Genomic DNA, 114125 nt, shown 5'->3' with positions numbered 1-114125 from the left:
AAGAACGCCAGGTCCGTGGCCGGCTCGGAGCTGAAGACGTCGATGCCGGCGCCCCCGATGGTCCCGGCCTCGAGCGCGCGGGCGAGGGCGTCCTCGTCCACGAGGCCGCCGCGGGCCACGTTCACGATGATCGCGGTGTCCTTCATGCGGGCGAACTGCTCGTCGCCGATCATGCCGACCGTCTCGGGGGTCTTGGGCATGTGGATCGTGACCACGTCGGCGCGCTCGAGCAGCTCGTCCAGCTCCACGAGGCTCGCGCCGAGCTGCTGCGCCCGGGCGGTGGTCACGTAGGGGTCGTAGGCGAGGATCTCCATGCCGAACGCCTTCATGCGCTCGGCCACGAGCGCGCCGATGCGGCCCAGGCCGATCACGCCCAGCCGCTTGCCGTACAGCTCGACGCCCGTGTACTTCGAACGCTTCCACTCCCCCGCCTTCAGCGAGCCGTGGGCGGCCGCGATGTTGCGGGCGGCGGCCAGGATGTGGCCGCAGGTGAGCTCGGCGGCGGAGATGATGTTCGACGTCGGCGCGTTGACGACCATGACGCCGGCCTCGGTGGCGGCGGGCACGTCCACGTTGTCCAGTCCGACGCCGGCGCGCGCGATGACCTTCAGCTGCGGCGCGGCGGCGATCGCCTCGGCGTCCATCTGGGTGGCCGAGCGGATCAGCACCGCGTCGACGTCGCGCAGGTCCTCGAGGAGGCGAGCGCGGTCGGCGCCGTCCGTGCGGCGGATCTCGAAGTCGGGGCCGAGGGCCTCGACGGTGGCGGGCGAGAGTTCCTCGGCGATCAGGACGACGGGCTGGGCTGCGCTCACGGGTGCTCCTGGAGGTGTGGTGCGGTGGGATGGGAGGCGGGCCGGCCCGCGCTCCGGTCCGAGCCTAGACGCGTGACCGGACCGTGGCCGGAATGCGACGCCGGCCCCGAAGCGCGATGCCCGGGGCCGGCGTCGGGGGCTCAGGCGGCTCAGCGGGCCGCCGTGCCCTCGGTGTAGTCGTCGTCCGCGTCCTTGAGCCAGGAGAACATCTGGCGCAGCTCGCGGCCGGTCTTCTCGATCGGGTGGGCCTCGCCCCGGGCGCGGAGCTCCTTGAACTCGGGCGCACCGGCCTTCTGGTCGTCCATGAAGCGCTTCGCGAAGGCGCCGGACTGGATGTCGGCGAGGACCGCCTTCATGTTCTCCTTCACGTCGGGGGTGATGACGCGGGGGCCGGAGACGTAGTCGCCGTACTCCGCGGTGTCGGAGATGGACCAGCGCTGCTTGGCGATGCCGCCCTCGACCATGAGGTCGACGATGAGCTTCAGCTCGTGCAGCACCTCGAAGTAGGCGATCTCGGGCTGGTAGCCGGCCTCGGTGAGGGTCTCGAAGCCGTACTGCACGAGCTGGGAGGCGCCGCCGCAGAGCACGGCCTGCTCGCCGAACAGGTCGGTCTCGGTCTCCTCGGTGAAGGTCGTCTCGATGACGCCGGCGCGGGTGCCGCCCACGGCCTTGGCGTAGGACAGGGCGAGGGCGTGGGCCTGGCCGGAGGCGTCCTTCTCGACGGCGATCAGCGCGGGCACGCCGCGGCCGGCCTCGAACTCGCGGCGCACCACGTGGCCCGGGCCCTTGGGGGCGACCAGGGCGACGTCGACGCCCTCGGGGGCCTGGATGTAGCCGAAGCGCACGTTGAAGCCGTGCGCGAAGAAGAGGGCGTCGCCCTCCTGCAGGTTGCCGGCGATGTGCTGGTCGTACACGTCGGCCTGGACCTGGTCCGGGGTGAGGATCATGATCAGGTCGGCCTCGGCGGCGGCGGTGGCGACGTCGACGACGCGCAGGCCCTCGGCCTCGGCCTTGGCGCGGGACTTGGAGCCCTCGGCGAGGCCGATGCGCACGTCCACGCCGGAGTCGCGCAGCGACAGGGCGTGGGCGTGGCCCTGGGAGCCGTAGCCGATGACGGCCACGGTGCGGCCCTGGATGATCGACAGGTCGGCGTCGTCGTCGTAGAACTTCTTCACGGTCATGCTGTTCTCCTCACGGGATGGGTGGATCGGGACGGGTCAGCGGGCCAGGGCGCGGTCGGTCATGGACCGCGGCCCCCGGGCGAGGGCGAGGGTGCCCGAGCGGACGAGCTCACGCACGCCGTAGGGCTCCATCATCTCGAGGAAGGCCTCGAGCTTGTCACGGGTGCCGGTGGCCTCGAGGGTCAGGGACTCCGGGGCCACGTCGACGACGTGGGCGCGGAACAGGTCGGCCGCCTGGACGACCTGACCGCGGGTGGCGGCATCGGCGCGCACCTTCACGAGCAGGTGGTCGCGCTGAACGGAGGAGTCGGGCGTGAGCTCGACGACCTTGATCACGTTGATCAGCTTGTTCAGCTGCTTGGTGACCTGCTCGAGCAGGTCCGTGTCGGCGTCGACGACCACGGTAATCCGGGACAGGCCCTCGACCTCCGTGACGCCCACGGCCAGCGAGTGGATGTTGAATGCGCGCCGGGCGAAGAGGCCGGCCACGCGGGTCAGGGTGCCGGGCACGTCCTCGACGAGCACGGACAGGGTGTGGCGTTCCATCGGTTGCCCTCCTCAGTCTTCCTGGTCCCAGTCGGGCGTCATGCCCCGGGCCACCTGGATCGCGTCGTTGCTGACCCCCGCGGGGACCATCGGCCAGACCATGGCGTCGCGGGAGACCACGAAGTCCACGATCACGGGGCGGTCGTCGATGGCCAGGGCCTGGCGGATGGTGTCGTCCAGGTCCTCCCGACGGTCGCAGCGCAGGCCCGCGGCGCCGTAGGCGTCGGCGAGCTTGACGAAGTCCGGCACCCGGGCGGTGTCGTGGCCCGTGTTCAGGTCCGTGTTCGAGTAGCGCCCGTCGTAGAAGAGGGTCTGCCACTGACGCACCATGCCCAGCGAGGAGTTGTTGATCACCGCGATCTTGATGGGGATGCGGTTGATCACGCACGTGGCGAGCTCCTGGTTGGTCATCTGGAAGCAGCCGTCGCCGTCGATGGCCCAGACCACGCGGTCGGGCTCGCCCACCTGCGCCCCCATCGCGGCGGGGACGGCGAAGCCCATCGTCCCGAGGCCGGCCGAGTTGAGCCACTGGCGCGGGCGCTCGTAGGCGACGAACTGGCTGGCCCACATCTGGTGCTGGCCGACGCCGGCCACGTAGGTGGCCTCGGGACCGGACAGGGCCGACAGGCGCGAGATCACCTCCTGGGGCGCGAGGAGGCCGTCCTCGGTCTCGGTCCAGCCCATCGGGTAGGTGTCCTGCAGGCGCCGCAGCACCGCCCACCAGTCGGCGAGGTCGGGCAGCGCCTCGGTGTCCGTCGCGAGCTCGGCCACCAGGTCCGGGATGATCTCCTTGACGTGGCCGACGATCGGCACGTCCGCGGTGCGGTTCTTCGAGATCTCGGCCGGGTCGATGTCCGCGTGGATCACGCGGGCGCCGGGGGCGAACGAGGGCAGGTGACCGGTCACGCGGTCGTCGAAGCGGGCGCCGAGCGTGATCAGCAGGTCGGCCTGCTGGAGCGCGGCCACGGCGGGGACGCCGCCGTGCATGCCCGGCATGCCCAGGTGCTGGGGGTGCGAGTCGGGGAAGACGCCGCGGGCGGTGAGGGTGGTGACCACCGGGGCGCCCGTGAGCTCGGCGAGGGCGCGCAGCTCCTCGTGGGCCTCGCCGCGGGCCACGCCGCCGCCCACGTACAGCACGGGGCGCCGGGCCTCGCGGATCAGCCGGGCGGCCTCGCGGATCTGCCGGGGGTGGCCGCGCAGGACGGGGCGGTAGCCGGGCAGGTCGATCCGGGGCGGCCACGCGAACTCGAACTCGCCCTGCTGGGCGTCCTTGGTGACGTCCACAAGCACGGGCCCGGGCCGGCCCGTGGCGGCGATGTGGAACGCCTCGGCGAGGGCCTGGGGGACGTCCTCGGGCCGGGTCACGAGCCGGGAGTGCTTGGTGATGGGCATCGTGATGCCCACGATGTCCGCCTCCTGGAAGGCGTCCGTGCCGATCGCGGCGGAGGAGACCTGGCCGGTGATGAACACGACCGCCTGGGAGTCCATGTGGGCGTCCGCGATGGCGGTCACCAGGTTGGTGGCGCCGGGACCGGAGGTGGCGATGGCCACGCCGACCTTGCCGGTGGCCAGGTGGTAGCCCTGCGACGCGTGACCGGCACCCTGCTCGTGGCGCACCAGGATGTGGCGGATCCGATCGGAGTCCATGAGCGGGTCGTAGGTCGGCAGGATGGCGCCGCCGGGCAGCCCGAACACGTCCGTGACCCCCAGCTCCTCCAGGGATCGGATGATGCCCTCGGAACCGGTCATCCGGGTCGGCTCGACGCGGGAGCCCTCGCCGGGCACCCGGGGCTCGACGATCTCGGGCCGGGGGGCCGGACGGCGCTCCTGGGCCCGGGCCGTCTCCGTCGGGCGGGAGGCCGGCGTCGGGACCTGCGGGACCGCCGCGCGGGCGTCGCGGGGGGTCGTGCTCATGGGGTCACCTCACTGCGTTCGTCGCTGCGTGTCCGTCGCGGGGGCGTCGGACGGTCGTCGTTCGGATCCGTCGGGCGTCGGGGACCGTGGCCGCGTCGATGACGGATCGGGCCGGCGTGGCGGAGTCTGAGGTGGGGACACGGGCCGCCGGGTCCTTCGGGGGTGGTCTCAGTATCGACAGCCGTGCGCCCCGCCCGCCATCGACCACCCGCCTGTCTCGCAATGTGAGATAAAGCGTCACATCGTGAGACGACCGGGCGGTCGGGGTCGGATCCCGGGCCTGAGCCCACCCTAGTCAGCCGCCGCGGTGGCGGCCGCCTTCACCCACGCTCCGTGACGGAGCACCCCGCGCACCTCGAGCTCCGGGCCGAAGACGACGGCGTCCGCTCGGCTCCCGGCTCGGAGCCGGCCGACGTCGGGAAGCCCCAGGGCGTCCGCGGGCGCGGCCGTCGCCGCCCGCAGCGCGGCGTCGAGGTCGACCCCGGCGGCGACGGCGGAGCGCACCGAGCCGGCGACCGTGGCCGTGGACCCGGCGATGGCCCCGGCTGCGCCATCCGCGCCGACCACCCGCGCGACGCCGTCGTGGACCCGGACCCGCAGGGGTCCGAGGGAGAAGTCGCCGTCGCCGCAGCCGGCGGCGGCCATCGCGTCCGAGACGAGGATCCACCGCTCCCCCGCCTCCCGGGCGACCCGCCGCACCGTGGCCGCATGCAGGTGGACGCCGTCCACGATGGTCTCGCTCCCCACGCGCGGGTCCTCCAGCAGGGCGACGGCCGGCCCGGGCTCGCGATGGTGGGTGGGCCGGCACGCGTTGTGCAGGTGCGTGGCCATCCGCGCCCCCGCGTCGATCGCCGCGCGCGTGGTCTCGTAGGAGGCGTCCGTGTGGCCGATCGCGACGACGACGCCCGCCTCCGCCAGCCGGCCCACCGCGTCGAGGGCCCCGGGCAGCTCGGGGGCCAGCGTGACCATCGCCAGGTGGCCCGCGCCGACCTCGACGAGGCGAGCGACGTCCTCGGGCTCCGGCGCCCGCAGCGACGCGGCCCGGTGCGCGCCGCGGTGCAGGGGCGAGAGCCAAGGGCCCTCGAGGTGCACGCCGGCCAGGACGCCCTCCGCGCGCAGGGGCGTCAGGGCCGTCAGCTGCGCCGCGAGCGCGTCGACCTCGTCCGTGACGAGGGAGGCCACCACCGTGGTCGTGCCCGCACGGGCGTGGGCCGCGGCCGCCGCGCGTGCCGCGGCCGCGCCGGACTCGACGGCGTGTCCGCCGCCGCCGTGGCAGTGCACGTCCACGCAGCCGGGAGCGAGGAGGGCGTCGCCGAGGTCGTGGACGGGGCCGTGGGTGCGCGGCGGGTCCCCGCCCCCGACGGCCACCACCCGGCCCTCGGCCAGGGCGATCCAGCCGGGGCCGCCGAGGCGCTCACCGTCATGGACGCGGTCCGCGCGCAGCACCGACGGGGACGCGGCGGCCGGCGACGCCTGCTCGGCGCGCGGCCGGTGAGGGACCGAGGCGGGCACGGATGCACCTTCCGGGGTGGGCGGGTCGATGGACGAGGGGCGCTCAGAGGCCCTGCCAGGACGGCTTGGCCTCCCACATGTGGCGGTACTCCCCCGCGAGCTCGAGTCGCCCGGCGGCGGCCTCGTCCACGAGGACGGTCACATGCGGGTGCAGCTGCAGGGCCGTGACCGGCCAGCGCGCGCTCACGGGGCCCTCCACGAGCTGCCGCACCGCCTCGGCCTTTCCCTCGCCCCGGGCCAGCAGGACCAGGTGCCGGGCGTCGAGGATCGTGCCGACGCCCTGGGTGAGGCAGTGGGTCGGGACCTGGTCGAGGTCGCCGTCGAAGAAGCGGGCGTTGTCCCGCCGGGTCTGCTCGGCGAGCACCTTGATGCGCGTGCGGGAGGCGAGGGAGGAGCCGGGCTCGTTGAACGCGATGTGCCCGTCCGTGCCCACGCCGAGCAGCTGCACGTCCACGCCGCCGGCCTCACGCAGCGCCTCCTCGTAGGCGGCGCAGGCGCCCGGGACGTCCGCCGCCCCGCCGTCCGGACCGTGCACGGCCTCCGGGGCGATGTCCGTGCGCGCGACGAACTCCCGCTCGATCACGGTGCGGTAGGACTCGGGGTGTCCCGCGGGCAGGCCGACGTACTCGTCCAGCAGGAACGCGCGGCAGGAGCGCAGGGACAGCTCCCCGTCCCGGACCCGGCGGGCGAGCTCGTCGTAGACGGGCAGCGGCGAGGAGCCGGTGGCCAGCCCCAGGACGGCCTCGGGACGGGCCGCCACGTGGGCGGCCACCGCGTCCGCGCCGTGCCGGCCCAGGGCGGCGGCGTCGGGCAGGATGACGACCTCCATCAGCGCGCCTCCCGCCCGGGACGAGGCGCGGGTCCCCCGGCCCGGGCGTCGATCGCGTGCATGCTCATCCTCTGCTCGTCTCGGCGTGCAGGCCGACCGGGCCTCAGCCCAGGTAGGCACCCTCGGCGGCGGAGTGCACCAGCTTGGCGTACTTGCCCAGCACGCCCGTGGTGAACTTCGGCTCCACCGGCTCCCAGGACTCGCGGCGGGCGGCGAGCTCGGCCTCGTCCACGAGCAGGTCCATGGTGCGTCCGGCGATGTCCACGCGGATGCGGTCGCCGTCCTGCACCAGCCCGATCGGCCCTCCCTCGGCGGCCTCGGGGGCGATGTGGCCGATGCACAGGCCGGTGGTGCCGCCGGAGAAGCGCCCGTCGGTGATCAGCAGGACGTCCTTGCCCAGACCCGCCCCCTTGATCGCGCCGGTGATCGCGAGCATCTCGCGCATGCCCGGGCCGCCCTTCGGCCCCTCATAGCGGATGACCACCACGTCGCCGGCGGCGATGGTCCCGTCCTCGAGGGCGTCCATGGCGGCGCGCTCCCGGTCGAAGACGCGCGCGGTGCCCTCGAAGACGTCCGCATCGAAGCCGGCGGACTTCACGACAGCGCCCTCCGGGGCCAGCGAGCCGTGGAGGATCGCGATGCCGCCGTTGGGGTGCATCGCGTCGTCCATGGTCCGGATGACCTTGCCGTCCACCGGGTCCGGATCGAGCGCGGCCAGGTTCTCGGCGAGGGTCTTGCCGGTGACGGTGAGGGTGTCCCCGTGCAGCAGGCCCTCGTCCAGCAGGGCCTTCATGACCACCGGGACGCCGCCGATGCGGTCCACGTCCGTCATGACGTACTGACCGAACGGCTTGAGGTCGGCGATGTGCGGGGTGCGGTCGGCGATGCGGTTGAAGTCGGACAGCTGCAGGTCCACGCCCGCCTCCCGGGCGATGGCGAGCAGGTGCAGCACGGCGTTGGTGGAGCCGCCGAACGCCATGGTCACGGCGATCGCGTTCTCGAACGCGGGCTTGGTCATGATGTCCCGGGCCGTGATGCCCTGGCGGAGCATGTTCACCACGGCCTTGCCGGAGCGGCGCGCGAAGGCGTCGCGGCGGCGGTCCGCGGAGGGGGCGGCGGCGGAACCGGGCAGGGACATGCCGAGGGCCTCACCGATGGAGGCCATGGTGTTGGCGGTGTACATGCCGCCGCAGGCGCCCTCACCCGGGGCGATGGACTTCTCGATGCGGAGCAGGTCCTCCTCGGACATGAGACCGCGGGCGCAGGCGCCGACCGCCTCGAAGGCGTCGATGATGGTCACCTGCCTCTCGGTGCCGTCGGTCAGGCGGGCCACGCCCGGCATGATCGAGCCTGCGTAGACGAACACGGACGCCAGGTCCAGGCGGGCGGCGGCCATGAGCATGCCCGGCAGCGACTTGTCGCAGCCGGCGAGCAGGACGGAGCCGTCCAGGCGCTCGGCCATCATCACGGTCTCCACCGAGTCCGCGATCACCTCGCGGGAGACGAGGGAGAAGTGCATGCCCTCGTGGCCCATGGAGATGCCGTCCGAGACGGAGACCGTGCCGAACTCCAGCGGATATCCACCGGCGGCGTGGACGCCGTCCTTCGAGGCCTGGGCGAGGCGGTCCAGGGAGAGGTTGCAGGGGGTGATCTCGTTCCAGGACGACGCGATGCCGATCTGCGGCTTGCCGAAGTCCTCGTCCCCCATGCCGACCGCGCGGAGCATGCCGCGGGCGGCGGTGCGCTCCATCCCGTCGGTGACGTCGCGCGAGCGCGGCTTGATGTCGGGAGCGGCGGACGGGGTGCTGGGAGTCGACGCGGCGGAGTCCATGCCGCGGAGTCTAGTGAGCACGGCGCCACCGGGCCGACGCGACGTCCCCGTGTGACGGGTGCCGCGGCATGACACGTGCGGACGGGTCCGCGTACGTTGGGCCCATGGACACGCCCACCCTGCACAGACGGCTGCGCCGCGTCTTCGATGCGCGCGTGTTCAACCACGGCGACTACAACGTCGTCTACGGCCAGCCCTCGGGCTCCTCCTCCCCCCTCGTGATCGGCTACCGCCACCAGCCGCTCGAGATGCTGCTGTGCCCGTTCGACCCCACCTCCACCCCGGACGACCACGACCGCCGCGCGCCGGGCGTGGCCGAGGACGACCCGCACGGCCCGGTGACCGAGGCCTCCGCGGACCGCGCCGACGTCGTCGAGGTGGGCCTGGCCAACGTGGCCACCGTGGCGGACACGGGCAGCGGCTATCAGGTGGAGACCGTCACGGGCTTCCGGACGTGGTTCGACGTCCCGGAGCACACGCGGGTGCCGGTGGGCGACCTCACGGAGGACGGCACCGCGGAGCTCGACCAGGCCGAGGACGCCACCGACTTCCACGCCTTCATGACCGCCTTCATGGACGAACTGGACCGCCTCTACGCGACCCCGGAGACGGACGCGACGGACGTCACGCCCCCCGATTTGCGCGGCGTCTGAAACCCCTGCTAGGGTTTCACCTCGTTGCACGGCGCACCGGAGAGATCCGAGAGGCGGTGCGGCACCTGCACCTCTAGCTCAACCGGTAGAGCATCTGACTCTTAATCAGCAGGTTCCGGGTTCGAGTCCCGGGGGGTGCACCCACCGAAGCGAAGGCCCCGTCTCCACGGAGACGGGGCCTTCGTCGTCCCCGCTCCCCGCCCGGGCCCACCGTAGGCTGGGGCCCATGACCGACACGACCCAGCACCGCCTCCAGCCCGGCGACACGGCACCCGCGTTCACCCTCCAGGACCAGGAGGGCCGGCCCGTCTCGCTGCGCGACAGCGCGGGCAAGCACACGATCGTCTACTTCTACCCGGCCGCGTCCACGCCCGGCTGCACCACGCAGGCCTGCGACTTCCGGGACAGCCTCGCCTCCCTGACCGCGGCCGGCTACGTCGTCCTGGGGATCTCCCCCGACCCGATCGGCAAGATCATCCGGTTCGCCGAGCAGGAGGGCCTGACGTTCCCCCTGCTCTCGGACGAGGACCACGCGGTGGCCGAGGCCTACGGCGCCTGGGGTGAGAAGAAGAACTACGGGCGGACCTTCGAGGGTCTGATCCGCTCCACGATCGTCGTCGGCCCGGACGGGAAGGTCACCCACGCGCAGTACAACGTGAAGGCGACCGGCCACGTGGCCCGACTGCGCCGCACCCTCGGCCTCGACGAGGCCTGATCCGCGCCCGCCGCGCCCGGGCGCCGCACGGTAGGATCGGGCCTCGCCCCGCCCGCGCGGGGTGTGCGCGGGCGTGGCGGAACTGGTAGACGCGCTGGATTTAGGTTCCAGTGTCCTGGACGTGGGGGTTCGAGTCCCCCCGCCCGCACTCCCCGGACCCGCCCGACCCCGACGTCACCCGCCACAGGAGGCCGCCATGCAGCCCACTCGCCGCGCCTTCCTCGGCGGGGGCCTGGGCCTGCTCGGCCTGGGCGTGGCCGGCTGCGCGACGTCGCCCGCGGCGCCGTCCTCCGCCGCCCCGACCTCCTCGGGCCCGAGCCGGCTGCTCGTGGTCGGCGCCCCGGCGCGGGCGCTGACGCGGGATCCGGCCCGCGCGCTGGACGTCGAGTCCTTCCGTCTGATCCGCCAGGTCTTCGAGACGCTGCTCGGCGTGGACGCGGACACCGGCGCCCCCACGCCCCGCCTCGCCGAGCGGCACGAGGAGTCCGACGGCGGCCGCCTCCACACGTTCCACCTGGTCTCCGGGGTGGTGTTCGACGACGGCGAGCCGTGCGACGCCGCCGCCGTGGTCGCGAACATCGAGCGGTGGGCCGCCGCCCCCGCGCCCGTGGACGGGACCGTCGCCCCGCCCTCCTCGTTCGTCTCGGCCTTCGGCGGATACGCCGGGGACGCGGACTCCGCCTTCGCCGGCGTCGAGGCCCGCGGAGAGCTCGAGGTGCGGCTGCGCCTGCACTCCCCCCGCCGTCACCTCGCGGCCGCGCTGGCCTCGCCGGCCTTCGCGATCTCCTCGCCGGCCTCGTGGGACCGCACGGTCGACGTGGACGGCTCCGAGGTCACCACCCCCGCCGGCACCGGCCCCTACCGCTGGGCCGACGCCGCGGAGACCGCCGAGCTCACGCGCGCCCACCCGGGCGCCTCGGGCGCGACGATCCTGGTCCCCAGCGCCCGCCACCGCGGCTCCGATCCGGCGGCGTACCCGGTGGCCGTGCAGGCGTGGGGTCGGGCCTCCGTGCGCCTGCGGGAGCTGCGGCGCGGCACGGCGGATGTGATCGACGTCGTCGCCCCCGGCCAGCTGCGCCCCCTCGTCGAGGCCGGCACCCAGGTGCTGCCCCGGGATCCCCTGGGCGTGCTCTACGTGGGCATGAACCTGGACCACCCGCGCGTGCGCTCGCAGTACCTGCGCCAGGCGATCGCGTACGCGGTGGACCGCCCGCGCATCGCCGGCAGCGACGTCTTCCTCGAGGGCACCCGCCTGGCCCACGACCTCGTCCCCCCGTCCCTCGGCGTCGGCGACGAGGAGGCGCGGCGCTACGACGTCAACCCGGGCCGGGCCCGCGAGTTCCTCCGCCTGGCGGGATACGACGGGGAGCCGTTGGAGTTCCTCTACCCGGCCGGCACGGCCCGCCCCTCCCTGCCCGAGCCGGAGCGGGTCTACGCGATGGTCGCCCGCGACCTCGGCGCGGTGGGGATGCACATCGTGCCCGTGCCCGTGCCGGAGGACCAGGACTACCTGCACGCCGTCGTCTCCCGACCCACCCGAGCCCTGCACCTGATGGGCCGCACCGGCGACTACCGCGACCCGCACGCGTTCCTCGAGCCCTTCGCGCGCTCGGGCCGCGCCGAGACCGGCTACCGCAACCCGCGCGTCGTCGAGGACGTGGACGCGGCGGCGGCCGAGACCGACGACGACACACGCCGCGCCCTGTTCCGCCGCGTCGTCCGGGCCATGGCCCTCGACCTGCCGGCGCTGCCGCTGGTCTATCCGATCTCGGCCCTGGCCACCGGCCCGCGCGTGGCCTCCTACCCGACGTCGCCGCAGCTGGACGAGCCCTTCTCGCGCGTCAGGCTGACCGAAGGCTGAACGCACCGGTAGTACAGTGGGAGATCACGGCGCCCGGCCCGACCGCCACTGCTCGGCCTGGTCGCACTGCGCCCACCCGCCGTCGTTCTGCTTCAGGAGTTGACCGTGCCCACCACCTCGTCCACCGCCACCCACGACGTCGTCCTGATCGGCGGCGGCATCATGAGCGCCACCCTGGGCGTGCTGCTGCAGAAGCTCGAGCCCACCTGGTCCATCGCCCTGTACGAGAGCCTCGACCAGGCCGGCCTGGAGTCCTCCGACCCGTGGAACAACGCGGGCACCGGCCACGCCGCCCTGTGCGAGCTGAACTACTCGCCCATGGACAAGAACGGACGGGTGGACGTCACCAAGGCGCTGGGCATCAACGAGCAGTTCTGGACCACCCGCCAGTTCTGGTCCTCCCTGGTGGCGGACGGCACGCTCAAGGACCCCAAGTCCTTCATCAACCCGCTGCCGCACATGTCCTTCGTGTGGGGTGACGACCACGCGGACTACCTCCGCACCCGCTATGAGGCCATGTCCGCCCAGCCGCTGTTCGCCGGCATGGAGCACAGCGAGGACCCGGAGCAGATCCGTGCCTGGGCCCCGCTGCTGATCGAGGGCCGTGAGCCGGGCCAGCGCCTGGCGGCGTCCCGCAACACCGGCGGCACCGACGTCGACTTCGGCTCCCTCACCCGCCAGCTCATCACGGCCATGGCCGGCGCCGGCGCCGAGGTGCGCTTCGGTCACAAGGTCACCGGCCTCACCCGCGGCACGGACGGCCGCTGGGAGGTCAAGGTCAAGAACAAGGCCGCCGGCTCCGAGCTCGTGGACCGCGCCCGCTTCGTCTTCGTCGGTGCCGGCGGCGGCGCCCTGCCCCTGCTGCAGAAGTCCGGCATCCCCGAGGCCAAGGGCTTCGGCGGCTTCCCGGTCTCCGGCCAGTTCCTGCGCTGCACGGACGAGTCCGTGGTCAACCAGCACATGGCCAAGGTGTACGGCCAGGCCGCCGTCGGCGCCCCGCCGATGTCCGTGCCCCACCTGGACACCCGCTTCGTCAACGGCAAGCGCTCCCTGCTGTTCGGCCCCTACGCCGGGTTCTCCACGAACTTCCTCAAGACCGGCTCCTACCTGGACCTGCCGCTGTCCGTGCGCCCGCACAACCTCAGCACGATGCTGGACGTGGCCAAGGACAACATGGACCTGACCAAGTACCTCGTGACCGAGGTGCTGAAGTCCCGGGACAAGAAGATCGACGCGCTGCACGAGTTCTACCCGGAGGCCGACGGCGGCGAGTGGGAGCTGATCACCGCGGGCCAGCGCGTGCAGGTGATGAAGCGCAAGGGCCGCTTCGGCGGCGTCCTGCAGTTCGGCACCGAGGTCGTCACGCACGCGGACGGCTCGCTCGGCGGCCTGCTCGGCGCCTCGCCGGGCGCCTCCACCGCGGCCCCCATCATGGTGAAGCTGCTCGAGCGCTGCTTCCCCGCGAAGATGGCCGGCTGGGACGGCACGCTCAAGGAGCTCATCCCGTCCCTGGGCCACACGCTCAACGACGACCCGGCGCTGCTGGACGAGGTCCGCACCGTCACGGACGCCGCACTGAAGCTGGCCTGACGCCCCGATGGGAGCGCTCGCACGGTTCTCACTCGGTCGGCGGGCGCTCGTGGCGCTCGTCACCGTGTTCATCGCGGTGTTCGGCATCCTCTCCGCCGGGCAGCTCAAGCGGGAGCTGATCCCCCCGCTCGAGCTGCCCGTCATCTCCGTCTCGACGCTCTACCCGGGGGCGTCCCCCGAGGTCGTGGACGCTCAGGTGGGCGAGCCCCTCGAGACGGCCCTGCAGGCCGTGGAGGGGCTCGAATCCTCGCGGTCCACGTCGCAGTCCGGCTTCAACGCGGTCCAGCTGGAGTTCGCCTACGGCACAGACCTGAACCGGGCCCGGTCCCAGGTGGACCGCGTGGTGGCCAACCTGGGGCCGCAGCTGCCGGAGGAGGCGGAGACCTCGTCCTTCGCGGGCTCCGTCTCCGACTTCCCGGTGGTCTTCCTCGCCCTGTCCGGGGACGAGGACCTCAACACCCTGCGCCGCCGCGCCGAGGACGTCCTGGCCCCGCGGCTGCAGAAGATCGACGGCGTCCGCGGCGCCGACGTCCTCGGCGGCACGGACGAGAACGTCTCCGTGGTCCCGGACCCGGCCGCGCTCGCCGCCGCCGGGCTGACCACCTCCGACATCACCGACGCGCTCGAGGAGAACGCCGGCCTCTTCCCCGTCGGCCAGGTCACCGAGGGCGCGACCACCTATCCCGTCCAGGCGGGCGCCGCCGTCGAGGACCTCGAGGGCCTGCGCGGGATCGTCGTCGCTCCCTCCGGCGACGGCGAACCGCGCACCCTGGACGAGGTCGCCGACGTCACCCTCGTGGCCGCGGCCCCCACCTCGCTGACCCGCACCGACGGGGTGCCGACGCTGTCCGTCTCCGTGACCGCGACCCCGGACGCCGACCTCGTGGCGGTCTCTCAGGCCGTGCGCGACGCCCTGCCGGAGCTGGCGTCCCTGGTCGGCGGCGGCGCGGACCTGACCGTGGTGTTCGACCAGGCCCCGTTCATCCAGCAGTCCATCGACACGCTGTTCCAGGAGGGCCTGCTGGGCCTGGCGTTCGCCGTGCTGGTGATCGCCGTGTTCCTGCTCTCGGTGCGCTCCACCCTCGTCACCGCCGTGTCCATTCCGCTGTCCCTGCTGGCCGCCCTCATCGGGGTGGCGGCCTTCGGCTACTCCCTCAACACGCTGACGCTCGGGGCGCTGACGATCTCGATCGGCCGAGTCGTGGACGACGCGATCGTGGTGGTGGAGAACATCCGCCGGCACCTCGGCCTGGGCGCCGACCGGCGCACCGCGATCCTGGACGGCACGCGCGAGGTCGCCACCGCGATCACCGCCTCCACCCTCGTCTCCGTGGCCGTGTTCCTGCCCATCGCCTTCGTGGGCGGCCTGGCCGGCGAGCTGTTCCGGCCCTTCGCCGTGACCGCCACGGTCGCCCTGCTGGCCTCCCTCGTCGTCGCCCTGACGATCGTGCCGGTGCTGTGCTGGTGGTTCCTGCGCTCCCCGCGGCGCGGGGCCGAGACCACGGCCGCGCCCGCCGTCCCCGGCGACCGGCCCGTGGCGGCCGGCGGATGGCTCACCCGGGCCTACCGCCCGGTGCTGCGCTGGACGCAGCGGCACACCGTGGTCACCCTCGCCGCCGCCCTGGCGCTGCTGGCCGGCACGGCCGCGCTGGTCCCGCTGATCCCCACGAACCTCCTGGGCGACTCGGGACAGAACTCGTTCGTCGTCACGGCGGAGCAGGAGCCGGGGGCGTCGCTGGAGACGACGGCCGCCGCCGCCGAGCGCATCGAGCGCGTGCTGCTGGACACCGACGGCGTCGAGACCGTCCAGTGGACGGCCGGCACCGCCGCCGGTCCGATGGGGGCCTTCGGCGGCTCCTCGGCGGACCGGGCGCGGTTCACGGTGGTGACCGACCCGGATGCGGACCAGGTGGCCCTCCAGGACGGGGTGCGCGCCGAGCTCACCGGTCTCGACGGCGTGGGCGACGTGTCCGTCTCCACGCAGCAGGGGCCGAGCGGCGGCCAGGACATCGAGGTGGCCGTCTCCGCCCCCGACCCGCAGGCCCTCACCGCGGCCGCCGATCAGGTCGCCGAGGCGCTGCGGCCCGTCGAGGGTGCCCGCGAGGTGACAACGCCGGCTTCGGACCTGCGCCCGACGTTCCAGGTGGACGTGGACACCGTCGCCGCCGCCCGGCTCGGCCTGACCGAGGAGGCGGTGGCCGGCCAGGCCGCCGCCGCCCTGCAGGCCGTGCCCGTGGGCGACGTCCGCTTCGGGTTCGAGAGCTTCGCGGTGCAGCTGGGTGACCCGGAGCCGGTCGAGTCCCTCGACGCCCTGCGCCAGGTGCCTGTGGAGACGGCGGAGGGACCCGTGCCGCTGGCGGACCTCGCCGAGGTCTCGCGCGTGTCCGTGCCCGCCCGGGTGACGTCCTCGAACGGCGAGCGGACCGCCGTCGTCACGGTGACCCCGGACGACGAGGACCTCGGGGCCGTCTCACGCCGGGTCACGCAGGCCGTGGCGGAGCTGGACCTGCCCGAGGGCGTCACCGCGGCCGTGGGCGGCGCGGCGGAGCAGCAGGCGCAGACGTTCCGGGACCTCGGGCTGGCGTTGCTGGCCGCCGTGGCGACCGTGTACGTCGTGCTGGTGGCGACGTTCAACTCGCTGCGCCAGCCGCTCGTGCTGCTCGTGTCGATCCCCTTCGCCGCCACGGGCGTGTTCCTGGCGCTGCTGGCCACCGGCACGCCCCTGGGACTGTCCACGATGATCGGGCTGCTCATGCTGGTGGGCATCGTGGTGACGAACGCGATCGTGCTGATCGACCTGATCAACCAGTACCGACGCGACCGCGGAATGCCCTTGGACGAGGCCATCGAGGTGGGCGCGCTCAACCGCGTGCGCCCGGTGGTGATGACGGCCCTGGCCACCGTCCTGGCCATGACCCCGATGGCCCTGGGCATCACGGGGCACGCGGGGTTCATCTCCCAGCCCCTCGCGGTGGCCGTGGTGGGCGGCCTGGTGTCCTCCACCCTGCTCACGCTCGTGCTCGTGCCCGTGCTGTACCGGCTCACCGAGGTCCGCGGGGAGCGCCGCCTGCAGGAGGAGCGTCGCGTCGCGGCCGAGCAGGAGGCGCAGCGCGTCGCGGCCGAGCGTGCGGCCGAGCAGGAGCGCCGGGCGGAGCAGGAGCGCCGGGCGGAGGACCGTTGGGCGGCCCCGTCCGAGCTCGACGCCGGACGCCTCGGCCGACTCCGGCAGCGCCTCCACCGGCGGTGGCGCCGGGCCTGACCTCACGCGTGGCGCGGGCCGGGGCGGCGGGGCGCACCCCCGTCGCTCAGGCGCCGTCGTGCACCGCGAGGCTCGAGCCGCGCCGGTCCTTGCGCACCTCGAGGCGCACGCCGATCTCCTGCCTCATCCGTTCGACGTGGGAGACGAGGCCCACGGTCCGGCCACCGGTCCGCAGGGTGTCCACGACGTCCAGGACGTCGTCGAGGGTGTCCGCGTCGAGCGAGCCGAAGCCCTCGTCCACGAAGAGCGTGTCCAGTTCGATGCCGCCGGCTTCGGCCTGCACGGTGTCCGCGAGCCCCAGGGCGAGGGCGAGGGAGGCCATGAAGGTCTCGCCGCCCGAGAGCGTGGCCGGGTGGCGGGTCTCGTCCACGTAGTGGTCCCGGATGACGAGTTCGAGGCCCTTGTTCCCGCGCCCGCCCACGGCGTCGGAGTACTCGATCGAATACCGCTGGTCCGTCATGGCGAGCAGACGCTCGGTGGCCGCGGCGGCGACCTCCTCGAGCCGCCCGGCGAGGACGTAGCTCGTCAGGGGCATCTTGAGCAGGTTCTCCCCGCCGCCGCGGACGAGGTCGAGCAGCCCCCGCACCCGCGTGTGCTCGGCGATGAGCCCGGCGGACCGCTCCAGGACCTCGGTCAGGGCGGCCGACTGGCGGCGCACCGTGGCGACGAGTGCATCGAGTCGCCCGACCGCCGTCGCCCGGGACGAGCTCGCGGCCTCGGCCGCGGCGAGCGCCTCGGCGGCGGCGCGGGTCTGCTCCTCGGTCGGCGGCTCGACGCCCGCCTCGGCGAGGGCGCGGCCCCGGCGGACGGGCTCGCTCGCCTCGAGCTCGGCGAGGCGGGCCCGTTCGGCGTCCCACTCCTGCACGGCGGCCGTGCGCGCGGCGGCCTCCGTCTCCTCGAGGCGGGCCGCGCGCGCCGCGTCGACGTCGTCGAAGTGCTGTTCGGTCAGCGCGGCGGTGAGCGCCTGGCCGGTCTCGTCGGCGACCGCCCGGGCGCGCGCGTCCTCGTCCTGCGCCGCAGCGAGGGCGGCCAGGACCCGGCGTGCGGCGGTGACCTGGTCGCCGCGGGCGTCGAGGGTCTCGGCGTCACCGCGGGCGGCCTCGACGGCGTCCCGCAGCTCGGTCAGCCGGGCGGCACGGTGGGCGGCGGCCTCGGCGAGCCGACCGTCCTCGGCCGCGAGCGCGGCGGCGGTCTCGTCGGCCCCGGCGTGCTCCTTCTCGGCGGCGGTCAGCCGACGGCGGTCCGCGGCGAGGTCCTTCGCCGCCTGGTCCAGCGCGGCCCGTTCGGCCTCGGCGCGCTCGAGCGCCTCTCGCGCGGCCTCGGGTGCGAGCCCGGCGGCGGCCTCGCGCGCCGTGCGGAGGGTCTGCTCGGCGGCGCGCAGGGCGGTCTCGGCGTCGGTCGCGGCCCGGTCGGCCGCGGTCCGGGCCTGCTCGGCGTCCCGCACGTCCGCCTCGGTCACCGCGGTGTCCGCGGTGGCGGCCGGAGCCGGGTGCTCGGGCGAGCCGCACACGGCGCACGGCTCGCCGGGCACGAGCCGCTCCGCCAGTTCGGAGGCGGCCTGCTCGTACCGGGCACGCAGCAGACCGACGTGCCGTTCGGCGGCCTCGCGTCGCCGCTCCTGTGCCTCCCGGTGGGCCCGGGCCGCGGTCTCTGCCTCGACGGCGCGGGCGGCCGCGGCCTCGGCGGCCGTGCGGCGCGCGGCCGCCTCGGACACGGCGCGGTCCACGGCCTCCCGGGCGCCGAGACGCTCGGTGCCGCGTTCGACGGCCGCGCGGTGTGCCGCGACGGCCGCCTCACGCTCGGGGCGGGACTCGACCAGGGCGGCGCGGTCGCGGCCGATCTCGGCCCGCCGCTCCGCCGCGGCGGCCGCCTCCTGCTCCAGCTCGCCCATCCGGGCACGGTCCTGGACGGCGCGCGCCACCGCCTCCGCGGCGCGCTCGGCCTCCCCCAGCGCCTGGCGGGAGGCGGGCGCGTCGGCGGCCCCGTCCGCCCGGGCGGCGGCGAGCCACGCCGCCGCGGTCGGCTCGTCCTCGACGTGCGCCAGGGCCACCGTCACCGCCTCCGACGCGGTGCCGGCGGCGTCCGCCGCCGCGGTGGCCCGCTGGGCGGCCGCGAGCACCCGCCCGGCGCGCTCATGGGCGTCGATGGCGCGGCGCCGCGCCGCGGCGGTCTCGGCCTCGGCGTCGTGGTCGCGTCGACGGCTCGCCCACGCCTCGGCCGCGGCCAGGTCCCGCCCGCGGGTCTCCAGCTCACGCGCCGCCAGCCGGGCCCGCTGCTCCGCGGCGCGGGCCGTGGCGAGGTCGGCCCGCGCGTCCTCGTGGGCGCGACCCGCGCGCTCGGCGGCGAGGGCGAGCAGCCGGTCGTCCGTGTCCGGTGACGGCTCCGGCGCATGCCAGTCCGGGCCGAGCGCCTCGTGGAGCGCCTCGGCCAGCTGCGCCCGCGCGGTCCGGGCCACGTCCGCGTCCACGGCCACCGCGGTGTCCAGCCGGGCCGTCTCGACGCGCAGGTGCTCCTCGACGCCGTCGAAGCGCTGCGTGCCGAAGAGCCGCCGCAGCAGGGCGCGGCGCTCATCCGACTTCGCGGTGAGGAACTGGGCGAACTGTCCCTGGGGCAGCAGAACCACCTGCATGAACTGTTCGGCGTCCAGGTGCAGGACGGCCGCGATCTGCTGGCCGACCTCGTCCGCCCGGGTGAGCGGCGCCGTCCATTCCCCGGCCACGCGTTCCCGGAGGGAGACCGTGGCCTGCGTGGTGACGGTGGCGCCCCCCGCCGCGCTGCGTCGCCGGCGGGGCCGCTCGTGCTTGGGTGAGCGGACCACCTCGAAGCGCCGGCCCTGCACGGTGAACTCGACCTGCACCTCGGGGATCACCGCGCCCGGCTCGCGCAGCGTGGTCACGAGCGACTCGGCCGACCGTCCGCCCGGCACGGTCCCGTAGAGGGCGAAGCACAGCGCGGCCAGCACCGTGGACTTGCCCGCGCCGGTGGGCCCGTCCAGCAGGAACAGGCCGCCCGCGTTGAGCCGGTCGAAGTCGACGTCCTGCGCCTGGGCGTAGGGCCCGAGCCCCTCCAGGCGCATCCGATGGATCCTCATGCGCGCACCTCCCCCGCGCGAGCGGCCTCGAGGGCGTCCCGCAGCAGGTCCTGCTCGGCCCCGCTGGCCGGCCGCTGCCGGACGTGGTCCACGAAACCGACCGCGAGCGCGTGGTCCGAGGGTGCCTGCCGCAGGACCTGGGCGTAGGTCCGCTCCCGGGCCCGCCTCCCGCCGGCCGGTTCGTGGCGGAAGACGAGCACGGAGGGGAACCGGGTCTTCAGGCGCTCCAGGGCCCGCTCGGGGCGTTCGTCGTCGGTGACGGTGACCTGCACCCAGCACTGCTCCGCCCACGCGAACTCCGGGGACTCCAGCAGGTCCTCGATCGGCCCGGACAGCACCGCCAGGCGCCGTCCGGCGTCCCAGTCCACGGCCTCGACGTCGGTGACGGCCCCGCCCGTGACGTGGACGAGCCAGCCGCCCTTGCGGTGGCCCGCCTCGGAGAAGGAGTACGGCAGCGGTGAGCCGGAGTACCGCACGTGCTCTGCCAGCCGCTGGCGGCCGTGCAGGTGGCCCAGGGCCGCGTAGTCGAGCCCGTCGAACACGGAGACCGGCACCTGCCCCAGCGTGCCCACCAGCATCTCGGGCGGGGCGTCCGGCTCGACGTGCTCGCCCTCGCCGATGTCCCGTTCGGACTCGGAGCCGTGGCCCCCGGCCGCGAACAGGTGGGCCAGCACGACGGCGGCCACCGGCTCCGGCGTCTCGGCGCGGCGGGCGGCCAGATCGGCGTGGACGCGGCGGACCGCCTCCGTCAGCACGGCCGTGTGGTGGGGCTCCACGCCCCAGGCCGGTCCCTGGTGGCGCGGTTCGAGGTAGGGGATGCCGTAGACGGCCACGGTCTGGCCCGCGCCGCCGTCGACCCCGGGCTCGGTGAGCAGCACGGGGCGGTCCAGCTCCACCGCGTCCGCGCGCACGTGCACGCCCGCGGCCGCCAGGAGTCCGCCGCCGAAGCCGAGGCGCACCGCCGAGTCGTGGTTGCCGCTCGTGAGCACCACCTGGGCGCCGGCCGCGTGCAGCCGGGTGAGCGTCCGGTCCAGCAGCCGGACGGCGTCCGCCGGCGGCAGCGCGCGGTCGTACACGTCCCCGGCCAGCAGGACGGCGTCCACGCCGCGCTCCGTCACGGTCGCGACGAGGGCGTCCAGGACCTCCTCCTGGGCCTCGAGCAGCCCGGTACCGTGGAACGACCGGCCCAGATGCCAGTCCGAGGTGTGCAGCAGGATCATGCGGCCCACTCTAGGGAGGGTGTGGACGGGATAAGCACGACGCGGTGCAGCTCGTACGATGGCGGCATGTCCGCCACCGCGCCCGAGCCCACCGCCTCCTCGTCCACGCCCCTGCCCGGCCCCGAGCACGCCGACCGGGTCCTGGCCCTCCTCGCGGCCGGTGCCGCCGGGGACGCGCTGGGCGGCGTCGTCGAGTTCACCCCCGCGTCGGGGATCGCGGCGGTGCACGGCCCCGCCGGCGTCACCGACGCCGCGGACCTGCTCGCCCAGGAGGGCGCCCACGCCCTGCCGATCACGGACGACACGCAGCTGACGCTGTACGTGCTCGACGGCCTGCTCGAGTGGATCGAGTGGCAGAACGACGGCGTCCCGGCCGATCCCGCGGCGTGCGTGTGGCTCGCGTGCCTGCGCTGGTTCGCCACGCAGGACGGCGCGCTGCCCGAGGGCGCTCCCCCGGCCCCGCCCCGCTGGATCGACGCGCACGCGGAGCTGAAGGTGCGCCGCGCGCCGGGCACCGCGTGCCTGACCGGGCTCGCCGAACCGGGGATGGGCCTGCCGGGCGACCCGCACAACCCGGGTTCGAAGGGCTGCGGGACGGTCATGCGCTCGGCCCCGTACGGGATGGTGCCGGGGCTCGAGGACCCGCACGTCGTGTCCCTCGCCCGCCAGGGGGCCGTCCTCACGCACGGCCACCCCACCGCGTGGGTCGCGGCGGGCGCGTACGCCCTCGTCATCGCGGCCCTGCTGCGCGGCCTGGACCTGGCCGCCGCGGTCGCGCACGCCCGCGCGTGGCTCGACGGCCTGGGCGAGGAGGCCGCGGAGACCCGCGCCGCCGTGACCGCGGCGGTCGACCTGGCCGGCACCGTCGACGCCGACCCCGGCGCCCCCGGCGCCCTCCCCACCGCGCTCGGCGAGGGCTGGGTCGCGGAGGAGGCCCTGGCGATCGCGCTGTATGCCGCGCTCACCGCGCAGGCGGTGCACCCGGCCGATCCGGCGGCGGCGCTCGCCCTGGCGCTGCGGATCGGCGTGAACCACGACGGCGACTCCGACTCCACGGCCTCGCTGGCCGGGCAGGTGCTCGGCGTGGCGCACGGCACCGCCGTGTTCGGTGCGCACGACCCCGCGGACCGCGCCGCGGCCGAGGCCTCCGTCCCGGGGTGGATCGCCGAGCGCGAGGTCGTCCTGGAGGCCGCCCGGCGCTGGAGCGCCGCGACCACCTGAGTGGTTCAGCGCGCGGCGTCCGGCCAGTTCCCGTCGAGCATCTGCAGGAACTCCCCCTCGGAGACCAGGGCGATGGCCTGCCCACGGTCCCGCCGGCGCAGGGCGTCCCGCGTCTTGCGGTGCGCCAGCGCCGTGGTCACGGCCTGCGGTGCCCCGTCCTCGGCGCGCGGGCGGTGCAAGTCCGCGGCCTCGAAGCCGTCCCCCACGACGAGCATCGTGGTGGCCGCGCCCACCCGGTTCGCGGTCTGCGCGCCGTGCGCGGCCGCGCGCGTCTTGGCACTCTGACGCGACATGCCGATGCCGCCCGTGAACACCACGGTCTGGCCGAACAGGGGGTGGCCCGGGTCGGCGGCCGGGTTCGGGAGCGGATTGACGCCCTCGTCCGGCCAGCGCATGAAGTCGGGCATGGCGCGTTCGTCCCGCAGCGGGACCCGCGCGTCGAAGACGCCCTCGGTACGCCGGGCCTGGCGGGTGGCCTTCGACTCGGCGCCCGATCCCGCCGCCCGGGGGGCGAGGACGCTGACGCTCAGCCCCTGGGCCCGCATCAGGCGGTCGACGCCGCGGCCGGCCGGCGCGTCGGTCAGCCCGGGCAGAATCTCCGCGTCGGCCGGCGGCGCCCCCAGCACGCGCCGGCCGATGTCCACGAGGATGGCCGCGCAGGCCTCGGCGTCGGCCAGTGCGTCGTGGTGGCGCCCCGGGGTGAACCCGGCCTCGCGCGCCGCGGAGGGCAGGGCGTACGAGGGCAGGTCGTAGACGCGGCGCGCCAGCACCAGGGTGCACACGAACTCCAGGCCCGGCACGTCCCGGCCGGAGACCTCGAGGCCGGACTCGATGACGCCGACGTCGAAGCCCGCGTTGTGCGCCGCGAGCACGTCCGTCCCCACGAAGTCCGCGAGCTCGTCGTACACCTGCGCGAACCGGGGGGCGTCCAGGACGCGGTCCTCGGTGATGCCGTGGATGCGCACGTTGCGGGGATCGAACCGGTCGAAGCCGACGGGCGGACGGATCAGCCACTCGGCACGGTCCACCATGACCCCGTCCCGCACCCGGACGGCGCCCACGGCGCACGGGGAGCCGCGGAAGCCGTTGGCGGTCTCGAAGTCGATCGCGGTGAAGTCCAGCCCCGGCACGGGGACGCGCCCGCCGCTCACGGGCGCGCGTCGAGCGCGTCCACCAGGTAGGGCAGCAGGGCGCGGAAGGCGTGCCCCCGGTGGCTGATCGCGTTCTTGTCCTCGGGGCTCAGCTGCGCGGTGGACACGTCCCGGCCCTCGGGCCGCAGGATCGGGTCGTAGCCGAAGCCGCCGTCCCCCACGGGCTCGCGCAGCAGCGTGCCGGGCAGGCGGCCGTGCTCGACGTGCTCGACGTGGATGGCCCGGGCGCCCGCGGCGTCCGGGCCGCTGGGGACCGCGAGCGCGGCGGCGCACACGAACTGGGCACCCCGATGCTCGTCCGGCACGTCGGCCAGCTGGGCCAGCAGCAGCTCGAGGTTGGCACGGTCGTCCCCGTGGCGCCCGGCCCAGCGGGCCGAGAAGATCCCGGGGGCGCCGTGCAGCACGTCCACGGCCAGACCGGAGTCGTCCGCGACGGCGATCAGCCCGGTGTGCGCGGCCACGGCGCGGGCCTTCTTCAGCGCGTTCTGGGCGAACGTGACGCCGTCCTCGACGACGTCCGGGGCGCCCACGGCGCCCGCGTCCACCACCGCGGCCTCCACGTCGAGGCCGGGCACGGCGCCGGCGAGCAGCTGCCGCAGCTCGCGCACCTTGCCCGCGTTGTGCGTGGCGAGCACGATGCGGGCGCCCTCCGGCAGGCCCGCCGACGAGGAGGCGGGCGCGCTCACGCCCGGTCCTCCGTGGCGGCGGCCAGGGTCTCGGCCTGGATGCGGGCCAGCTCACCCGTGCCGATCAGGGCCAGGTCCAGCAGGGTGTCCAGCTCGGCGCGGGTGAACGGCGCGCCCTCGGCGGTGCCCTGCACCTCCACGAACTCCCCGGCCCCGGTGACGACCACGTTCATGTCCGTCTCCGCCTTCACGTCCTCCACGTACGGCAGGTCGAGGACGGGCACCCCGTCCACGATGCCCACGGACACCGCGGCGACGGAGTCCTTGAGGACGGCGGCGCCCTTGGCGAGGATCCCCTCGCGCCGCGCCCAGGCCACCGCCTCGGCGAGGGCGACGTAGGCGCCCGTGATGGCGGCGGTGCGGGTGCCGCCGTCGGCGTCGAGGACGTCGCAGTCCAGGACGATGGTGTTCTCCCCCAGGGCGGACAGGTCGATGACGGCGCGCAGGGACCGGCCGATCAGGCGGGAGATCTCGTGGGTGCGCCCGCCGATCCGGCCCTTGACGGACTCGCGCTGGCTGCGCTCGTTGGTGGCCCGCGGGAGCATCGCGTACTCGGCGGTGACCCAGCCGGTCCCCTCGCCCTTGAGCCAGCGCGGCACGCCCTCGGTGAAGGAGGCGGTGCACAGCACGCGGGTGTTCCCGAACTCGATCAGGGCCGAGCCCTCCGCCTGCCGGGACCAGCCCCGGGTGATGGTGATGGGGCGCAGCTCGTCGACGGCGCGGCCGTCCGGGCGGGGGGCGGTGGGGGCGGGAGAGCTCATGGCCTCCAGTCTAGGCGCGCCCTCAGACGCCGTAGCTCAGCCCCGAGACGGCGACGGCCAGCGGGCCGTCGTACACCGCGCGGGCCTCCTGGACGGCGCGCTGCGGATCGTTCCACACCGGCAGGTGTGTGAGCAGCAGCTTCCGGGCCCCGGCCTGCGCCGCCGTCTCGCCGGCCCGTCGGCCGGTCAGGTGGACGCCGTCGATGCCGTCGTCCCGGCCCTCGTGGAAGGCGGCCTCGCACAGGAACACGTCCGCGTCCCGCGCGGCCTCGACGAGCCCCTCACACGCGTCGGTGTCCCCGGAGTAGGTGAGCACGCGGGTGGTGACGTCGCCGTCGTCGTCGACGCGGTCCACCTCGACCCGGATCGCGTAGGCCTCGTCGATGGGATGGCGCACGGGGACCGGGGTGAACCGGAACGGACCGAGCCGCTCGGTGCGGCCGGCGGCCCAGCACCGGAACTCGAAGTCCTGGTGCATCCCCGGCTCGGGGTCCATCCCGTACGCCTCGGCGATGCGGTCGGCGGTGCCGGCGGGTCCGTAGACGGGCAGCCGGCCGCGGTCCCAGCCGGCCGGGTTCCAGCGGATGGCCACGTGCATCCCGCACAGGTCCATGAAGTGGTCCGGGTGCAGGTGGGAGAGCAGGATGCCGTCCAGGTCCTCGAGCTCGACGTAGCGCTGCAGCACGCCGAGGGCGCCGTTGCCGAGGTCCAGCAGGATCCGCCATGTGCGCGGGGTGACGCCGTCCTCGGCCACGCCCTCGGCGGTGAGGAGGTAGCACGAGGCGGGTGAGCCCGGGCCGGGGAAGGACCCGGAGGCCCCGATGATGGTCAGCTTCACGTCACACCCTCCTGCTCGGCGCCCAGCCGCACGAAGGCCGTCGAGCGCGTCGGGACCGGCGCGGCCGCGGGGCGGGGCGCGCCGATCGTCTCCAGGCGGCGCACGGACTCGACCTCGGGTCCGAGGAAGCGGCGCGCGAGGGCCTGGAAGTGGTCGGGGTCGCCGGTGGCGGCGAAGCGGTGGCGGGTGGCCTGGCCGGAGCCCGCGGCCGAGTGGGGGTGCTCGAGGCCGAGGCGGACCAGTTCCCGGTAGAGGTCCTTGGCGGTCTCCTCCGCGGAGGAGACGAGCGTGACGTCCTCCCCCATCACGAGCGAGAGGGCGCCGGTCAGCAGCGGGTAGTGGGTGCATCCCAGCACGAGGGTGTCCACGCCCGCCGCGCGCAGCGGGGCCGTGTACTCCCGGGCGGTCTCCAGCAGTTCGGGGCCGGTGGTGATGCCGGCCTCCACGAACTCCACGAACCGCGGGCACGCGACCGAGGTGATCTCGAGGTGCGGGGCGGCCGAGAACGAGTCCTCGTAGGCGCGGGACCCGACGGTCGCCTCGGTGCCGATCACGCCGATTCGGCCCGTGCGGGTGGCGGCCACGGCGCGGCGCACGGCGGGCTGGATCACCTCGATCACGGGGATGCCGTGGCCTCCCGTGTAGCGCTCGCGGGCGTCGCGCAGCACGGCGGCCGACGCGGAGTTGCACGCGATCACGAGCGCCTTGACGCCGCGCGCGACGAGCTCGTCCATGATCGCCAGGGCGAGGGCCCGTACCTCGGCGATGGGCCGCGGGCCGTACGGCGAGTGCTCCGTGTCGCCCACGTAGAGGATGGACTCGTGGGGCAGCTGGTCCATGATCGCCCGGGCCACGGTCAGCCCGCCCACGCCCGAGTCGAACACGCCGATCGGCGCGGCGGCGTCCACGGCGGCGCGCTGGCCGCTCACTGCTCGTCCTCCGCGTCCCCGGCGCCCGGCGCGGACTCGTCCGCGCCCTCGGGCAGCTCGCTGAGCATCTCCGTCATGAGCGTCTCCAGCAGCCACGAGGTGAAGTTGTAGAGCAGGGCCATGGTGGACTCGACGTCCTCCGCGCTGCGCCAGTCGTCCACGGCGTGCACGCGGGCGGCGTCCTCCTCGGTCTCGACGCCCAGGCGGGCGGCCAGGACGAGGCGCACGTCGTTGAGCGCGCGGCCGAAGGCCGGCGCCTGGTCGTGCGGCACCTCCACGCGCGTCGAGCGCAGCAGCTCGAGGGCCAGGCGCGCGTCCGCGAGCTTCCCCTCCGACAGGGCGTCCTCGGTCAGGGCCCGGTGGGCGCCCTGTTCGGCGGCGCCGGCCTGGGGCATCGCATCCGGCAGGAGGCGTGCGACGGCCGGGTCGGTGGGGGCCGAGCGCTGCGGCTCCGGGTCCTGGCTCAGGTGCAGGCCGGAGACCAGCCCCCAGAACGCGGCGTCGGACGCGTCCAGCCCGGCCACGGGGCCCGCGTCCTGCGCGGCGGACACGGACGGCGGCGCCGCCGGGGGATCTTCGGGCGTGTCGACGCCGTCCTCGGCGGCCGGGGCCTCGGCGGGGTCCGCCTCGGCGGGGCGCACGTCCGCGCGTCGGCCCTCGAGCAGGGCGACGACGTCCCTGACCAGCCCGCGCAGCAGGCGCACCTCCGGCAGCTCCAGCTGCGCCGTGTACCCCCGCCGCGTCCAGCGGAACCGTTCTGCCATGCCCCTCCTCAGTCCTCCGCCTGCTCCAGCGTGGCCCACAGACCGTAGCCGTGCATCGCGCCCACGTGCAGCTCGGCCTTCTCCTTGGTGCCCGTCGCCACCACGGACCGGCCCCGCTCGTGGACCTCGAGCATGAGCCGCTGCGCCTTGGCCGCGGAGTAGCCGAAGTGGGTGCGGAACACGTAGGCGACGTAGCTCATCAGGTTCACCGGGTCGTTCCACACCACCACGTTCCACGGCCGGTCCCGGGCTGTGTCCTCGTGAGGCCGCTCCAGCAGGGCGGTGTCGGTGGCGCCGGCGGGGACGGACTCACCCGGCGCCGGACGCACGGCGCGCGGCGCGGACGGATCGTGGCGGGTCAGCACGGACATGCGCCCCAGTGTACGAGGCGGGCGGGCCAGGACCGGCCCCGCAACGGTCCACTAGGGTGGGCGCGTGAGCCTGAACCCCGTGCCCAGCGCCCCGCGGACCGCCGACGACTGGCAGATCCCCACGGCGCTGATGACCGACCACTACGAGCTGACCATGCTCCAGGCCGCGCTGAAGGCCGGCACCGCGCACCGCCGCTCCCGCTTCGAGCTGTTCACCCGACGCCTGCCCAGCGGCCGCCGCTACGGCGTGGTGGCCGGCGTGGGCCGCGCGCTGGAGGGCCTGTCCCGCTTCCGGTTCGACACGCCCGAGCTCGACTTCCTCGCGGACACCACCGCCCTCGACGACGCCACGCTGGCCTGGCTCGCCGACTACGAGTTCACGGGTGACATCGTGGGCTACGCCGAGGGCGAGGCCTACTTCCCGCACTCCCCCCTCCTGCAGGTGGAGTCGACGTTCGCCGAGGCGTGCATCCTGGAGACCTACCTGCTCTCCATCTACAACTACGACTCCGCCGTGGCCTCCGCAGCCTCCCGCATGACGGCCGTCGCGGACGGCCGCCCGTGCGCCGAGATGGGCTCGCGCCGCACGCACGAGGAGTCCGCCGTGGCCGCCGCCCGCGCCGCGGCCATCGCGGGCTTCACCGCCACCTCGAACCTCGAGGCGGGCCGCCGGTACGGCATCCCGACCGTCGGCACCGCCGCCCACTCCTTCACCCTGCTGCACGACTCGGAGCGCGCCGCCTTCGAGGCCCAGGTCGCCGCGCTCGGGGCGGACACCACCCTCCTCGTGGACACGTATGACGTGGAGCAGGGCGTGCGCACCGCGGTCGAGGTGGCCGGCCCGGCCCTGCGGAACGTCCGGGTCGACTCCGGCGACCTCGTGATCCAGGCCCACCGCGTGCGCGAGCTGCTCGACGAGCTGGGCAACACCGAGACCGGGATCATGGTCACCTCGGACCTGGACGAGTACGCGATCGCCGCCCTGCGCTCCGCCCCCGTCAGCTCGTACGGCGTGGGCACGCGCCTGGTCACCGGGTCCGGCGCGCCCACCGCCTCCATGGTCTACAAGCTCGTGGCCCGCCAGGACGACGACGGCACGTGGGTGGACGTGGCCAAGGCCAGTTCCGGCAAGGCCAGCCGGGGCGGCCGCAAGGAGGCCGCGCGCCGCCGCGACCCGCGGGGCCGGGCCACCGCCGAGGTGATCGGCGTCAACCGCAGCGCCGCGCCCGACGCCGACGACCGTCCCCTGCTGCACCGTTTCGTGCACGCCGGCGAGCTGGCCGAGGGCTGGACCGGCCCCGAGGCCGTCACCCGCGCCGCCGAGCGGCACGCCGCCTCCCTGCGCGAGCTGCCCGCCTCGGTGGGCCGCCTGCAGCCGGGCGACCCCGCCATCCCGACCATCTTCCTGGAGGACTGACCCATGGAGAACCTGAACCGCGCCCTGGTGATCGTGGACGTGCAGAACGACTTCTGCGAGGGCGGCGCCCTCGGCGTGACCGGCGGCGCCGCCGTCGCGGCCGGGGTCAGCGAGCACCTGGCCGAGCACGCGGACGCCTACGCGGCCGTGGCCGCCACGCGCGACTGGCACGTCGACCCGGGCACGCACTTCGCCGCGGCCACCGGCGCCGAGCCGGATTTCCGCACCACCTGGCCGGTGCACTGTGTGTCCGGCACCGCCGGCGCCGAGCTGCATCCCGACCTGGACGCCGAGCACCTCGACGCCGAGTTCCTCAAGGGCCTGCACACGGACGCCTACTCCGGCTTCGACGGCGCCCTCGGCGAGCCCGACGCCGTCCCGACCGGGGCCGCGGGCGAGCGCCCCTCCGGGACCGTCGGCCCGTACGGGGCCACCGCCGTGGCCGCGGCCGCCGTCGAGTCCGGCGCCCCCGGCCTCGACGAGTGGCTCCGCGAGCAGGGCGTGGACGCGATCACCGTGGTGGGCATCGCCACGGACCACTGCGTGCGCGCCACCGTGCTCGACGCCCTCGACGCCGGCTACGAGGTCACCGTGCTGACCGACCTGGTGGCCGGCGTCGACGAGGCGGCCGCCCAGGCCGCGCTCCACGAGATGGAGGCCGCCGGGGCCATCCTGGCGACCTCGTGAGCGGGTTCGGCCCCGAGCGGCGCCCGCGTCGCCTCTGAGGCGCCGCACGTCGGGACAGTGACGAATGTCACGACGTGCGGCATGATGGAGGCACGCGGCCCCGGCGGGCGTGCCGGAGCCGGTGCCCGACGCAGACGAGGAGAGCAGCCATGACCGACTCCCCCATCGCCGCAGACCGGGACGGCATCCGCTACCTCTCCGGGGCGATCCCGGCCGCCGACGATGTCCGCGCCCTCTACGACGCCGTGGGCTGGTCCGCCTCCACGGGGGACATGGACACGCTCATGGGCGGGCTGCAGGGCTCGGCCACCGTGGTGACCGCCTTCGACGGCGGCCGACTGGTCGGTCTGGCCCGCGTGGTCTCCGACGGACACACCATCGCCTACCTGCAGGACATCCTCGTGGATCCGGGGCACCAGCGCCGCGGCATCGCCTCCGAGCTGCTGCGCCGCGTCTTCGCGCGGTTCGGCCAGGTGCGTCAGCACGTGCTGCTCACGGACACCGAGGAGCGTCAGCGCGCCTTCTACGAGGCCCATGGATTCCGCGAGTCCCATGACGTGGAGGGCGACGAGCTGCGCGCCTTCGTGCGCTTCCAGTCCCGGGACGGCTGAGCCCGGCGCTCAGGCCGACACGGCCTGCCGGCGCCCGCCGCGCCCGGCGGACCTCAGGTCCGGCCGACGAACCACCCGCGCAGGGTGCTCAGCCGCTTCTCCAGCTGCTCGCGGGAGGCCTGGGCCACGGCGGGGCCGCCGGAGATCTCCCGCAGGCGGTTGTGGATCACCCCGTGCGGCTGGCCGGAACGGGCCGCCCAGGCGGACACCGTCTTCGACAGCTCTGAGCGCAGCTCCTTCATGCGCCGGTGGTCCACGACGTCGGCGGGCTCGGCCGCCTGCGCACGCGGCCGGCGCTGGATCTGCTCGGCCTGCCGCTGCCGCAGCAGGGCGGAGACCTGCTCGGCGTCCAGCAGGCCCGGGATGCCGAGGAAGTCCTGCTCCTCCTCCGAGCCGACCGCGCCGCCGAGACCGAACTCGCCGCCGTCGAAGAGCACCTTGTCGAAGCTCGCCCGGGACTCGAGGGCCTCGAACTTCTCCCGCGTCAGCGCGTCCGAGCCGCTCTCGGCCCGGTTGGCCTCCGCGATGAGGTCCTCCTCGGGGGCGTCCTCGAGGTCCTCGACCTCGACGGCGCCCTCCTTGCGGTCCAGCGCGTGGTCCCGCTCGAGCTCCATCTCGTTGGCCAGCAGCATGAGCGCGGGCACGGACGGCAGGAACACCGAGGCGGTCTCCCCACGCCGGCGGGAGCGCACGAAGCGGCCCACGGCCTGGGCGAAGAACAGGGGCGTGGACGTGGACGTGGCGTACACGCCCACGCACAGGCGGGGCACGTCCACGCCCTCGGACACCATGCGCACCGCCACCATCCACCGCTCGTCCGACGCGGCGAACTCCTCGATGCGATCCGAGGCGCCCTTGTCGTCCGAGAGGATCACGGCCGGCCGCTGGCCGGTCAGCGCCTCGAGCTGCGCGGCGTACGCGCGCGCGTCCTGGTGGTCCGAGGCGATCACGAGGCCGCCGGCGTCGGGCACGTTGCGGCGCACCTCGCTGAGCCGGCGGTCGGCCGCGCGCAGCACGGACGGGATCCACTCGCCCGCCGGGTCCAGCGCGGTGCGCCAGGCGGAGGCGGTGATGTCCTTCGTGGCGGCCTCGCCGAGCTGAGCCTCCATGACCTCGCCGGTGGAGGTCTTCCAGCGCATCTGCCCGGAGTAGGCCATGAAGATCACCGGGCGCACCACGTGGTCCCGCAGCGCCGGGCCGTAGCCGTACGTGTAGTCCGCCTTCGACCGCTCGATGCCGTCCGCACCGAGTTCGTAGCGGACGAAGGGGATGGATGCGGTGTCCGAGCGGAACGGGGTGCCGGTCAGGGACAGACGCCGCGTGGCCGGCTCGAACGCCTCACGGATGCCCTCGCCCCAGCTCAGGGCGTCGCCGCCGTGGTGGATCTCGTCCAGGATCACCAGCGTCTTGGCGGCCTCGGTGCGGTTGCGGTGCAGGACGGGCTTGTTCGCCACCTGGGCGTACGTCAGCGCCACCCCGCGGTACTCGGCGCCGTGCCGCCCGTCGGCGTTCTTGAAGTTCGGGTCGATGGCGATGCCCACGCGCGCGGCATTGTCCGCCCACTGGCGCTTGAGGTGGTCCGTGGGCGCGACGACGGTCAGCCGCTGCACGACGCCGGAGTCCATCAGGATCTTGGCCACGCGCAACGCGAACGTCGTCTTGCCAGCGCCGGGGGTCGCGACCGTCAGGAAGTCCTGCGGGGCGGTCTGGAGGTACCGCTCCAGCGCCTCCTGCTGCCACTGGCGCAGCTTGGGGGCCGTCCCCCACGCCGCGCGCTCGGGCATGGCGGGGGGAAGGTCCTCGCCGATGTGGAACAGGTCGTGCTGGACGCTGCCGTCCGGGGTGCCGCTCGTCAGGGAGCGGCCGTCAGCCACGGCCGCGGCCTCCGAACCAGCCACCGCGCTTGCCGCCGCCGTCGCCGTCGCCGCCGTCCTGCGGCTCGCGCAGGCCCTCGTAGATCTCCTTGCACGTGGGGCACACGGGGAACTTGTTCGGGTCCCGGCCCGGCACCCACACCTTGCCGCACAGGGCGATCACGGGGGCACCGGTGACAGCGGACTCCGTGATCTTCTCCTTGCGGACGTAGTGGGCGAAGCGCTCGTGGTCGCCCGGCTCGATCTCCTGCCGCAGCTCCTCGCGCTCGAGGACGGACGTGCCGCCGCCGGCGGGCGCGAAGGGGTCGTTCAGGTCGGGTTCGCCGGTCACACTCATACGGGCCAGTCTAGCCGCGCCCCTCAGAAGGCGGCCACGGCCTGGTAGGTCTCGGCCTGCGCGCGGTCGTACCAGCGCGCCCCCAGGCGCACGCCCAGCCACAGCGCGACGGCGCCCCACACGAGCCCGAGGGCCACCGTCACCCAGCCCCACACGGCGGCCCCGGTGACGAGCCGGACGATGAAGGGCGCCAGGAACGGCACCGCGAGCGCCAGGCTGACCAGCATCGCGGCGCCCTGGACGAGCATCGTGCGCATGGCCGCGCCCTGCGGCGTCTTGAACGGGCTGTCTCCCGGCTTCGGCACGGGGTACACGAAACGGGCGGAGACGAACGCGGACAGCCCGGCGGTCGTCCCGAACAGGCCGAGGGCCAGGCCCAGCATCGGCGCCAGCAGGGACCAGTCCCCCGCCGCCGCCACCGTCGCCGTCGTCACGAGCAGGATCATCGGCAGGCCCCAGCCCGCCAGGCCCAGGACCCGGCCCCAGCGGTCGTCCACGCCCCGCACGCCCGAGACGACGTGCAGGTGGAACGCCGTGTGGTCGTAGGCGATGTCCGCGGAGATCGAGTAGGCCAGGGACCAGGCGGTGATCGGCCCGAGGATCAGCAGCAGGCCCAGTCCGGGACCCCCCTCCGCGGCCATGCCCCCGGTGAACCACAGCAGGACGGCCATGAGCGGGATGATGATGAGCCCGGCCGCGTACCGCGGATCGGCCAGCCAGTAGCGCTGGGCGCGGGCCGCGATCGCGGTGCGCGGGCCCGTGGCCGGTCGGCCCAGCCAGCGCAGCGGCATCGGGTCCGTTCCCGCGGCGACGCGGCGGGACCGACCGCCGCCCACGGCCACCGGCTCCACGGTGCGGCGCACGGCCAGGTGCCACAGGGCCAGGGCGGCCAGGCACCAGGCCGCCGCCACCGCGAGGTGGAGCGCGACGGCGGCGCCGCGGCCCTCGGCGGCCGCCCACGCCGCGGCGGGGCCCGCCCCGAACGGGGTCCACGCCGCGCCGCGGGCGACCTGGGGCGCGATCGCCAGGAAGTCCTCGAACGATGCGATGGCCTGCGAGAGGGCGACGCCGCCGAGTATGAGCGGGATGAACAGCAGGACGGAGACGACGTCCCGCACCCGACGCCGGCTCGCGTAGGCGGCCAGGAGGCCGGCGAGGCCGGAGCCGATCGCCACGGCGGTCACCGCGGTCAGCGCGCCCCCGGCCAGGCCTGCCGCCAGCGCGGCCGGCCGGTCCCACCAGCTGGCCCCCAGGCCCACCAGCACGGCCAGCGTGGCGAGCCCGACCGGCGTCGTGAAGGCGCTCAGGACCAGCCCGGCGATGAGGGTGCGGGCCGGGACGGGGAAGAGCACGAAGCTGTGCGGGTCGAGGGTGGCGTCCACGCCCGTGACGAACGGCGGGATGACGAGCCAGGCGAGCACCACGACGGCGGCGGCCAGCACGGTCGTGGCGCCGCGGGCCTCGTCCGGCAGGGCGGGCAGGCCCGTGACGAGCAGCGTCACCGCCACGGCGGCCATGCCGAGCACGTACAGCGCGCCGAGCACGCTCATCACCAGGGTGAACGGGGACCGCCGCCACTGGTTCAGGGTCAGCGTCCAGCGCAGTCGGACGAGCGTCAGAGCCATGCCAGCCCCTCCGAGCCGTGGCGGCCGCCGACGAGGTCCACGAAGCGGTCCTCGAGGTCGTGCCCGTCCCGGACCTCCTCGAGCGTGCCGGCGGCCCGCAGCGTCCCGGCCGCGATCACGGCGACGTGGGTGCACATGCGCTGGACGAGGTCCATCACGTGGCTCGAGACGATCACCGTGCCGCCCCGCTCCACGTACGAGTGCAGGATGTCCCGGATGTTCGCGGCGGAGACCGGGTCCACGGCCTCGAACGGCTCGTCCAGGACGAGCAGGTCCGGGGCGTGGACCATGGCGGCCGCCAGGGACACCTTCTTGGTCATGCCGGCGGAGTAGTCGGCCACGAGCGTGCGGCCGGCGTCCTCCAGGTCCATCACCCGCAGCAGGTCCGCGGTCCGCTCGGCCACGGTGTCCGCGTCGAGGCCGTGCAGCAGCCCGGCGTAGGTCACGAGCTGCGCGCCCGTGAGGCGGTCGAAGGTGCGCACGCCGTCGGCGAGCACGCCGACCCGTCGCTTGGCCTCGAGGGGCTGCTCCCACACGTCGACGCCGTGGATCCAGGCGCGGCCGTGGTCCGGGCGCAGCAGCCCGGTGGCCATGGACAGGGCGGTGGTCTTGCCCGCCCCGTTGGGCCCGACCACCCCGAAGAACGATCCGGCCGGGACGTCCAGGTCCAGCGCGTCCAGCGCCAGCTTGTCCCCGAACCGCTGGGTCAGCCCGCGCGTGACGAGGGCGAGGTCCGGATCGGGGGCGTCGGCCGCACGCCGACGGGCGGCGGCCGCCAGGTGGGCGGGGGCAGGCTCGGGCGCATGCGGAGACATGCCTGGGACCTTACCCACCGTCAGGCGGACACGGCGTCCTCCTCAGGGATGAACTGAGGGTCCCTCAGAACAGCGCTGCGGCCAGCCGACGCCGCGAGGCCTGCACACGGGGGTCGTCCGTGCCCACCACGGTGTAGAGGTCCACGAGGTGGGCGCGCGCCGTCTCCCGGTCGTCGCCGGGGTGGAGGGCGATGAACCGCACGAGCCGGGCGAAGGCGTCCTCCACGTGGCCACCGAGCACGTCCAGGTCGGCGACGGCGAGCTGGGCGGCGACGTCGTCCGGGCCGTCCGCGGCGGCCGCGCGCACCGCCGCAGCGTCGGCGTCACGGGTGCGCAGCATGAGGCGGGCCGCGGACAGGCCCTGCTGGGCCACGGCGTCCGCGGGGCTGTCGGCCAGCGCCGCCTCCCACGCCGAGACGGCCCCGGGCAGGTCGTCGGCGGCGAGGGCCTCATGGGCGGCCCGGTGCAGCGGCGGCACGGGCGGAGCCTCCGCAGCCGCGGCGTCGGCGTCCTGGCGCGCCGGGGCGACGGGGGGCACGGTGCCGGCGACGCCGTTCTGACGGGCCACCTCGAGGATCTCCCCCATGAGCTGGCGCAGCGTCTCCTCCGGCACCTCCTGATTGACCAGCGGCACCGGCTGCCCCGCCACCACGGCCATGACCGCGGGGCCGGCCCCCAGGCCCAGCGCCTGCAGCACGGCGGGCTCCTTCGCCACGTCCAGACGCGCGAGCACGAGCCGTCCCGCCTGGGCGTCGACCGCGTCCGCGAACTGCCGGTAGAGCGCCTCGCTCGCCGCGTCCCCGGGCACGTGCAGGTGCAGCAGCACCGGCACCTGGGCGGAGAGCTGGACCAGCTGCTGCAGCAGACCCTGGTCGGCGTCCGCGATCACCCACGAGCCGCCGCCGGCGCCGGCGTCGGCCCCCGGCGCGGTGCGCCCGGCCGGGGCCGGGGTGCCGAGCGAGGACAGGTCGACGGCGCCGCGCAGGTGGGACGGGGCGTCGGAGGGGGGCTGGGCGGTCACGTCGGTCACGATCCTTCCGGTCCGGGGCCGCCCCGTCGCCGGGGCGAGGGGCGTTGTCACTGGGCCCCACGGTAGCCTCCCGGGCGCGGCGCGGTCAGGCCGGGGCCCTGACGTACGCTGAGCGCGTGGAGGAGAAGGAGACCGCATCCGGCCCGGATGCCACCGGCGTCGCCGACGTCCGTGGCCCGGCCGAGCCCGAGGGCGCCGAGCAGCCGCCCGTGGCCGGCGTCCCCGTGGAGCCGGTCGGGGTGGCCGCCGCGCCGCCGTCGCACGGGCCGACGCCCGCCGGGCGTCGTCGACTGCCCCGCCTGGGCTCCGTCCTGCGGCGGCGCCGACCCTTCCTCGAGGAGGACCGGGTGGACCCCGAGTCGGTCCCCGTCGACGGCGCCGAGGATCCGGCGGTCGCGGCCGTGGCTCTCGAGTCCCCCGTGCTGACCGGCTTCCTGCTCGCGGTGGGCGTGGCCCTGGCCATCGGCGTCGTCTCGGTGCTGCGCACGAACGGACAGCTCATCGTGTGGATCGCCGCGGCCCTGTTCATCGCCCTGGGCCTGGATCCGCTGGTGCGCCGGGTCGAGTCCTGGGGCGCGCCCCGGTGGGTCGGCGTGCTCACGGCCGCGCTCGGCCTGGCCGCCGTGGCCGGGGCGTTCGTCGCCCTCCTGGTCCCCACGGTGATCGAGCAGTCCACGCAGCTGGTCCAGGACCTGCCGGCCATCATCGACGGGGTGATGACCGCCGAGTGGTTCGTGCAGCTCGACGAGGAGTTCCACCTCCAGGAGGCCGTTCGCGCCCAGACCGAGCGCCTCGCCGCCGACGGCGTCGCCGTCACCGACCTGTTCGGCGGGCTCCTCGGCTTCGGCCAGACCGTGCTGAACGCCGTCTTCTCGGTGCTCGTGGTGGTCGTGCTGACGCTGTACTTCCTCTCCTCCCTGCCGCACATGAAGTACTGGGCCTACCGGCTCGCACCGCGTTCGCGCCGGCCCCGGATCGAGGCGCTGTCCGAGCAGATCACCTCCTCGGTCGGCCACTACGTGATGGGCCAGTCCTTCGTGGCCGCCCTCAACGGCGCGGTGGCGTTCACGGCGCTGGCCATCGCCGGCGCCCCCTTCGCCGTCCTGCTCGCCGCGATCGCCGCCTTCATGGCGTTCATCCCGCTGGTGGGCGCCGCGATCGGCGGCACGCTGCTGACCCTCGTGAGCCTGCTGACCTCGTGGCAGACCGCCGCCGTGTTCGCGGCCATCTACTTCGTCTACCTGCAGATCGAGGCCTACGTCATCTCGCCGCGCGTCATGGCACGCGCGGTGTCCGTGCCGGCGGCCGTGGCCGTGATCGCGGTGATCGCCGGAGGCGCGCTGCTCGGCGTCCTCGGCGCCCTCATGGCGATCCCGCTCGCCGCCGCGCTGCTGCTGCTGGTCCGCGAGGTCTTCATCCCCCGCCAGGACGCCCGGTAGGCCCACGACGGCGGCGCGGCCCGGACCGTCGCGGTCAGCGGCCCGGGCGGGTGCGCCAGCACACCGGGTGCCAGTGCCGCCGGTCCGCCCCCGCGTCCTCGTCCCCCATGATCCAGTCCGCGCGCCAGGCCACGAGGTGCGCCTGGCCCTGCCGGATCACCCGACCGCAGCCAGGGCACATGTAGTCCTTCACCGCGCGCCACGCGGGGATCTGCCGGACGTGCCATCCGCCGTCGGACCCGGACTGGCGCGAGTAGCCCGCGTCCAGGCCGAGGAGCTCCTCGAGCGGGTCGGACCGCCCCGGCGACGGCCGGGACCGCCGGGAGACGCCGGAGGCCCCGCGCTCGCTCCGCCGAGGCGCGGACGAGCGGCGGGGACGGTTCGAACGGGGCATGTCCCCATGCTGACACACGAGCGGGTGGGCACGGTCCGCCTAGGATGGACCGGTGCGACTCGTCATTGCCCGCTGCTCCGTGACCTATGAGGGCCGCCTGAACGCCCACCTGCCCACCGCCACCCGCCTGCTCATGGTGAAGGCGGACGGCTCGGTGCTGGTGCACTCCGACGGCGGTTCCTACAAGCCCCTCAACTGGATGTCGCCGCCCGCGACCCTGCACGTGGAGGAGCCCTCCCCCGATCAGGCCGACCAGGGGGTGACGCAGGTCTGGCGCGTACAGGCCAAGAAGTCCGACGACCGACTCATCGTGCTCATCGAGGAGGTCCTGGCGGACGACTCCCACGAGCTCGGCGTGGACCCCGGCCTCGTCAAGGACGGCGTGGAGGCGGATCTGCAGCGTCTGCTGGCCGAGCAGATCAGCCTGCTCGGCGACGGCCACACCCTCGTGCGCCGCGAGTACATGACGGCGATCGGCCCCGTCGACATCCTGGCCCGCGACGCCGACGGCGGCACCGTGGCGGTCGAGCTCAAGCGCCGCGGGGACATCGACGGGGTCGAGCAGCTCACCCGCTACCTCGAGCTGATGAACCGGGACCCGCTCCTGGCGCCCGTGCGCGGCGTGTTCGCGGCCCAGCAGATCAAGCCCCAGGCCCGCACCCTCGCCGAGGACCGCGGCATCCGCTGCGTCACCCTCGACTACGACGCGATGCGCGGCGTGGACGACGCCGAGTCCCGCCTGTTCTGAGGCGCCGGGCGGGCTCAGCGACGCCAGAAGGACGACGCCGCGGACGGCCCCGCCTCGCTCCAGGCGCGCAGGGCGCCGGCGTCGTCGGGGTCGACGACGACGCGCACCGGACGTGCGCCGGCGCTCAGCTCCAGGACGGCCCGGCCGGCCTCGTCCGCCGGGAGGCGGTCGATCTGCAGGCGGCTCCGGTCCGCGCTCCAGCGCTCCCGCGAGAGGCGCCAGCCCCCGGTGAGGCGCAGGCGGGACTCGTCGTAGACGCCGATCACGCGCTCACGCCCCGGGCCCTCCCGCTCCAGGACCGCCGGGAAGGCGGCCGTGACACGGGCGAGGGCCCGGCGCCGCATCACCAGGGCGAGTGCCGACAGCACGATGACTGCCACCACGGTCGCCGAGGCGATGAGCACCGGGCCCTCCACCGTCAGGTCCTGCCGCGCCGCGTCAGGCCGCCGCGGCGTCGCCCAGCCGGGCGGACGTCGCGGCGATCACGACACGGTCGTGGTCCACGGAGAAGAAGCCGCCGCGGGCCTGCGCGGTCACGGTGCCGCCGTCCGTGGTCCGCACCACGACCTCGCCGTCGCCGAGGACGGCCAGCATCGGGGTGTGGCCCGGGAGGATGCCGATCTCACCGTTGACGGTGCGCGCCGACACGGCCGACGCGGCGCCCGACCAGATGGACCGCTCCTCGGAGACGATCTCGACGTTGAGCTCAGCCATGATCGATCAGCCCTCGGCCTGGATCTTGGCCCACTCGCGCTCGACGTCGTCCAGGCCGCCCACGTTGTAGAAGGCCTGCTCCGCGACGTGGTCCAGGTCGCCGTCGGCGATGGCCTTGAAGCCCTCGACGGTGTCCTTGACCGGCACGGTGGAGCCCTCGACGCCGGTGAACTGCTTGGCGGTGTAGGTGTTCTGCGAGAGGAACTGCTCGATCTTGCGGGCGCGGCCCACGGTGATCTTGTCCTCCTCGGAGAGCTCGTCCACACCGAGGATCGCGATGATGTCCTGCAGCTCCTTGTTCTTCTGCAGGATCTGCTTCACGCGGATGGCCACGTCGTAGTGGTCCTGGCCCACGTACTGCGGGTCGAGGATGCGCGAGGTCGAGGCCAGCGGGTCCACGGCCGGGTACAGGCCACGGGACGCGAGGTCACGGGTCAGGTTGGTGGTCGCGTCCAGGTGCGCGAACACGTTGGCCGGGGCCGGGTCGGTGTAGTCGTCCGCGGGGACGTACACGGCCTGCATCGAGGTGATGGAGTGGCCGCGGGTCGAGGTGATGCGCTCCTGGAGCACACCCATCTCGTCCGCCAGGTTCGGCTGGTAGCCCACGGCGGAGGGCATGCGGCCCAGCAGCGTGGAGACCTCGGAACCGGCCTGCGAGAAGCGGAAGATGTTGTCGATGAACAGCAGCACGTCCTGGTTCTGCACATCGCGGAAGTACTCCGCCATGGTCAGCGCGGACAGGGCCACGCGCAGACGCGTGCCCGGCGGCTCGTCCATCTGGCCGAACACGAGGGCGGTGTCCTTGAGGACGTCCGCCTCCTCCATCTCGACCCAGAGGTCGTTGCCCTCACGGGTGCGCTCGCCGACGCCGGCGAACACGGAGGTGCCGCCGAAGTTGCGGGCCACACGGGTGATCATCTCCTGGATGAGCACGGTCTTGCCCACGCCGGCGCCGCCGAACAGGCCGATCTTGCCGCCCTTGATGTAGGGGGTCAGCAGGTCGATGACCTTGATGCCGGTCTCCAGCATCTCGGTGGAGCCCTCGAGGGACGCGAAGTTCGGGGCCGGGCGGTGGATCGGCCAGCGGTCCTCGGCCTGCAGCTGCGAGGTCGGCATGTCCAGGGTCTCGCCGAGCACGTTGAAGATGTGGCCCTTCACGGCGTCACCGACCGGCACCGAGATGGGGGCACCGGTGTCCACGACGTCGGTGCCGCGCACCAGGCCGTCGGTGGACTGCAGGGAGATGGCGCGGACCATGTTGTCGCCGAGGTGCTGGGCGACCTCGAAGGTGACCGTGCGGCGCTGGCCGTTGAGGTCGATCTCGGTGGTCAGCGCGTTGTAGATCTCCGGCATCGCGTTGGCCGGGAACTCGGCGTCGATCACGGGGCCGATGACGCGGGACACGCGTCCGGTGGCACCGCCGGTGGGGGTCCCGGTGCCCTGGTCAGTGATGGTGGCAGTCATCTCTCTCACTTCTATCGTGTGTGGATGGCGAGTCTGGTGAGTCCCGAACGGGCTCAGGAGTTGTTGAGCGCGTCCGCGCCCGCGATGAGCTCGGTGAGCTCCTGGGTGATCTCGGCCTGACGGGCGTTGTTCATCAGGAGGGTGTAGTCCTTGATGAGGCTCGTGGCGTTGTCGCCCGCCGACTTCATGGCGCGCTGACGGTTGGCGAGCTCCGAGGCCGCCGACTGCAGCATCGCGTTGAAGATGCGCGACTCGATGTACTTGGGCAGCAGCGCGTCGAGGACCTCCTCCGCGTCCGGCTCGTACTCGTAGAGCGGCAGCACGTCCTCGGCGGTGGCGGCCTCCTCCTCGACGACCTCGAGGGGCAGCAGGCGCACCACGTGGGGGTTCTGCTTCACGAGCGAGACGAACTCGGTGAACACGACGTGGATCTCGTCCACGCCGCCGTCCGCCGTGTCCGTGAGGAACGCGTCCACGAGCACCTCGCCGATCTCGGCGGCGCGCTCGGCGACGGGGGCGTCCGTCTGACCGGTCCACAGCTTCTTGTAGCCGCGGCCGCGGAAGTCGAAGTACGTCTGCGCCTTGCGGCCGACGACGTACACGTCCACGTCCTTGCCCTCCTCGCCGAGGCGGGAGAGGAGCTGCTCGGCCTTGCGCAGCACGTTCGCGGAGTACGCGCCGGCGAGGCCGCGGTCCGAGGACATGATGAGCACGGCCGCCCGGGTCGGGTTCTCGGGCTCCGTGGTGAGGACATGATCGATGTCGTGCTGGCTCGACACGGCCGAGACGGCGCGGGTGATCGCGTTCGCGTAGGGCAGCGACGCGCTGACGCGCTCACGTGCCTTGGTGATGCGAGACGTGGCGATCAGCTCCATCGCCTTGAAGATCTTCTTCATCGACGACGTCGACGCGATCTTCTGACGGTAGACCCGGATCTGGGCTCCCATGGTGGTCCTTTCCCTGGCGGGAGGGCGGCCCGGCGTCGTCCCCGTGGGGTCCGACGCCGGACCGCTCCCTCACCGACCGGCGGTCAGCGCTTCTGCTTGGTGATCTGCTCCTGCGCGACCTGGTCCTGCTCGATCGCGCGGTGCTCCTCGTGGCCGGCCTGCACGCCGCCGTCCTCGGAGGACTGGAAGCCCTTGGAGAACTCGGCGACGGCCGACTCGAGCGCGGACACGGTGCCGTCCTCGAGCTTGCCGGTGGAGGCGATGTCGGTCAGGACGGAGGTGTGGCGACGCAGGTGGTCGATGAACTCGCGCTCGAAGCGCAGCACGTCCTGCACCGGCACCTCGTCGAGGTGGCCCTTGGAGCCGGCCCAGATGGACACGACCTGCTCCTCGACCGGGTAGGGCGAGTACTGCGGCTGCTTGAGCAGCTCCATGAGGCGCTCACCGCGGGCGAGCTGGCGGCGGGTGGCCGGGTCCAGGTCCGAGGCGAACATGGAGAACGCCTGCTGGTCGCGGTACTGCGCCAGGTCCAGCTTCAACGTGCCGGAGACCTTCTTCATGGCCTTGACCTGGGCGGCGCCGCCCACGCGGGACACCGAGATGCCCACGTCCACGGCGGGACGCTGGTTGGCGTTGAACAGGTCCGACTGCAGGAAGATCTGGCCGTCGGTGATGGAGATGACGTTGGTCGGGATGTAGGCCGAGACGTCGTTCGCCTTGGTCTCGATGATCGGCAGGCCGGTCATCGAGCCCGCGCCCATCTCGTCCGAGAGCTTGGCGCAGCGCTCGAGGAGCCGGGAGTGCAGGTAGAAGACGTCGCCCGGGTAGGCCTCGCGGCCCGGCGGGCGGCGCAGCAGCAGGGAGACGGCACGGTAGGCCTCGGCCTGCTTCGACAGGTCGTCGAAGATGATCAGCACGTGCTTGCCGCCGTACATCCAGTGCTGGCCGATGGCCGAGCCGGCGTAGGGGGCGAGGTACTTGAAGCCGGCCGGGTCGGACGCCGGGGAGGCCACGATGGTGGTGTACTCCAGGGCGCCGTGCTCCTCCAGCGTGGCGCGGACGCCGGCGATGGTGGAGGCCTTCTGGCCCACGGCCACGTAGACGCAGCGGACCTGCTTCTCGACGTCGCCCGACTCCCAGTTGGCCTTCTGGTTGAGGATCGTGTCGACGGCGATCGCGGTCTTGCCGGTCTGGCGGTCACCGATGATCAGCTGACGCTGGCCACGGCCGATCGGGATCATGGCGTCGATGGCCTTCATGCCGGTCTGCAGCGGCTCGTGGACCGACTTGCGCTCGGTCACGGTCGGCGCCTGCAGCTCGAGGGCACGGCGGCCCTCGGCCTCGATCGGGCCCAGGTCGTCGATGGGCTGGCCCAGCGGGTCCACCACGCGGCCCAGGAAGGCGTCGCCCACCGGGACGGAGAGGATCTCGCCGGTGCGCTGCACCTCCATGCCCTCGCGGATCTCCTGGAACTCGCCGAGGACGACGACACCGATCTCGCGGGTGTCGAGGTTCTGGGCCAGGCCCTGGATGCCGTTCTCGAAGCGCAGCAGCTCGTTCGCCATGACGGAGGGCAGACCCTCCACACGAGCGATGCCGTCCGCCGCGGAGATGACACGGCCGACCTCGGTGCGATCGGTGCCCGACGGTTCGTACGATGCCGCGAAATCGTTCAAGGCATTGCGGACATCGTCAGCGTTGATGGTCAATTCGGCCATCTGCAGTCCCTGCTCTCTGTGCTTGGTGATCATCGACGTGACGATGATGCTTACGTTCGTGGGTGTTCCGGATGCGGGCGGGAGCCGGCGTCAGCCGGCCATCCGCCGCTGGAGGTCGTGGAGGCGCGAGGCCATGGACCCGTCGACGACGTCGTCGCCGACCTGGACGCGGACGCCGCCCACCACGTGGGGGTCCACCGTCACGTCCATGACGAGATCGCGGCCGAAGGCGCGGCGCAGGCCCAGGGCCAGCCGCTCCTGCTGCTCGGCCTCGAGCGGCCGGGCCACGGTCACCTCGGCGATCCACTGGCGCTGCCGCTCGGCGACGACGTCCGCGGCCTTGCGGATAGCGGCGGACGGCTTCAGGCCGCGCGGGGCCGAGACGGCGCGCTCGACCAGCAGTCGGCCGGCCGGACTGGCCGACGCGCCCAGGAGACGACCGGCCAGAGCGGCCCGTGCCTCGAGGGGTGCGTGCTGATCGGTGAGCGCCCGCTGCACCTCGTGCGAGTCCTCCACCGTGCGGTTGAAGGCCAACAGCTCGCCCAAGAGGGCGGCCAGGCCCGCGTGTCCGCCGCGTGCGGCCTCCGCGGCGGCCGCGTGCACAGCCACCGTCTCGAGGGCGTCCCCGAGATCGCGCTCCGCCGACCAGCGGCGGCCGGCCAGGTCCTTGAGGACCTGCAGTGCACCGGGGGTCACCCGGGCGCCGAACAGCGAGTCGACGAGGCCGTGACGGCGCTCGGTGGTCCAGGCGGGGTCGGTCAGGGCGCGGCGCAGGGCGCCGTGCTCGTCCACCACGTCCAGCGCGCCGAACAGCTCGCGTGCCAGGGCCACGCCGCCCTCGTCCAGCACCGGACCGACGGCCTCCAGGGAGGCGGCCAGGGAGTCCCTCGATGCGCCCGTCATCATTCGGCGACACCTGCGCTCTGGTGACGGTCCAGGTCAGCCAGGAAGCGGTCGACCACGCGCTGCGAGCGGGCGTCGTCCTCGAGGGACTCGCCCACGATCTTGCTGGCCAGGGTCGTGGCCAGCGAACCGACCTCGCCCTTGAGCTGCGCGGCGGCCTGCTGACGCTCGGCGGCGATCTGCGCCTGCGCCTGCTCGGAGATGCGCGTCGCCTCGGCGGTCGCGCGCTCGCGCGCCTCGGCCACGATCTCGGCGGCCTCGGTGCGGGCATCCTCGCGGATGCGGTTCGCCTCGGTGCGGGCGTCCGCCAGCTGCGACTCGTAGTCCGCCATCATCGCGTTCGCCTCGGCCTGGGCCTTCTCAGCCTTGGCCAGACCGCCCTCGATCGCCTCGACACGGTCCTGGTAGGACTTCTCGAGGGTCGGGACGATGAACTTGATGACGATGAACATGAGCAGGGCGAAGCCCACCACGACGACGAGGATCTCCCACGGGTTGGGGATCAGGGGGTTGGCCCCCTCAGCCGCCGCGAGGATCAGTCCGTTGCTGATCATGTTTCAACCATCCTTCGGTCAAGAGTCCTGTGGAGATGGAGCACCGACGGTCTCACCGTGCGGGCGCTCCGTGGACGCGGCGCGTCAGGCGCCGATGACGAAGGCGAAGACGAGGCCCAGGATGGCGAGGGCCTCGGCGAGCGCGAAGCCCAGGAGGGCGATCGGCTGCAGGATGCGCTGGGCCTCCGGCTGACGGGCGACGCCGTTGATGTAGGCGGCGAAGATCAGGCCCACGCCGATGGCGGAGCCGATGGCGGCGAGGCCGTAGCCGATCATGTTGAGCGAACCGTGCAGTTCCATGGTGTTCCTTTCACGAGGCCGAGGTGTCCGGCCGGGTTGTGGAGGGTCGGCCTCCCGGGTGGTCCTCCTGCGGAGGGCCGGGAAGACTGGTGGCGGGCTCTCCCGCCGTACCGCAGCCGCCTGGGTCGTGCCCGAGGCGGCCCCGGAAGATCAGTGGTCGTTCGCGTCGATCGCGCCCTGGATGTAGATCGCGGTCAGCAGCGTGAAGACGAAGGCCTGCAGGTACATGATCAGCAGCTCGAGGAAGTACAGGGCCACCGAGCCGAGGATGACCAGGATGCCGGTGCCCTGCAGGGCCAGGCTGCCGGTCTGCGTGATCAGGTAGGCGGCGCCGGCGCCGGCGAGCATCACGATCATGTGGCCGGAGAGCATGGTGGCCATCAGACGCAGGGAGTGGGTCAGCGGGCGCACGATGAAGTTGGAGATGATCTCCAGCGGCACGAGCAGCGGCAGGATCCAACCGGGCACACCGGAGGGCACGACGGCCAGCTTCAGGTAGCGCACGCCGTGGCGCTTGATGCCGACGCCGATCCAGATCGCGTAGACGATGAGGGCCAGGCCGTAGGCGGCGCCCGCGTGGGAGAAGGTCGGCAGCTGCAGCACCGGGATGGCGCCGAACAGGTTGTTCAGCAGCACGAAGAAGAAGATGGCGAAGAGCAGCGGGACCCACTGCTTGAAGTTCTTCTCGCCCAGGATGTCCTTCGCAATGTCGTTCCGGACGAAGGAGTAGCCGGACTCGGCGAGCCACTGGGCCTTGCCGGGCACGAGCCGGGGACGGCGCATGGCCCACGCGAAGAAGGCGGTGATGAGCACCACGGAGAGCAGGACGAGCAGCATCTGCTTGCCGAAGCCGGTGCCGTACTCCGCACCCCAGGGGAAGATCTCCGAGAGGTGACCATCAGAGATGGTGGGGGGCACGAATGATGCGTTGGCCAGCACGAGGGTCAGCACGCGGTTCCTCTCCGAAGTGATGCAGTCGACGGGACCGCAGCCTCGTCCCCGGACCACAGGCGGGCGCCGCGACATTGCGGGGGTACCGGTGCGATGCGAGACACGGATGGCGGCAGATGGGCGCCGTCGAAGTGTTCGCCGCCAACGATACCAAACGGTGACCCGTGCTCCGTACCGCAGACGGGGCCCACGACATGGCCCGCGGCTCCGTGTCTTCGCCCCTCGGGCGGGTCAATCGGCGTAGATCCCGCGGCGGGTCCGGGCGAAGACGAGGACCTCCGCGGCCTGCCAGACGAGGATCGTCACGAGGGCGGAGATCGCCGCCGCGTCCGGCCGGACCCAGTCGGGGCGGGGCAGGGCCCCCAGCAGCACCGCGAACACCGCGATCTTGAGCACGAACAGCCCCACGCTGACCGGCAGCGCCGCCTCGCGCGCCCGGTCCCAGACGAGTGCCGTCGTCACCCCGGTGAGCGCCGAGAGCGCGAGCACCGCGCCGCCGCCCAACAGGGCGCTCCCGGCTGCCTCACCGCCGGCGGAGAGCAGCCACGCGGCGCACGTGATCGCCAGGGCAGCCCCCGCCGCGGCCAGGGACCACCCGAGGATCCCCCACCAGCCACGGCGGTTCTCCCAGCGGCGCCGGCGTCGGCGACCTCCCGCCCCGGTCACGCGTCCCCCCGCTCGTCCGGGTGGGCCGCGGCGTCGTTCCGGACCGCGCGACGGCGCTCCACGAGCGGATGCAGGGTGAGGTAGCCGGCTCCGGCCAGGGCCACGGCGAGCACGGGCAGGACGATCCTGTGGTCCACGAAGTTCAGGGACACCGCGCCCCAGGCCACGAGGAACGCCCAGAGCCAGAGCAGCGCGACGGCCTGCGCCTGGGTGTAGCCGCCGTCCACGAGCTTGTGGTGCAGGTGCCCGCGGTCCGCCGAGAAGGGGCTGGTGCCCTTGGCCGTCCGCCGCAGCACGGCCAGGGCGAGGTCCGCGAGCGGCAGTGCGAGGACGGCGACGGGCAGCAGGATCGGCATGTAGGCGGGGACGTTGCGGAAGCGCATCCCGTCCAGGGCGTTCACGTCCGCGGTCACGGCGACCGCGGCCGCGGCCATCAGCAGGCCGATGAGCATGGCCCCCACCTCGCCCATGAAGATGCGGGCCGGGGCCAGGTTCCACGGCAGGAAGCCCACGCACGCGCCGACGAGCAGGGCCATGAGCAGGGTGGCGAGGTTGGCGTAGTCGAACTGGTTGATGGTCCGCGTCAGCAGATACGAGTAGACGAAGAAGGCCGAGCCGCCGATCAGCGCGACGCCCGCCGCCAGGCCGTCCAGACCGTCCACGAAGTTGATCGCGTTCATCGTCAGCACCACGGCGAACACCGTGAGGATGACCTGCGTGGTCTCGTTCCCCACCGGGATCCAGCCCACCGGCATCGCCTCGATGCGGATCCCGCCCAGGGCCACCGCGAGCCCGGCCAGCACCTGGCCGGCCATCTTCACCCACCAGCGCAGGTCCCACATGTCGTCGGCGATGCCCACGATGAGCACGACGGCGACGGCGACCAGGAGCCCGCGCATCGCGGCGTCGTCCGCGTAGATCCCCTGGAGGAACGGCACGACTCCCCCGACGGCGAATCCCACCAGCACGGCCGCGGCCATGGCCACGCCGCCCAGCTTCGGCACGGGGTGCCGGTGCACGTCTCGCTGGCGCAGCGGGGTGAACACGCGCGCGCGCAGCCCCAGCCGGCGCATGAGGGGCGTCAGGGCCCCGCAGGCGACGGCCGTGACCACGACCAGGACGAGATACGCGCGCATGGGGGCCGGTCAGGCCTCCCGGTCGGCGGGGCGCGCCGCGGCGGCGTCGTCGGCCGCGATCCGCTCGGCGGCGACCGGCGGCTCCTCGCCCTCGGCGAGCAGGTCCGGCACCACCGCGCGCAGCTCTTCCAGGGGCACGGAGCCCTGCCGGGCCACCCGGAACGGGGTGACGGTGCAGTCCACGATCGTCGAGGGATCCCGGCTCTCGCGGGGGCCGGCGTCGAGGTAGAGGGCCACGGACTCCCCCAGCATCGAGCGGGCGGCGTCGGCGGTGGTGGCGGCGTCCATGCCGGTGCGGTTCGCACTGGAGACGGCCATGGGGCCGACGGCGTAGAGCAGCTCGCGGGCCACCGCGTCGTCCGGCACGCGCAGGGCGACGGTGCCGCGGGTCTCGCCGAGGTCCCAGGTCAGCGTGGGCTGGGACTTGAGGATGAGCGTGAGGGCGCCGGGCCAGAAGCGCTCGGCGAGGGCCTCGGCCTCCTCCGGCACGTCGTACGCGAGGCCCGCCATGACGCGGCGGTCCGCGATGAGCACGGGCGGCGGCATGGTGCGGCTGCGGCCCTTGGCGGCCAGCAGCACGGCCACGGCCAGCGGGGAGAACGCGTCCGCTCCGATGCCGTAGACGGTGTCCGTGGGCAGGACCACGCAGCCGCGGTCCGCGAGGACCTCGCGGGCGCGGGCCACGGCATTCTCGAGGGCGGCCGGATCCGAGACGTCGATGAAGTCACTCACGTCGGTCATTCTTCCACCTCCGCGCCCGCCGCGGCGTCGCAGGACCGGCGCGCCGTCAGGAACCGGTCTCGTCCGGTGAGGTCCGGGTGCACGCGGACGCCCGTGAACCGGGGGTCCGCGCCGAGGGTGGCCAGGAGCGCCGGGCCCTGCGTCTCGTGGTGCTCCATGGCGAAGAGGCCGCCCGGGGCGAGCAGGTCCGCCGCCCGGTGCGCGATGGCCCGCGGGACCCGCAGCCCGGGCGCGTCCCCGCCGTAGAGCGCCCGCGCCGGGTCCAGTCGGGCCTCGGGCTGGGCGGGCACCTCGGCCTCGGGCACATAGGGCGGGTTGCTCACGACGACGTCCACGCGGCCCTCGAGGTCGGGGCATGCGACAAGGGCATCGCCTTGTCGCAGGTCGACCCCGCGCGGGGCGAGGTTCCGCCGGGCCCAGTCGGCCGCCGTCGGGTCGAGCTCGACGGCGGTGACGGCGAGCGCGCGTCCCCGCGCCTCGCCCCACGCCGCGACGGCCGCGGCGATCGCGCCGGAGCCGGTGCACAGGTCCACCACGACGCCCGCCGCCGGCCGCGCGGCCAGGTCGGCCACGACGGTCTCCACGAGCAGCTCGGTCTCCGGCCGCGGGATGAAGACGCCCGGGCCGACCGCCAGGTCGAGCCCGTGGAAGTGCGCGACGCCGGTCAGGTGCTGGACGGGCTCGCGGGCGGCGCGGCGTCCGACGAGCGCCTCGAACGCCGCCGCCTGCGCGGGCTCGGCCACGGCCCCGGCGAACACCCGGGCCAGCAGCGCGCCGCGGTCGAGGCCGAGCACGTGGGCCAGCAGCAGCTCGGCGTCCACGCGCGGCGAGTCGATGCCCACCGCGGCCAGGCGGGCGGCGGCGTCGCGCAGCAGCGCGGACCAGGCCGGTGCGCTCACGCGTCCCCGCCCAGCGCGGCGAGCCGCCGCTCCTCGTCGAGGGCGAGGCAGGAGGCGATCACGGCCTCGAGGTCGCCGTCGAGGACCGCGTCGAGGTTGTGCGCCTTGTAGCCGGTGCGGTGGTCCGCGATCCGGTTCTCCGGGAAGTTGTAGGTGCGGATGCGTTCCGAGCGGTCCATGGTGCGCACCTGCGCGGCGCGCGCCGCGGAGTCCTCGGCGTCCTGCTCCGCCCGCTGCCGCTCGAGCAGCCGCGACCGCAGCACGCGCAGCGCGGCCTCGCGGTTCTGGATCTGGGACTTCTCGTTCTGCATGGAGACGACGATCCCCGTGGGCAGGTGCGTCAGGCGCACCGCGGAGTCGGTCGTGTTGACGGACTGGCCGCCCGGCCCGGAGGAGCGGAACACGTCCACCTTGAGGTCGTTCGGATCGAGGTGGACCTCGTCCGGGGCGTCCACCTCGGGCAGCACGAGCACGCCGGCGGCGGAGGTGTGGATGCGGCCCTGGGACTCGGTGACGGGCACGCGCTGCACGCGGTGCACGCCGCCCTCGAACTTGAGCCGGGCGTAGACGCCGTCGGCCGGGTCGGCCGCGCTCCCCCGCACCGCCACATGGACGTCCTTGTAGCCGCCCAGGTCGGAGTGCGTGGCGGAGAGGACCTCCGTCTTCCAGCCCCGGGACTCGGCGTAGCGCAGGTACATGCGCAACAGGTCGCCGGCGAACAGGGCCGCCTCCTCGCCGCCCTCGCCGCCCTTGATCTCGAGGATCACGTCGCGGGCGTCGTCGGGGTCGCGCGGGATCAGCAGCCGGCGCAGCCGTTCGGCGGCCTCCGCCTCGGCCGCCTCCAGACCGGGCACCTCGGCCGCGAAGGCCGCCGCGTCGTCGTCGCCGGCCGCGGCCAGCTCCCGCGCGTCGGCCAGCTCCTCCGCGGCCGCCGACCAGGCGCGGTGGGCCGTCACCACGGCGCCGAGCTCGGCGAACCGCCGGTTCAGCCGCCGGGCGAGCGCCGGGTCCTGGTGCACCGCCGGGTCGGACAGGCGCGCCGTCAGCTCGCGATGCTCCGCCAGGAGCCGATCCACGGCCTCGCGCCGCTGGTCCGAATCGAACACGTGCGTGCCTCTCCTCCTCCGGCCTCAGCGGGCCGGGCTGTCCGACGTGGACGGCCCCGCCCCGTCCGGCGGAGACGAGCTCCCCCGGGCGGGACGGGGCCGTGCGACGGGACGGTCAGTCGTCGCCCTTGGACCCCAGCGTGGTCTTGGAGACCAGCATGAGGAACTCGGCGTTGGACGCGGTGTCCTTGATCTTGTTGGTGAGCAGGTCGAGGGCCTGCTGCTGCTCGAGGCCGGAGAGCACCCGGCGCAGCTTCCACATGATCTTGACCTCCTCCTGCGAGAGCAGGGCCTCCTCGCGGCGGGTGCCGGACGCGTTGACGTCCACCGCCGGGAAGATGCGGCGCTCCGCGAGGTGACGGGACAGGCGCAGCTCCATGTTGCCGGTGCCCTTGAACTCCTCGAAGATCACCTCGTCCATGCGCGAGCCGGTCTCGACCAGCGCGGTGGCCAGGATGGTCAGCGAGCCGCCGTTCTCGATGTTGCGGGCGGCGCCGAAGAACTTCTTCGGCGGGTACAGCGCCGAGGAGTCCACACCGCCGGAGAGGATGCGGCCCGAGGCCGGGGCGGCCAGGTTGTAGGCGCGGCCCAGGCGGGTCATGGAGTCGAGCAGCACGACGACGTCGCGGCCCATCTCCACGAGGCGCTTGGCGCGCTCGATGGCCAGCTCGGCGAGCGTGGTGTGGTCGTCCGCCGGGCGGTCGAACGTGGAGGCGATGACCTCGCCGTCCACCGACCGCTGCATGTCGGTGACCTCCTCGGGGCGCTCGTCGACGAGCACCATCATGAGGTGGACCTCGGGGTTGTTCGTCTTGATCGCGTTGGCGATCGACTGCAGGATCATCGTCTTGCCGGCCTTGGGCGGGGAGACGATGAGGCCACGCTGGCCCTTGCCGATGGGGCTGACCAGATCGATCACGCGGGGGCCGATCAGCTTGGGATCGGTCTCCAGGCGCAGGCGCTCCTGCGGGTACAGGGGCACGAGCTTGCCGAACTCCACGCGCTGCGGGTGCTCGACGGCGGGCTGACCGTTGACCGAGGAGATCTTCACCAGGGCGTTGAACTTCTGACGGTTGGAGCCGCCACCGTGGTGCTGCTGCTTCTCGCCGTCGCGCGGGGCGCGGATCGCGCCGACGACGGCGTCGCCCTTGCGCAGACCGTACTTCTTCACCATGGCCAGGGAGACGTAGACGTCGTTCGGGCCCGGCAGGTAGCCGGAGGTGCGGACGAACGCGTAGTTGTCCAGCACGTCGAGGATGCCGGCCACGGGCTGCAGGACGTCGTCCTCGGTCAGCTCGGTCTCGTCGACCTCGGGGCCGCCGCGGCCACGGCGGTTGCGGCCGCGCTCGTTGCGGTTGCGGCGGTTGCGACGGTTGCGGCCGCCCTCGTCGTCGCGGTCGTCGCGGCGGCTGCGGTCCCCGCGTCCGCCGTCGCCCCGGCCGCCGTCCTCGGACTTGTCGCCGCGCTGCTCGCGGGAGCCGTCGCGGCCGTTCTCACGGTCCCGATTGTTCTCGCGGCCGTTCTCGCGGTCGCGGCCGTTCTCGCGGTCGCGGCCGTTGTCGCGGTCGCGGCCGTTGTCGCGGTCCCGCCCGTTGCGGCCGTTGCGGCCGCGGCCGTTCTCGCGCCCGTTGTCATCACGGTCCTCCCGGTCGCCGCGGCGGTCCGCGTCGGCGCCGTCCTCGCCCTGGGCGCCGTCGGAGCGACGGTCCTGACCCTGCTGGGCGTCGTCGTCGCCGGCGCGGCGGCGGCCGCGGGAACGGCGCTCGGACTGCGGGCGGTCCTCGCCCTCGTCGCGGGTCTCGGACCCCCCGGACCGATCCTGGTCCGAGGCGGTCTCCCGGGGGCCCTGCTCGGTCTGGGCCTCGCGGGCCTCGGCCTGGGGCTGCCCGTCCTGGGCGACGGCGGCCGGAGCGGAGGTGTCGGCGTCGGCGCGGCGCGAGCGGCGGCGGGCGGGGCGCTCGGCGGCCGGGGCGGCGTCCTCGGAGGACGCGGCCGCCGGGACGGCCTCGGCGGCGGGGGCCGCGGGGGCCTGGGCCGCGCGCTCGGCGGCGTCGCGGTCCGCCACGGAGCCGCCGCGCTGGTGGTCGGAGATCGCGGTCACCAGGTCGGCCTTGCGCATGCGCGAGCCGCCGGCGATGCCGAGCTGGGAGGCCAGGGCCTGGAGCTGGGCGAGCTTGAGCGAGGCCAGGCCACCGCCGTTCGTCGGCGTGGTCTGTTCCGTGGATTCGGTCACGAAGGTTCCTTCTCCCTCGAATGCGGCCCGGCGGCGCGTGGCGCGTCGGGCTGCGGTGTGCATCCGGTCGGGCCGCGCAGCGGCGCCCCAGAAAACCGGGTTTCATGGTGTGAACTCAGCAGTGGCGCCTCCCCTGATCGTGCGCAGTCGCTGCGTGACGGGGCGGAGGCGTCCGGACTCGACCGAGCCGGAGCGGATCCCGCACGCCGGCCGTGCGCAGCACGGGATGGATCGCGGCGGGGTTCCGGCCGACGGCGCACGGTGCGTCCGGCCGTCACAGGCCCGGGCACCGGAGACCCGGGCCGCGCGAGGCGGTGGGGTCAGCCGTGGTGGAGTGATTCCACCCTAACACCGTCCACGGCCACGCACGGCACCAGCACGCGCCAGGCGGCCGCCCCGTCCGCCGTCAGAGCACGCGCCGCCTCCGCGGCGTGCTCGGCCGCCTGGACGCCGTCGCACAGCGCGAGCACCGTGGGACCCGCGCCGGAGACGACGGCGGCGTGGCCGCGCTCGCGCAGCCCCGCGACCAGTGCGGCGCTGGCCGGCATGGTCACGGCGCGCGGCTCCTGGTGCAGCCAGTCCCGCGTGGCGGCCGGCAGCAGCGCGGGGTCCTCCGCCAGCGCGTGGACGAGCAGCGCGGCACGGCCGGCCTGGGCCGCCGCCACGGCGTGGGGCACCTCGGCGGGCAGCACGCCCCGGGCGACGTGGGTGGACAGCTCGGTGTCCGGGATCGCGACCACCGGCACCACGCGCTCGTGCAGCCGCAGCCGCGCCGTGGCCGGGCCGGGGACGTCGTCACGGGTCCAGGAGACGGTGGCCCCGCCCACGAGCGCGGGGGCGACGTTGTCCGGGTGCCCCTCGAAGCGGGTGGCCGCCTCGAGCAGGTCCGCGGGCGCCCGGCGCAGCGCGGCCGGCAGCAGGGCCTCGGCCGCGGCGTAGGCCGCGACGACGGCGGCCGCGGACGAGCCGAGCCCGCGGGCGTGCGGGATCCGGTTCACGGCGCGCAGGTGCAGCCCCGGCGCGGTGAACCCGCGGTCCCGCAGGTGCTCGTGCGCCAGGCGCAGGATCAGGTGCGCGCCGTCCCGCGGCAGGGTGGCCTCCCCCTCCCCCACGACCTCCGCGACGTCGGGGCCCGCCACGACCGTGAGCGTCACCTCGTCGCGCAGCTCCAGGGCCAGGCCCATCGAGTCGAAGCCGGGGCCGAGGTTGGCGGAGGTGGCGGGGACGGAGACGGACGCGGCGGTCCCGGGCGCCAGCGGCTGCGGTGCGGCCATGGCTCAGCTCAGGCCGAGGGCCTGGGCGACGGTGACCACGTCGAACGGCACCGAGCGCGGGGTCACGTCGGCGCCGTCGGCGCCGCGCAGGGCCCACTGCGGGTCCTTGAGGCCGTGGCCGGTGACGGTGATGACCCAGCTCTTGCCGGCCGGCACGTTCCCGGCGGCGTGGTGCTTGAGCAGCCCGGCGACGCCGGCGGCGGAGGCGGGCTCGACGAACACGCCCTCCTTCGCGGAGAGCCAGCGGTGGGCCTCGAGGATCTCCTCGTCCGTGACGGAGTCGATCATCCCGCCGGACTCGTCGCGGGCGGCCTCGGCCTGCTCCCACGAGGCCGGGTTGCCGATCCGGATGGCGGTGGCGATCGTGTCCGGGTCGGTCACGGGGTGGCCCTGGACGATCGGGGCGGCGCCCGCGGCCTGGAAGCCCCACATCACGGGGGTCTTCGTGGCCACCGCGGGCAGCTCGGCGTCCGAGGCGCCCTCGTGCGGGTTCACGTAGGGGGCGGCGTACTCGCGGTAGCCCTTCCAGTACGCGGTGATGTTGCCCGCGTTGCCCACGGGCAGCAGGTGGTAGTCCGGGGCGTCGCCGAGGGTGTCCACGACCTCGAACGCGCCGGTCTTCTGCCCCTCGATGCGGGCCGGGTTGACGGAGTTCACGAGGAACACGGGGTAGTTCTCGGCCAGCTTGCGGGCCACCTCGAGGCAGTCGTCGAAGTTGCCCTGCACCTGGAGGATCTCCGCGCCGTGGGCCACGGCCTGGGACATCTTGCCCATCGAGATCTTCCCCTCGGGCACGAGCACGGCGCACGTGATCCCGGCCTGCGCGGCGTAGGCCGCCGCCGAGGCGGACGTGTTGCCGGTGGACGCGCAGACGACGGCCTTCGCGCCGTCCGCGACGGCGGCGGTGATCGCCATGGTCATGCCGCGGTCCTTGAAGGAGCCGGTCGGGTTCATGCCCTCGAACTTCACGTGCACGGTGCCCTGCACCAGCTCGGAGAGGTGGGGGGCGTGGATGAGCGGGGTGCCGCCCTCGCCGAGGGTGATCACGCGCGTGTCCTCGGTGACGGGCAGGCGGTCGGCGTACTCGCGGACGACGCCGCGCCACTGGTGGGCCATGGGTCAGTTCCCTTCGACTCGGAGGACGGACGCGACCTCGTGGACGACGTCCAGGGCGGCGAGCGCCTCGACGGTGGCGTCGAGGTCGCGCTGCCGCGCACGGTGGGTGATCAGCCGCAGGGACGCGCCGGGGGCGTCCTCGCGCTCAGATGGGACCTGGCGCAGCGTCTCGATGGAGACGCCGTGCTCCTCGAACACCCCGGCGACGCGGCGCAGCACGCCGGGCTGGTCCGCCGCGCGCAGCACGACCATGAAGGAGGTGTGGGCCTCGGCCGGGTCCAGGGCGGGCAGGGCGGTGACGGGGGTGCGCAGGCGCGCCGGGCCGCCGCGCACGATGCGCTGGGCGATCGAGACGACGTCGCCCATCACCGCGGAGGCGGTGGGGGCGCCGCCGGCGCCGGGACCGTAGAACATGAGCTCGCCGGCGTTCTCGGCCTCCACGAAGACGGCGTTGAACGCCCCGCGCACGGAGGCCAGCGGGTGCTCCCGCGGCAGCAGGGTGGGGTGCACGCGCAGGACGGCGCCCTGGGCACCGTCGGCGGCGCGGCCGCGCTCGGCGATCGCCAGCAGCTTGATGACGTAGCCCGCCTCCGCGGCGGCGGCGTTGTCCTCGGCCGTGATCGCGGTGATGCCCGCGACGGCCACCTGGTCCAGGGTGTACGGCGCGCCGAATGCGATGGTCGCCAGGATCGCGGCCTTCGCGGCGGCGTCGTGGCCCTCGACGTCGGCGGTCGGGTCGGCCTCGGCGTAGCCGAGCCGCTGGGCCTCGGCGAGGGCGTCGTCAAAGTCCGCCCCCTCGGAGTCCATCCGGTCGAGGATGAAGTTGGTGGTGCCGTTGGCGATGCCCATCACGCGGGTGACGCGGTCGCCGCCCAGGGAGTCGCGCAGCGGGCGCAGGATCGGGATGGCGCCGGCGACGGCGGCCTCGAAGCTGAGCTGCGCGCCGGTGGCGGCGGCCGCGGCGTACAGCTCCTCGCCGTGCTGGGCCAGCAACGCCTTGTTGCCCGTCACCACGGACGTGCCGGCGGCCAGGGCGCGCAGGATCAGGGTGCGGGCCGGCTCGACGCCGCCCATCAGCTCGATGACGACGTCCGCGCCGTCCACGAGCGCCTCGGCGTCGGTCGTGTAGAGCGCCGGGTCCGCCTGCCAGTCGCGCGTCGCGCCCGTGTCCCGCACCGCGATGCCCGTGAGCTCGAGGTCGGCGCCCACGCGGTCCCGCAGGATGTCGGCGTCCTCGGTGAGGATCCGGGCGGTCTGGGACCCCACGGTCCCGCCGCCCAGCAGGGCGACCTTGAGTGCGGTGGGGGCGTCGGTGTGCTGGGGCATGGTCCTCCGTGATCCAGGGTGGGGTCGGGCCCGCGCGACCGCGCGGCCCGGCTGGCCACGAATCTAGCGCGGCGCCCCGGCCCGTCCCACCGCGCGACACTCGGTGTCCGCAGAGCGGGACGGACCCACCCGGACCCGAGGCCGACGGCCGGGTGCGCCGCGCCCGCGTCCTCAGCGGGCGAGGCGCGGATCGGCCTCGCGGGCGAACAGGTCCTCCTGCGTCTCGCGACGGATGATCACCCGCGCCTGCCCGCCGGAGACCGCGACGACGGCCGGGCGGGCCAGCGCGTTGTAGTTCGAGGACATCACGTGCGTATACGCGCCCGTGGCCGGCACCGCCAGCAGGTCGCCGCGGCCCAGGTCGGCCCGCAGGTACACGTCGCGGACCAGGATGTCGCCGGACTCGCAGTGCTTGCCCACCACACGGGAGAGCACCGGCTCGGCCTCCGAGGTGCGGCGCGCGGAGACGGCGGTGTAGTCGGCGTCGTAGAGCACGGGACGCGGGTTGTCGGACATGCCGCCGTCCACGGCGACGTAGCGGCGGGCCGCGGTGCCGCCGTCGGGGGCGTCCACGTCCACGGTCTTGGTCACCCCGACCGTGTAGAGGGTCAGCCCCGCGGGGCCCGAGATGGCCCGCCCCGGCTCAAGGGAGACGCGCGGGCACGTCAGGCCGAGGCGCTCGACGGTCTTCTGGACGTCGTCGGCGAGGGCGTCGGCGATCTCCGCGGCCGGGCGCGGCTCGTCCACCGCCGTGTAGGCGATGCCGTGGCCGCCACCGAGGTCGAGCTCGGCCAGCTCCACCCCGTGCTCGGCCTTGACCTCGGCGAGGAACTCGAGCACGCGTCCGGCCGCCAGCCCGAAGCCCTCGGCCTCGAAGATCTGGGACCCGATGTGGCAGTGCACGCCCAGCAGGTCGATCGACTCGGCCGCCAGGGCCGCGGCCACGGCGACGGCGGCCGGCGAGCGGCCGGCCACGTTGCCGTCCCGGTCGGTGGAGGCCGGGGCCAGGGAGAGGCCGAACTTCTGGTCCTCGTGCGCGGTGGCGATGAAGTCGTGGGTGTGCGCGTGCACGCCCGGGGTCAGCCGGAGCATCACGGGGGCGCGGCGGCCGGCCTCGGCCGCGAGCGCGGCCAGGTGGGTGAGCTCGTCGAGCGAGTCCACGATGATCCGGCCCACGCCCGCCTCGAGGGCGGTGCGCAGCTCGGCGTCCGACTTGTTGTTGCCGTGCAGGCCGATGTGGGCCGGGTCGACGCCGGCGGCCAGCGCGATTGCCAGCTCGCCGCCGGAGGCGGTGTCCACGCGCAGGCCCTCCTCGGCCGCCCAGCGGGCGGTGGAGAGGGTGAGCATGGACTTGCCGGCGTAGTAGACGTCCGCTCCCCCGCACAGGTCGGCGAACGCGGCGTCGAAGCCCTCGCGGAACGCGCGGGCGCGGGCGCGGAAGTCGTCCTCGTCCACCACGAGCAGCGGCGTGCCGAACTCCGCGGCGAGCGCGCTCGCGCGCAGGCCCTGGACGGTGAGCTCGCCGTCGGCGGCGCGGTCCACGCCGGCGGCCCACAGGCCGGGCACGAGCGCGTCCGGGTCCCCCGGCGCGGGGAGCCAGGCGGGGGCGAGCGGGGAGGCGGGGGCGGGCTGCGGCGTCGTCATCCGGGCGCTCACATCTTCTCCGGGGCGGTCACGCCGAGCAGGCCGAGGCCGTTGGCCAGCACCTGGGCGGTGGCGTCGTTGAGCCACAGGCGGGTGCGGTTGAGGGTCTCGACGGGACGCGGCGTCCCGTCGTCGGTGGGCATGGGCACGATGCGGCAGGCGGCGTACCACGAGTGGTAGGCCCCGGCGATCACCTCGAGGTGTCGGGCCACGCGGTGGGGCTCGCGCAGGCGCGCCGCCGCGCCGACGACGGCCGGGAACTCCGCCAGCTGGGCCAGCAGCTCCGACTCGGTGGCGTGGGTGAGCAGGGCGGCGTCGAACTCGGAGCGGTCCACGCCGTGGGCCTGCGCGGTGCGCGCCGCGCCGGAGGCGCGGGCGTGGGCGTACTGCACGTAGTAGACGGGGTTGTCGTTCGTGGTGGAGCGCAGCAGCTCGGGGTCGATCGTCAGGGGCGAGTCCGCGGGGTAGCGGGCCAGGTCGTAGCGCAGGGCGTCGCGGCCGAGCCACTCCACGAGGTCCTTGAGCTCGATGATGTTGCCGGCGCGCTTGGAGAGCTTCGCGCCGTTGACCGAGATGAGCTGGCCGATGAGGATCTCGATGTTCGTCGCCGGGTCGTCGCCGGCGGCGGCGGCGATCGCCTTGAGGCGGTTCACGTAGCCGTGGTGGTCGGCGCCGAGCAGGTACACCTTCTCCTCGAAGCCGCGGTCGCGCTTGTGGAGGTAGTACGCGGCGTCGGCGGCGAAGTAGGTGGGCTCGCCGTTGGCGCGGATGAGCACGCGGTCCTTGTCGTCGCCGAAGTCCGTGGTCTTGAGCCACACCGCGCCCTCGCGGTCCTCGACGTGGCCCTGCGCGCGCAGCCGCTGCACGGCCTGCTCGATCGCGCCGGAGTCGTGGAGCGTCTGCTCCGAGGTGAACACGTCGAAGTGCACGTCGAAGGCGGCGAGCGTGTTTTTAATGTCCTGCATCTGGAGCCGGTACGCGGCCTCGCGGACCACCGGGCGGGCGGCCTCGTCCGTCAGCTCGCGCACGTCCGGGTGCTCGAGGGCGACGGCGTCGGCCAGCTCCTGCACGTACGCGCCCGGGTAGCCGCCCGCGGGGACGTCGCGGCCGTGCAGGCGGGCGAGGACCGAGTCGGCGAACACGTTCATCTGGTTGCCGGCGTCGTTGACGTAGTACTCGGCGGTGACGTCCGCGCCGGAGGCGCGCAGGAGGCGGGCGATCGCGTCGCCCAGCGCGGCCCAGCGGGTGTGTCCGATGTGCAGCGGGCCGGTGGGGTTGGCGGAGACGAACTCCATGTTCACGGTGTGCCCGGCCAGGGCGTCGTTGCGGCCGTACTCCGGGCCGGCCTCGACGATCTCGCGGGCCAGGGCGCCGGCCGAGGCCGCGTCCAGGGTGACGTTGAGAAAGCCGGGGCCGGCGACGTCGACGGCGGCGATGCCCGGCTTGTCGGTCAGGCGCTCGGCTACGAGCCCGGCGAGGTCGCGCGGGGCCATCCCGGCCTTCTTGCCCAGCTGGAGGGCGACGTTGGTGGCCCAGTCGCCGTGCTCGCGGCTGCGGGGTCGCTCCACCTTCACGCGCGCGGGGGTGATCTCCTCCCGCAGCGCGGCGGGGAGGTCACCGGCATCGACGGCGTCGGTGAGGACAGCGGACAGCAGGGCGGAGAGGTCTTCGGGCTTCACCCGCGCAAGTCTACGGAAGGGCCGCCGCGCCCGTGCGCGTGCGAACGAACCCTGCGAGATGGCCCCTCCGGCCCGCGGTGGGGGCCATCTCGCAGGGTTCGTCGGGGTGGGGGTCAGGCGGGCCAGGCGGCGAGGCCGCCGGCGAGGGACAGGACGCGCCCGCCGGCGCTCGGGTCGGCCCCGACGACGGCGTCCCGCGCCCGGGCCGACCGGGCTCCGGCGGCGCAGTAGACCACCAGGACGCGGTCCTGCCCGGGCGCGAGGGCCGCCGGCTCCGCGAGGACGGCCTCGAGCGGGACGTGCCGATCGGCCACCGTCGCGGGGGCCTCGACCCGGCGCAGGCGGCGCTCCCAGTCCTCGCGGACGTCGAGCAGGGTGAGGGACGCGGCCCGGGCGGGGTCGGCGAGCAGGGCGGCCAGCGCGGCGGGGGCGATCTCCCCGCCCGCGGCGCCGCACGCCTCCGCCGAGCCGGGGGCGCCGGCGTCGTCCGGGCGGGGGGCCTGGTCCGCGTGGGCGGACAGGTCCGTCACGGGGGTCCGCTCGGGGTCGGGCACGAGCCGCAGCTCACGGAAGCGCATCGTCAGGGCGTCCACGGAGAGCAGCCGCCCGACCAGGGGCTCACCCACCCCGGAGAGCAGCTTGATCGCCTCGGCCGCCATGAGGGAGCCGATGATCCCGGGCAGCACCCCGAGCACCCCGGCCTGCGCGCACGAGGGCACCTCGCCGGGTTCGGGCCGCTCCGGGAACACGTCCCGGTACAGCGGCCCGCCCGGGGCGAACACGCTCACCTGCCCCGCGAACCGCAGGATCGCGCCCCACACCACGGGCACGCCCGCGATCTCGCACGCGTCGGCCACGAGGTAGCGGGTCGCGTAGTTGTCCGTGCCGTCGAGCACGAGGTCCACGGCGCCGACCCGTTCGAGCGCGTTGGCCGCGGTCAGGCGTTCGCGGTGCTCGACCACGCGCACCTCGGGGTGCAGGCCGCGCATCGTCGCGGCGGCGGAGGCGGTCTTGGGGCGGCCGAGGTCCGCCTCGGCGTGGATCACCTGGCGGTGCAGGTTGGAGCGGTCCACCATGTCGTCGTCGATCACGTGGACCTCCCCCACGCCCGCGGCGGCGAGGTAGGTCAGCACGGGCGCCCCGAGGCCGCCGGCGCCGACCACGAGGACGCGGGAGCGCAGCAGCGCCAGCTGGGCCTCGGGGCCGAAGCCGTCCAGGCTCAGGTGGCGGGCGAAGCGCTCCAGCTGGGTGTCGGACAGCGCGGTGAGGTCGCGGGGCTCGCGGGCGGCGGTCACCGCTCGTCCTCCTCGGCCGTGACCCGCCCGGCCATCGGCGAGGAGGCCAGGGCGTGCTCGCGGCGCGGGATGCGCCCGGCACGGCGGGCGTGGAAGCCCGCCTCGAGCGCGAGCCGGCACGCGTGGGCCATGCGGGCGGGCTCGGCGGCGCGCGTGATCGCCGAGGCGGCGAGCACGGCGTCGCAGCCGGCCTCCATCGCCAGGGCGACGTCCGAGGCGGTGCCCACGCCGGCGTCGAGCACGATCGGCACGGAGGCGCGGGAGACGATCAGCTCCAGGTGTGCGCGGTTGAGGATGCCCAGCCCCGAGCCGATCGGCGAGCCCAGCGGCATGACGGCGGCGGCGCCGGCCTGCTCGAGGCGCAGCGCCATGGCGGGGTCGTCCGAGGTGTAGGCCAGGACGGTGAAGCCGTCGGCGGCGAGCCGCTCGGTGGCCTCGAGGGTCTCGACGACGTCGGGCAGCAGGGTGCGCTCATCGGCGATGACCTCGACCTTCACGAGGTCGGTCTCGAGCGCCTCCCGGCCGAGCCGGGCGGTGAGCACGGCGTCCCGGGCGGTGTAGCAGCCGGCGGTGTTGGGCAGCACGTCGATGCCGAGGCGGTCCAGCAGCGCGACCAGGCCGTCACGGGTGTCCGCGGACCAGCGGCGCAGCGCCACGGTGGTGAGCGTGGTGCCGGAGGCGACGAGGGCGCCCTCGAGGGCGGTCAGGTCGGTGATGCCGCCCGTGCCCATGATGAGCCGGGAGGCCAGGTCGTAGCCGCCGATCCGCAGCGGCGGGATCGCGGGGGCGGCGGGCGGGGTGCGGTGCTCGGCCATCGCTCAGCCCCCCTGCACCGCGGTGACGACGTCGACCTCGTCCCCGGCGGCCAGCGCCCGGGTGGCCCAGGCCGACCGGGGCACGACCTCGCCGCCGACCGCCACGGCCACGCCGAGCCGCCGCCCATCCGCGGCGGCGCCGTCCTCGCCGATCGCGCGCCCGGTGACGTGCGCGACGACGTCGCGGACGGTGGCCACGGCCAGCTCGGCGGGCTCTCCGTTGAGGGTCAGGGGGAGGGTGCTCATGCGATCTCCTTCAGGCGGGCGTGCAGCAGCTCGAGGATCCGCCCGGCCGCCCAGGGGGCGAGCAGGATCCCGTGACGGTGGAAGCCGGTGGCGACGACGGCGCCCGGAGCCTCGGGCACGGCGAGCACGCGCGGGGCGCCGTCGGGGGTGCCGGGGCGGGCGGCGGTGGTGATCTCGACCAGCTCGCACTCGCGGACGGCGGGCAGGATCGCGGCGGCGTCGGCGAGCAGGTCCAGCACGGCCCCGGCGGAGGTGCCGGCCAGGCCGTCCTCGCGGGCCGAGGCGCCGACCACGAGGGTGCCGTCCGCGCGGGGCACGAGGTAGACCTGGCGCCCGTGGACGAGGCCGCGGACGGTGCGGGTGATCAGGTGCGACTCCCCCGGCAGCAGCTGCTCGGGGCGCACCCGCAGACGCAGCACGTCGCCGTGGACGGGGCGCAGCGGGACCTCGACGGCGGTGGCCGCGCCGCCGATCCCGCGGTGGCCCAGGCCCGCGGCGAGGACCGCGCCGTCGGCGGTGAGGACGCCCCCGTCGGCCAGCGTGAGGCGCACCCCCTCGCCCTCCGGGCCGGCGGCGGTGACGCGTCCGGCCACGAACCGGGCGGCGGGTCCGGCGCCGACCGGGAGCGGGCCGCCGTCGGGTCCGGTCTCGGCGCGCAGGGCGGCGACGCAGGCGGCGGCGAGCCGTCGCGGGTCCACCTGATGGTCGTCCGGGGCGTCGAAGCCGGCGGCCAGGCCCGGGGCCAGGGCGGGCTCGGCGCGGCGCAGCGCGCGGACGGAGACGGGCTCGACCCGGCGACCGAGGATCGAGGCGTGCTCGAGCACGTGGTCCCAGGCGCGGGCGTCCGAGGGGTCCGCGGCCACGATCCAGGCGCCCTGTGCGAGGAAGCCCGTCTCCACATCGGTGAAGGCGGCGAGCAGGTCCACGAGGGCCGGGTAGGCCTCCCAGCCGGCCTGCAGCAGCGGGGCGAGGTCGTCCTGGCTGAACTGGGTCTCGGCGAGCGGCGCGAGCATCCCCGCCGCGGCGTGGGTGGCCCCGGCCACGGCGTGCGGGCGCCCGGCGGCGTCCAGCTCGGGGGCGATCAGGGTGACGGCGTGGCCTGCGGCACGCAGACGCACGGCGGCGGTGAGGCCGATGATCCCGGCCCCGACGACGGCCACGTGCACGGACCGGTCCTCCTCACGGCGGCATGACCCGCATCGAGTGGTGATGGTCGGCCGCGCCGGCGCGGTGCGCCCCTGCGGCCCTCTCAGCCCGGCGTGTGCGGCCCGGGCTCCCATGGAACAGCGGCCAGTCTGCCACAGTGGGCGCATGCACTCCCCCGATCCGCTCCTGATGACCGCGGCCGGCCGCGACGACGGCGGCACCGGCCCCGGCGCGCGCCGCCGCGCCCGCCTCGCCGCCTCCCGGCTGTACGTCTGCACCGACCTGCAGCGGTTCCTGCGCCCGGACGGCACGCTCGACACGGCCGCGTTCGCCGACTTCTGCGCGGCGGCGTTCCGCGGCGGAGTAGACGTGATCCAGGTGCGGGACAAGGCCGTGGACGTGGCGGTCGAGCTGGCCGCGTTCGCCACGCTCGTCCCGCTGGCCCGGGAGCACGGGGCGCTCTCGGCCGCCAACGACCGCGCCGACGTCGCCGCCCTGGCCGGGGTGGACGTGTTCCACACGGGCCAGACCGACCTGACCACCGCGCAGTGCCGCGCCCTGCTGGGCCCGGACGTGGTGCTCGGCCGCTCGTGCCACACCGAGGCGCAGGTGCGCGGCGCCCGCGCGGAGGACGGCCTGGACTACTTCTGCACGGGGCCGGTGTGGGCGACGCCCACGAAGCCGGGCCGGGCCGCCGTCGGACTGGAACTGCCGACCCTCGCCGCACGCCTGGACGCGGAGGACCCGGCGGGGGCGCGGCCGTGGTTCGCCATCGGCGGCGTCGACGCGGACCGGCTGCCCGAGGTCCGCGCGGCCGGGGCGGAACGGATCGTGGTGGTCCGCGCCGTGACGCAGGCCGAGGACCCCGAGGCCGCGGCCCGGACCCTGCGCGCGGGCCTGCCCGGCTGACGCGCCCCGCGGGGAGGTCACGGACGGGCCGTCCTGATGGTGTAGAGTCGACGAGTCCGCAACGCGCTCGACGCGTCGCGACCCCCGCCTCCGTAGCTCAGGGGATAGAGCGTCTGCCTCCGGAGCAGAAGGCCGCAGGTTCGAATCCTGCCGGGGGCACGAACGAACAGAGCCGGACCCCCGTGGCGACACGGTGGTCCGGCTCTTCTGCGTTCTGCGGACCCGGACGCTCGAGCGGAGCGGGAGGTCCGGGTCACCGGCATTCGAGGCGGGAAATCGACCTCATGGGACGTCCCGAGGTGCGTATTCGCCGGATTTCCCGCCTCGAACGTGTCGAAGTCCGGAGGTCCGGCCCTCAGCCCCGCTGCGCATGACCGTGGTCGACGGGCCCGTGCCACGTCGGCCGCGAGGCGTCCCCGACCGCGAGCGCCTCCCCCGCCCGCATCGCGTCGGCCAGCCACGGCTTGGCCCGCTCGAGTGCGTCCTCCCAGCTCAGGCCCGCCCCGGCCAGCGTGGCCAGGGCCGAGGAGAGGGTGCAGCCGGTGCCGTGCGAGGCGCGGGTCGTCACGCGCGGGCCGCGCACCTCGTGCACGGCCCCGCCCACGCGCACGACGGCGTCCGGCACCTCCGCCGCTGCGGCCTCGGGCGCCTCGGTCTCGTCCAGGTGCCCGCCCTTGAGCAGCACCGTCACCCCGTGCTCGGCGGCCAGGCCCCGCGCCGCGTCGAGGGCGGCGTCCCAGTCCGTCGCGTCCCGTCCGGTCAGCCGGGCCAGCTCGGGCAGGTTGGGTGTCACCAGGTGCGCCGCCCGCAGCAGCCGGGCCCACGCGGCGCGCCCGTCGTCGTCGCCCACCGCGGTGAGGGCGTCCCCGCTCGAAGCCACCATGACCGGGTCCAGCACGACGACGGCGGGCCGGGTCTCCTCGAGCCAGCCGGCGACGGCCCCCATGAGCTCCGCCGTGCCGAGCATACCGATCTTCACGGCGTCCACGGCGATGTCGGCGGCGATGGAGTCGAGCTGGGCGCGCACCACGTCCACCGGCAGCGGGTGGACGGCCTGCACGCCCTGCGTGTTCTGGGCGGTGATCGCGGTGATCGCGGTCATCCCGTAGCCGCCCCACGCGGCGATGGTCTTGAGGTCGGCCTGGACACCGGCGCCGCCGCCGGAGTCAGAGCCGGCGATGCTGAGCACACGGGGGACGGCGGAGGTCATGCGGGGGCTCCTTCGGGTCGGGGCGGATCGGCCGCCCGGGCCGGGCCGATCCCGCCCATGAGAATGTAGTCGCATGTCCCACGTCACAGAGAGCTCTCCCGCGCACCCCGGCCGAGCCGAGGAGTCGGCGCCGCTGCGGCCGACCTCCCCGCTCGGGATCGCCGCCACGTTCATCGGCACCACCATCGGCGCCGGGTACGCCTCGGGCAACGAGATCCTGCAGTACTTCGTGAGCTTCGGCCTCTGGGGCGGCACGGGGGCGCTCGTGATCGCCGGCGCGCTGTTCTTCCTGCTCGCGGTGATCGTGCTGCGGCTGGCGCAGAAGCTGCGGACCACGGACATCCACCGGATCGTGAACCCCACGACGTCGCGCGTGCCCACCTGGTTCGCGGACCTGTCCATCACCACGTCCCTGCTGGGGACGCTGGTGATCATGCTGGCCGGGGCCGGGGCGGCGGTGCACACCGCGTTCGGGCTGCCCTCGCTCGTGGGCTCGCTGGTGATGGCCACCGTCTGCGTGGTCTCGGTGCTGGCCGGCATCACGGGCCTCGTGCGCGTCCAGGCCGTGGTGGTCCCCCTGATCATCGTGGTCGCCGTCGGCGTCGCGGTGTGGGGGTTGGCGAACCCGGGGGCCGCGGTGGACGACGTCGCCGCGCTCGTGACCTCGTCCCCGCTGATCAACCAGTGGTGGCTCTCGGGCGTGCTGTACGTGGCCTTCAACATCCAGCTGGCCTACGCGGTGCTCGCCCCGATCGGCGAGGAGAGCTCCTCGTCGGGCCGCTCCCTCGTCGCCGGGGCCGGGCTCGGGGCCCTGGGCCTCGTGGTGATGGCCGGCGCGGTGATGGCCGCGATGACCGCCCACGCCCAGCTGATCGGCCGCGCCGAGCTGCCCATGGTCGAGCTGGCCGCGATGATCGGCGGCTGGGCCGCCCTGCTGTACACGGTCGTCCTGCTGCTGGCGCAGTTCACGACGGCGGTCTCGTGCCTGTACGGCGGGGTGGAGCGCATCGCCCTGCTGTCCTCGATGCGCCGCGTGCCGGGCTGGGTCATCGCCGTCGTCACGGCCCTGGCCGCCACCCTGCTCTCGAGCGTCGGCTTCTCCGACCTCGTGGGCACCGTCTACCCCGTCCTCGGCTACGCCGGCCTCGTCATCATCGTGATGCTGGTCGTGACGTGGATCGTCGAGCGCTCCACGGTACGCCGCCGGGCGGCCCGCGCGGCGCGCGCCTGAGCGCCCGGCCGCATGGCCGGACGGCGGACGGTGAGGCGCCGCGGGGGACGTGCTAGGGTCGCTCGCATCCCACGGGAGCCCCACGGCACGGGGCTGAGACCGGGCTGACGCCGCCCGGAGACCGTCTGAACCTGTCCGGGTCATTCCGGCGAAGGAAGAAGGAGCAGCGGCCATGTCCGTTTCCGAGCGCACCCCCCTGCCCGCAGCCGAGTCGACGGCCGAGGTCGTCGCCGAGGAGAACTACCCCACGCACCGTCTGGGATGGCTCGAGGACGCCGAGCACGGCATCCGCGTGCCCGTCACCGAGGTCCACCAGGACGACTCCCCCGACGGCACGCCCAACGCGCCCCTGACCGTCTACCGCACCATGGGCCCGGGCTCCGTGCCCGAGCGCGGCCTGCCGGCCCAGCGCGCCGAGTGGATCCGCGCCCGCGGCGACGTCGAGGAGTACGAGGGCCGCGAGCGCGACCTGCTCGACGACGGCCGCTCGGCCGTGCGCCGCGGCGCCGCCTCACAGGAGTGGGCCGGCGAGCGCCGCCCCCCGCTGCGCGCCAAGGAGGGCGCGCGCGTCACCCAGATGCACTACGCCCGGCGCGGCGAGATCACCCCGGAGATGCGCTACGTCGCCCTGCGCGAGGGCGTGGACGTGGAGCTGGTGCGCTCCGAGGTCGCGGCCGGCCGCGCCATCATCCCGGCGAACGTGAACCACCCCGAGTCGGAGCCGATGATCATCGGCAAGGCGTTCGCCGTGAAGGTCAACGCGAACATCGGCAACTCGGCGGTGACGTCGTCGATCGCCGAGGAGGTCTCGAAGCTGCAGTGGGCCACCCGCTGGGGCGCGGACACCGTGATGGACCTGTCCACGGGCGACGACATCCACACCACCCGCGAGTGGATCCTGCGCAACTCCCCCGTGCCGATCGGCACCGTGCCGATCTACCAGGCCCTCGAGAAGGTCGGCGGCGACCACCAGGCCCTGACCTGGGAGATCTTCCGCGACACCGTGATCGAGCAGTGCGAGCAGGGCGTGGACTACATGACCGTGCACGCCGGCGTGCTGCTGCGCCACGTGCCGCTGTCCGCGGACCGCGTGACCGGCATCGTCTCCCGCGGCGGCTCGATCATGGCCGGCTGGTGCCTGGGCCACCACAAGGAGAACTTCCTCTACGAGAACTACGACGAGCTCTGCGAGATCTTCGCGCGCTACGACGTCGCGTTCTCCCTGGGCGACGGCCTGCGGCCGGGCTCCGTGGCCGACGCCAACGACGCCGCCCAGTTCGCCGAGCTCGACACGCTGGCCGAGCTGACGGAGCGGGCGTGGGCGTACGACGTCCAGGTCATGGTGGAGGGCCCCGGCCATATCCCGCTGCACCTGGTGCGGGAGAACGTGGAGCGCCAGCAGGAGCTGTGCAAGGGCGCCCCGTTCTACACGCTCGGCCCCCTCGTCACGGACATCGCCCCGGCGTACGACCACATCACCTCGGCCATCGGCGCCACCGAGATCGCCCGCTACGGCACCGCGATGCTCTGCTACGTCACGCCCAAGGAGCACCTGGGCCTGCCGAACCGGGACGACGTGAAGACGGGTGTGATCACCTACAAGATCGCCGCGCACGCCGCCGACGTCGCCAAGGGCCACCCCGGCGCCCGCGACCGCGACGACGCCCTGTCCAAGGCGCGCTTCGAGTTCCGCTGGCGCGACCAGTTCGGCCTCGGCCTGGACCCGCAGCTCGCCGAGGAGTACCACGACGAGACGCTGCCGGCCGAGCCCGCCAAGACCGCCCACTTCTGCTCGATGTGCGGGCCGAAGTTCTGCTCCATGCGCATCAGCCAGGACATCCGCAGCGAATTCGGCGGCGCGTCCGAGCAGGCGCGGATCGCCGAGGCCGGCATGGCCGCCAAGTCCGCGGAGTTCCGGGCCGCCGGCGGGTCCGTGTACCTGCCCGAGCCGAGTCTGCGCCGGCCCGAGGGGGACGCGGTGCTCGCGAGGGACTGAGCGGCCCGTGCCGCGGCGCGGGGGCCAGGGTGCCGGCCTTGAGCACCTCCCCCGCGCGCGGCGCGAGCCTGCCCTCGCCGGTCGGCCTGCCCTGGGCGCGCTCCCGGCTGGCGTGGCCCCGACCGCGGTCGCCCCCAGCATCTCCCCCCCTCGCCGCACGTGCCGCTGCGGGCCGGGCGGCTCGAGTGACGAGGTCCGGCCGCGCCTCCTGCACAGGTGTCCGCAGACGGCGTTGCGTCCCCGGGCGTCGCGTTCCGGCTCCGGATGTCCGGGGCCGCTCTTAGGCTCGGGTGCATGAGCGCGCACCACGCCGACGACGGCCTCCCCGCCCCCGTCTCCACCCTCGCCGAGGATCCACCGGCCGACGGGCGACAGGCGCCGCCGAGTGGCGTCGTCGTGGGTGAGGACGGGCGGGCCCGCCCGCCGTGGGCGGCACGGGATCCGCTGCTGCGGGAGTACTACGACACGGAGTGGGGCCTGCCCGTCACGGACGAGCGGGGCCTGTTCGAGCGCCTCGTGCTCGAGGCGTTCCAGTCGGGCCTGAGCTGGCGGACCGTCCTGGCCAAGCGGCCGCGGTTCCGGGAGGTGTTCGCGGGCTTCGACCCGGACGCCGTCGCGGCGTTCGGGGACGCGGAGGTCGAGGCACTGCTGGCGGACCCCGGCATCATCCGGAACCGGCGCAAGATCGAGGCCGCGGTCGCGAACGCACAAGCCGTCGTCGGGATGCGCGGCGAGCGGTTCGCCCCGCTGCACCCGGGCTCCCCCGGCGCGGGCCCCGCCTGGCACGGCGACGGCGACCGGCCGGCCCGCGGTCTGGCGGGGCTGGTCTGGGCGCACCAGCCTGCCGCGACCCCACGGCCGGAGACGGTGGCGCAGGTCCCCTCGGCCTCGGAGGAGTCGCGCGCGCTCGCGAGGGCGCTGAAGGCGCACGGCTGCCGATTCGTGGGGCCGACCACGTGCTTCGCCCTGATGGAGGCCGCCGGGGTCGTGGACACCCACCTTCTCGGCTCGTGGCGAAGAGGGGCGTCCGGGATCTGGGAGTGAGCGGGGGCCTCCGGCAGGATGGGGAGCTCAACGCAGGACGTCCACACGAAAGGGTGACGACTGATGACCACCACCTCCGCCTCTCAGGGCTACCGCACGATCAACCCGGCCACCGGGGAGCTGCTGAAGTCCTTCGACAACGCCACGGATCAGCAGATCGCCGACGCCCTCGACGCCTCGCAGGCCGCCTACGAGCAGTGGTCCCGGAAGTCGGTGGCCGAGCGCGCCGCCGTCGTGAAGCGGATCTCCGAGCTGCTGGCCGAGCGCTCCAAGGACATCGCCGCGCTGATCACCACGGAGATGGGCAAGTCCCTCGGCGCGGCAGTCGGCGAGGTGCGCTACGGCGCCCAGATCTTCGGGTACTACGCGGACGAGGCCGAGGAGCTGCTCGCGGACCAGCCGATCAAGCAGTTCTCCGGGCAGGAGGCGTTCATCCAGCGGCTGCCGCTCGGCCCGCTGCTGGGGATCATGCCGTGGAACTTCCCGGTGTACCAGGTGGCCCGTTTCGTGGCGCCGAACCTCGTGCTGGGCAACACCATCCTGCTCAAGCACGCCGAGATCAACCCGCAGGTGGCGCAGCTGCTGGAAGAGCTCTTCACCGAAGCCGGGCTCCCGGAGGGCGTGTACCAGAACGTGTTCGCCACCCACGACCAGATCTCCACGATCATCGCCGATCCGCGCGTGCAGGGCGTGTCCCTCACCGGTTCGGAGCGGGCCGGCGCCACCGTCGCCGAGCAGGCCGGCCGGCACCTCAAGAAGGTCGTGCTCGAGCTCGGCGGCTCCGATCCGTACATCGTGCTCTCCGCGCCGGACGCCCGCGCCGCCGCCCGCGACGCACTGGCCACCCGGATGGGCAACTGGGGCCAGGCCTGCAACTCGAACAAGCGCATGATCGTCATGGAGGACCTCTACGACGACTTCGTGGACGAGCTGGTCCAGCGCTCCTCGGAGATGAAGCCCGGCGACCCGACCTCGCGCGACGCCGACGTCTACGGCCCGCTGTCCTCCGAGTCTGCGGCCGACGGGCTCGCCGAGCAGATCGCCGCGGCCAAGGAGGCCGGCGCCACCGTCCACGTGGGCGGCGAGCGCGTCTCCGGCCCCGAGGGCGAGGGCTTCTACGTCTCCCCGGCCGTGATCACGGACGTGGACCAGGAGAACCCCGCCTACACGCAGGAGCTGTTCGGCATGGCCGCCGTGGTGTACAAGGTGTCCTCGGCCGAGGAGGCCGTGGCCCTGGCCAACGACTCCCAGTACGGTCTCGGCGGCGCCGTCTTCTCCACGGACCTGGACGAGGCCAAGCGCGTGGCCGACCAGCTCGAGGTGGGGATGGCGAACGTGAACCTCGCCTCCGCCGCCGGCGCGAACCTGCCCTTCGGCGGCGTGAAGCGCTCGGGCTTCGGCCGCGAGCTCGGCCCCATGGCCGTGGACGAGTTCGCCAACAAGCGCCTGTACGCGGTGCAGGGCCCCCTGGAGGGCTGACCCGGGGCCGGGTCGGCCGGGCGGGTCTCCCGCTCCGGCCGCCCCGTCGGCCCCTCAGCCGCGCAGCGGGACGGTCGCCAGCACCTCGTGCAGCGGCCCGCCGGAGCGGCCCTCGCCGAGCCGGGACGCCACGACCTCGACCTCGTCGGCGGTCCACTGCGGCCCGCGGTACACCGTGAGCGCGTGCACGGCCTCGGCCAGCAGGACGGTGGCCGGTGCCGGCGGACGGGGCTCGCCCCGCCTCCGACCCCGAGGTCGGGGCGCGGCCCCCGAGACCCGCGCCACGGTGAGATGGGCACGCCGGCGGTCCTGGCCGTCGTCGTCGGCGAGCCAGGGCTCCGCCAGAAGCGCGCCGAGTTCCCGGACCTGCCCGCCCACCCCCACCCAGAGCGTGCGGTGGGAGAACTCCCCCGCTCCGGCCAGGTGCAGGTCCAGCGGGGCATGTCCCACCGCGATACGGCCGGCTTCGGTGACGACGTCGTCCACGGCGCCGGCGGGCACCTCCGGGTGGAACGCCAGCGTCAGGTGCCGCTGCTCCGGCTCGGTCCAGCGCAGCACGCGCCCGGCCCGGTCCCGGACGCCGTCGAGGGCCGGCTCGAGGTGGTCGAGCGCGGCCCTCGGCGGACGGATCGCGAGGAAGAGCCTCACGCCTGCGCGCGCGGATCCGCGGCGGCTGCGGTCGAGCCCCCGGCGGCGTCCCGCGTCATGGCGGCCGGGGCCACGTCCGGGTGCGGCTCGCGGCCGGCCACGATGTCGATCGCGCCGGTGAACTCGGCGTCGATCCGCCGCTGCACACGGCGCGAGCGCTGGGTCACGAGGGACACCACCACACCCACCAGGAGGGCGGCGACGAAGCCCGGCAGCAGCTCGTACAGGCCGAACCACTCCCACGTCTCGGCACTGGCCTCGGACCAGAACCAGGCGACGGCGGCGCCGGTGACCATGGCGGCCATCGCCCCCCACGAGGTGAACCGCGGCCAGTACAGGGCGAGCAGGATCACGGGGCCGAAGGCGGCGCCGAAGCCGGCCCACGCGAAGGAGACGAGCTCGAGCACGGAGGAGTCCGGGTTGAGGGCGAGCAGACCCGCCACGAGCGCCACCACCAGCACGCCGATGCGGCCGAGCCACAGGGTGAACGTCGGGGACCCGGTGCGCCCGCGCAGCATGTAGAGGTCCTCCACCAGGGCGGAGGAGCACACGATCAGCTGCGAGGAGAGCGTGGACATGATCGCGGCGAGGACGGCGGCCAGCACCAGGCCGGCCACGAACGGGTGGAACATGATCGAGGCCAGCACGAGGAACACGGTCTCCGGGTCCTCGAGCGTGGTGCCGGGGTTGGCCTGGAAGTAGGCGATGCCGACGAGGGCGACCATCACGGCGCCGAACACGGACAGCGCCATCCAGCCGATGCCGACGCGCCGGGCGACGGCCGCGTCGTGCGGGGTGCGCAGGGCCATGAAGCGGACGATGATGTGCGGCTGGCCGAAGTAGCCCAGGCCCCAGGCGAGGGAGGACAGGACGCCGATCAGCGTCGCGTTCTCGAACATCGAGAAGTGGTTCACTCCGCCGCCGGCGGCGTCGGCGGCGCGGATGCCCTCGACGACGGCGTCCCAGCCGCCCATGGTCAGGATCACGACGATGGGCACGGCCAGCAGGGAGAGGAACATGAGGATGCCCTGGGCCACATCTGTCAGCGAGGCGCCGAGGAAGCCGCCGAACAGGGTGTAGAGCACCGTGATGCCCGCCACCACGAGCATGCCGGTGAGGTAGTTGATGCTGATGCCCTGGGCGTAGAAGGAGTCGGGGCCGAAGGTCGACTCGACGAACTTGCCGCCGGCCACCATGCCCGAGGAGACGTAGAAGGTGAAGAACACGAGGATGATCAGGCCGGCCACGATCCGCAGGATGTGCGTGCGGTCCTTGAACCGGTTCTCGAGGAAGGACGGGATCGTGATCGAGTTCCCGGCCACCTCGGTGTAGGAGCGCAGGCGGGGGGCGACCACGCGCCAGTTCACCCACGCGCCCACGGTCAGGCCGACCGCCATCCAGCCCTCGACCAGGCCCGCGGCGTAGATCGCGCCGGGCAGGCCCATCAGGAGCCACCCGGACATGTCGGACGCACCCGCGGAGAGCGCCGCGACGGACGGCTTCATGTCGCGTCCGGCGAGCATGTAGTCGTCGAGGTCGGTGTTCTTGCGGGAGGCGTACAGGCCGATCGCGATCATCGCGAGGAAATAGAGGCCGATCGCCGCTAGCAGGGAGACGGTGTTCGTGTCCATGGGCTCCAGAGAATCACATCCGGACTCTCAGCCCCAGTCCCAGGTCCGTCCCAGATTCGCCCCGTCCGGGTCGGCCCGGGCCCCCGCGCGCCTAGGATGGAGGCCGTCATGACGCAGACTCCCCCGCCCTCCACGCCCGCCGCGCAGCCGTCCGCGACGCCCCACGACGCCGTCGCGATCACGTTCCCCGAACACCTGCCGGTGGCGGAGCGCCGTGAGGAGATCATGGCCGCGATCCGCGACCACCAGGTGGTGATCGTCGCGGGCGAGACCGGCTCGGGCAAGACCACGCAGCTGCCGAAGATGTGCCTGGCCCTCGGGCTCGGGGAGGCCGGCTCGATCGGCCACACCCAGCCCCGGCGCATCGCCGCCCGCTCGGTGGCCGAGCGCATCGCGCAGGAGCTGGGCGAGGAGATCGGGCAGACGGTCGGCTACCAGGTCCGCTTCACGACGCAGACCTCGAAGGCCACCCGGGTCAAGGTCATGACGGACGGCATCCTGCTGGCCGAGATCCCCCACGACCCGCAGCTGCGCCGCTACTCCGTGATCATCGTGGACGAGGCCCACGAGCGCAGCCTCAACATCGACTTCCTCCTGGGCTACCTGCGCAACCTGCTGCCCCAGCGCCCGGACCTGAAGGTGATCATCACCTCGGCCACCATCGACCCGGAGCGCTTCGCCCGGCACTTCGGCCGGCCGCTGGCCGCGGGCGAGGACCATGCGGACGCGGTGGAGGCCGACGACGGCGGCCGCGTGGTCCCGGCGCCGATCATCGAGGTCTCGGGGCGCACCTACCCCGTCGAGATCCGCTACCGGCCGCTGACCGACGAGCCCTCCCCCGACGACCCCGAGGACGATGCGGACGACGCCGCCGAGACCCGCGACCCCCTCGACGCGATCGGCGACGCCGTCCTCGAGCTGGCCGCCGAGCCGCCGGGTGACATCCTCGTGTTCCTGCCGGGCGAGCGGGAGATCCGCGAGGCCGCGGACCACCTGACCGGCGTCGTCGCCGGCACCACGCGCCTGGCCGGCACGGAGATCCTGCCGCTGTTCGGCCGCCTGTCCATGGCGGAGCAGCACCGCGTGTTCGGCCGCGCCGGGGCCGGGGTGCGCCGGCGGATCGTGCTGGCCACGAACGTCGCCGAGACCTCCCTGACCGTGCCGGGCATCAAGTACGTGATCGACACGGGCACCGCGCGCATCTCGCGGTACTCGCACCGCACCAAGGTGCAGCGCCTGCCGATCGAGCGTGTCTCCCAGGCCAGCGCGAACCAGCGCGCGGGCCGGTCCGGCCGCACCTCGGACGGCATCGCGATCCGCCTGTACTCGGAGGAGGACTACCTCTCCCGCCCCGAGTTCACGGACCCGGAGATCCTGCGCACCTCCCTGGCCTCGGTGATCCTGCAGATGCTGTCCCTCGGTGTGGCCCGCACCCCGGGCGACGTCAAGGAGTTCCCCTTCGTCCAGCCCCCGGACGGCCGACAGGTCACCGACGGCGCCACCACGCTCACCGAGCTCGGCGCGCTCGAGGCCGGCGGCGCCCGCGCCGGCACCATCACCCGGGTCGGACGCCGCCTGGCCCGTCTGCCCGTTGACCCGCGGCTGGGCCGCATGATCCTCGAGGCCGGTGAACGCGGCTGCGTCCGGGAGGTCATGGTGATCGCCGCGGCCCTGACCATCCAGGACCCCCGCGAGCGCCCCACGGAGCAGCGCGAGGCCGCGGACGAGCTGCACCGCCGGTTCGCGGACGAGAACTCGGACTTCTCCGCGATCCTGAACCTCTGGGCCTACCTGCACGAGCGGCAGAAGGAGCTCTCCGGCTCCCAGTTCCGGAAGCTGTGCCGCCGTGAGCACATCAACTGGCTGCGCGTGCAGGAGTGGCAGGACCTGGTGCGCCAGCTGCGCCAGCTCGCCAAGGACGTGGGCCTCACCGTCGAGGCCGGACCCGTGGACCCGGTGGGCCGGCACGAGGCGGTGCACAAGTCCCTGCTCACCGGCCTGCTCGCGCAGATCGGCGCCTACGACGAGCGCCGTCGCGAGTACGCGGGCGCCCGCGGCACCCGCTTCGCCGTGTTCCCCGGCTCCGCCCTGTTCAAGAAGCGCCACCCGTTCGTCATGGCCGCCGAGCTCGTGGAGACCTCACGGCTGTGGGCGCGCACGGTGGCCCGGATCGAGCCGGAGTGGGCCGAGGAGGTCGCCGGCCACCTCGTCAAGCGGGCCTACAACGAGCCGCACTGGTCGCGGCGGGCGGGCTCCGTCGTCGCGCGCGAGAAGGTGACGCTGTTCGGCGTCACCCTGATCCCGGACCGCTCGGTCCGGTACGGCCGCATCGACCCGGAGCTCTCCCGCGAGCTGTTCATCCGGCACGCCCTCGTGGAGGGCGACTGGCGCACGCGCCACCGGTTCTTCGCCCGCAACCGCGCCGCGCTCGAGGAGGTCGACGCCCTCGAGACGCGCCTGCGCCGCCGCGACCTGCGGATCGGGGACGAGGACCTGTTCGCCTTCTACGACGCGCGGATCCCGGGAAACGTCGTCTCCGAGCGGCACTTCGACGCGTGGTGGAAGAAGGCGCGCCAGGATCAGCCGGACCTGCTGGACCTCGACGTCGCCGCCCTGCTCACCGCCGACGCCGAGGACCTGGACACCGACGCGTTCCCCACCACGTTCACGTATCCGATGCCCGGCGGCGACGTGGAGCTCGACCTCGAGTACACGTACGACCCGACCGGCGCGGCCGGCACCGACGGCGTGACCGTGGCCGTGCCGATCCTGCTGCTCAACCAGGTCTCCCCCGGCCCCTTCGCGTGGCTGGTCCCCGGCCTGCGGGTCGAGCTCGTCACCGCCCTCATCAAGGCGTTGCCCAAGGCCGTGCGCAAGAACCTCGTGCCCGCCCCGGACGTGGCCCAGCAGCTCGTCGCGGACCTCGAGGCCCACGCCGACCCGCTGCGGGACGAGCTGCCGGACGCGCTGTCCGCGGCCGTGCGCCGGGTGCGCGGCGTGGTGGTGGAGCCCGGACTGTGGGCCCCGGACGCGGTGCCCCTGCACCTGCGGATGGACTACCGCGTCGTGGACGCCCGCGGCGCCGTGATGGGCGCCGGCCAGGACCTGCCCGCGCTGCAGGCCCGGCTCGCGCAGGCCAACCGCTCCGCGATCGCCGCCCGGCTCGCCGGCACCGACGACCCCGCCTCGGCCCGGCCGGGGCCGCGCGGCACGGGCCGCGGCGGCCGGGCCCAGGCCGACGGGCGGGCCGGGGCCGAGGGACGCCGTCGCCCGGAGGGCCCCGGGCGGTCCGGCGCGACGCCGGCCTTCGAGGAGCGGCACGGGCTGACCTCATGGAGCATCGGCACGGTGCCGAAGACCGTCTCCACCGCGGCCGGGGCGCGCGGCCCCGCCATCACGGGCTACCCGAGCCTGGTGCCCGAGACCACGCCCGACGGCGGCCCCGCGGCCGGCCTGACCGTGGCCCGGTCCGCGGAGGACCAGGCGGCCTGGCACCGGGCCGGGGTGATCCGGCTGCTGCTGGCCACCCTGCCCAGCCCCCAGCGCTACGTGCTGGACCACCTGGACAACAGGGAGAAGCTCACCTTCACCCAGAATCCGCACGGCTCGGTGGACTCCCTCGTCGCGGACTGCACGCAGGCCGCCGTCGACCGTCTCGTCGGGGACGAGCTGCCGTTCGACGAGGCCGCGTTCCGCGCCCTGTTCGACCGGGTGCGGGCCGACCTGATCGACACGGTCTTCGCCGTCACGTCCCTGGTGGAGCAGGTGCTCTCCCGGGCCGCGCAGGTGCGACGCCGGCTCAAGGGCTCGGTCTCGCTCGCCCTCGCGCCGGCGCTGTCGGACGTGAAGGCACACCTCGAGCAGCTCGTGTTCCCCGGCTTCGTGGCCACCACGGGCTGGGAGCGGCTGCAGCACCTGCCGCGCTACCTGCAGGGCATGCTGACGCGCCTGGACCGGTTGGACGCCGGCGGCCACCTGCAGCGCGACGGGCAGCACATGGCGGTGGTGCAGGGGCTCGAGGACGAGTTCGACGCCGCCGTCGCGGCCCACCGCGCCCGGTTCGCGGGCACGCCCGTGCCCGCGGAGCTGGAGCGGGTGCGCTGGCTCATCGAGGAGCTGCGCGTCTCGTTCTTCGCCCAGGAGCTGGGCACGGCGGTCTCGGTCTCCGAGAAGCGGGTGCGTCAGGCGCTCGCCCGGGCCACGCGCGCCTGAGTCGGGCCCGGGCGGCGCGGGCCGTCAGTCCTGCGGGACGACCTCGCCGTGGCCCAGGTCCCGCAGGGCCGCGCGGAGGCGGGCGGCGGCGTCGTCCAGGTCCGCCGGATCGGGGGCGTTGTCCACGCGAGCCAGGTCGAAGTCGGCGAGCGAGGTGGAGGGCCACACATGCACGTGCAGGTGCGGGATCTCATAGCCGGCGATCATGAGCCCGGCCCGGCGGGCGGAGAACGCCGCCACCTGCGCCTTGCCGATCTGCTGGGCGACCGTCGTCAGGTGCGTGACCAGCGCCGGGTCGACCTCCACCCATTCGTCCACCTCCTCACGGGGCACCACGAGCGTGTGCCCCGGCTGGAGCGGCGCGGCGGACAGGAACGCGACGCACGTCGGGTCCTGCCACACGAAGCGGGCGGGCAGCTCGCCGGCGATGATCCTGCTGAAGACGGTGGCCATGGGGGGTCCTCCTGGGGGTCGGCGGGGCGGGGCCCCGGGGCTCGTCAGTCCCGGCCGGACGCGCCGTAGGGCTCGGGGCCGACCGCGACGGCGTTGGACGGGTCCTGGACCCATGCTGACCACGAACCCGGGTAGAGCGCCACTCCGGGTCGCCCCGCGACGGCCAGGGTGAGCACGGCGTGCGCCGCGGTGATGCCCGAGCCGCAGTACACGGCCACGGGAGTGGCGTCGTCCACGCCGACGGCGTCGAACCGCTCCGCCAGCTCTGCGGCGGGCCGCAGGCGGCCGTCCTCGGCGATGCTCTCCGCCGTGGGCACGTTCCGCGCCCCGGGGATGTGCCCGGCCACGGGGTCGAAGGGCTCGACCTCCCCGCGGTAGCGTTCGGCCGCCCGCGCGTCGAGGAGCAGACCGCCGGAGGCCATCGCCTCGGCGCCGGCCGTGTCCACGACGGGCATGCGGCCCCACGACGGCCGGGCGGTGCCGGGCACCGGGATGACCTCACCGGGCTGCAGGGGCAGGCCCGCGGCGCGCCACGCCTCGAGGCCGCCGTCCAGGAGCACGGAGTCCCGCAGCCCCGCGTGGCGCAGCAGCCACCAGGCGCGCGCGGCGGACAGGCCGTGGTCGTCGTCGTAGACCACGATGGTGTCCCCCTCGTCGATCCCCCACATCCGCACGGTCTCCGCGAACTGGCGCGCGTCCGGCAGGGGGTGGCGCCCCGCCGCCGGACCGGCGTGGCCGGCGAGCTGGCTGGGCAGGGAGACGTAGACGGCGCCGGGCAGATGGCCCTGGAGATAGGCGGCGTGGTCCGGCCCGCCCCCCGTGGCCCGGAACCGGACGTCGAGCAGGATCACCCGGTTCGGGCGGCATCGGCCCGGCTGGGCGTAGGCCGGGCCCCCGGGCACCGGCGGCAGGTCCTCGACGGGGGCCAGGCCGAGCCAGCCGGCCAGCACGTCCACCGTCACCAGGGTGGGCGGCTCGGCGGCCTCAGGGTCGACGCCGTCGATGTCCGCGTCCGGGTCGCCGCCGGCGTCATGGGACGAGGACGGGGCCGCCGTGGGCGCCGGGACCACGCGGCCCTGCCCCTCGTCGACGACGATCAGCGGGTCGGGTCGATCGGGGGCGGCGCCGTCGCGGTCCGGGACAGGGGATGGGTCCGGGCTCTCGCTGTGCACCCGGACACCCTACTCCACGCCCCATTCGGCGCCGCTGATAACCTGGAGGATGGCCCGCGCGGACCTGTTCCGGACCGCGCGGAGGAGGCGGCAGCCGCCGCAGAAGGAGTCGTGAGCACCGTGAGCGCCCCCCAGCCCAGCCCCCGGGCCGCCCGTCCCCGGGCGACCCGGCAGAAGGCCGCCGTCGACCGAGCCCTGGACCGCATCCCGGACTTCGTGAGCGCGCAGGAGCTCCATGCCCGCCTCCAGGACCAGGGCGAACGCGTCTCGCTGGCCACCGTGTACCGGACCCTGCAGCAGCAGCTCGACGACGGCCTCGTGGACATGCTCCGCCGCGACGACGGCGAGACCGTGTACCGCCGGTGCGAGGACGAGGGCCACCATCACCACCTGGTGTGCCGGATCTGCTGGACCACCGTCGAGGTCACCGCCCCCCACGTCGAGGCGTGGGCCACCGCCGTCGCCGCGGAGCACGGCTTCACGGACGCGGACCACACGGTGGAGATCACCGGCGTCTGTGCCCGCTGCCGGGCCGAGGGGCGCACCCGCGCGGCCTGACCCCGGGGCCGGGCCCCGGTCAGTGGCGGATGCCGCCCGCGGGGTCGTCCAGGAAGTCCGCCGGGTCCTCGACTGCCTTGGAGGGCCCGTGCAGGGCGCCCCGGCCGTAGGCGATGTCCAGGTTCTCGACCGTGAGCACGTTCCGCGGCGGGCCGGAGGCCACGACACGCCCGCCCATCAGGACCACATGGTCCGCCTCCGCAGCCTCGTCGAGATCGTGGGTCGTGTAGACCACGGACACCCCGCGCGTCGGCTCCTCGTGGAGGAGGTCGTCGATCGTGCGGGCGGAGACGATGTCGAGGCCCGTCATCGGCTCGTCGAGCAGCAGCACGTCGTGGTCCTGGGCGAGGCCCTGGGCCACGTAGGCGCGCTGGCGCTGGCCGCCGGAGAGCTGGTCGAGGTGCCGCCGCGCCAGGTCCGCGACCTGCATGCGCTCCATGGCGGCCCGCACGATGTCCCGGTCCTGCTTCCGGAACGGGCGGAACCACCCGAGCGTGGGGTACCGGCCCATCCCGACGACGTCGCGCACCGTCACCGGCACTCCCTGGGGCACGCCGATGGACTGCATCACGAAGGAGGTGCGCTGCGAGCGCCGCCGCGGGTTCTCGCCGAGCACCTCCAGCGCACCGGAGGCCGGGTCGCTCAGGCCCGCCAGGGCGGTCAGCAGCGTGGACTTGCCGGAGCCGTTGGGCCCGATCACCGCGATCAGCCGCCGGGCCGGCAGGGTGAAGTCGGAGGGCCGGACGGCCACGTGCGAGCCGTGGCGCAGTTCGAGCGCCCGGGCGACCGCGAGGGGAGGCGTGGCCGCCGCGGCGCCCGCGGGGAAGGACGCGTTCATCGGGCGACCTCCGCTCCGGGCAGGGCCACGACCGGCGTCTCCTGCTCACGCTGCGCGCGCGAGCGCACGTGCCGGCCCAGGAGCGCCAGCACGGCGGCGCGGACGGCGAGCACGACGAAGAACAGCAGGATCGGCATGAGCGCCATGGTGGCCGAACCCGCCGTGCCCAGCCGGTAGCTGAGGGTGAGCCCGGTGACGACGCACGCCGCGCCGATCACGACGGAGACGAGCATCATCTGGGGGACGCTGCGCGTCAGCAGCGCCGCCGTCGCGGGCGGTCCCACGAGGAGGCCGAACACGAGCACCGTGCCCACCGCCTGGAACGAACCGATCACGGCCGCGCCGATCATCACCAGCAGCAGCGTGTGCGTCAGCCCCGGTCGCATGCCCAGCGAGCGCGCCTTGACCTCGGAGAAGCTCAGTGCCAGCAGGGGCCGGTAGAGCAGCAGGGCCAGGGCGATCACCACGACGGCGATGACCGCCTGGGTCACGATGCCGTCCACGCTGACCCCCAGCACATCGCCGAACAGGATCGACGTGAGCGATCCCGTGTAGGAGTCCGACTTGGAGATGATCACCACGCCCAGGGCCATCATCCCCACGAAGAGCAGGCCGATGGCGGTGTCCTCCTTGAGGGTGGTGGCCCGGTGCACCAGCGAGATGCCCGCCATCATGACGACGGCGGCCACCGCCGCACCGAGGTGGGGGCTGCCACCGGTGACGACCGCCAGGGCGATGCCCGGCAGGACACCGTGCACGAACGCGTCCCCGAAGAAGCTCATCCCGCGCAGCACCAGCCACGTGCCCACGACCGAGCACATCACCACGGCGATGAGTCCGCCGACGAGGGCGCGCTGCTGGAATCCCATCTGGAAGGACTCGAGCAGCCAGTCCATCCTCAGCCCTCCAGCGCGTCGGCGAGGGTGCGGGCGTTGAGGAGCATGGCCTCGGCGTAGTCCGCCTCCGGGGTGTCCTTCGGGCCGACGCCGCCCTCGTAGACCTCGATGACCGGCAGGTCGCCGGCCTCCTCGGCCACGGTGTCCACGAGGCTGTTGCGCGCGCCCACGGACGTGATCACGGCGTCTGCGCCGCCGTCGCGGATGGACCGGGCGAGCTCGGCGATCTCCTGGGAGGAGGGCTCGCCGTCGGTGGAGCCGCCCGGGACGACGACGCCGGACACGGTGAAGTCGTAGGCCTCGCTGAAGTAGCCGTAGGCGTCGTGGTCCGTGACCAGCGTGCGGCGGTCCTCCGGGACCCCGGCGAGGATCTCCCGGACCTGCGTGTCCGTCTGCTCGAGCTCCCCGCGCACGGTCGCGCCGCACTCGGCGAACCTCTCGTCACCCCGCTCCTGGGCGAGCGTGTCGCCCATCAGCTCGGCGGCCCTCGCCATGCGGGCGACGTCCATCCAGACGTGCGGGTCCTCGGACCCGTGGTCATGGCCCTCGTGGCCCGCCCCCTCCTCGGCGTGGTCATGGCCGCCGAAGGGCAGCGGATCCAGCTGGGGCGCCACCTCGACGACGGTCGCGCCGTCCGCCTCGGCGTTGGCGAGGGCGGACTCCATGCCGCCCTCGAGGCCGAGGCCGTTGGAGAACACGAGGCCGGAGGAGACCATGTCCTTCACCTGCGCGGACGAGGCGGAGAAGTCGTGCGGATCATCCCCCGGGCCCATCACCGTGACGCTGCGGGCGTCGGCGCACGCGACCACGCGGTCGAGCACGGAGCCGAGCTGCGTCGTCGTGGCGACGGCCACGGGCGCGCCCGCGGCCGAGCCGGACCCGGCGGCAGCAGAGGCGCCCGCGGCCTGCTCGCCCGCGGAGTCGCCGCTGGTCCCGCCGCACGCGGCGAGGCTCAGGGTGAGCGCGGTGAGGGCCCCGGTCAGGGCGGGCAGACGACGGCGGCGGAGCATGGGGCGACCTCGTTCGTGTCGGGAGGATGTGTGAAATCGGTTCTCAACAGTAGCACCGCGCCGCCCGCGCGACGCTCACGCGGGCCGGAACCGACGTGGCGACTGCGTCACGTCGTTGATCTCCCCGACGAGCTCCTCGAGCACGTCCTCGAGGAAGAGGATGCCCGCGGTCTCGCCCTCGGGCGTGATGACCCGGGCGAGGTGGGAGCCCGTGCGCTGCATGAGCGCGAGTGCGTCCTCGACCTCGTCCTCGAGCCGCACGTTGGCCAGCGAGCGCACGCGCGTGAGCGGGATCGGCTCGTCGTGTCCCGACGGGCCCACGGTGAGGACGTCCTTCAGGTGCAGGTAGCCGGTGTAGCCGCCGTCGGGGTCCTCGACCACGAACCGGGAGAAGCCCACGCGGCCCACGGTCCACTCGAAGTCGTGCGGCGTGATCCCCTCGGGGACGGTGACGACCCGCTCGAGCGGCACCATCACGTCCCCGGCCCGGTGGTCCGAGAACTCGAGGGCCGAGTGCAGCACGCCGGACTCGTCCTCCAGGGTGCCCGAGCGGGTGGACTCGGCCACGATCGACTGCACCTCCTCGAGCGTGTAGGAGGAGGCCACCTCGTCCTTCGGCTCGATGCGCAGGGCGTGCAGCACGAGGTTGGCCGTCCAGTTCAGCGCGGCCACGACGGGATGCAGCAGCTTCGAGAGCCACACGAGCGGCTGGGCCAGCAGCATCACGGCGCGGTCCGCGAACGAGACGGCGGCGTTCTTGGGCACCATCTCGCCCAGGGTCACGTGCAGGAAGGTGACCACCAGCAGCGCGAGCACGAAGGCGGTCACGTCCGCCGCCGCGGACGGGACCCCGAGGGCGGCCATCGGGACGACGAGCAGGTGGTGCAGCGCCGGCTCGGACACGTTGAGGATGAGCAGGGAGCACACCGTGATGCCGAGCTGGCAGACGGCCAGCATCTGGGAGACGTGCTCCATCGCGTAGAGCGCCACCTGGGCCTGGCGGGAGCCGGCCTCGGCCCGCGGCTCGATCTGCGCCCGGCGGGCGCCCATGACGGCGAACTCGCCCGCCACGAAGAAGGCGTTGGCGGCCAACAGGACCACCAGCCACAGCAGTCCGACGACGTCCCCGTTCATGCGCGCGTCTCCTCGTCCTCAGCGGCCGGGTCGAAGCGCACGCGCTCGATGCGGCGGCCGTCCATCCGCTCGACCGTCAGGGTGCCGCCGTCCACGTCCACCACGTCCCCGACCTCCGCCAGGCGCCCCAGTCGGGCCAGGATGTACCCGCCGACGGTCTCGTAGGCCCCGTCCTCCGGCACCACGAGGGCCGGGATCTGGGTCCGCACCTCGTCGGGCCGCAGCTCCGCCGGGAAGTACCAGCGGCCGGAGGCCGTCTGGAGGACCCCCGGGGTGACGCGGTCGTGCTCGTCCGCGACCTCGCCGACGATCTCCTCCACCACGTCCTCGAGCGTGACCACCCCTGCGGTGCCCCCGTACTCGTCCACGACGACGGCCATCTGCAGGTTCGCGTCGCGCAGCTCGGCCAGCAGCTGGTCCAGGTGCACGGTCTCCGGCACGCGGATGACCTCCGTCATCAGTGCACCGGCCTCGAGGTCGGCGCGGCGCTCCCGCGGCACGGCCACGACCTTCTTCACGTGCACCACGCCGCGGATGTCGTCCGAGGAGTCGCCGATCACGGGGAACCGCGAGTAGCCGGTGCTGCGGGCCAGGTCCAGGACCTCGGGCAGAGCCTGGTCCTCCCTCACCGTCTCCACGCGGATGCGCGGGGTCATCACGTCCGCGGCGGTGCGGTCCGCGAAGCGCAGCGTCCGGTCCAGGAACGTGGCGGTCTGCGCGTCGAGCGTGCCCAGCTGGGCCGAGCGGCGGACCAGCGAGGAGAGCTCCTCGGGGCTGCGGGCGCCGGAGATCTCCTCCTTGGCCTCGATGCCCACGCGGGCCAGCACGCCGTTGGAGAACCCGTTCAGGACCAGGATCGCCGGCTTGAACACGGTGCTGAACACGAGCTGGGGCCGGGCGAGTGCGCGGCCGATCGCCATGGGCTCGGCGATGGACATGTTCTTGGGGATCAGCTCGCCGAGGAGCATCGAGAGCAGGGTCGCCACGACCATCGCGACGACGAGCGAGACGGTGCCCACCACGCCGGCCGGCAGCCCCACCTGGAGCAGCAGCGGGTCGATGAGCCGGCTGATCGCCGGGTCCATCACGTAGCCGGTGAGCAGTGTGGTCAGAGTGATGCCCAGCTGGCACGCGGAGAGCTGGGTCGAGAGTGACTTGAGACAGCGCAGCAGGGGCTCGGCGCCGCGGTCACCCGCGTCCACCATGCGCTGCACGGTGGGCACGTCGATCGCGATCATGGCGAACTCGACGGCCACGAAGAACCCGGTGCCCACGATCAGGGCCAGGCCGAGGATCAGCAGGAGCCACTCCACCCGACCTCACCCCCTCGACGGCGGGCCGGGCGGCGGTGCGGGGCACCGGGACTGGAAGGCTCCGATCCGGCCGCGTCCGCGTGGGCGGACGAGCGGTCTGGCACACAGGTGTCAGGGTGATCCATAGTCCGCCCAGTATAGGGGCGTCAGGCCCCGGCGGAACGAGCAGGGGCATGCGGCCGCCTCACCACGACGAGGCGACCGGCCGGCCCTCCTCGTAGCCCGCCGCGGACTGCAGGCCGACGACGGCGCGCTCACGGAACTCCGCCAGGTCGTGGGCGCCGGCGTAGGTCAGCGACGAGCGCACACCGGACGTGATGGTGTCCAGCAGGTCCTCCACCGAGGGGCGGCGCGGGTCCACGTACATGCGCGAGGAGGAGATGCCCTCCTCGAACATCGCCTTGCGGGCCTTGGTGAAGGCGTCCTCGTGGCGGGTGCGGTGCTGGACCGCGCGGGCCGAGGCCATGCCGAAGCTCTCCTTGTACCGCCGACCGTCCGGACCGTGCACGAGGTCGCCCGGAGACTCGAGCGTCCCCGCGAACCACGAGCCGATCATCACCGAGCTGGCTCCGGCGGCCAGCGCGAGCGCCACGTCCCGCGGGTGCTTCACCCCGCCGTCCGCCCACACGCGTGCCCCGAGCTCGCGGGCCGCGGCGGCGCACTCCAGGACCGCCGAGAACTGGGGCCGGCCCACCGCGGTCTGCATGCGCGTGGTGCACATCGCGCCCGGTCCCACGCCCACCTTGACGATGTCCGCGCCGGCCGCGACCAGGTCCCGGACGCCGTCGCCGGAGACGACGTTGCCGGCCACCACGGGCACGCCGGGGTCGAGGGCCCGCACGGCGGCGAGCGCGTCCAGCATGGTCCGCTGATGACCGTGCGCGGTGTCCACGACGAGCACGTCGACGCCGGCCTCGACCAGGACGGCGGCCTTCTCCCCCACCGCCCCGTTGATGCCGACGGCGGCGCCGACGCGGAGCCGTCCGTCGTCGTCGAGACCGGGCGTGAACAAGGACGAGCGCAGCAGGCCCGCCGCGGTGACGACCCCGCGCAGCACGGGGGCGGCGGTGCCCACCGCCGGGTCCACGACGGGGGCCATCTCCTGGTGCGCGGCGTGCAGGCGCTCGAAGGCCGCCCGCAGCGCGTCCTTGCTCGGGGCCCCGTCCGTGCCGCCGAGCTCGGCGAGCGTGAGGGTCACCACCGGAGGGTGCATGACGGAGGCGGCCGAGGTGAAGCGGTCCACGTCCTCGCAGTCCTGGGGGCGGACCACGCCGAGCAGCCCGCCGTGCGCGTCCACCACGCAGACGGCCCCGTGGTTGCGGCGGTCCACGAGGTGGAGCAGGTCCAGCACCGTGTCCTGCGGGCCGACGGTCAGGGCGGTGTCCGCCACGGGGTGGGCCGCCTTCACCCGACGCACGACGTCCCGGATCACGTCCGCCGGGATGTCCTGCGGCAGGATCCCGAGACCGCCGCGCCGGGCCATGGTCTCGACCATCCGGCGCCCGGTGACGGCGGTCATGTTGGCGGAGACCAGGGGGATGGTGGCGCCCGTGCCGTCATCCGGGGCGATGTCCACGTCCATGCGACTGGCGACGTCCGAGTGTGAGGGCACGAGGAAGACGTCGTTGTACGTCAGGTCGACGGCCGGGTCGGTGAGGAAGCGCATGGCGTCAGTCTCCCAGACGAGGCGGACGCCGTGAGGCCCCCGCGCGTCCGCCGGGAGCGGAGTCGAGCCGAGGCCGCGGCATTCCGACCGGGGGCGTCGAAGAACTATGATGTCTCGAGGCGTTCCCGGCCCCACGCGCGCCGCGCGGGTGGCCCGGCGCAGCACATCGCATCCCAAGGCTCAGGAAGAGGCGTTACACAGTGCCAGAACTCACGTCGGACCGGCTCGCACAGGAGTTCCCGGGGAACGAACGGCTGGTGGCCGAGATCTACCGGAAGTACCGCGAGGACTCCGGTTCCGTGGACCGGCAGTGGGCACAGATCTTCGCCCGTCTCGAGGCCAGCGCCCCCGCCGCCGAGGCCGAGCCGAAGGCCGCCGCCAAGACCGAGCCGAAGACCGCCGCCAAGGCCGAGCCGAAGGCCACCGCCAAGGTGACCGAGCCGAAGGCGGCGACCGCCCCGGCCCGGGGTGCGCAGCCCAAGGAGACCTCGGTCAGCACCGGCCCCAAGCCCAAGAAGACCCCGGCGGCCCAGGCCGTGCCCTCCGAGCCCGCCGACACCGCCACCACCACCGCGGACGAGAAGCAGGAGAAGGCCACCGTCCTCAAGGGCATGGCCAAGGCCGTGGCCACGAACATGGACGCCTCCCTATCCGTGCCCACCGCCACCACCGTGCGCGACCTGCCGGCCAAGGTGCTGATCGACAACCGCGTGGTCATCAACAGCCACCTGGCCCGCACCCGCGGCGGCAAGGTCTCCTTCACCCACCTCATCGGCTACGCCGTGGTCCGCGCGCTCGCGGCCATGCCCTCGATGAACGTGACCTACGAGGAGCGCGACGGCAAGCCCACCATGGTGGAGCCGGCCCACGTGAACTTCGGCCTGGCCATCGACCTGCCCCGCCCGGACGGCACCCGCGCGCTCGTGGTCCCGAACGTGAAGGCCGCCGAGACCCTCGACTTCCGCGGCTTCTGGAAGGCGTACGACGACCTCGTCCAGCGCGCCCGCAAGAACAAGCTGACGATGGACGACTACGCCGGCACCACGGTCTCCCTGACCAACCCGGGCGGCATCGGCACCGTGCACTCGGTGCCCCGCCTGTCCCAGGGCCAGGCCGCCATCATCGGCGTCGGCGCGCTGACCTATCCGGCCGCCTTCCAGGGCGCCGCCGAGTCCACGCTGCACGACCTGGCGATCTCCAAGACGATCACCCTCACCTCCACGTACGACCACCGCGTGATCCAGGGTGCCGGCTCGGGCGAGTTCCTGAAGATCGTGCACGGCCTCCTGCTGGGCGAGGACGGCTTCTACGACGCGGTCTTCCACTCCCTGCGCATCCCCTACGAGCCCGTCCGCTGGGCCCAGGACGTGCAGGTGAACCCGGAGGAGCAGATCGGCAAGGTCGCCCGCATCCAGCAGCTCATCCACGCGTACCGGGACCGCGGCCACCTGCTGGCCAACGTGGACCCGCTCGAGTACTCGATGGCCTACCACCCGGACCTCGACATCCGCGAGCACGGGCTCACCCTGTGGGACCTGGACCGTCAGTGGCCCACCGGCGGCTTCGGCGGGGCGAGCAGCCTGACCCTGCGCAAGATCCTCGGCGTGCTGCGTGACGCGTACTGCCGCACCATCGGCGTCGAGTACATGCACATCCAGGACCCGGCCGAGCGCGCCTGGTTCCAGGAGAAGCTCGAGCAGCCGTACGCCAAGCCCACCCGCGAGGAGCAGCTGCGCATCCTGGGCCGCCTCAACGCCGCGGAGGCGTTCGAGACGTTCCTGCAGACCAAGTACATCGGCCAGAAGCGCTTCTCCCTCGAGGGCGGCGAGTCCCTCATCCCGCTGCTGGACGGCATCCTCGGAGACGCCGCCGACGCCGGTCTGGACGAGGTCGCCATCGGCATGGCGCACCGCGGTCGCCTGAACGTGCTGACGAACATCGCCGGCAAGACCTACAGCCAGGTCTTCCGCGAGTTCGAGGGGGCCACCCCGGGCGGCGCCTCGGGCTCGGGCGACGTGAAGTACCACATGGGCACCGAGGGCACCTTCGTGTCCGACGCCGGCAACAGCACCCGCGTGTACCTCGCCGCCAACCCCTCGCACCTGGAGGCCGTGGATCCGGTCCTCGAGGGCGTCGTGCGCGCCAAGCAGGACCGCCTCGATCTGGGCGGCCAGCGCCCGGACTCCTTCTCCGTGCTGCCGATCCTGGTGCACGGCGACGCGGCCTTCGCCGGCCAGGGCGTCGTGACGGAGGTGCTGCAGCTCTCGCAGCTGCCCGGCTACCGCACCGGCGGCACGATCCACGTGATCGTGAACAACCAGGTGGGCTTCACCACGCCGCCGACCCAGGCGCGCTCCGCGGTGTACTCCACCGACGTGGCCAAGACCATCCAGGCCCCGATCTTCCACGTCAACGGCGACGAGCCGGAGTCCGTGGTGCACGTGGCCCAGCTCGCCTTCGAGTACCGCCAGCGGTTCAACAAGGACGTCGTCATCGACCTCGTCTGCTACCGCCGCCGCGGCCACAACGAGGGCGACGACCCGTCGATGACGCAGCCGCGCATGTACAACCTCATCGAGCAGAAGCGCTCCACCCGCAAGCTGTACGTCGAGTCCCTCGTGGGCCGCGGCGACATCACGCAGGAGGAGGCGGACAGCGCCCTGAAGGACTACCAGCAGCAGCTGGAGCGGGTCTTCGCGGAGACCCACGAGGACGCGCCCGCCTCCGGCGGAGAGGGCCTCCGCCCGGCCGAGGACCGGGACGCGGCCCCGGAGGCGCCGGCGTCCACGGCCATCTCGGCCGAGACGCTGCGGGCCATCGGGCAGGCGCACATCGACGTGCCCGAGGGCTTCACGGTCCACCCCAAGCTCGCGGCCCTGCTCGAGCGCCGCGCCAAGATGGCCGTCGACGGCGGCATCGACTGGGGCTTCGCCGAGCTGGCGGCCTTCGGCTCGCTGCTGATGGAGGGCGTGCCGGTCCGCCTGGCGGGCCAGGACTCCCAGCGCGGCACCTTCACGCAGCGCCACTCGGTGTTCCATGACCGGATCACCGGCGACACGTGGGCGCCGCTGAAGCACCTCTCCGAGGACCAGGCGAAGTTCTGGGTCTACAACTCGCTGCTGTCCGAGTACGCCGCCCTCGGCTTCGAGTACGGCTACTCCGTGGAGCGCTCCGACGCCCTCGTGCTGTGGGAGGCCCAGTTCGGCGACTTCGTGAACGGCGCGCAGACGATCATCGACGAGTTCATCTCCTCGGCCGATCAGAAGTGGTCGCAGACCTCGTCCGTGGTCCTGCTCCTCCCCCACGGCTACGAGGGGCAGGGGCCGGACCACTCCTCCGCCCGCATCGAGCGGTTCCTGCAGATGTGCGCCGAGGACAACATGCGCGTGGTCAACCCCTCCACGGGCGCGAACCACTTCCACCTGCTGCGCGAGCAGGCCTACGCCCGCCCGCGTCGGCCCCTCGTCGTGTTCACCCCGAAGCAGCTGCTGCGCCTCAAGGCCGCCGCGAACTCGGTGGAGGACTTCACCGAGGGCCGCTTCCAGCCGGTCATCCCGGACGCCGGGGTGGACGCCAAGGACGCCACGCGCGTGCTGCTGGTCTCCGGCCGGCTGTACTACGACCTGCTCGCCCGCCGCCAGAAGTCCGGTGACACCTCCACCGCGATCGTGCGGGTGGAGCAGCTCTACCCGCTGCCGCTCGAGGAGATCCGCAAGGCGCTCCGCGCCTACCCGGACGCCGACGTCGCGTGGGTCCAGGACGAGCCCGCGAACCAGGGCCCGTGGCCGTTCATGGCGCTGAACCTCGTGCCGCAGCTCGACGTCCCGGTGACCCTCGTGTCCCGCCCGGCCTCGGCCGCGACCTCCGCGGGCACCAAGGGCCGCCACGACCAGGAGCTCAGCACGCTGCTGGACGCCGCCTTCGGCCGCTGACCCGGACCGACCCTGCGCCGCCGCCGCACCCTCCGGTGCGGCGGCGGCGCCGGAACGGCCGACGAAAGGACACACTGTGCACAACCGCCGGATCCGGATCGCCGCCGTCGGCGACCATCTGCTGGCCGGTGCGGGCGACGCCCGCGCCATCGGCTGGTGGGGCCGCGTGCTCGCCCGCACCCAGGCCCCCGACGTGGAGCTGGAGAACTACGTGCTGGCCGTGCCGCACGAGACCACCGAGGACCTCAACGAGCGCTGGTGGGGCGAGGCCTCACGGCGCTTCTCCGAGGAGACGGAGAACCGCCTCGTCGTGGCCCTGTCCGACGCGGACCTGGACCTGGAGGCCACCTCCACCGCCCGTTCGCGGCTGAACCTGGCCAACGTCCTGGACACCGCCTCGCAGCGGAACATCCCGGTGCTCGTGGTGGGCCCCACGCCCACCCTGGACGAGCAGCGCAACGCCCGGCTCGCCGAGCTCAACGCGGCCTACCTGGATGTGGCCGACCGGCGCAACCACGTGTACGTGGACACGTTCACCCCGCTGGTGGGCCACGAGCAGTGGCGCTCGGACCTCGCCTCCGGCCAGGGCCGGCCGGGCCAGGCGGGCCACGGGCTCATCGCGTGGCTCGTGCTGCACCGGGGCTGGTACCAGTGGCTCGGTCTGCCTGAGCCCACGGCCTGATGTGACAGAATGGACCACCGACCGACTCGTTGAAGGGAGACGTCATGAGCAAGCGTGCACGCAAGCGTCGCGACCGCCGCAAGAACGGCGCCAACCACGGCAAGCGTCCCAACGCCTGATCCGCTGATCGGCGTCGCGGACCGGCCGGGTGCCACCCGGCGACCGCAGACCACGAAGGGCCGTCCCCTCAGGGGACGGCCCTTCGTCATCGTCGGGGCGCCCGATCGGGTGCCCACGGGTCCGCATGTCGCGGTGTCAGCCCCAGGTGACGGTCGTCATCGGGGTCTGGGTGATGCGGGTCATGATGGTGGCCCGCAGCTGCGCGGGCGCCTTCTCCTGGCAGCACCGACGCACCGCCGAGCGGATGAGCTCCTCGAGCTCCTTCTGGTGTCGGCAGTCCGGACAGTCCGCCACGTGGGCGCGCACCTGCTCGATGTCCTCGGGCGTCAGGGCGCCGTCCAGGTACTGGTACAGCCGCTCCAGGGAGGCGTCCTGGGCGTCGCGGCACTCATGGCCGTGCTGGTCCGCGGTCATCGCGTGGCCTCCTTCGTGCTCGTCTCGGTCTGCTTCGTGCCGCCGCGCCCGGTCTTCTTCTTCGGCTGGGCCTTGATGCCGCGCGCGGCCGCGTAGTCCGCGAGGCGCTCGCGCAGCTGCTTGCGGCCGCGGTGCAGCCGCGACATGACGGTGCCGATCGGCACGTCGAGGATCTCGGCGATCTCCTTGTAGGCGAAGCCCTCCACGTCCGCGAAGTACACGGCGAGCCGGAACTCCTCCGGGATCGCCTGCAGGGCGTCCTTCACCTGGGAGTCGGGGAGCCGGTCGAGGGCCTCCGTCTCGGCCGAGCGCAGGCCACCGGAGGTGTGCTCGGCGGCCCGGGCCATCTGCCAGTCCTCCACCTCCGGGTTGTCCGCCTCGAGGGGCTGGCGCTGCCGCTTGCGGTAGAGGTTGATGTACGTGTTCGTGAGGATCCGGTAGAGCCAGGCCTTGAGGTTGGTGCCGGGCCGGTACTGGTGGAACGAGGAGTAGGCCTTCGTGTACGCCTCCTGGACCAGGTCCTCGGCGTCCTGCGGGTTGCGGGTCATGCGCAGCGCAGCGGAGTACAACTGGTCCACGAACTCGAGGGCGTCACGCTCGAACCGGGCACGGCGCTGCTGTTCGGACTCGGCGGCGACGTCGATGTCGGCGCGGTCGTGCTCGGGGGCGTCCTCGGGCCGGGCGAATTCCGGCCGGCTGTTGTCAGTGCTCATCGCGGGCCAGTCTACGGTCCGGGAGGGATGCGTCAGCAGGGCGGCGCTCATGCGGGGCTCCTCTCCGGCTGCGGTCCGCGGCGAGCGGGACCGGTGCGCCGACACGGGTACGGGGTCGTCCAGTGGAGCGCCAGGAGCGTTCCAGGTATTCCCCCGAGACAGGCCGACCCCGGCCGACAAACGCCGGATAGGCTGGCCCGGTGACCCGCCCCACGCGTGCCGCCGCGCACTCCCCCGCCCCCCGTCCCGACGCCGCCGAGACCTGGCCCGCGCCCGTGGCGCACGGCCCGGTGCGCGGAGAGGTGCGGCTGCCGGGATCGAAGTCGCTGACGAACCGGCACCTCGTGCTCGCCGCCCTCGCCGACGGCCCGTGCGTCCTGCACGGCGTCCTCGATTCGCGGGACGCGGCGCTGATGCGCACGGCGCTCACAGCGCTCGGGGCCCGGTTCGAGGCCCTGTCCGACGGCGGCCTGCGGGTGCACCCGATGCCGGTCGGCGAGCCGGTGGCCGGGGATGTCGCCGTGGACTGCGGACTGGCGGGGACGGTCATGCGCTTCGTCCCGTTCGTCGCCGCGCTGCGGCCCGGTCGGGTCCGCTTCGACGGCGACGCCGGCGCGCGCCTGCGCCCGATGGCCCCGGTCCTGGACGCGCTGCGCCAGCTCGGGGTGGCCGTCAACGAGGAGGGCGAGCCCGGTCGCCTGCCCTTCACGATGACGACCCGCGCGGACGCGACCACGGTGGCCCCCGACGGCGACGTGCCGGAGGTCGCGGTCGACGCCTCCGGCTCCTCCCAGTTCCTGTCCGCCGCGCTGCTGGCGGCCGCGGGGATGCCGCGCGGCCTCCGGCTGCGGCACACCGGGCAGACCGTGCCGAGTCCGGAGCACGTCGCGATGACCGTCGGGGTGCTGCGCGCGCTCGAGGTGGACGTCGCCGAGACGTCTCCCGGGGCGTGGACCGTGGCCCCGGGGCGCGTCCCGGCACACGAGGCGACCGTCGAGCCGGACCTGTCCAACGCGGGCCCCTTCCTGGCCGCCGCCGTGGCGACGGGCGGCTCCGTGACGGTGCCGGACTGGCCGACCCGCACGACGCAGATCGGCGACCGCTGGCGGCGGATCCTGCCGCAGTTCGGGGCGAGCGTGGCCCTCACGGTCGACCGCACGGATCGCTCCCGCGGCCGCCTCACGGTGACCGGGGCGGTCCACGACGACGGCACGCCCCGCATCACCGGCGCCGGTGAGATCGCGGACACGGCCGAGCTCGCCCCCACCGCGGCCGCGCTCGCCCTGCTGGCCTCCGGGCCCACCCGTCTGACGGGGATCGGCCATCTGCGGGGCCATGAGACGGACCGGCTCGCCGCGCTCACCGCCGAGGCCGCCCGCCTGGGGGTCACCGTGGACGAGGGAGAGACGACGCTCGGCTTCCCGGGCACGGACGCGTCGGGGCCGCTGTCGCCCGCCGCCCTCGAGACCTACCACGACCACCGGATGGCGACCTTCGCCGCCGTCGTCGGCCTGCGCGTGCCGGGGACCGGCATCGTGGACGTGGCGACCACCTCCAAGACGATGCCGGACTTCCCCGCACTGTGGACCGCGCTCGTGGCACCCGGTGACGCGGCCGAGGAGGCCCGCTGATGGCCCGGCGCCTCGATCCCTCGGCGTGGGACGAGTCCGATGTCCGGGTGCGCCCGTCCAAGCGTGGCACCCGCCCGCGCACCAAGGAGCGGCCCAAGCACGAGGACGCCGAGATCGGCATGGTGACCACGGTGGACCGGGGCCGGTACGCCGTCGTGCTGCCCGATCGCCTGGACGAGCGGATCACGGCGATGCGCGCCCGCGAGCTGCGCCGCACGCCGATCGCCACGGGCGACCGGGTGGCCGTCGTCGGGGACCTCTCCGGGGACGAGGGCACGCTCGCGCGCATCGTCCGTGTCGAGGAGCGCAGCACGGTCCTGCGCCGGTCGGCGGACGACTCGGACGAGGTCGAGCGGGTGGTGGTGGCCAACGCCGACCTGCTGGTGATCATGGTGGCCGCGGCCAATCCGGAGCCCCGGACCGGCTTCATCGACCGCGCCCTCGTCGCCTGCTACGACGCGGGCATCCACCCGGTGCTCCTCATCACGAAGACCGACCTGCGTGATCCGGCCGCGCTGGTGGCGCACTACGAGGCGTTGGACCTGGAGGTGATGACCTCCGGTGCGGCGACCTTCGAGGCCGAGACCGGGGACACCGCCCTGGACGCCTCGCTCGTGGCCCGGGTGGCCGAGCGGCTGATCGGACACACCAGCGCGTTCGTGGGGCCCTCCGGCGTCGGCAAGTCCACGCTCCTGAACGCGCTCACCGGCGCGGAGCGGGCCACCGGTCACGTCAACGCCGTCACCGGCCGGGGCCGGCACACCTCCTCGTCCGCGCTCGCGCTGCCGCTGACGGGCGACGACGGCGCCCCCCTGCCGGACACCTGGGTGGTGGACACCCCCGGCATCCGGTCCTTCGGGCTGGGCTGGGTCGAGCCGGACCGCGTGGTGGAGGCGTTCGACGACCTCGCCGGCGGACTGGCGGACTGCCCGCGCGGCTGCACCCACACCGCCGACTCCCCCGGCTGCGGCCTGGACGCATGGGTGGCCGCGGGCCACGCCGGCCCCTCGGGAGCGGCACGCCTGGCCTCGCTGCGGCGTCTGCTCGGCAACCGGCTGGCCCCCTCGGGGGCGGAGGACGCGGCGTCGTCCGAGGACTGATGCGGCCCGCGCGGTATAGCGTGGGCGGCATGGAGCGACCTGAGAACCCTGCGACCCGCGGCCGCGACCTCACGGAGGACCTGCGGCTGGCCCACATGCTGGCGGACAACGTGGACTCGATCACGATGTCCCGGTTCAAGGCCCAGGACCTCGAGGTCAGCACCAAGCCGGATCTCACCCCTGTCACGGATGCGGACCGCGCCGCGGAGGAGTCCATCCGCTCCACCCTGTCCCGTGCCCGGGCGCGCGACGGCATCGTGGGTGAGGAGTTCGGCGGATCTCTGAGCCGCTCCGGCCGGCAGTGGGTGGTCGACCCCATCGACGGCACCAAGAACTTCGTGCGCGGCGTGCCCGTGTGGGCCACCCTCATCGCGCTGCTGATCGACGGCGAGCCCGTCGTCGGCGTCGTCTCCGCCCCCGCCCTGCACCGGCGCTGGTGGGCCGCGGCCGGCCAGGGCGCTTTCGCGGGCACCTCGCTCACGCGTGCTCAGCGCATCACCGTGTCCGGCGTGGATCGGGTCGAGGACGCGTCGCTGTCCTTCTCCTCGATCGAGGGCTGGCGCGAACGCGGCTCGATCCGCGCGTTCCTGCAGCTCACCTCGGACGTGTGGCGCGTGCGCGGCTTCGGTGACTTCTGGTCCTACATGCTCGTGGCCGAGGGCGCCGTGGACATCGCGGCCGAGCCCGAGCTCGAGCTGCATGACATGGCCGCTCTGGTGCCGATCGTGCGCGAGGCCGGCGGCCGCTTCACCTCGCTGGACGGCGAGGACGGCCCGTTCGGCGGGCACGCGCTGGCCACGAACGGCCTGCTCCACGACGACGTCCTCGCCCGCCTGCGCACGGGTGACGAGACCGAGGACGGCGCCTGATGGCCGCGCGGGGGGAGACGACGGCCGACCGGAGGGGCGGGCGCAGGACGGATCGCCGGCCCGGCACTGCGGGTGCGGTGGCCCTCGGCGGTGCCGCGGGCGTGCTGTGCGGTGCGGGGGTGATGAACGCGGTGACCGCGCTGGCCGGGGCGCCCAACTTCCGCGGCACGTTCGGCGCCGCGTTCGGGGCGGTGGATGTGCTCGTCCAGGCCCTGCCGCTGTTCGTGGTGAACGTGCTCGGCTCGTTCCTGCTCGGCCTGCTGTGGGCGGCCTCGCGCCGCCGCGGGCCGGACTGGCGTCCACGCCTGGTGGCGGGACTGGGAACCGGCTTCCTCGGTGCGTTCACCACCATCTCCAGCGCCGTCGCCCTGGTGCTGTGGCCGGTGCGGCTGGGCGCCGCGGCGTCCGGGGCGGGTGGCGTCCTCGCCGCGGCGGTAGCGGTGCTGCTGGTGCTCGCGCTGATGGCTGCACTCTCGACGGCGGCGGCCGTGCTCGGCCTGCGCGCCGGTGGCGCCCCGGGGTCGCGCGCGGTCGGGACGGATCGTTCGGCGGAGGACGCATGAGCGGCGCGGGATACGAGGTCTTCGCTCTCCTCCAGGTGGCCCTCCTGGCCTGCCTCGCGGCGGGCGGGGCGCTCGGCGCCCTGGTGCGCCGGCGCCTGACCGACCGGCTCGGCCCCCGGGGTCTGCTCACCGCCAACACGACGGCGGCCCTGCTCCTCGGCGTCACCGTCGGCCTGGCCGTGCCGGAGCTGGTGTACGCCTCCGAGAGCTGGGGCGACGGGCAGGGGCTCGTGCTCGTCGCGGCGGTGTCCGCCGTGGTGTCCGGATTCTGCCTCGCCCTGGGGACGTGGTCCACCGTGGCCGCTGAGGCGGCTGACGCCGCGCTCGCCCGTCGATGGGGCGCGGCCGCCCGCCTGTGGACCGCGCATCTGGGTCTGGGGCTGGTGGCCGTCGTCGTCGGCTGGGGCGCCGGCCTGGGCCTGCACGCCGTCCTGGCCGGCTGAGGGGCGGGCCGCCGCACACCGGCATGGACACGACGAAGGCCCCGGAATCGGGGTGATTCCGGGGCCTTCCCGTGGTGGTGAGTGGAGCCGGCGGGAATTGAACCCGCGTCCGATGAGGTGTTGCCAGGTCTTCTCCGGGCGCAGTCTGCTGTGGGTGTTGCTCGGTCCTGGCCGTCCCGCAGACGGGCGGCCAACCCGGACCCAGCCGGATTGATGTCGGCGTCACGACCCCCGGCGAGGGTGACGCCCAGTGGCTATCTAGCTGACGCCACGATCCGAGGCGACAGCGACCTCGGGGTGACGGACTCGATCACTGATCAGGCAGCGAGAGCGAAGTCAGTGCGCTTGGATTCGGCACTTATTGGTTTGCAGAGAGCGTTTGACGAGATGACTCTGCATCCTCGGCCCGCTTCTCCCGACGCGACACACACCGTCGAAACCGATCGGCCCCAGGGGGGCGACTCCTCTATGAGGTTGTCAATCACCACTGCAGGCGGAGGGCGCGAGGCGCGCCGGTCCTGAAACCGGCCCTGCGAGAGATACAACGTAGCACGCCCCCGAGGCATTCCCAAGGGGTCCACCGCGCTCAGGCCACGCCGGCGCGCCGGTTGCGCATCCGCATGGCCCGCTGGGCCTCGCGGTTGTCCTGCTGCTCGCGCAGCTTGTGCCGCTTGTCGTATTCGCGGTTGCCGCGCGCGACGCCGATCTCCACCTTCACGCGCCCGTTCAGGAAGTACAGGGACAGCGGCACGATGGTCAGGCCCGGATCCTGGATCTGGCGGGAGATCTTCGTCAGCTCGGCGCGGTGCAGCAGCAGCTTGCGGCGGCGGCGGGCGGCGTGGTTGGTCCACGAGCCGTTGAGGTACTCCGGGATGTAGACCTGCTCGAGCCACAGCTCGTCCCGGTAGAAGACCGCGAAGCCGTCCACGAGCGAGGCCTTGCCCTCGCGCAGCGACTTCACCTCGGTGCCGGTGAGCACCATGCCGGCCTCGTACGTGTCGAGGATGGTGTAGTCGTGGCGCGCCTTCTTGTTGTTGGCGATCACCTGGCGCTCGCCGGGGGCCGGCTGCTTGGCGGCCTTGCCCTTGCTGTTCTTGCCCATGGCCTCACGTCCTTCCAGCGTCCACGGCGACGGCCGCGCCCCGATCAGGGCGCGGCCGTCCAGTCTATCCCGTGCCGGCCCGATGCCCGCCGAGGCGGTGCGCCGGGGCCGCGGGGCGGCGTCGTCGGCTCAGTCCAGCGGCGCGCCGGTGAGCGCGCGGACCTGCTCCTCGGTGATGGCGGGCGCGGTCTCCACGAGCGCCAGGCGGGGCTGTTCCGGGGTGCCGACGACGTCGATCACGGCCAGGTCCGTGATGATGCGGTCGACGACGGCGCGGCCGGTCAGCGGCAGGGTGCACTGGTCGACGATCTTGGGGGTGCCGTCCTTGGACACGTGGTCCATCATGACGATCACGCGGCCGGCGCCGTGGACGAGGTCCATCGCACCGCCCATGCCCTTGACCATCTTGCCGGGCACCATCCAGTTGGCCAGGTCGCCCGCGGCGGAGACCTCCATGCCGCCCAGGACGGCGACGTCGATCTTGCCGCCGCGGATCATGCCGAAGCTCAGCGCGGAGTCGAAGAAGGACGCCCCCGGGTTCACGGTGACGGTCTCCTTGCCCGCGTTGATCAGGTCCGGGTCCACGGCGTCCTCCGTGGGGTACGGGCCCGTGCCGAGGATGCCGTTCTCGGACTGCAGCACCACGGACCGCCCGGCGGGGATGTGGTTGGGGATCAGCGTGGGCATGCCGATGCCGAGGTTGACGTAGGCGCCGTCCGGCAGCTCCTGCGCGGCGCGGGCCGCCATCTGGTCGCGGCTCAGGCCCCGGGGGCGCCCGGTGGTCTGCTCGCTCATGCCTGCTCCTCCCCCGACGCGCGCACGGTGCGCTTCTCGATCCGCTTCTCGATGTCCGTGCCGACCTCCACGATCCGGTGCACGAAGACGCCGGGCAGGTGCACGTCATCCGGGTCGATCTCGCCGGGCTCGACGAGCTCCTCCACCTGGGCGATGCACACACGGCCGGCCATGGCCGCGGGCGGGCCGAACTGGCGGGTGGCCTTGCGGAACACGAGGTTGCCGTGGCGGTCGCCCTTCCACGCGTGCACGAGGGAGAAGTCGGTGACGATGGAGCGTTCGAGCACATAGGTCTCGGGCTCGTCCGGGGCCTGGCTGAGGTAGCCCTCGCCGAGCACGAACGTGTCCGTGGGCTTGGCCTGCGAGGACTTCACCACGGTGCCGTCCGCGTCGTAGCGCATGGGCAGGCCGCCTTCGGCCACCTGGGTGCCGACGCCGGAGCGGGTGTAGAACGCCGGGATGCCGGCGCCGCCGGCGCGGAGCTTCTCCGCGAGGGTGCCCTGCGGGACGAGCTCCACCTCGAGCTCGCCCTCGAGGTACTGGCGGGCGAACTCCTTGTTCTCCCCCACATAGGAGGAGGTCATCTTCCGCAGCCGGCGCGCGCCGAGCAGGATGCCCAGGCCCCAGCCGTCCACGCCGCAGTTGTTGGAGACGACGGACAGGTCCGTGGCGCCCTGCTCGAGCAGGGCCTCGATGAGCTGCACGGGGTTGCCGGAGAGCCCGAAGCCGCCGACGGCCAGGGACGCGCCGTCCGGCACGTCCGCCACCGCCTCGGCGGGCGTGGCCACGGTCTTGTCGAGAGCCATGTCCGGGGTCCTTTCTGTCAGGGGCGGTCCGTCAGCGGAAGAGGATCAGGGCCTCGCCCTGGCCGCCGCCGCCGCAGAGCGAGACGGCCGCGCGGCCGCCGTCGCGCCGGTCGAGCTCGAGGGCGGCGTGCAGGGCCAGCCGGGCGCCGGAGGCGCCGATCGGGTGGCCCAGGGCGATGGCGCCGCCGTGGATGTTGGTCTTCTCGTGCGGGTAGTCGAGGTCGCGCAGGGACTGCACGGCCACCGCGCCGAACGCCTCGTTGATCTCGATGAAGTCGAGGTCGGCCACGTCCCAGCCCTGCTTCCGCACGGCGGCGTTGATCGCGTCCGAGGGCTGCGAGTGCAGCTGCGAGCTGTCCGGGCCGGCGGTCTGGCCGGGTGCGCCCACCGTGGCGAGGATCGTCAGGCCCTTCTCCTCGGCGAAGGCCCGCGAGGTCACCACGAGGGCGGCGGCGCCGTCGGACAGGGGCGAGGAGTTGCCGGCCGTAATGGTGCCGTCCTTCGCGAACGCCGGGCGCAGGGCGCCCAGCGACTCGGCGGTCGTGTCCGGGCGGACCCCTTCGTCCTGGGAGACGACCAGCGGGTCGCCCTTGCGCTGCGGGATCTCCACCGGGGCGATCTCGCCCTCGAAGACGCCCTCGGACTGGGCCCGGGCGGCCCGCTGGTGCGAGGCCGCGGCGACCTCGTCCTGCTCGGCGCGGGCGATGTTCCGCTCGCCGTTGCCGGACTCGGTCAGCTCGCCCATGGCCTCGTGGCTCAGGGAGTCGGTGAGGCCGTCCCACGCGACGGCGTCGAGCATGGTGGCCGGGCCGTACTTGAAGCCCGTGCGCGCGCCGGGCAGCAGGTGCGGGGCGTTGGTCATGGACTCCTGACCGCCGGCCACCACCACGTCCGCCTCGCCGAGGCGGATGAGACGGGCGGCGTCGATCACGGCGGTGAGGCCGGACAGGCACACCTTGTTGATCGTCATGGCCGGGACGTTCCACGGGATGCCCGCGGCGAGCGCGGACTGGCGGGCCGGGTTCTGGCCCGCGCCGGCCTGCACGACCTGGCCCATGTAGACCATGTCCACGTCCTCGGGGGCCACGCCGGCGCGCTCGAGCGCGTGCGTGATCGCGTGGGCGCCCAGGTCCACGGCGCGCAGGTCGGCCTGCTGCGAGAGCAGCCGGGTGAAGGGCGTGCGGGCACCGCCCACGATCACGGCATCGGTGGGCTGAGGCTGGGGCAGCTCGGCGGTCATGCGGTCCTCCTGGGACGTTCAACTCGGTTCATCACGATTCACTCAAATGCAGTCTATGACCCCGGTCACAGGCGCGCCAGGCGACGACGCATCCATGACGGCGCGCCGCGGCACAGGGACCACGACGGCCCGCACCCGCAGCGCGCGGGTGCGGGCCGTCGTCGGGACGTCCGGGGATCGGGCCGGAGCCTCAGAGGCCCTGGCCGGTGGGCGAGACGAGGATCTTCACGGCCGTCTCGTTGTGGTGGATGAGGGTCTCGAAGCCCTGGTCGACCAGGTCGTCGAGGCCGATCTTGCCGGTGATGAACGGCGCGAGGTCCACGGCGCCGTCCTCGACCATGCGGATGGTGTCCGCGTGGTCGTTCGCGTACGCGATGGTGCCGCGCAGGTCGATCTCCTTCATCACCAGCTTGTGCAGGGCCACGGCGGGCTCGTGGCCCCAGATGGACTCGTTGACGATCACCCCGCCGGGACGCACCGCGTCCAGCAGCATGTCCAGCACCACGTCCACCGAGGTGCACTCGAAGCCCACGTCCGCGCCCTGGCCGTCGTGCAGCTCGCGGATCTTCGCGGGCACGTCCACCTCGCGGGGGTCGAATGCCTCGTCTACCACGCCGGCCTCGAGCACCTTCTGGCGGCGCAGCTCCGAGAGCTCGGAGACGTACACCGTCAGGCCCTTGCCCTTGAGCACGGCCGCCGTGAGCGCGCCGATGGGGCCGGCGCCACCGATCACTGCCACGCCCGACGTCGGAGAGCCGGCCCGCACCCACGCGTGGTGGGCCACGGAGAGCGGCTCGATGAGCGCGGCCTGGTCGAGAGGCACGGAGTCGGCCACCGGGTGGACCCAGCGGCGCTGCACCGCGATCTGCTCGGCCAGTCCGCCGCCGTCGCCGCCCAGGCCGATGAAGTTCATGTCCGGCGCGAGGTTGTAGTCCGGTCGGTCCCGGTCCTCCTCGCGCACGATGTACGGCTCCACGACGACCTTCTGGCCGACCTCGAGGTCCGTGACGCCCTCGCCCAGGGCGGCGACGGTGCCGGACATCTCGTGGCCGAGCGTGACGGGGGCGGCGTCGCCGGAGATCGGGTGCGGGTGCCCGGCCGGCGGGATGAAGATCGGGCCCTCGAGGTACTCGTGCAGGTCCGTGCCGCAGATGCCGCACCACGCGACGTCCACGAGGACCTGCCCCGGGCCGGCCGTGGGCGAGTCGATCTCCTCGATGCGGATGTCCTTCTTGCCGTGCCAACGGGCGGCGCGCATGGTCATGCTGGTCGACCTCCTGGGTGGGAATGGAGTCTGGTGCCGGACCGGCGCGCGGGGGCGCCTGCCCGGTGCTTCGAGCATCCCACCGGGCCGGTCTCCCGGGCCAGGCCCGAGGCCCCTGCGGGGGCTTGAACGGCGACGCCGGCCGGCGCCTCACTGCGGAGGTGCGGGCCGGCGTCGTGGTGGCCTGGGCGGCGGGGCCGCGCCGTGGGGCTCAGTCCTCCTGGGCGGCCTTGACCTGCTCGGCGCGCCAGCGGATCCCGGCGTCCACGAAATCGTCGATGTGGCCGTCGAACACGGAGGAGGGGTTGCCCTCCTCGTGGCCCGTGCGCAGGTCCTTGACCATCTGGTACGGGTTCAGCACGTAGGAGCGCATCTGGTCGCCCCAGGACGCCTTGACGTCGCCGGCCATCTCCTTCTTCTTCGCGTCCTCCTCGGCCTTGCGCAGCAGCAGCAGACGGGACTGGAGCACGCGCAGGGCGGCGGCACGGTTCTGGATCTGCGACTTCTCGTTCTGCATGGACACGACGATGCCGGTGGGCAGGTGCGTCATGCGGACGGCGGAGTCCGTGGTGTTCACGGACTGGCCGCCGGGGCCCGAGGAGCGGAACACGTCCACCTTGATCTCGGACTCGGGGATCTCGATGGAGTCGTCCGACTCGATCAGCGGCACCACCTCGACCGCCGCGAAGGACGTCTGGCGGCGGCCCTGGTTGTCGAAGGGGCTGATGCGCACGAGGCGGTGCGTGCCGGCCTCCACGGAGAGGGTGCCGAACGCGTAGGGCGCGTTGACCTCGAAGGTGACGGACTTCAGGCCGGCCTCCTCCGCGTAGGAGGTGTCCATGACCTTGGTGGACCAGCCGCGCTGCTCGGCCCAGCGCAGGTACATGCGCATGAGGGTCTCGGCGAAGTCGGCCGCGTCCACGCCGCCGGCGCCCGCGCGGATGGTCACGACGGCGTCGCGCTGGTCGTACTCGCCGCTGAGCAGCGTGACGACCTCGAGCTCCTCCAGGGCCTTGCGGATGGAGGTCAGCTCCTGGTTGGCGTCGTCCAGGAGGGAGGGCTCGTCCTCCTCCGCGGCGAGCTCGACCATGGTCTCCAGGTCCTCGATGCGGCCCTCCAGGGAGGTGATGCGCTTGAGGTCCGTCTGACGGTGGGAGAGCTTGGAGGTGACCTTCTGGGCCTCCTCCGGGTCGTCCCAGAGGTCCGGTGCGGAGGCCTGCTGCTCCAGTTCGGCGATGTCCGCCTTGATGCGGTCGAGGTCCGAGACCTGCTCGATGGAGGCCAGGGTGTGGCGCAGGGAGTCGATCTCCGCGGAGAAGTCAGTGTCAGCCATGATTCGGCCAGCCTACCGCGTGGGGTGGACGCCGGTCGCGGCCGGTGACGACGAGTCGCCCCGGGCCGGGACCCGCGCGACTTCTCGGAGCAGCGGTGTTGCGGGGAACAGGTGTGGTTCGGGAAGCGGGGTCGCCGGAGGGCCGCCGTCGCCATCCCGTCAGCGGAGGCGCAGCCGCTGGCCCGGGTGGATCTCGGTGGTCAACGTGGCGCCGTTCAGGCGGAGCAGCTGGGCGACCGGGACGCCCGTGGCGCGGGACACCGCGTACCAGCCCTGGCCGGGGAGCACGGTGTAGGTGGCCGGCGTCGTCGTGGTGGAGGTGGCGGGCAGCAGCAGGGTCTGGCCGACGCGGATCATGTGCGGATCGGAGATCTTGTTGAGGGTGGCCAGCGCCTGCCAGCCGCCGGTGACCCCGTAGCGGGTGGCGATGAGGCTCAGGGTGTCGCCGGCCTGGACCGTGACGGTCCGGGGTGTCGTGGACCGCAGCACCGGCGCGGTGTCCACGGCGAGGCGGACCAGACGCGCGTAGACGCTCGCACCCTGCCCGCGGGGGTGGATGCGGTCCTCGCGGAAGTCCGTCACATAGGCCGAGGCCCGCTTCCAGTCCGCCACCACCACGCGGCTGGGGTAGGTGGCGGCGAGGTTGCGCATCGCCGTGTTGGTGGACGTCTCCCAGGCGACCGGTCCGGAGGCCGTGACCAGCACGAGTGTGCGTCCGGTCCCGACGAGGTCCATCGCCCGGCGAACCTGGGTGGCCGTGGCACCGCCGTCGTTCACACCGAGGCCGAGCACGACGACGTCACCGAGGCGGCCGGCCTGCTTGAGCTCGGCCAGGCGTGTCAGGCCCTGGGCGAAGGTGCGGCCCTCGCGAGCGTCGATGGTCAGCCCCGGCATTTCGAGGTTCATCAGGGACGCCGCGCCGAGGGCGATGGAGTCGCCGACCACGGTCACCCGGCGACCGGCCGAGGAGGGGGCCATCGGCCCGGAGTAGGGGGTGCCGGTGCGCGAGGTGGCCGGCAGGTGCTTCGAAACGGCCGGAAGGACGAGGGGCTGGCCGGCGCGGATCGCGGTGCTGGTCGTGGCGCCGTTGGCACGGAGCAGGTCCGCGAGTTCGACCCCCACGCGTGGGGCGATGTACGCCCACGTGTCCCCAGACTGGGCCAGGTAGGTGCCCGGCGCGAGCCCGGTGGTCGCGGTGGTGGTCGTCGTCCCTGAGGCGGAGGTGACTGCCGGGGCGGCCGGGGCCGCGGAGACCAGGGCGGCGACGACGAGGACGGAGGCGCCGAGGCGCGTGCCGAGGGTGGAGCGGTTCATGCGGGGCTTTCAGGCGGGGAGGACGGGCTTCCGCAGGACTGACCACTCGAGATGTGCGTCACACCGGGTGCGGTCAGATCATTGTATGGCGCGCGGGACGTCTCGACGCGTTGCCCGCTTCGGAGGGGCACCCATGCCCGGTCGGCGGCGGGCACGCGGTCAGTGGTGGGAGGGCTGGGCGGCCACGGTCGCGTGCCAGCGGCGGATGGCTGCCGCGACGGCCTCGGGCTCGGCGACGTGCGGCCAGTGGCCCGGGCCGACGTCGACGACGGTGGCGTGCTGAGTGACCGCGTCCAGGTCCCGCTGGTGGACGTCCCGGGTGCTGCGCACGTACAGCGTCGGGACGGTGAGGGAGGACCACAGGGCACGGGTGTCCGCGGCAAGGACGGCGGCCCAGAGCTCGCGCATCGAATGGTCCGGCGTGGCGTCCAGGTCGGCCAGGATCCGCTCGTGCCACGGCTCCGGGACGAGGAGGTCCCGCGCGAGCGAGGCGCGGAGCACGCTCCGCCAGTCCGGGCGGGCGGCGAGGCGGGCCTTCGCCGCCCGGGCGGCCAGGGCGGGGTCCGTCACCGGGACGTTCGAGTCGATGACCACGAGGGCGCGGGGTCGCACCAGCCCGTCGGCGACGGCGCGCAGCGCGATGACCCCGCCCGTGCTGTGGCCGATCAGCAGCCCCGGCACGGGGCCGGCCTGCGCCGCCCAGGTGTGGGCGGCGTCGAGGACGGGATCCGCCTCGATCGCCGGCCGTGCGGCCCGGGGGCGGTCCTGGCCGCCGGCGTCCGTGCCCGGGTGGCCGGGCAGGGCGGGCGAGGCGGCGAGGTCGGCCGCGGCGCCGAGGGCGTCGGCAAGGGGCTGGAAGTGGGCGGGTCGGCCACCGATGCCGTGGAGGAAGCGGATCACCGGGCCAGGCTAGTGCGACTGCTGCCCGTCGCCTCGAGGGGGACCGACAGGGGCAGTGTCCCCGCGAACGGGCCGGTCATGGCGAACAGATCGGCCCGGGCGTCGAGGGTGACGACGACGGTGGTGCCGTCCTCGGCCACGCGGGCGCTCATCCCACCGAGCCCGGGCACGGCCTCACGGGCGCCGACGGCCGCGAGGTGCGCGCTGGCGGAGGCGGCCACGTCGCCGTCGGAGAGCACGACGCCCGGGTCCTCCCCCAGCCGGAAGCCGAGCTCCTCTGCCCCGGCGACGGCGGCCGAGTCCGCGAGCGACTGCAGGCGACGGTGCTGCAACTGCACGGTGGTGACCGCGAGCATGACCAGCATGAGGGCCACGAGCACGGCGCACAGGCCGACGGTGAGGACGGTGGTCTGCCCGTCATCGTGACCCAGGCGAGCGGTGAGGGGGCGGCGCATCAGAACCTCGGCACCGTCTGGCGGGCGTCGGAACCCACGGTCACGGGGGTCATCGACCACGCTGCCGGCGTGAGAGGGACGGGCACCGCCACGTCCACCCGCACCGCGACGACCTCGCCCGGTTCGAGCGTGCCACAGCCACCCTGGTCGCAGCCGACGGTCAGGTCGTACTGGCCGGCGCCCACGCCGTAGTCGGCGAGCGTGAGCTCGAGGGTGGCGTGGGCGGCGCCTGCGCTGGGGTGATCGGCCTCGGCGACCACGGCCTTGACGGCCTGGTCCGCGGCGGCGACCGAGGCGAACGCCGCGGCCTGGACCTGGGAGACGTAGATCATCAGGTACACCACGGGGATCAGCAGGACGAGGGTGAGGCCCAGGAATTCGACCGTGGCCGCTCCCCGCTCGTCGCGGACGTCATTGACGGAACGCATGACCGCTCACCTCCACGGGGATCGGGCCCGGCAGGAACCCCAGGCCGGGCAGCGAGCTCGAGACCGTGACGCGCAGGACCGGGACCCCGTCCTGGCTGGTGAGCTCCGCGGCGACGTCGGCCCCGGACTGGCCGGGCACACCGGTGGAGAGCAGCTCCCGAGCTCGCTGGACGCCGTCCTCGGGGTTCCGGTCCGCGAGCGCCCCGTACCGGGCACCGGCGGAGGCGGCATCGATCATCACGTTGCGTGTGTGGATCACGACGCCGGCCTGGAGCAGTGCCGCGAAGAGCAGGACGACCAGGGTCATCACCATGGTGGACTCGGCCACCGCGGCGCCCCGGTCGTCCCGCCAGCGGACGCCCGTGTGGCCGCCGCGGGGCGCCGGCGCGTCGTGGGCAGCACCCCGGGGCATGCTCAGCCGCCCTGGGACACCTGGGAGATGGCCTGGTTGAACAGTCCCTCGAGCGCCGGCAGGGCGAGGGCCAGCAGGCCGGCCACGAGCACGGCGGACATGAGGGTGATCATCACCCAGCCGGGGACGTCGCCGCGCTCGTCGCGGACGTCGTCGTGGATGAGGGCGCGCAGAGCGGCCAGGACGGTGATGGCGTGGTGGTGGAGCATGGTCCCCTCCTCGGGTGGCCGGCCGCCCGTGCGGCCGGAGTGGATGGTGATCGTGGGTGGACGGATGGACTATTCAGTTGTGGGTCTTCAGAACCCCAGGCGCATCAGGGAGATGCCGGGGAAGACGGCGAAGATCACCGTGAGCGGGAGGATGCCGAACACGAGGGGGACCATCATCTGGATCTCCTTCCGGCCGGCGGCCTCCATGAGCTCGCGGCGACCCATCTCACGCACGTCCTGGGCCTGCGCGCGCAGGACGTCGGCGAGGGGCGTGCCGCGGTCGAGTGCGATGAGCACGCCCCCGATGAACCGTTCGACGGGGGCCAGCTGCACGCGCCGTCCCATGGCCTTGAGCGCCGCGGACAGCGACGCCCCGGCACGCATGTCGGCGAGCGTGACGCGGAACTCGCCGGCCAGCTCCCCGCGCGCCGTCCCCGCGATGCGTTCGAGCGCTCCAGCGGCACTCTCCCCCGCGCCCACCGAGAGCGCGAACAGCTCGGCCACGGACGGGAACTCGGAGAGGATGGCCTCGCGCCGCCGTCGCGCCCGCAGGGAGAGCAGCTGGTCTCGGAGCAGGAACCCGGCCATGCCGCCGGCGATCACGAGGGCGACCCCCGTGATCACCGGCACGCGGCCGGTGACGGTGAGGCTGAGCGCGAGGACGGCCGCCACGGCGGCCCCCGCGGCCGCACTCAGGACCTGCTGGGCACGGAAGTCGGCCGACGTGACCGCGAGCCCCGCGGCGGCCAGCTTGCGGTCGAGCGCCACCCCGCCCGGGGAGATGCGCTGGACCCAGCCGACCCCGGCCTGCACCACGGGATCGAGGATGCGTCCCCACGCTCCCCAGGGCGAGGCGCCCGCACGTTCCTCCTCGAGGAGGCGGGAGGCCGGGATGTGGTGGCGCAGCTGCGGTTCGACCCGTTGCTCGAGGCTGGGGCGCCAGCCCACCGGCTGGGTGACCAGGATGAGGAGCAGTCCCGCCCCGAGGGTGAGGCCCAGGAGCGCGGCCCAGATCAGCGCGGACGTCATGCGAACACCCGCTTCTCCCGGGGCAGCGCGCCGATGCGGAGCATGACGCGGTAGCAGACGACGGAGGCCACCATGCCCGCGAGGAGCACGGCCCCGCCGGCGGCGGACCGGTAGGCCGCGACCGCGGCGGGCTGGGTCCCCAGCAGCAGGAGCACGAGCCACGGGGCGCACACCGCCAACCGGGCCGCGTTCACGGTCCACGACTGCCGGGCCTCGAGCTCGGCGCGGATGCGGGCGTCCTGCCGGAGGAACTCGGAGAGGGTCTGCAGCAGCCGGCCGATGTCGGCGCCGCCGACCTCGCGGGTCAGGCGCAGCGAGACCACCAGGCGGTCCGCGACGGGGTCGGCCATCCGGGCCTTGAGCCGGTCCAGTGCGTCCACGAAGCGGGCTCCGGCCCGGTAGTCCCGGGCGAACTGCTGGAACGGCTCGCGCAGCCCTTCCGGCCCGGTCTCCCCGAGCTGGATGAGCGCCTCCGGGAGAGTCAGGCCCGCGCGGATGGCCGACCGGGCGTGGTCGATCGCGTCCGGCCACAGCTCGCGCAGTGCCGTGGACCGCCGACGGGCCTGCCAGGACAGCAGCAGCCAGGGCACGGCCGCCCCGAAGACGGCGAAGCACGCGGCGATGGTCCACGTGCCGGTCAGCGACAGGACGAGCAGCCCGACCACGAGACCGCCGACGGCCATGGCGGACAGGACACCGGCCGGGCTGAGCCGCTGGATGCCGGACTGGGCGATCAGCACACGCAGGCGCGAGTCGGTGCGGGCGGCCTCGGGTTTCTCCGTGGGAGGGGACCAGAGGGACCACCACAGCAGGAACAGGCCGCAGCCGAGCGCGAGCCCCAGCAGCGCGGCCATCAGCGCAGCCCCACCAGCTCGTGGACGTCCACGCCGCGACGGGCGAGCGCCTCGAACTCCAGGTTCGCACCCTCGTTGAGGCGCAGGTCGCCCTCGGCGTCACGCTGGAAGAGCGCCGACGTCTCGATGACCCCGCCCTCCACCCGTGAGCCGACGGTGAGGATCTCCCGCACCCGCCGGCGGCCCTGACGGTCGCGCTCGCAGTGCACGACGACGTCGATGCACGTGGCGACCGTCGGGACGACGAAGTCCCGGGAGATGTTCTCCCCGGCCAGCAGCGGCAGCGTGCAGAGCTTCGTGAGCGCGTCCGCGGCCGAGTTCGCGTGGATCGTGCACATGCCGGCCAGGCCGGAGTTCAGAGCGACGAGCATGTCCAGCGCCTCGGCCTCGCGCACCTCGCCGACGATCAGGCGGTCCGGGCGCATCCGCAGCGCCTCCTTGACGAGGCGACGCAGCGGGATCTCGCCGTGGCCCTCCAGGTTCGGCTGGCGGCACTGCAGCCCGACGACGTCGCGCACCGGGATCTGCAGCTCGAAGATCTCCTCCACAGTGATCACGCGCTCCCGCGGGCCGATGGCCGAGGCCAGACAGTTGAGCAGGGTGGTCTTGCCCGCCTGGGTGGCCCCGCTGACGAGGATGTTCATGCCCGTGTCCACGGCTGCGTCCAGGAAGCGGGCCGCCGTCGGAGTGAGGGAACCGCCCCGGACGAGGTCGTCCAGCCGGCGCGCCCGGGCGATGAACTTCCGGATGTTCACGGCCCAGTGCCGCCGCGTGATGTCGGGGATGGCCACGTGCAGGCGCGAACCGTCTGGCAGGGCCGCGTCGACGAACGGCATCGACAGGTCCAGCCGCCGGCCCGAGGACTTCAACATGACTTCGACGAGGTCCTGCACCTCCTCCTCGGTCAGGACGATGCCCGTCAGCTCGGAGCGGCCGGACCGCGCGCAGTAGACGGCGTCCGGCGCGTTCAGCCAGATCTCCTCCACGGAGGGATCGTCCATGAGCCGCTGGAGCGGCCCGAGGCCCGCGATGCGGTCGAACAGGTCCTGCCGCGCCGCCACGGGATCGTCCAGGTCCGGCAGCGAGCTGACCATCGCGCGGGACTCGTAGTCCGCGGCCGCGTCCTGGATGAGCGTCAGGACCCGGGCGTGCTCACGCTGCGGGTCGATGCCCTGCCGCCGGACGATCTCCCGGATCTCGTCCTCGAGAATGCGCACCGCATCCATGTGTCCCTCCTGTGCCCGATTCGGCGCCATCCCCAGCGCCGCACATGTCTCGATCAGGAAGATACCCCGTTCCGTCGATGCGTGTGGTCCAGGACACCATGACTGTGGACAACGTGGCGGCGGTCCCGTTCGACGGGGAGTTGTCCACAGGCCGCCCGAACCGCCATCAGGCCGTGGCAGGGTCGTCCCCAGGCGGCCGGACGGGCCGGTCGCCGGTCTCAGGAGGGAGGGGCGGGGATGGCCTGGAGCGTGCGGATCCTGGGCGGGGCCGCTCCCGAGACATGGCGGGTGGAGCACTTCCCCGCCGACGCGGACGAGCAGGACCGGGCGGTGCGGGAACGTTTTCCCGCCCGGTCGCTGCACCGGTGCGCTGCCGGGCCGCGCAGCGTGACGTACGCGGAACGGGTCGGGAGTGCACCGGCCCGGGGGCCGGAGCTCGCGGTGGTCACCGAGCACGGACCCGACGCCGGCCGCCTCGTCCCTCTGGGGGAGGGCGGGTTGAGCACGGGACGCGGTGGGGCGCGGTTGCTGCTGGACGACCCCTCTGCCCCGTCGCGGCCGATGCGTCTGCGGCTCGCGCCCACCGGGCTGCACGTCCACGACGGTCCTCGGGACACCGGACGCCTGTGGGACGGCCGCAGCCCGCTCCCTGTGGGCCGGACCGCCCTGGGCCTGGTCCGCGGGCCCGGGGCCGCCCTGCCGCGGCCGATCACGCCGGAGCCGCCCGCCGTCGACCTCGGATCCCCACCGGCCCGGCAGTCCGTCGTGATCCCGCTGGTGGCGGCCCTGGGCCCGCTGGTGCTCGGGGTCGCCCTGGTCCTGATGATGGGCAACCCGATGTTCCTGCTGTTCGGTGTGCTGTCCGTGACGGTGGCGCTGGTCATGCTGGCGATGCAGCGCCGTACCCGGCTGCGGCATGCGCGGCTGCTCGCCGCCCGCGCGGACGCGGTCGTGCGCCGGCGGGCTCAGGCGGCACTGAGCCCCGGTGCGGTGGCCCGCGCCGTCCGCTCCGGCGCGACGGACCGCTTCGGGCTGACGTCGGGGGCCGACGAGGCCGTGGCGGTCTCGTGGGGTTCCGGCGTCGGGGCGCTGTCCCTGTCGCGGGACGACCCGGACGAGGCATGGGTGGAGGCCGTCACGTCGCGGCGCACCGTGATGACGACGTCACCGCCGGAGTCGCGCGTCGTCGTGGTCGGGCCGCCGCGCGATGTGGCCGGGGCCTGCCGGTGGGCGGTGTTCCAGCTCCTGCGGCACGCGGTGGCCGCCGACGGCGCGTTCGTGGTGGAGGCCGGTGGAGTCCGCCGCACCTGGTGGTCGGGCGGGTCCGGCCCGCGGCTGCTGGTGTCGGCTCCTGAGGACGCGGCACTGGATCCGGCGTGGCGAGCGTGGCGGGCCGCCATCGGCGACGACGCGGGGACGACGCCCACGGCCCAGACGGATCTGCCCTGGACGCAGTACGACTTCACCGGGCCGCCGCCTGCGCCGGGGGACGCCGTCGTCGACCTGCGCGGGCGCACCGTCGTGGTCCCGGCCGAACAGCAGCGCTTCGAGGACGTGGCCGCCGACGGCCTCGCCGACGGCACCCTGACCGCCTGGCTGACCGAGCTGGCCGACGACGTCGTGGACCTCGGCCTGCTGCCCACCGACGACGGGGACGGCACGCTCACACCCCCGGGGCAGGTGGGCGCCCGCGATGCCGTCGACGGGCTCACCGTGACCCTCGCCCGGGGCGGCGACGAGACGGGCGTCGTCGAGATGGACCTGGCCGCCGACGGTCCGCACCTGCTCATCGCGGGCACCACGGGATCCGGGAAGTCGGATCTCCTGCTGTCCCTTCTGCTGGGAGCCGCGGCGCACCACCCGCCGGCCGAGGTCGCGTTCCTGCTGCTGGACTTCAAGGGCGGCGCGTCGTTCGGCCCGCTGGGCGCGCTCCCCCACACGATGAGCCTGGAGACCAACCACGTGGGAACGGCCTCGTTGCGGGCGCTGAGCGCCATCCGGGCGGAGCTGCATCGCCGCGAGGCCCTCTTCGCGGAGGCCGGGGTCAGCGACTATCCCGGTTTCCGTCGCCGCCATCCGGACGCGGCGCTGCCTCGGCTCGTCGTGGCGATCGACGAACTGCGCGTGCTCGTGGACGACCACCCGGACGCGGCCGCCGTCCTGCAGCGTCTGGCCGCCACGGGCCGCTCCCTCGGCTTCCACCTCATCCTGGCCACGCAGCGGGCCACGGGTGCGGTGGGCTCGGACCTGCGCTCGAACCTGGGCAGCACGATCGCCCTGCGCACCGCGACGGAGCAGGAGTCGTGGGACCTGGTGGGCACGGCCGCCGCGGCCCGGCTCGACCCGCGTCGCCCCGGCTCCGCGATCCTCTCGACGGCGGGGCGCCCGACGGTCTCGTTCCGCGCATCCCAGTGGACGGTCGACGGCGGCACGCCCGTGTGGCGACGGCTGGGCGAGGCCGCGGCCGCCCCGGGCGTCGCCCCCTGGGAGGCCGTCGTCTCGGTCCTGGTGGAGAAGTACGCGGCGGGTGACTGGCCCACACCCCCGCCCGTGGTCACCCCCGCCCTGCCGGAGCGCTGGGTGCCGGACCGCGCTCGCCGGGCGGAGGCCACGGCCCTGGCCCTGCTCGACGACGCGGCCCACGGCCGGCACCGTCCCTGGCGGTGGCCGACCGGCGCAGAGGGACGCACCGCATGGATCGTCGAGGCCGCGGGCGGTCGCGCGGAGACGCTGGCCGCCGTCGTCGAGGTGGCGATGCGCAGCGGCCGGCCGGTGGCCGTGCTGGACGGCACCGGGGAGGCCGCGGCGGCCGCACGGTCCGGGTGGCCGGTGCTGACCCCGGACTCCGAGGGTGCCGGGGAGGCCGTCCTGGCCCGCCTGCGCGAGCTCGCGGCCGCCGGTGGCACGGCAGTGATCACGGGCTGGAACGCGTGGTCCGGCCTGCGCGTCGGGGACACCTACCGCACGGTCGAGGAGGACGTGCACGACTGGCTCGGCCGTCCGGCGGCCGCCGGGCTGCGGTTGGCGGTGTTCGGCGGCCGCGAGCTGGCGACGGGCCGGCTGCTGCTGCACCTGCCCCATCGATTCTTCGTGCCGGCCGGGACGAACGCCGAGCACCGGTTCATCTGGCCACGGCTGACCGAGGTCGAGCCCCTGCCGGGGCGGGCCGTGCACATCAGTCCCGCCGTCCCCGAACCCGGCATGCCCTGCCAGCTCGCGTCTCCCGCCCCGGCGTGACCGCACTGACGGCGATTCCCGTGTGACCGCAGCGGAACGGTGGACTCAGCTCCGACGTCCACCCGGCGA

At 74.0% G+C, this 114125-nt stretch carries 101 protein-coding genes, 3 tRNA genes and 1 other RNA gene (1 of these 105 only partly in view); 30 read left to right on the top strand and 75 right to left on the bottom strand.

The annotated features are described in order from the left end of the window. The 7 genes from serA to ilvD all read right to left on the bottom strand — a co-directional run. On the bottom strand, positions 1–812 hold the 5' portion of the coding sequence (gene serA / locus O3T09_RS01075) for a phosphoglycerate dehydrogenase (protein WP_134416617.1). Its footprint begins 784 nt before the window's first position; the window shows 812 of its 1596 coding nt (coding positions 1–812); it begins with the start codon at positions 810–812; its stop codon lies off the left edge, out of view. Between the two features lie 149 nt (positions 813–961). Then, positions 962–1993 (bottom strand): ketol-acid reductoisomerase, encoded by a 1032-nt coding sequence (ilvC, locus tag O3T09_RS01070; protein ID WP_065573668.1) that lies wholly within the window; start codon positions 1991–1993, stop codon positions 962–964. 36 nt (positions 1994–2029) lie between these two features. Beyond that, complete coding sequence (gene ilvN, locus O3T09_RS01065; protein WP_002854209.1) at positions 2030–2539, bottom strand: acetolactate synthase small subunit; 510 nt, start codon at positions 2537–2539, stop codon at positions 2030–2032. 12 nt (positions 2540–2551) lie between these two features. Next, positions 2552–4453 carry an acetolactate synthase large subunit gene (locus tag O3T09_RS01060; RefSeq protein WP_269295275.1) on the bottom strand — a complete coding sequence of 634 codons (1902 nt, stop codon included), beginning with the start codon at positions 4451–4453 and terminating at the stop codon, positions 2552–2554. 291 nt (positions 4454–4744) lie between these two features. After that, complete coding sequence (locus O3T09_RS01055) at positions 4745–5965, bottom strand: N-acetylglucosamine-6-phosphate deacetylase (protein ID WP_269295274.1); 1221 nt, start codon at positions 5963–5965, stop codon at positions 4745–4747. A 43-nt stretch (positions 5966–6008) separates the two neighbouring features. After that, positions 6009–6794 carry a glucosamine-6-phosphate deaminase gene (nagB, locus tag O3T09_RS01050; RefSeq protein WP_063190340.1) on the bottom strand — a complete coding sequence of 262 codons (786 nt, stop codon included), beginning with the start codon at positions 6792–6794 and terminating at the stop codon, positions 6009–6011. A gap of 103 nt (positions 6795–6897) precedes the next feature. Next, positions 6898–8625 carry a dihydroxy-acid dehydratase gene (gene ilvD, locus O3T09_RS01045; RefSeq protein WP_036312970.1) on the bottom strand — a complete coding sequence of 576 codons (1728 nt, stop codon included), beginning with the start codon at positions 8623–8625 and terminating at the stop codon, positions 6898–6900. Positions 8626–8729: 104 nt separating this feature from the next. Between ilvD and O3T09_RS01040 the strand changes: the two genes are divergently transcribed. The 7 genes from O3T09_RS01040 (at position 8730) to O3T09_RS01010 (ending at position 16703) form a co-directional block, all read left to right on the top strand. After that, entirely contained in the window at positions 8730–9278 is a 549-nt protein-coding gene (locus O3T09_RS01040; RefSeq protein WP_135019509.1) for a hypothetical protein, read from the top strand. Positions 9279–9345: 67 nt separating this feature from the next. Further along, positions 9346–9418: transfer RNA gene (locus O3T09_RS01035), tRNA-Lys, on the top strand. Between the two features lie 86 nt (positions 9419–9504). Further along, positions 9505–9993 (top strand): thioredoxin-dependent thiol peroxidase, encoded by a 489-nt coding sequence (gene bcp, locus O3T09_RS01030; protein ID WP_010078986.1) that lies wholly within the window; start codon positions 9505–9507, stop codon positions 9991–9993. A 67-nt stretch (positions 9994–10060) separates the two neighbouring features. Continuing rightward, a tRNA-Leu gene (locus O3T09_RS01025) sits at positions 10061–10141 on the top strand. A 48-nt stretch (positions 10142–10189) separates the two neighbouring features. Beyond that, the gene (locus tag O3T09_RS01020; RefSeq protein ID WP_049145208.1) at positions 10190–11854 is read left to right on the top strand and encodes an ABC transporter substrate-binding protein; all 1665 of its coding nucleotides are present in this window, start codon (positions 10190–10192) and stop codon (positions 11852–11854) included. 99 nt (positions 11855–11953) lie between these two features. Continuing rightward, positions 11954–13444 (top strand): malate:quinone oxidoreductase, encoded by a 1491-nt coding sequence (locus O3T09_RS01015; RefSeq protein ID WP_205805183.1) that lies wholly within the window; start codon positions 11954–11956, stop codon positions 13442–13444. Positions 13445–13451: 7 nt separating this feature from the next. After that, positions 13452–16703: an efflux RND transporter permease subunit gene (locus tag O3T09_RS01010; RefSeq protein WP_269295273.1), complete on the top strand. Its 3252-nt coding sequence runs from the start codon at positions 13452–13454 to the stop codon at positions 16701–16703. Positions 16704–16749: 46 nt separating this feature from the next. Here O3T09_RS01010 and O3T09_RS01005 read toward each other — a convergent pair whose 3' ends face one another. Continuing rightward, positions 16750–19794, bottom strand: coding sequence for an AAA family ATPase (locus tag O3T09_RS01005; protein WP_269295272.1), 3045 nt, complete (start codon positions 19792–19794; stop codon positions 16750–16752). Then, a complete protein-coding gene (locus O3T09_RS01000) occupies positions 19791–21014 on the bottom strand; it encodes an exonuclease SbcCD subunit D (RefSeq protein WP_036338366.1) in 1224 nt (407 codons plus the stop codon). Before O3T09_RS01000 ends, O3T09_RS01005 begins: the two co-directional genes overlap by 4 nt. A gap of 66 nt (positions 21015–21080) precedes the next feature. Between O3T09_RS01000 and O3T09_RS00995 the strand changes: the two genes are divergently transcribed. Next, the gene (locus O3T09_RS00995; protein ID WP_049145222.1) at positions 21081–22235 is read left to right on the top strand and encodes an ADP-ribosylglycohydrolase family protein; all 1155 of its coding nucleotides are present in this window, start codon (positions 21081–21083) and stop codon (positions 22233–22235) included. A 5-nt stretch (positions 22236–22240) separates the two neighbouring features. Here the strand turns inward: O3T09_RS00995 and O3T09_RS00990 are convergent, their stop codons facing one another. From O3T09_RS00990 to clpS, 7 genes are read right to left on the bottom strand one after another with little or no spacing between them, the layout of a single operon-like run. Next, entirely contained in the window at positions 22241–23386 is a 1146-nt protein-coding gene (locus tag O3T09_RS00990; RefSeq protein ID WP_069941943.1) for an exonuclease domain-containing protein, read from the bottom strand. Then, positions 23383–24072 (bottom strand): non-canonical purine NTP pyrophosphatase, encoded by a 690-nt coding sequence (locus O3T09_RS00985; RefSeq protein ID WP_044659188.1) that lies wholly within the window; start codon positions 24070–24072, stop codon positions 23383–23385. Before O3T09_RS00985 ends, O3T09_RS00990 begins: the two co-directional genes overlap by 4 nt. Further along, positions 24069–24833, bottom strand: a complete 765-nt coding sequence (rph, locus tag O3T09_RS00980; protein ID WP_036382145.1) for a ribonuclease PH — start codon at positions 24831–24833, stop codon at positions 24069–24071. Before rph ends, O3T09_RS00985 begins: the two co-directional genes overlap by 4 nt. 22 nt (positions 24834–24855) lie before the next feature. Then, positions 24856–25671, bottom strand: a complete 816-nt coding sequence (locus O3T09_RS00975; protein WP_069941944.1) for an MBL fold metallo-hydrolase — start codon at positions 25669–25671, stop codon at positions 24856–24858. Further along, positions 25668–26600, bottom strand: a complete 933-nt coding sequence (gene murI, locus O3T09_RS00970) for a glutamate racemase (protein WP_049145229.1) — start codon at positions 26598–26600, stop codon at positions 25668–25670. Before murI ends, O3T09_RS00975 begins: the two co-directional genes overlap by 4 nt. Next, a complete protein-coding gene (locus tag O3T09_RS00965) occupies positions 26597–27364 on the bottom strand; it encodes a DUF2017 family protein (RefSeq protein ID WP_069941945.1) in 768 nt (255 codons plus the stop codon). Before O3T09_RS00965 ends, murI begins: the two co-directional genes overlap by 4 nt. Before the next feature lie 8 nt (positions 27365–27372). Beyond that, on the bottom strand, positions 27373–27735 hold the full coding sequence (gene clpS, locus O3T09_RS00960; RefSeq protein ID WP_002857236.1) for an ATP-dependent Clp protease adapter ClpS: 363 nt from the start codon (positions 27733–27735) through the stop codon (positions 27373–27375). Between the two features lie 64 nt (positions 27736–27799). Between clpS and O3T09_RS00955 the strand changes: the two genes are divergently transcribed. The 3 genes from O3T09_RS00955 to O3T09_RS00945 all read left to right on the top strand — a co-directional run bounded on the left by O3T09_RS00955 (position 27800) and on the right by O3T09_RS00945 (position 30450). Then, the gene (locus tag O3T09_RS00955) at positions 27800–29152 is read left to right on the top strand and encodes a nicotinate phosphoribosyltransferase (protein WP_069941946.1); all 1353 of its coding nucleotides are present in this window, start codon (positions 27800–27802) and stop codon (positions 29150–29152) included. Between the two features lie 3 nt (positions 29153–29155). After that, a complete protein-coding gene (locus O3T09_RS00950) occupies positions 29156–29839 on the top strand; it encodes an isochorismatase family protein (protein WP_069941947.1) in 684 nt (227 codons plus the stop codon). 149 nt (positions 29840–29988) lie between these two features. Beyond that, positions 29989–30450 carry a GNAT family N-acetyltransferase gene (locus tag O3T09_RS00945; RefSeq protein WP_159833055.1) on the top strand — a complete coding sequence of 154 codons (462 nt, stop codon included), beginning with the start codon at positions 29989–29991 and terminating at the stop codon, positions 30448–30450. 53 nt (positions 30451–30503) lie between these two features. Here O3T09_RS00945 and O3T09_RS00940 read toward each other — a convergent pair whose 3' ends face one another. From O3T09_RS00940 to O3T09_RS00920, 5 genes are all read right to left on the bottom strand, one after another. Further along, entirely contained in the window at positions 30504–32324 is a 1821-nt protein-coding gene (locus tag O3T09_RS00940; protein WP_102708379.1) for a DEAD/DEAH box helicase, read from the bottom strand. Next, positions 32317–32661: a DUF3039 domain-containing protein gene (locus O3T09_RS00935; RefSeq protein WP_010079007.1), complete on the bottom strand. Its 345-nt coding sequence runs from the start codon at positions 32659–32661 to the stop codon at positions 32317–32319. Before O3T09_RS00935 ends, O3T09_RS00940 begins: the two co-directional genes overlap by 8 nt. A 23-nt stretch (positions 32662–32684) precedes the next feature. Beyond that, positions 32685–34286, bottom strand: a complete 1602-nt coding sequence (locus tag O3T09_RS00930) for a Tat (twin-arginine translocation) pathway signal sequence (protein WP_269295271.1) — start codon at positions 34284–34286, stop codon at positions 32685–32687. Further along, positions 34277–35101 carry an ABC transporter ATP-binding protein gene (locus O3T09_RS00925; RefSeq protein ID WP_269295270.1) on the bottom strand — a complete coding sequence of 275 codons (825 nt, stop codon included), beginning with the start codon at positions 35099–35101 and terminating at the stop codon, positions 34277–34279. Before O3T09_RS00925 ends, O3T09_RS00930 begins: the two co-directional genes overlap by 10 nt. A 64-nt stretch (positions 35102–35165) precedes the next feature. Continuing rightward, the gene (locus O3T09_RS00920) at positions 35166–36122 is read right to left on the bottom strand and encodes a co-chaperone YbbN (protein ID WP_225348405.1); all 957 of its coding nucleotides are present in this window, start codon (positions 36120–36122) and stop codon (positions 35166–35168) included. Between the two features lie 125 nt (positions 36123–36247). Between O3T09_RS00920 and O3T09_RS00915 the strand changes: the two genes are divergently transcribed. Then, complete coding sequence (locus O3T09_RS00915; RefSeq protein ID WP_119217404.1) at positions 36248–37570, top strand: AI-2E family transporter; 1323 nt, start codon at positions 36248–36250, stop codon at positions 37568–37570. Between the two features lie 34 nt (positions 37571–37604). Here the strand turns inward: O3T09_RS00915 and O3T09_RS00910 are convergent, their stop codons facing one another. Continuing rightward, the gene (locus O3T09_RS00910; RefSeq protein ID WP_036313038.1) at positions 37605–37964 is read right to left on the bottom strand and encodes a hypothetical protein; all 360 of its coding nucleotides are present in this window, start codon (positions 37962–37964) and stop codon (positions 37605–37607) included. A 52-nt stretch (positions 37965–38016) separates the two neighbouring features. Here O3T09_RS00910 and nucS point away from each other — a divergent pair, with 52 nt between their 5' ends. Continuing rightward, the gene (gene nucS, locus O3T09_RS00905; RefSeq protein ID WP_002857250.1) at positions 38017–38712 is read left to right on the top strand and encodes an endonuclease NucS; all 696 of its coding nucleotides are present in this window, start codon (positions 38017–38019) and stop codon (positions 38710–38712) included. A gap of 14 nt (positions 38713–38726) precedes the next feature. On the opposite strand, the gene O3T09_RS00900 is transcribed toward nucS, so the two are convergent. The 24 genes from O3T09_RS00900 to O3T09_RS00785 all read right to left on the bottom strand — a co-directional run bounded on the left by O3T09_RS00900 (position 38727) and on the right by O3T09_RS00785 (position 63605). After that, positions 38727–39116 carry a DUF2550 family protein gene (locus O3T09_RS00900; RefSeq protein WP_223247525.1) on the bottom strand — a complete coding sequence of 130 codons (390 nt, stop codon included), beginning with the start codon at positions 39114–39116 and terminating at the stop codon, positions 38727–38729. A 34-nt stretch (positions 39117–39150) separates the two neighbouring features. Continuing rightward, positions 39151–39426: a F0F1 ATP synthase subunit epsilon gene (locus tag O3T09_RS00895; protein ID WP_036313044.1), complete on the bottom strand. Its 276-nt coding sequence runs from the start codon at positions 39424–39426 to the stop codon at positions 39151–39153. A gap of 6 nt (positions 39427–39432) precedes the next feature. Next, complete coding sequence (gene atpD / locus O3T09_RS00890) at positions 39433–40890, bottom strand: F0F1 ATP synthase subunit beta (RefSeq protein WP_070708778.1); 1458 nt, start codon at positions 40888–40890, stop codon at positions 39433–39435. A 53-nt stretch (positions 40891–40943) separates the two neighbouring features. Next, a complete protein-coding gene (locus O3T09_RS00885; protein WP_044659203.1) occupies positions 40944–41837 on the bottom strand; it encodes a F0F1 ATP synthase subunit gamma in 894 nt (297 codons plus the stop codon). An 83-nt stretch (positions 41838–41920) separates the two neighbouring features. Further along, complete coding sequence (atpA, locus tag O3T09_RS00880; RefSeq protein ID WP_036334989.1) at positions 41921–43555, bottom strand: F0F1 ATP synthase subunit alpha; 1635 nt, start codon at positions 43553–43555, stop codon at positions 41921–41923. A 90-nt stretch (positions 43556–43645) separates the two neighbouring features. Next, positions 43646–44461: a F0F1 ATP synthase subunit delta gene (locus O3T09_RS00875; protein WP_070708777.1), complete on the bottom strand. Its 816-nt coding sequence runs from the start codon at positions 44459–44461 to the stop codon at positions 43646–43648. Beyond that, positions 44458–45012, bottom strand: coding sequence for a F0F1 ATP synthase subunit B (locus tag O3T09_RS00870; protein WP_070708776.1), 555 nt, complete (start codon positions 45010–45012; stop codon positions 44458–44460). The genes O3T09_RS00875 and O3T09_RS00870 overlap by 4 nt, the downstream gene beginning before the upstream one ends. Before the next feature lie 84 nt (positions 45013–45096). Continuing rightward, the gene (locus O3T09_RS00865; protein ID WP_002857264.1) at positions 45097–45312 is read right to left on the bottom strand and encodes an ATP synthase subunit C; all 216 of its coding nucleotides are present in this window, start codon (positions 45310–45312) and stop codon (positions 45097–45099) included. A gap of 150 nt (positions 45313–45462) precedes the next feature. Beyond that, complete coding sequence (gene atpB, locus O3T09_RS00860; RefSeq protein WP_269295269.1) at positions 45463–46263, bottom strand: F0F1 ATP synthase subunit A; 801 nt, start codon at positions 46261–46263, stop codon at positions 45463–45465. Positions 46264–46494: 231 nt separating this feature from the next. Further along, positions 46495–46929 carry a hypothetical protein gene (locus tag O3T09_RS00855; protein WP_227448602.1) on the bottom strand — a complete coding sequence of 145 codons (435 nt, stop codon included), beginning with the start codon at positions 46927–46929 and terminating at the stop codon, positions 46495–46497. Then, positions 46926–48065 (bottom strand): MraY family glycosyltransferase, encoded by a 1140-nt coding sequence (locus tag O3T09_RS00850; protein WP_159833037.1) that lies wholly within the window; start codon positions 48063–48065, stop codon positions 46926–46928. Before O3T09_RS00850 ends, O3T09_RS00855 begins: the two co-directional genes overlap by 4 nt. Positions 48066–48074: 9 nt before the next feature. Continuing rightward, entirely contained in the window at positions 48075–48806 is a 732-nt protein-coding gene (locus tag O3T09_RS00845) for an L-threonylcarbamoyladenylate synthase (RefSeq protein ID WP_049161492.1), read from the bottom strand. After that, entirely contained in the window at positions 48803–49705 is a 903-nt protein-coding gene (gene prmC, locus O3T09_RS00840; RefSeq protein WP_269295268.1) for a peptide chain release factor N(5)-glutamine methyltransferase, read from the bottom strand. The genes O3T09_RS00845 and prmC overlap by 4 nt, the downstream gene beginning before the upstream one ends. Further along, positions 49702–50811, bottom strand: a complete 1110-nt coding sequence (prfA, locus tag O3T09_RS00835) for a peptide chain release factor 1 (RefSeq protein ID WP_044659208.1) — start codon at positions 50809–50811, stop codon at positions 49702–49704. The genes prmC and prfA overlap by 4 nt, the downstream gene beginning before the upstream one ends. Before the next feature lie 115 nt (positions 50812–50926). After that, positions 50927–53044, bottom strand: a complete 2118-nt coding sequence (gene rho / locus O3T09_RS00830) for a transcription termination factor Rho (protein ID WP_269295267.1) — start codon at positions 53042–53044, stop codon at positions 50927–50929. A gap of 320 nt (positions 53045–53364) precedes the next feature. Then, a complete protein-coding gene (gene thrB, locus O3T09_RS00825; protein WP_069942035.1) occupies positions 53365–54318 on the bottom strand; it encodes a homoserine kinase in 954 nt (317 codons plus the stop codon). A 3-nt stretch (positions 54319–54321) separates the two neighbouring features. Then, the gene (thrC, locus tag O3T09_RS00820) at positions 54322–55434 is read right to left on the bottom strand and encodes a threonine synthase (RefSeq protein WP_036313078.1); all 1113 of its coding nucleotides are present in this window, start codon (positions 55432–55434) and stop codon (positions 54322–54324) included. A gap of 3 nt (positions 55435–55437) precedes the next feature. Next, positions 55438–56760 carry a homoserine dehydrogenase gene (locus O3T09_RS00815; protein ID WP_069942036.1) on the bottom strand — a complete coding sequence of 441 codons (1323 nt, stop codon included), beginning with the start codon at positions 56758–56760 and terminating at the stop codon, positions 55438–55440. Positions 56761–56931: 171 nt separating this feature from the next. Then, a complete protein-coding gene (gene lysA / locus O3T09_RS00810) occupies positions 56932–58404 on the bottom strand; it encodes a diaminopimelate decarboxylase (protein WP_073115747.1) in 1473 nt (490 codons plus the stop codon). An 8-nt stretch (positions 58405–58412) separates the two neighbouring features. Beyond that, positions 58413–60083, bottom strand: a complete 1671-nt coding sequence (gene argS / locus O3T09_RS00805) for an arginine--tRNA ligase (RefSeq protein ID WP_069942038.1) — start codon at positions 60081–60083, stop codon at positions 58413–58415. A gap of 113 nt (positions 60084–60196) precedes the next feature. Then, positions 60197–61378 carry a molybdopterin-synthase adenylyltransferase MoeB gene (moeB, locus tag O3T09_RS00800; protein ID WP_119217414.1) on the bottom strand — a complete coding sequence of 394 codons (1182 nt, stop codon included), beginning with the start codon at positions 61376–61378 and terminating at the stop codon, positions 60197–60199. Then, on the bottom strand, positions 61375–62193 hold the full coding sequence (locus O3T09_RS00795; protein ID WP_036316581.1) for a thiazole synthase: 819 nt from the start codon (positions 62191–62193) through the stop codon (positions 61375–61377). Before O3T09_RS00795 ends, moeB begins: the two co-directional genes overlap by 4 nt. A 3-nt stretch (positions 62194–62196) precedes the next feature. Beyond that, a complete protein-coding gene (gene thiS, locus O3T09_RS00790; RefSeq protein ID WP_119217415.1) occupies positions 62197–62439 on the bottom strand; it encodes a sulfur carrier protein ThiS in 243 nt (80 codons plus the stop codon). Further along, positions 62436–63605 carry an FAD-dependent oxidoreductase gene (locus O3T09_RS00785; protein WP_269295266.1) on the bottom strand — a complete coding sequence of 390 codons (1170 nt, stop codon included), beginning with the start codon at positions 63603–63605 and terminating at the stop codon, positions 62436–62438. The genes thiS and O3T09_RS00785 overlap by 4 nt, the downstream gene beginning before the upstream one ends. 145 nt (positions 63606–63750) lie before the next feature. Between O3T09_RS00785 and thiE the strand changes: the two genes are divergently transcribed. After that, positions 63751–64494, top strand: a complete 744-nt coding sequence (gene thiE / locus O3T09_RS00780) for a thiamine phosphate synthase (RefSeq protein WP_036316591.1) — start codon at positions 63751–63753, stop codon at positions 64492–64494. An 86-nt stretch (positions 64495–64580) separates the two neighbouring features. Beyond that, a tRNA-Arg gene (locus tag O3T09_RS00775) sits at positions 64581–64653 on the top strand. Positions 64654–64849: 196 nt separating this feature from the next. On the opposite strand, the gene thiD is transcribed toward O3T09_RS00775, so the two are convergent. After that, positions 64850–65704, bottom strand: a complete 855-nt coding sequence (thiD, locus tag O3T09_RS00770) for a bifunctional hydroxymethylpyrimidine kinase/phosphomethylpyrimidine kinase (protein ID WP_269295265.1) — start codon at positions 65702–65704, stop codon at positions 64850–64852. A 73-nt stretch (positions 65705–65777) separates the two neighbouring features. Between thiD and O3T09_RS00765 the strand changes: the two genes are divergently transcribed. From O3T09_RS00765 to O3T09_RS00750, 4 genes are all read left to right on the top strand, one after another. Next, positions 65778–66935 carry a YkvI family membrane protein gene (locus O3T09_RS00765; protein ID WP_044659217.1) on the top strand — a complete coding sequence of 386 codons (1158 nt, stop codon included), beginning with the start codon at positions 65778–65780 and terminating at the stop codon, positions 66933–66935. Between the two features lie 172 nt (positions 66936–67107). Further along, on the top strand, positions 67108–68931 hold the full coding sequence (gene thiC, locus O3T09_RS00760; RefSeq protein ID WP_078026017.1) for a phosphomethylpyrimidine synthase ThiC: 1824 nt from the start codon (positions 67108–67110) through the stop codon (positions 68929–68931). 294 nt (positions 68932–69225) lie between these two features. After that, positions 69226–69975 (top strand): DNA-3-methyladenine glycosylase I, encoded by a 750-nt coding sequence (locus O3T09_RS00755; protein ID WP_269295264.1) that lies wholly within the window; start codon positions 69226–69228, stop codon positions 69973–69975. Positions 69976–70038: 63 nt separating this feature from the next. Next, complete coding sequence (locus O3T09_RS00750; RefSeq protein ID WP_269295263.1) at positions 70039–71454, top strand: NAD-dependent succinate-semialdehyde dehydrogenase; 1416 nt, start codon at positions 70039–70041, stop codon at positions 71452–71454. 54 nt (positions 71455–71508) lie between these two features. Here O3T09_RS00750 and O3T09_RS00745 read toward each other — a convergent pair whose 3' ends face one another. Further along, on the bottom strand, positions 71509–72102 hold the full coding sequence (locus O3T09_RS00745; RefSeq protein ID WP_127445977.1) for a 2'-5' RNA ligase family protein: 594 nt from the start codon (positions 72100–72102) through the stop codon (positions 71509–71511). Further along, positions 72099–73733 carry a sodium/proline symporter PutP gene (gene putP / locus O3T09_RS00740; RefSeq protein ID WP_060974186.1) on the bottom strand — a complete coding sequence of 545 codons (1635 nt, stop codon included), beginning with the start codon at positions 73731–73733 and terminating at the stop codon, positions 72099–72101. The genes O3T09_RS00745 and putP overlap by 4 nt, the downstream gene beginning before the upstream one ends. Positions 73734–73841: 108 nt before the next feature. On the opposite strand from putP, the gene hrpA reads away from it, so the two are divergent. Then, a complete protein-coding gene (hrpA, locus tag O3T09_RS00735; RefSeq protein ID WP_170720971.1) occupies positions 73842–77945 on the top strand; it encodes an ATP-dependent RNA helicase HrpA in 4104 nt (1367 codons plus the stop codon). A gap of 24 nt (positions 77946–77969) precedes the next feature. Here the strand turns inward: hrpA and O3T09_RS00730 are convergent, their stop codons facing one another. Both O3T09_RS00730 and O3T09_RS00725 read right to left on the bottom strand, forming a co-directional pair. After that, a complete protein-coding gene (locus tag O3T09_RS00730; protein ID WP_044659226.1) occupies positions 77970–78398 on the bottom strand; it encodes an HIT family protein in 429 nt (142 codons plus the stop codon). A gap of 44 nt (positions 78399–78442) precedes the next feature. Then, a complete protein-coding gene (locus O3T09_RS00725; protein ID WP_044659227.1) occupies positions 78443–79570 on the bottom strand; it encodes a sulfurtransferase in 1128 nt (375 codons plus the stop codon). A gap of 111 nt (positions 79571–79681) precedes the next feature. On the opposite strand from O3T09_RS00725, the gene O3T09_RS00720 reads away from it, so the two are divergent. Then, the gene (locus O3T09_RS00720) at positions 79682–80128 is read left to right on the top strand and encodes a Fur family transcriptional regulator (protein WP_036337773.1); all 447 of its coding nucleotides are present in this window, start codon (positions 79682–79684) and stop codon (positions 80126–80128) included. A gap of 19 nt (positions 80129–80147) precedes the next feature. Here O3T09_RS00720 and O3T09_RS00715 read toward each other — a convergent pair whose 3' ends face one another. The 6 genes from O3T09_RS00715 to O3T09_RS00690 all read right to left on the bottom strand — a co-directional run bounded on the left by O3T09_RS00715 (position 80148) and on the right by O3T09_RS00690 (position 86985). After that, positions 80148–80966 carry a metal ABC transporter ATP-binding protein gene (locus O3T09_RS00715; RefSeq protein WP_044659228.1) on the bottom strand — a complete coding sequence of 273 codons (819 nt, stop codon included), beginning with the start codon at positions 80964–80966 and terminating at the stop codon, positions 80148–80150. After that, positions 80963–81862 carry a metal ABC transporter permease gene (locus tag O3T09_RS00710; RefSeq protein ID WP_044659229.1) on the bottom strand — a complete coding sequence of 300 codons (900 nt, stop codon included), beginning with the start codon at positions 81860–81862 and terminating at the stop codon, positions 80963–80965. Before O3T09_RS00710 ends, O3T09_RS00715 begins: the two co-directional genes overlap by 4 nt. 2 nt (positions 81863–81864) lie before the next feature. Beyond that, complete coding sequence (locus tag O3T09_RS00705) at positions 81865–82872, bottom strand: metal ABC transporter substrate-binding protein (protein ID WP_041104319.1); 1008 nt, start codon at positions 82870–82872, stop codon at positions 81865–81867. 75 nt (positions 82873–82947) lie between these two features. Next, complete coding sequence (locus O3T09_RS00700) at positions 82948–84006, bottom strand: hemolysin family protein (RefSeq protein WP_041104317.1); 1059 nt, start codon at positions 84004–84006, stop codon at positions 82948–82950. Further along, on the bottom strand, positions 84003–85319 hold the full coding sequence (locus tag O3T09_RS00695) for a hemolysin family protein (RefSeq protein WP_041104315.1): 1317 nt from the start codon (positions 85317–85319) through the stop codon (positions 84003–84005). The genes O3T09_RS00700 and O3T09_RS00695 overlap by 4 nt, the downstream gene beginning before the upstream one ends. 184 nt (positions 85320–85503) lie before the next feature. Then, positions 85504–86985 carry a GuaB1 family IMP dehydrogenase-related protein gene (locus tag O3T09_RS00690; RefSeq protein WP_044659231.1) on the bottom strand — a complete coding sequence of 494 codons (1482 nt, stop codon included), beginning with the start codon at positions 86983–86985 and terminating at the stop codon, positions 85504–85506. Positions 86986–87185: 200 nt separating this feature from the next. On the opposite strand from O3T09_RS00690, the gene O3T09_RS00685 reads away from it, so the two are divergent. The 3 genes from O3T09_RS00685 (at position 87186) to O3T09_RS11875 (ending at position 91718) form a co-directional block, all read left to right on the top strand. Then, positions 87186–90917 carry a multifunctional oxoglutarate decarboxylase/oxoglutarate dehydrogenase thiamine pyrophosphate-binding subunit/dihydrolipoyllysine-residue succinyltransferase subunit gene (locus O3T09_RS00685; RefSeq protein ID WP_269295262.1) on the top strand — a complete coding sequence of 1244 codons (3732 nt, stop codon included), beginning with the start codon at positions 87186–87188 and terminating at the stop codon, positions 90915–90917. A 76-nt stretch (positions 90918–90993) separates the two neighbouring features. Further along, entirely contained in the window at positions 90994–91599 is a 606-nt protein-coding gene (locus tag O3T09_RS00680) for a GDSL-type esterase/lipase family protein (RefSeq protein WP_010079058.1), read from the top strand. Positions 91600–91643: 44 nt separating this feature from the next. Beyond that, positions 91644–91718, top strand: coding sequence for a 50S ribosomal protein bL37 (locus O3T09_RS11875; protein ID WP_370426847.1), 75 nt, complete (start codon positions 91644–91646; stop codon positions 91716–91718). A gap of 136 nt (positions 91719–91854) precedes the next feature. Here O3T09_RS11875 and rsrA read toward each other — a convergent pair whose 3' ends face one another. Together rsrA and O3T09_RS00670 are read right to left on the bottom strand one after the other, a co-directional pair. Next, positions 91855–92133 carry a mycothiol system anti-sigma-R factor gene (gene rsrA, locus O3T09_RS00675; protein ID WP_069941466.1) on the bottom strand — a complete coding sequence of 93 codons (279 nt, stop codon included), beginning with the start codon at positions 92131–92133 and terminating at the stop codon, positions 91855–91857. Further along, positions 92130–92846, bottom strand: a complete 717-nt coding sequence (locus O3T09_RS00670) for a sigma-70 family RNA polymerase sigma factor (RefSeq protein WP_036314006.1) — start codon at positions 92844–92846, stop codon at positions 92130–92132. The genes rsrA and O3T09_RS00670 overlap by 4 nt, the downstream gene beginning before the upstream one ends. Positions 92847–93046: 200 nt before the next feature. Here O3T09_RS00670 and aroA point away from each other — a divergent pair, with 200 nt between their 5' ends. The 5 genes from aroA to O3T09_RS00645 are packed head-to-tail and all read left to right on the top strand — an operon-like array spanning position 93047 to position 97452. Then, positions 93047–94477 carry a 3-phosphoshikimate 1-carboxyvinyltransferase gene (gene aroA / locus O3T09_RS00665; protein WP_069941465.1) on the top strand — a complete coding sequence of 477 codons (1431 nt, stop codon included), beginning with the start codon at positions 93047–93049 and terminating at the stop codon, positions 94475–94477. Next, positions 94477–95577: a ribosome small subunit-dependent GTPase A gene (gene rsgA, locus O3T09_RS00660; protein WP_061867905.1), complete on the top strand. Its 1101-nt coding sequence runs from the start codon at positions 94477–94479 to the stop codon at positions 95575–95577. Before aroA ends, rsgA begins: the two co-directional genes overlap by 1 nt. Before the next feature lie 29 nt (positions 95578–95606). Further along, positions 95607–96446, top strand: a complete 840-nt coding sequence (hisN, locus tag O3T09_RS00655) for a histidinol-phosphatase (RefSeq protein ID WP_036334996.1) — start codon at positions 95607–95609, stop codon at positions 96444–96446. Continuing rightward, positions 96446–97009 (top strand): FluC/FEX family fluoride channel, encoded by a 564-nt coding sequence (locus tag O3T09_RS00650; RefSeq protein ID WP_251679422.1) that lies wholly within the window; start codon positions 96446–96448, stop codon positions 97007–97009. Before hisN ends, O3T09_RS00650 begins: the two co-directional genes overlap by 1 nt. Beyond that, positions 97006–97452, top strand: coding sequence for a CrcB family protein (locus O3T09_RS00645; protein ID WP_144819448.1), 447 nt, complete (start codon positions 97006–97008; stop codon positions 97450–97452). The genes O3T09_RS00650 and O3T09_RS00645 overlap by 4 nt, the downstream gene beginning before the upstream one ends. Before the next feature lie 79 nt (positions 97453–97531). Here the strand turns inward: O3T09_RS00645 and ssrA are convergent. The 16 genes from ssrA to O3T09_RS00565 form a co-directional block, all read right to left on the bottom strand. Then, positions 97532–97903: a transfer-messenger RNA gene (gene ssrA / locus O3T09_RS00640) on the bottom strand. A 135-nt stretch (positions 97904–98038) separates the two neighbouring features. Continuing rightward, the gene (gene smpB / locus O3T09_RS00635) at positions 98039–98554 is read right to left on the bottom strand and encodes an SsrA-binding protein SmpB (protein WP_044659238.1); all 516 of its coding nucleotides are present in this window, start codon (positions 98552–98554) and stop codon (positions 98039–98041) included. Between the two features lie 129 nt (positions 98555–98683). Further along, entirely contained in the window at positions 98684–99349 is a 666-nt protein-coding gene (locus O3T09_RS00630) for a CoA transferase subunit B (RefSeq protein WP_145015447.1), read from the bottom strand. Further along, positions 99346–100155, bottom strand: coding sequence for a CoA transferase subunit A (locus O3T09_RS00625; RefSeq protein ID WP_210079297.1), 810 nt, complete (start codon positions 100153–100155; stop codon positions 99346–99348). The genes O3T09_RS00630 and O3T09_RS00625 overlap by 4 nt, the downstream gene beginning before the upstream one ends. A 31-nt stretch (positions 100156–100186) precedes the next feature. Then, positions 100187–101395: an acetyl-CoA C-acetyltransferase gene (locus O3T09_RS00620; RefSeq protein ID WP_269295261.1), complete on the bottom strand. Its 1209-nt coding sequence runs from the start codon at positions 101393–101395 to the stop codon at positions 100187–100189. 190 nt (positions 101396–101585) lie between these two features. Further along, positions 101586–102653, bottom strand: a complete 1068-nt coding sequence (locus tag O3T09_RS00615) for a 2,3-butanediol dehydrogenase (protein ID WP_041104337.1) — start codon at positions 102651–102653, stop codon at positions 101586–101588. A 217-nt stretch (positions 102654–102870) separates the two neighbouring features. Further along, positions 102871–103992, bottom strand: coding sequence for a peptide chain release factor 2 (gene prfB / locus O3T09_RS00610; RefSeq protein WP_145015443.1), 1122 nt, complete (start codon positions 103990–103992; stop codon positions 102871–102873). A gap of 159 nt (positions 103993–104151) precedes the next feature. Beyond that, on the bottom strand, positions 104152–105306 hold the full coding sequence (locus O3T09_RS00605) for a LysM peptidoglycan-binding domain-containing protein (RefSeq protein WP_145015441.1): 1155 nt from the start codon (positions 105304–105306) through the stop codon (positions 104152–104154). Between the two features lie 159 nt (positions 105307–105465). Continuing rightward, a complete protein-coding gene (locus tag O3T09_RS00600; protein WP_135019366.1) occupies positions 105466–106206 on the bottom strand; it encodes an alpha/beta fold hydrolase in 741 nt (246 codons plus the stop codon). Beyond that, positions 106203–106661 (bottom strand): pilus assembly protein TadG-related protein, encoded by a 459-nt coding sequence (locus O3T09_RS00595; protein WP_061867911.1) that lies wholly within the window; start codon positions 106659–106661, stop codon positions 106203–106205. Before O3T09_RS00595 ends, O3T09_RS00600 begins: the two co-directional genes overlap by 4 nt. After that, complete coding sequence (locus tag O3T09_RS00590) at positions 106661–107089, bottom strand: hypothetical protein (protein WP_127435439.1); 429 nt, start codon at positions 107087–107089, stop codon at positions 106661–106663. The genes O3T09_RS00595 and O3T09_RS00590 overlap by 1 nt, the downstream gene beginning before the upstream one ends. Then, positions 107073–107501, bottom strand: a complete 429-nt coding sequence (locus O3T09_RS00585) for a TadE/TadG family type IV pilus assembly protein (protein WP_127435438.1) — start codon at positions 107499–107501, stop codon at positions 107073–107075. The genes O3T09_RS00590 and O3T09_RS00585 overlap by 17 nt, the downstream gene beginning before the upstream one ends. 2 nt (positions 107502–107503) lie before the next feature. Beyond that, positions 107504–107710 carry a hypothetical protein gene (locus O3T09_RS00580; RefSeq protein WP_004167681.1) on the bottom strand — a complete coding sequence of 69 codons (207 nt, stop codon included), beginning with the start codon at positions 107708–107710 and terminating at the stop codon, positions 107504–107506. Between the two features lie 87 nt (positions 107711–107797). After that, positions 107798–108739 carry a type II secretion system F family protein gene (locus O3T09_RS00575; protein WP_127445890.1) on the bottom strand — a complete coding sequence of 314 codons (942 nt, stop codon included), beginning with the start codon at positions 108737–108739 and terminating at the stop codon, positions 107798–107800. Beyond that, on the bottom strand, positions 108736–109593 hold the full coding sequence (locus tag O3T09_RS00570; RefSeq protein ID WP_145015439.1) for a type II secretion system F family protein: 858 nt from the start codon (positions 109591–109593) through the stop codon (positions 108736–108738). The genes O3T09_RS00575 and O3T09_RS00570 overlap by 4 nt, the downstream gene beginning before the upstream one ends. Next, positions 109593–110819 carry a CpaF family protein gene (locus O3T09_RS00565; protein WP_269295260.1) on the bottom strand — a complete coding sequence of 409 codons (1227 nt, stop codon included), beginning with the start codon at positions 110817–110819 and terminating at the stop codon, positions 109593–109595. Before O3T09_RS00565 ends, O3T09_RS00570 begins: the two co-directional genes overlap by 1 nt. A 237-nt stretch (positions 110820–111056) precedes the next feature. On the opposite strand from O3T09_RS00565, the gene O3T09_RS00560 reads away from it, so the two are divergent. Continuing rightward, complete coding sequence (locus tag O3T09_RS00560) at positions 111057–114056, top strand: FtsK/SpoIIIE domain-containing protein (protein ID WP_206450486.1); 3000 nt, start codon at positions 111057–111059, stop codon at positions 114054–114056. Positions 114057–114125: the final 69 nt, after the last annotated feature.

This window comes from Micrococcus sp. H39-S4 (assembly GCF_027158145.1).
GTDB classification, from domain to species: Bacteria; Actinomycetota; Actinomycetes; order Actinomycetales; family Micrococcaceae; genus Micrococcus; species Micrococcus luteus.
This window is presented reverse-complemented; position numbering and strand designations above follow the sequence as displayed.

Coding starts and splice junctions, on each gene's coding strand:
- rsrA (WP_069941466.1), bottom strand. CDS start 92,133: ATGACCGCGGACCAGCACGGCCATGAGTGCCGCGACGCCCAGGACGCC.
- O3T09_RS00950 (WP_069941947.1), top strand. CDS start 29,156: ATGGAGAACCTGAACCGCGCCCTGGTGATCGTGGACGTGCAGAACGAC.
- O3T09_RS00895 (WP_036313044.1), bottom strand. CDS start 39,426: ATGGCTGAGCTCAACGTCGAGATCGTCTCCGAGGAGCGGTCCATCTGG.
- O3T09_RS00620 (WP_269295261.1), bottom strand. CDS start 101,395: ATGACCGCCGAGCTGCCCCAGCCTCAGCCCACCGATGCCGTGATCGTG.
- O3T09_RS00715 (WP_044659228.1), bottom strand. CDS start 80,966: ATGAACGCGTCCTTCCCCGCGGGCGCCGCGGCGGCCACGCCTCCCCTC.
- O3T09_RS00650 (WP_251679422.1), top strand. CDS start 96,446: ATGGCCGCGCGGGGGGAGACGACGGCCGACCGGAGGGGCGGGCGCAGG.
- O3T09_RS00710 (WP_044659229.1), bottom strand. CDS start 81,862: ATGGACTGGCTGCTCGAGTCCTTCCAGATGGGATTCCAGCAGCGCGCC.
- ilvN (WP_002854209.1), bottom strand. CDS start 2,539: ATGGAACGCCACACCCTGTCCGTGCTCGTCGAGGACGTGCCCGGCACC.
- putP (WP_060974186.1), bottom strand. CDS start 73,733: ATGGACACGAACACCGTCTCCCTGCTAGCGGCGATCGGCCTCTATTTC.
- O3T09_RS00765 (WP_044659217.1), top strand. CDS start 65,778: ATGTCCCACGTCACAGAGAGCTCTCCCGCGCACCCCGGCCGAGCCGAG.
- ilvC (WP_065573668.1), bottom strand. CDS start 1,993: ATGACCGTGAAGAAGTTCTACGACGACGACGCCGACCTGTCGATCATC.
- O3T09_RS00885 (WP_044659203.1), bottom strand. CDS start 41,837: ATGGGAGCCCAGATCCGGGTCTACCGTCAGAAGATCGCGTCGACGTCG.
- thiD (WP_269295265.1), bottom strand. CDS start 65,704: ATGACCTCCGCCGTCCCCCGTGTGCTCAGCATCGCCGGCTCTGACTCC.
- O3T09_RS00755 (WP_269295264.1), top strand. CDS start 69,226: ATGAGCGCGCACCACGCCGACGACGGCCTCCCCGCCCCCGTCTCCACC.
- O3T09_RS00865 (WP_002857264.1), bottom strand. CDS start 45,312: ATGGAACTGCACGGTTCGCTCAACATGATCGGCTACGGCCTCGCCGCC.
- hrpA (WP_170720971.1), top strand. CDS start 73,842: ATGACGCAGACTCCCCCGCCCTCCACGCCCGCCGCGCAGCCGTCCGCG.
- smpB (WP_044659238.1), bottom strand. CDS start 98,554: ATGGGCAAGAACAGCAAGGGCAAGGCCGCCAAGCAGCCGGCCCCCGGC.
- ilvD (WP_036312970.1), bottom strand. CDS start 8,625: ATGGACTCCGCCGCGTCGACTCCCAGCACCCCGTCCGCCGCTCCCGAC.
- nagB (WP_063190340.1), bottom strand. CDS start 6,794: ATGGAGGTCGTCATCCTGCCCGACGCCGCCGCCCTGGGCCGGCACGGC.
- O3T09_RS00690 (WP_044659231.1), bottom strand. CDS start 86,985: ATGCGCTTCCTCACCGACCCGGCCGTCGACCTGACGTACAACGACGTC.
- thiS (WP_119217415.1), bottom strand. CDS start 62,439: ATGAGCACCCTCCCCCTGACCCTCAACGGAGAGCCCGCCGAGCTGGCC.
- O3T09_RS00580 (WP_004167681.1), bottom strand. CDS start 107,710: ATGCTCCACCACCACGCCATCACCGTCCTGGCCGCTCTGCGCGCCCTC.
- O3T09_RS00590 (WP_127435439.1), bottom strand. CDS start 107,089: ATGCGTTCCGTCAATGACGTCCGCGACGAGCGGGGAGCGGCCACGGTC.
- O3T09_RS00870 (WP_070708776.1), bottom strand. CDS start 45,012: ATGATCAGCAACGGACTGATCCTCGCGGCGGCTGAGGGGGCCAACCCC.
- O3T09_RS00585 (WP_127435438.1), bottom strand. CDS start 107,501: ATGCCCCGGGGTGCTGCCCACGACGCGCCGGCGCCCCGCGGCGGCCAC.
- O3T09_RS00930 (WP_269295271.1), bottom strand. CDS start 34,286: ATGGCTCTGACGCTCGTCCGACTGCGCTGGACGCTGACCCTGAACCAG.
- O3T09_RS01040 (WP_135019509.1), top strand. CDS start 8,730: ATGGACACGCCCACCCTGCACAGACGGCTGCGCCGCGTCTTCGATGCG.
- O3T09_RS00605 (WP_145015441.1), bottom strand. CDS start 105,306: ATGAACCGCTCCACCCTCGGCACGCGCCTCGGCGCCTCCGTCCTCGTC.
- O3T09_RS01020 (WP_049145208.1), top strand. CDS start 10,190: ATGCAGCCCACTCGCCGCGCCTTCCTCGGCGGGGGCCTGGGCCTGCTC.
- O3T09_RS00595 (WP_061867911.1), bottom strand. CDS start 106,661: ATGCGCCGCCCCCTCACCGCTCGCCTGGGTCACGATGACGGGCAGACC.
- O3T09_RS00630 (WP_145015447.1), bottom strand. CDS start 99,349: ATGAGCGAGCAGACCACCGGGCGCCCCCGGGGCCTGAGCCGCGACCAG.
- O3T09_RS00570 (WP_145015439.1), bottom strand. CDS start 109,593: ATGGCCGCGCTGCTGGGGCTCGCGCTCGGCTGCGGCCTGTTCCTGCTG.
- O3T09_RS00750 (WP_269295263.1), top strand. CDS start 70,039: ATGACCACCACCTCCGCCTCTCAGGGCTACCGCACGATCAACCCGGCC.
- O3T09_RS00625 (WP_210079297.1), bottom strand. CDS start 100,155: ATGGCTCTCGACAAGACCGTGGCCACGCCCGCCGAGGCGGTGGCGGAC.
- O3T09_RS00615 (WP_041104337.1), bottom strand. CDS start 102,653: ATGCGCGCCGCCCGTTGGCACGGCAAGAAGGACATCCGCATCGAGGAG.
- O3T09_RS00575 (WP_127445890.1), bottom strand. CDS start 108,739: ATGACGTCCGCGCTGATCTGGGCCGCGCTCCTGGGCCTCACCCTCGGG.
- O3T09_RS00925 (WP_269295270.1), bottom strand. CDS start 35,101: ATGTCTCCGCATGCGCCCGAGCCTGCCCCCGCCCACCTGGCGGCCGCC.
- O3T09_RS00875 (WP_070708777.1), bottom strand. CDS start 44,461: ATGATGACGGGCGCATCGAGGGACTCCCTGGCCGCCTCCCTGGAGGCC.
- thiC (WP_078026017.1), top strand. CDS start 67,108: ATGTCCGTTTCCGAGCGCACCCCCCTGCCCGCAGCCGAGTCGACGGCC.
- bcp (WP_010078986.1), top strand. CDS start 9,505: ATGACCGACACGACCCAGCACCGCCTCCAGCCCGGCGACACGGCACCC.
- O3T09_RS00815 (WP_069942036.1), bottom strand. CDS start 56,760: ATGCCCCAGCACACCGACGCCCCCACCGCACTCAAGGTCGCCCTGCTG.
- O3T09_RS00565 (WP_269295260.1), bottom strand. CDS start 110,819: ATGGATGCGGTGCGCATTCTCGAGGACGAGATCCGGGAGATCGTCCGG.
- O3T09_RS01060 (WP_269295275.1), bottom strand. CDS start 4,453: ATGAGCACGACCCCCCGCGACGCCCGCGCGGCGGTCCCGCAGGTCCCG.
- thrB (WP_069942035.1), bottom strand. CDS start 54,318: ATGGCCGCACCGCAGCCGCTGGCGCCCGGGACCGCCGCGTCCGTCTCC.
- rph (WP_036382145.1), bottom strand. CDS start 24,833: ATGAGCTCTCCCGCCCCCACCGCCCCCCGCCCGGACGGCCGCGCCGTC.
- thiE (WP_036316591.1), top strand. CDS start 63,751: ATGCACTCCCCCGATCCGCTCCTGATGACCGCGGCCGGCCGCGACGAC.
- O3T09_RS00560 (WP_206450486.1), top strand. CDS start 111,057: ATGGCCTGGAGCGTGCGGATCCTGGGCGGGGCCGCTCCCGAGACATGG.
- O3T09_RS00850 (WP_159833037.1), bottom strand. CDS start 48,065: ATGCGCGCGTATCTCGTCCTGGTCGTGGTCACGGCCGTCGCCTGCGGG.
- atpD (WP_070708778.1), bottom strand. CDS start 40,890: ATGACTGCCACCATCACTGACCAGGGCACCGGGACCCCCACCGGCGGT.
- O3T09_RS00645 (WP_144819448.1), top strand. CDS start 97,006: ATGAGCGGCGCGGGATACGAGGTCTTCGCTCTCCTCCAGGTGGCCCTC.
- O3T09_RS00705 (WP_041104319.1), bottom strand. CDS start 82,872: ATGCTCCGCCGCCGTCGTCTGCCCGCCCTGACCGGGGCCCTCACCGCG.
- O3T09_RS00935 (WP_010079007.1), bottom strand. CDS start 32,661: ATGAGTGTGACCGGCGAACCCGACCTGAACGACCCCTTCGCGCCCGCC.
- O3T09_RS01005 (WP_269295272.1), bottom strand. CDS start 19,794: ATGAGGATCCATCGGATGCGCCTGGAGGGGCTCGGGCCCTACGCCCAG.
- O3T09_RS00965 (WP_069941945.1), bottom strand. CDS start 27,364: ATGGCAGAACGGTTCCGCTGGACGCGGCGGGGGTACACGGCGCAGCTG.
- prfB (WP_145015443.1), bottom strand. CDS start 103,992: ATGGCTGACACTGACTTCTCCGCGGAGATCGACTCCCTGCGCCACACC.
- O3T09_RS00845 (WP_049161492.1), bottom strand. CDS start 48,806: ATGACCGACGTGAGTGACTTCATCGACGTCTCGGATCCGGCCGCCCTC.
- thrC (WP_036313078.1), bottom strand. CDS start 55,434: ATGGCCCACCAGTGGCGCGGCGTCGTCCGCGAGTACGCCGACCGCCTG.
- O3T09_RS00795 (WP_036316581.1), bottom strand. CDS start 62,193: ATGGCCGAGCACCGCACCCCGCCCGCCGCCCCCGCGATCCCGCCGCTG.
- O3T09_RS00700 (WP_041104317.1), bottom strand. CDS start 84,006: ATGAACGGGGACGTCGTCGGACTGCTGTGGCTGGTGGTCCTGTTGGCC.
- hisN (WP_036334996.1), top strand. CDS start 95,607: ATGGAGCGACCTGAGAACCCTGCGACCCGCGGCCGCGACCTCACGGAG.
- O3T09_RS01010 (WP_269295273.1), top strand. CDS start 13,452: ATGGGAGCGCTCGCACGGTTCTCACTCGGTCGGCGGGCGCTCGTGGCG.
- O3T09_RS00945 (WP_159833055.1), top strand. CDS start 29,989: ATGACCGACTCCCCCATCGCCGCAGACCGGGACGGCATCCGCTACCTC.
- clpS (WP_002857236.1), bottom strand. CDS start 27,735: ATGTCCGTGCTGACCCGCCACGATCCGTCCGCGCCGCGCGCCGTGCGT.
- O3T09_RS00670 (WP_036314006.1), bottom strand. CDS start 92,846: ATGAGCACTGACAACAGCCGGCCGGAATTCGCCCGGCCCGAGGACGCC.
- O3T09_RS00730 (WP_044659226.1), bottom strand. CDS start 78,398: ATGGCCACCGTCTTCAGCAGGATCATCGCCGGCGAGCTGCCCGCCCGC.
- rsgA (WP_061867905.1), top strand. CDS start 94,477: ATGGCCCGGCGCCTCGATCCCTCGGCGTGGGACGAGTCCGATGTCCGG.
- atpA (WP_036334989.1), bottom strand. CDS start 43,555: ATGGCCGAATTGACCATCAACGCTGACGATGTCCGCAATGCCTTGAAC.
- O3T09_RS00910 (WP_036313038.1), bottom strand. CDS start 37,964: ATGCCCCGTTCGAACCGTCCCCGCCGCTCGTCCGCGCCTCGGCGGAGC.
- O3T09_RS00995 (WP_049145222.1), top strand. CDS start 21,081: ATGTCCGCCACCGCGCCCGAGCCCACCGCCTCCTCGTCCACGCCCCTG.
- lysA (WP_073115747.1), bottom strand. CDS start 58,404: ATGACGACGCCGCAGCCCGCCCCCGCCTCCCCGCTCGCCCCCGCCTGG.
- O3T09_RS01000 (WP_036338366.1), bottom strand. CDS start 21,014: ATGATCCTGCTGCACACCTCGGACTGGCATCTGGGCCGGTCGTTCCAC.